This window comes from Lysinibacillus sp. G4S2, from assembly GCF_030348505.1.
Lineage (GTDB): Bacteria > Bacillota > Bacilli > Bacillales_A > Planococcaceae > Lysinibacillus.
The window spans coordinates 4,901,836-5,017,178 of record NZ_JAUCFJ010000002.1; the positions used below are offsets into that span (position 1 = coordinate 4,901,836).

Sequence of the window (115,343 nt, forward strand, 5' to 3'; positions counted from 1 at the left end):
TAAAAAAAGTAGCTATCGATAAAATAAACATCATACTAGGGAAAGTTCCAAGTATAATGACTATTCCCATTTTCGACATAATCCCCTGCTCATTTGGCAGCAATACAGGATAATGGGTAATTATTGTACTCAAAATATCCAACCCTAAAAAACCTAGAACTACCGCATTGAAGAAACGTCTTTTTTCCGTTATATATAACAATAAAAAAATTGCACTTAATAGCACTATTGTTGTATTCAACGTCTCACTCCTTTCTTTTTATAGCATTTTTACACTCTTTCCTATCGACACTTCTTGTTCAAATTTGTCGAAATACCTAATTTAATGGAAGCGATTATTTTATTTTTCGGGATAGTTCATGTAAGATTATTATTAAGAACTAGTTTATGACAAATTTAAAAATTATATTGGAGGAAAGTAAGTAATGAAAAAAATTCTTGCCGCACTTTTTGCAGCTTCACTTATGTTTGCGTCTGTAGGTGCAACCTTGTTCATTTCTGATACACCAACTGCAGAAGCGAAATCCTACAAATCGGGTAAAAAAAGCTATTCGAACAATAACAATAGCTCTAATTTCCAAAAATCTCAGGATAAATCTAAAGACCAAAATAATGTAACAACAAATAAAAATACAAACAAAACAGGTTCAACAGCTAAGAAAGGCGGCTTCTTCTCTGGCGGCCTTATGAAAGGCTTAATGGTTGGTGGTTTAGCTGGCTTATTATTCGGAGGTCTTTTCAGTGGCATGGGTATGCTTGGTAATATTTTAGGCTTAATCGTTAACTTTGCAGCCATTGCTATTATCGTAATGCTAGTTGTAAAAATTATTAATATGTTTAAAGATAAAAAACGTAAAGAGGAAGCACAATCACAATGGCACAAGTAATTAATGAGCAAGATATTATAAATGCAATTTGCTTATCTCAGGCCTACTATAAAAACGTTCGCCCAGAAGATGTGCTTGTAGAGCTAACATACGATGATGACACAGGCTTTGGTGCAGAAGTTGAAGTTAATGGACAAATTGAGATATTCAATACAGCAGCCATGATTGGCGCACTACGTGTATGGATTAAAGATGTCCTACACAGTGATCCATTTTCAACTGGCATTGAACTTGTCCTAGACGATGAGGAAGGCATTATTGCCAGACTATCGTAAATAAGTAAAGAATGAGGCTGGGACAAAACTAGCTGATATTAAAGAAAAAAGAGAAATCGATGCTGTTCGATTTCTCTTTTTCTATGTTTGACCAAGTCATTCTATTTTCTTTTCCCTATTTCTCTGTTAATGGCAGTATATTTCCGGAGATATACTGCCTTGAGAACTTTTGATTGTTTATCGACTAACTTTTTTAATTTATCGACTAACTTTTTCGATTTATCACCCAACTTTTTTAATTTATCACCCAACTTTCGAAAAATATCGACATCTACCTCCATGAAACACTAAATTTGACATCAAAAAAGCGCGAGAAATCAACGTTTCTAAATTGATTTCTCGCACTTCCAGTTTTGTCCCAGCCACTTGTTATTTTCAAGGCGTTTTTTGCCTGTTCTTTGAATCATTTGACTTCATTATTTACAACCTCTACCTTGCATTATTTCACTATCTTTATTTTTTTAATAAACTATTGAAATTTACAAATATTTTTGCTGCATGGCTACGTTTTGTCGGAGCCTCTGGTGAAAATTTCCCTTCACTACCTATAACAATGCCTTGTTCATACAACATAGTTATTGCACGTTTTGTTTCTTCATTGTAAGAGGCAATATCAGAAAATGGTGCTTTTCCTTTCACAGCATAAGGTTGCTTTAGCTGATGTTCATAGGCACGATTAATCATTAATGCTAATTGAGCACGAGTAACTGGCTGTACTGGGTTAAACTTCTCACCTGTTCCCTTCACTAGCCCATATGCATACGCTGCTGCAATTTCTGACTGAGTTCCAACGTCATAGCTTGCGATGTCTGTAAATGGTGCATGTTCCTTCGTCGTTAAACCTAGGCTTCTAACAAGTATACTAGCTGCCTGTGCCCGAGTTACATTTTGCTCAGGTCTAAACGTACCATCTGCGTAGCCGTTCATAATACCTTCTTCTGCTGCCTTCAGGATATATTCCTTCGCCCAATGATTGTCTATATCAGTAAAGCTTACATTTTTCCCTGTCGTAAAAGTAACTGTTGGACTTTGTACACTTTCATTGCCTGCTGCATCAACTGCTTTAACAGCTACCATGTATGCTGTGTTCTCTATTAAATGATCCAAAGTTATAGCCGTTGTATCAGCCTTTTGCGTAAATGATAGCTTACCATTTACATATATATTGTATTTAGTGACACCTACATTATCCTTCGCTTTCTGCCAGCTTAGTTTTGCAGTTGTACTATCTTTCACATTTACTTGGATAGCCTTTGAAACATCCCATAACGTACTTGCTTTAATCGCTGGTAAAAATGCCTCGTTCGCTACTGCTAAATAGCCTGCTTCACTTAAATGAATATTTTCTGGGTTTGGTAAATAGCTTGGAACATCTTTTGCTACAATATCGTATGTCGGTACAAAGATAGCACCCGCATTTTCAACAGTTGTTTTGATCGTCGTATTCATAACTGTTAATAACATTTTAAACTGTTTCTGTAAATCCTCACTATAGTACGGGAAAGAATTATAGTATCCCATAACATAAATTTGAGCGTTCGGATTTAGTTTCTTTATTTCTTCTAAAATAGCGGCAATATTTTTAATTGCTCCTTGCGATGCCTTTAACATCGCTGCTGCATTTATACCAGTTGTCTGAGACTCTTTTAAAATAGGTATTAAATCATTGGCACCTGCTGTCAAAGTAATAATTTCAGCCTCTTTAATAGAGGGACGAAGTTTTACCTTGTCATTTTTATACCCGAATCCTGTCACAGGCTTTTCCACATCATTTTGTATATCTTCCAGTACATTTTTTGTTGTATAGCCTGAATACGCAAATCCCTTATTATAAGAAGTGATGAAACCATCTTGCTGTAAAGCTTGTGCAACAAAATCTGCGTAACCTAAACCGATCATGCCAACCTCATTCATACCATGAGCCAAAGAATCGCCAAGTGCTACGTAATCTGCCTGAGCTACCCAACTTGGCGCTATGTAATCTCTCTGCTCCGCAGCGTTTGCCCCTACTGGTAGCGCTAATTGCAACGCCAGTACACCAGCCGCTAAAAATCGAAATTTCTTTGATAATTGCATACACTCACTCCCCCATCTTTTGCTAATTACTATTTTAATATATGGAGGATGAAAATGGGTTAAATAAGAGAAATTGTTTTTTCTATTCAAGCTGTATCTTCCCATAAATGCCACCACCACCAGCTTCAATTGCCAATTGTCCTGTTCTTGCTAAATCGATCATCTTAGCAATCTTATGTGGTACGATTTGTTCAAGCTGTTCTAGTGAGACTCGATGCAAGATGTTCATCTCTGTACCAAATGCTTGTAGCAATCTTTCCATCATTTTCGGTCCTAAACCTGGAATAAAATCTAGTGGTACTTGGTGAATATACGGTGGTCGAACACGTTTATCCGTCAGCTGCTCTGATAGCTCCATAATACGTAAAGAAACTCCCTTAATAATTTGGATACTTTCACAGTTAGTACAGATTGTTGCCATATTGCTAAGCTGTTCACCACATTTTGCACAGACAGTCTGATGATATTTGCCCAGCAAAGGATTTAAGCCATAATTGGCTGTTACAGCGCGCCCTTGCTGTTCATGTAGCGCCATTTGTAGCTCTGTAAAATTGGCATCAGATAGTCTTAATTTTTGATACTCACGTGCAATTTTCCCAAGCGAATGTGCATCAGAATTGCTGACAAATGTGTATGCTTGAAGCTCTCTGATGTTACTCACCATAGCGGTATCAGAACTTAAACCTAGCTCAATCGCATCTATAAGTTGCGGGTCAAATACTTCTGTTAAACTACGATGCACACCTTTACCAAACAAACTTTTAAACGGTGTAAAAACATGCGCAGGAATAAACAGCCCTCCTAACTCACGAACCTTTTGCTGCAATGTTCGACCATCACAATAGATACGCTGTGAGCTTAAATGAATATTTTTCATATGATAAGACATCCAATTTGAAAATTCCCTCATAAGTAAAAGTGTTGGAAAATAGGCAAGTACGTGGATTGGTCCAAGGCAATGACAATCATAAATCTCAATTTCAGTGCCTGGGATAAGGGTTGTGTCTTTATAACGAAGCCCTCCCTGTTCTAGCTCCTTCAGTTCACCCCGTTCAATCATTTCTGACATTTCATCCATAACCTCTGGTGAATGGCAATCAATAATTCCAATAATATCTAGTCCCTTTCTTGCACTAGAAGTCTCGAGAATTTTTGTTAACGTTAACGATTTACTGCCAGTAATTTTGACAGCGCGTCCACTTAAAGTACGTCCAATATGAATATGTAAATCTGCATATAAATTTTGCATCATTGTAAACACCTCTATTATTTTCAATGAAATAAAAAAACCTCACATTGCTGCAAGGCGTTTCACTCTTAATCATGATGGATGATTGTTGTGAGTACTATTATTTGATTCATAAGCACCTGAGCCCTGTGATGGCATTGTCGAAGAATCATACGCCACTATTGTCACGCCAATTGTCTTCTCTAGCTCATTAATTTTTTCAAGCTGTTGCTGATCTAATTGTGCAAACTTTATCTCTTCCACTTTCATCAATTCCTTTCACGTATACAATTCCCCAAAAAGGATATAAGTATACACGAAGAAAATGAAGCTCTTTCTTCTATTAACAGTTGTCCTATCCATAAATAGCAGGTGTATCTGTTATTGTTGAAAAACAAAATGGTCAAGAAGATCTTTGTAAATTTTGTGGCGCTTTAAATAAGGGTGATTTCCGTCCCAGGCTATTCGTAAAAAAAGCGCCCAGCCGGAACGGAGATCAACCCCTCCTTTTGCCGAAGAACCATACTTTATTTATGTAGTTTTTAAAGCTTTCTTCGTAAATTGCTCAGAGACATACGTTAAATAAGGCTTCCTTGTAAGTGGATGTATTTGAATATCAGCATAAACACCAAATACATCCTGTAATAATTGTGGCGTAAGTACTTCTTCTGGTGTTCCAAAACAAACAATTCGACCTTGCTGTAAAACATAAATTTGATCGCAATACATAGCTGCAATGTTTAAATCATGTATGGCAGCAACAACTGTTAGATGTAGGGTTTGAATTAGATCCATTAGCTGCAATTGATGCTGAATATCTAGATGATTTGTTGGCTCATCTAAAATAAGCATCTGTGCTTGCTGAGCGAGAGCACGGGCAACCATCACACGCTTTTTTTCTCCCCCCGAAAGAGAGCTAAAGCTACGTTTCTCTAAATGAGCAATCCCTGTTTGATCAAGTGCACTTTTTACAATTTGAAAATCTTGTTGTTGATCAAGTTCGAATAGTTTTTTATGGGGTGTTCTCCCCATACTTACTAAATCATGTACGGTAAAGTCGAATAAGACCGGTGTTTCTTGGCTCACAACTGCTAAATTTTTCGCAATGCTTTTACTCGATTGCTTTAAAATATCCTGTTCATTTAATAAGATTGTTCCACTTTCTGGTTTTAATAAACGATACATATTCTTTAGTAGCGTTGACTTCCCACTACCATTAGGACCAATCAGCCCAACGAATTGCTTTTCCTTTATTTGAACACTTACTTCATGTAAAATGCGTTCATCAGAAATGGAGAAAGATACTTGTTTCGCTTCTAATGTCATAATTTCTAATCCCCTTCACCGAAAGAATAATTGTTACGACGTAGCAGCCAAATGAAAAATGGCCCGCCACAAAAAGCCGTGATAATTCCAATTGGCATTTCTTCAGGAGCAATTAAAATTCGGGCAAGTGCATCTGCCCAAACTAAGAAAATCCCCCCTAATAAAGCACTAATCGGTATGACATATTTATGGTTTGAACCTACAATTAGCCGTACAATATGTGGAATGATTAAGCCAACAAATCCGATTGAACCACTGACTGCGACAAGAACACCCGTTAATAATGAAACTAATAAGATAAGTTGAATTCGAAACTGTTGTAAATTAACCCCTAAAGTGACAGCTGCTTCATCTCCAAGAAGTAATAAATTTAAACTTCGATAGTGGAGCCATAGCAAGGCAAACACCACAATAAAAATAACTGTAGGAATTAAAACATTACTCCACTTTGCACCAGCTAAGCTTCCTAGCATCCAAAACATGACTGCCTTCATTCCGCCCTCTTGCTTCGACATCATTAATATAAAATTTGAAATAGCAGATAAAATAAACGACACCGCCATCCCTGAAAGTAAAAGTCGAAAGACAGAAACTCTACCGCCAACACGCGCTAAGAAGAAAACTAACGCCATCGCTGTGAGAGAACCGATAAATGCAGATACGGAAAGAGCATAAACACCAAGAAATGAAAAAGCACCTAAAATGATGACAGCTGTAGCACCAACCGTTGCACCAGAAGAAATCCCTAAAATATATGGTTCAGCAATTGAATTACGAACAAGTGCCTGAATAGCTGCTCCTGCAATTGCCAATCCTGCTCCAACGATAGCAGCGAGCAATACACGTGGAGCTCGGATTTGCCAAATGATAATTTCCTGTGAGCGACTCCAATCTTGTTCTATTCCATTTTGTATAAGTGGGATTTTTGAAAGGATGACCTTCCATACATATTGTGGCGTAACAGAAACCGATCCAACCATTATAGCAATTGTCATTGAAATGAGTAGAACTAGAAGAAGAGTCATTGAGAGTAGTATAAATTTTTTATTCATCTGTTTATTAACTCCTAATCAAAAATAATAGGTACGAAGCAATAAAAAAGGGTATTCCATGCTAAATACGCATAGAAATACCCGAGATTAAACAAAGTAAGAAAGATTTCCTTCTATTGTCCGTAATCGCTTTCATCCTCGTGGGCATTACAGGTATTCGCTAATTGGCAGGTCTCCTGGCTTCGAATCAATGTACTATGATTGCCTTCCCATTCTAGAACAGTGGCTAAATCATCATAGAACTCCTCGTTACAGTTGCGGGACAGCGTCGGATTTGCACCAACTTCCCTTTTAAGTGACACATTTACAAGATGTCACACCATTAGCATCATATATATTTTAAAATTATGACGATTCTATCATATATTTTAATAGTTCGTCTATTACTAGAATTATTCATCCAAATAAGAAGGATAATTATTTTTGTGTTAACCGAATAAAATAATCAAGTTGACACAAAAACTTTATTTTCTTACACTATTATTATCAACATTACTTATTAGGGGTGAAATAATGACAACAGTAGCGGAACACTCGCATCACAAATTAAGAACAGTAGATATTGCTTATATTGGACTATTTTCAACATTGATGATGATTGGCGCTAATATTACTTCCTTTGTACCTTTTATGGTTGTTGGTGGCGTACCAATTACGCTGCAAACATTTTTTGCTATATTAGCAGGACTGATTCTTGGTAGTAGAAAAGGTGCACTCGCTTGTACTGTTTATATGTGCATCGGTTTAGCAGGCGCACCTGTATTTGCACGTTTCAGTGGTGGCTTTGGACAAATCTTAAGTCCTACATTCGGTTTTATTGTCACTTTTATATTAGCTGCATATGTTGCAGGGCTTATTGTAGAGCGCAGCGGAACGAAAAAAAGCTATGTAATTGCTGCTTTAATTGCAACTGCCATTAATTATTTACTTGGAACGAATTGGATGTATTTCGCCTATAAGCTATGGGCTAGTGCTCCAGATGCTTTTTCTTATAAGATGGCATGGCTTTGGATGATGCCTCCATTACCAAAGGATATTATTTTAGCTATATTTGCCGGTATTTTTGCCTACCGCCTACAAAAAGTATTGAAAATAATTCCTGTTAAATAACAGAAACCCTTCTTTAGTTTGATGCTAAAGAGGGTTTTTTTTCTTGTAAGACTGCTATCCACAATTTCTGCACATTTATTTGCTACATTAAGGGCAAATAAGGAGGAGGAAATTAACATGATATTAAAAAGACAATGGCCTATTGGCATACTGACAGCATTAGCTTTACTAACATTATCAGCTTGCTCTACCAGTTCAACTAAGCCGGAAACCAATTCAAAAAATAACACCGAAACTGAGCAGAGCACTGAGATGGATCATTCTATGATGAACCATTCAAGCTCTAGTGAAGTACCAACAACTTTGAAAAATGCTGAAAAACCAAAGTTTCCTGTTGGAAGCACCGCCATTATTACGGATGGTCATATGGCAGGTATGAAAGGCGCAGAAGCAACGATTGTTGGCGCTTATGATACGACAGCCTACATTGTCTCCTATGAGCCAACTACAGGTGGAAATCGCGTAGATAATCATAAGTGGGTTATTCATGAGGAATTGATAGATTCAGGTGAAGCTCCATTGGCTCCTGGTACAGAAATCAAAACGAATGCATCTCATATGGAAGGGATGGAAAATGCGACTGTCCATATAGATGAGGCACTACAAACGACAGTTTATATGATTGATTATACGTCTACAACTATAGGTGAAGCAGTGAAAAACCATAAATGGGTTACGGAAGAAGAGCTAGCAACAAAAAAATAAAAATTCAACCTCTGCGGGAATTCTTCCATCAGAGGTTGTTATTTCTAGCTTCTAAAGGCTTTCGATCAGCTGACTTATGCCATTTATAGCCGATTCCCCAAACTGTTTGTAAGTACTCATCAGCTGGAAAACCACTTTTTCGTAATTTTTCTCGTAAATTACGGACATGTGAATCAATAGTTCGATCTTCAATTGATACGTTATAACCCCAGACTGTATTAATGAGATGTTCTCTTGAGAAAACTTTATTTTGATAATCAAGAAATAACGCTAACATTGCAAATTCTTTCGGCGTTAAAGGAATAGCCTCTTGTTGAAAATATAATTCAAAGGATTCTTTATTTAAACGTAGCCCTTCAAAGAAAATAACTTTTTCTTCAACTTTCGTTCTTCTTAATACAGCATTTATACGAGCTAGTAACTCTTCTTCATCGAAAGGCTTTAAAATATAGTCGTCTGCCCCAATATTTAACCCTTTTATGATATCAGCCTGCTCCCCTTTTGCTGTTAGCATAATCACTGGTATATCCGAAAACTTCCTTATTTCCTGACAAGCTTGCCAGCCATCCATCTCTGGCATCATAATATCTAACAGCACTAAGTCTATATGATTTTCCTCTAAATACACTAGAGCATTTCTAATCGATGTCATTGCTATACAATGAAACGTAGGCTCTAAGTAAAGAGATAGTAAATCTAGCATCCTTGGTTCATCGTCAATTAGTAATAATGTTTTCATTCGTTCCTACTCCTTAAACAGTAATTCAAAAGTAGTCCCTTTGTTTTCCTCACTAAAAACGGTTACTTCTCCTCCTTGTGCATGTACAAGTTCTTTGACAATAGCGAGGCCTAATCCTGAACCTCCATGCGCACGTGTACGAGATTTTTCTACCCTATAAAAGCGTTCAAAAATATAAGGTAAATCCTTCTTCGGAATCCCTTTCCCAGTATCTTTTATAATAATTTTTAACAAGTTACTGTGTCTTTTCACAATTACGGAAGTCGAATCTCCTGAGGAACAATACGTTAATGCGTTATTTAAAAGATTTAAAATAATTTGCTCAAGTCTTGCCGAATCAGCCATTAATGTTAATCCCTCTTCACATTGAACAAAAAAATCTATTTGTTTTTCCTGAAAAGCAGGGCTCAGCTTGGCTTCAATATTAACCAAAAACTCATCCAAATGAAGATATTCCTTGTCAATAACAAAAGAATTTTCATCCATTTTTGCTAAATCAAATAAGTCTTTTATTAAACGAGAAAGTCGATTTGTTTCTTCTATAATAATGCTTAAATATTTTTGGCGATCTTGCTCCGTCAAATCACGTTTATAAAGTATGTCTGTATACCCTTTTATAAACGTTAATGGTGTTCTAAGCTCATGGGCAATACTTGATAAAAATTCCTTTCTCTCTTCTCTTAAATGTTGTAAATCATCTGATAAAAGCTGTATTGCATTAGAAAGATCGCTTAATTCATCTTTACCATTAGTAGAAAGGGCCACCGTAAAATCCCCTTTACTCATTTTCAAAGTAGCTTCTTTCATTTGAACTAATGGGTAGGCGAGCTTTCTAGACAAAACAATAATGACTGCAATGGTCACCAATCCTGAAATAATACCAACAATTAGAAAATGCTTATTTAAGCGTTCCATTAATGCATGGATAGAATCTGTATTTTGAAACATAAAAACATAGCCAATTGTCGTTTGCTGTTTTTGGATAGGACTAATTGTTGCAATATATTTCTCCTCCTGCCAATTATCCTGCAATACCTTTCCATTATAAGGAACGTTATCCTCGAGCTTCTTTATATAAGCTCTTATTTCAGGGTGTGGCTGTGAAGCAGCTAATAGTTTTCCAGCCTTATCTGAAATAACAACATCCGTATTTTCTTTTGATTCCATTAATACTACGTGAGCTAATGTTTCCTTATCGAAATTTTGCTCTAATATTGTTCGATGTGAATTTCCCCTTGCCTGCAAGCTCTTTAATTCCTCTTCAACTCTAGAATTGGTCAAAGACGCATGTAAGAAAAGCATCATAAATGTTTCAATACAAAATAATGTGCTAAAAAAGATTATTCCAAGCTTAAGTGAAAGTTTTTTCATCCTCTAACCACCAATATAGGATTTCATAAAAGTATAACGTTAATATATGAAGATTTCATGCAGAAATAAATCTTATAAAGCGAGAGGTTGATTTCCGTTCCGGCTGAAGCTACTTGACGCTCACTCACAGGAAAACGGGTAGCCTAGAACGGTAATCACCCTCATGTAAAGCGGCTCAACATTCACACATTTTTTTATCAATACTAAGAGGTTGGGACATAAGTATATTTCTGAAGCAAAATTACAATATTTCACATCAGAAAAGCGCAAGAAATCAACGTTTCTACAATTGATTTCTCGCGTTTTTTAAGGTTTTGACCAGTTATGTCCTAGCCTCTTTATTTTTTCATCCAGTTTAAGAAGTTATCAATAACTACATCAAGGAATTTAACAGTACTCTCATCTGTTAAATTGCCTTCTTCATCAAATTTAGTGTGCACAGCTCCAATATAAACGTCATTACCACTAAGTAATGGTGAATTAACACCAGGTGAGAATAAAATATCTCGTAAATGTAATTGTGCTTTAACCGTACCTAAGTTACCCATTGATGCCCCCATCATGAACGATGGCTTGCCAATCATTACTTTGTCCACACGAGATAACCAATCAATAGCGTTAACCATAACACCTGGCACAGTACCATTATATTCTGGTGTTACCCAAAGAACTGCATCTGCCGCTTTAACTTTTGCTTTAAAATCAAGTACTGTTTGTGGTGCTTCATTTTCGATATCTTGGTTATACATTGGTAGATCTTTTAAGCTTACTATTTCAAGATCAAATTTCTCTGTATAACGTTTTTGAATGAATTTTGCTAATTGCATATTATAAGACTCTTTGCGGATACTACCTACGATTGCTACTACTTTCATAAATGCTTCCTCCTAAACATACATTAACTTTATTATTTATAAACAATTCTATTTTATACTACCCTAATAATAGGTAGCAAATTCCTCAACCGGTTTACGATAACCTCGTAAGCGGCGACTGCTTTCTTTTTCCTTACCAATTGTCATCATTAGTGCAATTTCATGTGTTTCTGGCACATTAAAAAGAGCTCTCATTTGTTGCTGATCAAAGCCGATCATTGGGCATGTATCCCATCCACGGTTTTTGGCTGCTAGCATAAATAGCATAGCTGAAAGTGAAGCGTTACGAATCGCTTCTTCCTTCATGAATTCCTTGCCACGTTCTTCATAAAATTTTGTATTTTCATCAACAAGATTGTCTAATTCACAAGCAGTAATAATGCCTAAGTCTACCATCCCTTGACTAAGGTTAGCTGTATTTTTATAGGCTTCCTTATCCCCTAAGACAAGGATGACCCCTGAAGCTGAATGCACTTTATATTGCCCATTAGCTGCTTCTCTTATTTTTTCTTTCATTTCTTCATCCAAGACAAGGATGTAATTCGTATGCTGTAAATTAAAGGCTGACGGAGCAAGCTTTACATCCTCCAAAATGGGGCGTATATCTTCTTCTGTCATTTTGATGCCCTCTATAAAATTATTTGCAGAACGGCGCTTATCTATTAGCTTTGAAAATTCCATTTATCTAACCCTCTTTCTTAAAAAAAGTCAAAATCATGTAGCTGTTAAGAGTATGTAATTGCCATTCATCAGTGTATCGTGCTTCACTGCAAAAATGGCAAAAAAAGTATTACTCATTTTCTTTATCGAACGTAATCGTACTTCTTACAGTGTCAATAGGGCGAACAAGCTCTTCGATTTGTGCACGCTTTGGCTCTAAAAATGGTGGCAATGATAATTTTTCACCTAAAGTTTCATAAGGCTCATCTCCCATAAACCCTGGGCCATCAGTTGCTAGCTCGAATAAAATTTGTGGTGCTACTCGTGCATAAAGTGATTCAAAGAAATGACGATTTACATAACCAGAAGTATGGAAGCCAAAGCCTTCAAATCGTTCAGTCCATTCATCTAATACAGCCCGATTCTCTACACGGAACGCTGCATGATGTACTGTACCGAAGCCTTGACGAGCTACTGGTAAAACTGAGTTAAATTCTACAACCATTTGTGCACCATTTCCGCCTTCACCAACCTCAAATAGATGGAAATCCCCTTCCTCCGCAATTTCTGTAAAGAGCATCACTTTCTCTAGCACCTCTTTGAAATGTTTAAAGTTAGCCACTCTAACAAAAACCGGGCCTAAGCCTGTAATCGCATATTCAAGTGGTATCGGTCCATCCTGCCATGGCGTACCTGATGCAATACCTGTATTATTTTCATCAGAGATAAGTTGATACTGCTGATCATCAAAATCAACGAAAGATAAAGTTTTCTTGCCAAACTGCTCTTTAATACCTGTATGTTTAACATTTAATCGATTAAAGCGTTTTATCCAATAGTCCAATGCTACATCTGTTGGAACTCGGAATGATGTTTTTGATATTTCATTTGTTCCATGTATACCTTTTTGAATGTTCGGGAAGTCAAAGAAAGTCATATCTGTACCAGCACTTCCTTTATCATCTGCAAAGAATAAATGATATGTTTGGATATCATCCTGATTAACCGTTTTTTTCACTAATCGCATTCCTAACACATAAGTAAAAAATTTATAATTCTCTTCCGCACTACTTGTAATAGCAGTAACGTGGTGAATTCCTTTTAAATGATTCATTCTATATTTCCTCCCATTTATCTCGAATTCGAGATATTTACGTAAAAATTTTTTATTTTTTTATTGCATTCAAGCCAACCTTTTTCAAAGACAGAATCATTGTCTCCATCTCCTGTTGATCTAATACTGCAAAAATGTCGTTAATTTTTTGTTCATGCTTTGGAAATATCTCTTCCATTAAAGTCTTTCCTTCAGATGTTAATAAAACATATGTGACACGACGATCATTCGGGCAAGCATGTCGATACACGAAGCCTTTTTGTTCGAGCTTATCAATAACATACGTAATACTACTGCTTGCGATTAATATTCTCTTTCCAATCATTTGAATTGGTTGCTCACCATGGTGGTACAAAAACTCAAGTACCGAAAATTCGGTTTGATTTAAATCATATTGAAGTAAATCTTTCTTTGTTGCATCCTGAATCGATTGATACGCCCGGAACAAGACCGTAAAAGCTTTTAAATTACGATTGTCTTCCTTCATCCGACTCCCTCATCTCATTTACTTCGAATTAAATTATCTTTAATTCGAGATAATAATATCATATAGACTTCTTAACAGCAATCTTTTTGTTTTGCTGTAATCTCCTAAAGTACAATGTTGCTCATTTATTCGTGCCTCTGTAAAGACGATAAACCTTAGCAAAATTAAAAGAGCCAGCAAACTAATTATTGTGTTAACTGGCCGTTGTTCAGTTGAAGCATCGGCAGGGACATTTTGTACTTTTTCCTTATTACACCCATAAAGTATTACGATCATTAACAAAACAGCTAACAATAATTTTATTCTCATCTTCCCACCAAAACCGCCTACAAAAAAAAGAGTATCCCCAACTATTAGGAGATACCCTTTTCATGTTCGATTACCAGTAATTGCGATTGCTGTTATTTTCATTAACAGCTTTTGCTACACGAACTGTTGAGACAGCTAAATCTGCATATGTCACTTTCTCAGTAGCGTTAAATTTATTTTGCTGTGCATCCATTAGTCCCATTGCGCTTACTAAAGCAACATAGCCTGCATGCGCTGAATCAATTGTGCCTGCATCAGTGAAGTTTAACTTGTAAATGTCACTATGTTTTGCTGCTTTTTCTAAATCTAGTACACGTACTAACCATTGTGCCAGCTCTTGACGAGTCAATGTTGCATCAACTTCAAATTTATCAGCCGGTTGTAAAATACCCATTCTTACAGCTTGTTCAACAGTTCCATATAATGGATGCTTTTTATCAATATTGTTGAAGGATTGCTTATCGTTGTTCCCACCATAAGGACCAAAATCAGAATATCCATATGATAATGATTTAACTAAAATTTTCAAAGCTTCTCCCTTTGTTACAGCTGCATCAGCATTAAAGTTAGCTGGGTCTTTAACGTCTAACACATTTTGGCGATATAAATAAGTTAGTTCTTCTCCAGCTGTTGGATGTGAAATAGCTGGTTTTTCTTTAGAATCATCCGCTTTCAGTAGCCATTCGCCAGTTGTTGCATCAATATTATTGGATAGGATTCCATTATAAACTGGAGAGTATACTAAATTATAGTGGTTATTACCCTCTCCATCCTGTTTTGAATACTGCAGATTTAGTTTTAGCCCATCACTGAACATTGCTTTTGCTTTATCAGCAGAAACAGCCTTGTTTACAGACGGCCAATTATCAATCTTGTGATTATTAACATGTAAACCACATAACTTTCCATCTGCACTGATACCAACAGAAATTTCATCCCCCATTACAGCAATGCCATTAACAATACGTGGGAACGAGAAGAAATATTGCTTACTATACTTATCATATGTTGGATCTTCAAGTGGTTTTGAATAGTTATGAATATATGACGGAGCCAACTCTTTTAAGTAGCCTATTGCCTTTGCTAACGCAGCATCTTTTGAGATTGGCTCTACTTTATCATTCGTCTCCAAGGATTCATCACCTATATCCCAGAAGTTTATAATCTCACCTGTTGCTTTGTTCACTTCAATTGTTGTTCCTGAGCCATGATTTCCATAATCATACATGTAATGTACTGAATAAATTGACTCGCCATTTTCATTTTCTCTTTCATCAATCGATTCAATTCGCAGCTTTACTTTGTCTGAATCAAATTTTAAGAGAGACTTCACTAACTCTTCAACTTCAGCTAATGTCATATTTTTCTTTCTAGGCTCAAGTGGTTGTGCTGAAAGTTTTTCCACACCTTTTGTCTTCGGCACCTGTGAAGTAAAACCAGTTGTTGTTTGCCACTGCCCATTTAATGCATTTACACCAATGAAGTTTGTCGGCATGTATACAAGCTTAGCAATTGCTTCATCTGATTGGTGGTTATAGTCAATTAAATAACGTAACTCTACTGATAAGTTTTCACGAATCTGTGCAAGTACATCTGTCTCATTCTTTTTCTGTTCTAAGCTGTCAAATGTTGCTTTACTAGTTGACTCAGTATTACGATACATCCCCACAACTTCACCATTTGCTAGAACTTCGATATACACACTCTCATCACTAAATGGCACACCATTATGAGTTGGCGAATAAGCGAATGAATACGAAATTGGTTCTGATATCGGTCTACTGAAACCAAAATCATCATTCCTTACATCTTCACGAAGTTTGTAATTGGCAGTATTAGGCATTTTCTTCAGGAAGTCGTCGGCAACTTTTTTTGCGTCAACCTTTGAATATTTAGCAGGATAAATTGCATCCGCTACATTGGCAGGCTGATAGTAGAAGTTTTCTAATTCTAAAGCGTCACCTTTAAAAGTAAAGCCACCATGAACGTCTTTACCATCGACTTTCTTATGGAAGCTTAATTCATAGCGTACCGTTTTATCATCATTATAGTAATGCCCTTGTCCCATATCGAAATCATTCTCTGTTACAAAACTGAATTTACCTGGAAATAATGTATTCAGTTGCTTAATAAGCATACTTTTTGTTACTTTAGTTTCTGTTGAATCTACTTGAATTGCGACTCTTTCTGGAGATTCCTTTACATTTGCAGAAGCCTGTGCCATTGGTGAAAGTACACCGACAGAAAATGCAGTAGATGTTAGGATGATACCTAACTTTTTAAAGTTTACCAAAAAATCCCTCCTAGAATACTATTTGCCATAATTATAATATACATTGCCAAAAATGGAAATGATATTTTCGAATTATTCCTTCTTAGAGCCATTTTTATTGCTCCTAACGATCCTTATTTCTTCACTACATCGAAATTGGACCCGATTAATAACCAATTTTGCGGGAATGGTAGACCTAACTTCCAATAGCCTATTCCTCGAAGTTTATATTGTTTGATTAAATCGAACTTTGCCTGAATTGATCTTGCATCCTCAAACCACACTACATGCGCTCTCCCTTGTTCATCATAGTATTCAAAGAAAGGTGCTTGAGACCTCAAATCATACTGAATGGCTGCATTATATTTCTTAGCAAGCTCGATAGCTGCTTGTGGACTAACTGCTTTTGCATATGGTCCCCCTTGTACAAAAGGCAGTGTCCAGTCATAGCCATATAAATTTTGTCCAAGTAAAATTTTGTCCCGAGGTATCTCACTTACTGCATATTTTACAACTGCCTCTACCTCTGGAAGTGGCGACACTGCCATAGGAGGCCCTGCAGAATACCCCCATTCATACGTCATTAACATAACAAAATCCACTATTTCTCCATGGGCTTTATAATCATGGGCCTCAGTCCACGGGCCTCTCTCGCTTGCACTTGTTTTTGGAGCTAACGCTGTCGATACTGTATACCCCTGTGGATGGAATCGATTCACGGCTCTCCTTAAAAAATTGTTATACGCTTGTCGTTGATCGCCTGGCAAATGCTCAAAATCGAAATGAATATCTCTAACGTTTCCTAACCTCTTTGCCTCTTCAAGAATATTATCAAAGAGCAAATCCTGTACTGCTGTACTTTGAAAAATATCCCTTGCTAAATCACCACTAAAAGTAAAATCCTCCAAATTCGAGACAACCATTGCTAGAGAAGCTCCTGTATCCTTAGCAATTTGCGGCACACCTTGACTCGGCGGTCTCTTAAGCGTTCCATCTCGTCTCGCCTCATAGCTAAATAAAGCAAGATAAGTTAAAAAAGGACCCGCTTCTCTTACCTGACTCAATAATGGTTCACTAACAGATGTCCCTCTCGGCTCTAAATATGCCAATGTTTCAGCTCTTGTTTTTGGTTGAGGTGGAATATAAAGTCGCATACCTATCGATAAAGGTTGACTCGGACTAATATTGTTCACCTGAGCAAGTGTTAAATAATTAATACCAAAGCGTTGACCGATTGAATATAGACTATCTCCTGACTGTACATAATAAAAACTTCCGACAATTGGAATCACAAGAGCTTGCCCTATAACTAATCGATTTGGTTCAGGGATTTGATTGGCATCTACAATACTTTGAACTGTTGTCCCATAAGCCTGCGCAATCCCCCAAACGGACTCCCCTGCCCGTACAACATGTATTTGAATGTCAGTGCCTCCTTCCTTCTAGCTTGATAAAATCACACCTATAAAGCTTATGAATTAGGAATGGAAAAGATGTCAGTGCTCAGTAAGAACAGATTCCCTGAAACAAAACAAGATCCATCGCTTATTCCAGCGAATGGACCTTGTTTTCCTTATAGTATTTATGACACGCTCGAAAATAAAATAAAAAAAATAAAAAAGCAAGCAACTGTAGGATAGAACCTATAAAATGAACATTTTCTCGCATAGTTGCATTAACATTTATTGAAAATGACTGTATCACAAAGCCGCACAGCATAAATGCCATAAATTTCTGGTATGTTCTAAATGTTTTAGCTTCTAAAGGCTTATTTTTATGAATGTGCAATAATAATTGGAAAACTACATACATAAAGACGATGAATAAAAATTGCATAAACTGTACCCCAATGTCTCCTAGTATCTTATAGCCTAGCCATCGATCTAGCTCCACAAAAAATGATAATACTACTAATATAATGGCAAAGTTTTTCGACCAACGCTTTAAATTGTGAAAAGACGGCAACAGGTGAATACCGTATGCAAAAAATAGGTAGCCAATAAAATCTGGCAATATATCAGTATCAGCTTTTCCCAAAAACAATAAATCTATAAAAACAAAACCCACTCCATTAAATAAATAATCATAAGGATTTTTCATTATTTTTTGCCCCTCTCAATTGTTTTAACAAAGTAATGATCGTGCTCTTGTTGAATCTCATCTATATTATATTGCTTAATCGTATAATCGTAGGATTCGCTATAGCTTGGTTTCATAATAGATTCATCCACGTTTTGATTCTCTGCATATACTAGGTTCCCAACCCATGCCAAGAAAGACAATGAGAACGTCATGTAGACAAGTTTTCCTCTCGTAAGCCCCTTGAAATAAACGAACAATATAAACAATGAGAGCGCAGACATTAGGAAAATGCACAATATATTTGTAAGATTTTTCTCCTGATTGATGGGTAACTGTGCTGCATTTTTCAGCTCGAACGATTGCCCTGCACCAATCATGAAGACAAATAGAAGAGCGGCCAATGTTACAGGAACGGTTAATATCGTTGCAACAGTAAATCGTTTTGTTTTCTTTATATGACTCTTTTGTAGCTCTCTACGCAATTGATTGGAAAAATCTACATCTGGATCTTTATCAGGGCGTTTTTTTAGTGCGTCAAATAACTTGTAGTCATGTTCTTCCATCAATCATCCCTCCCTACTTTTTTCCGAAGTCTCGCCATTGCTCGGTGAAAATCAACACGTACCTTAACTTCCGAGATACCCAAAATCGTAGCTGTTTCTTGAATTGTGTAGTCTTTTAACATCCTGCAAATAATGATTGTTCGATCATGTGATTTTAACGTCATTAACGCCTCTTGTACTGTTTGCCATTGCTCATGTTGTTCTACAATTTCTTGAGGCTTAGGAATTTCCTTCAATACTGGCTGCCAGCTAAGCTTTTCTGTCAAAAGACGCTTTATTTTCTGCTTTCTATGTATGTCTACTGCTGTATTTCGTCCAATTGATAAAATCCAAGTTTTTACTTTATCCATATCCTTTAAATTACCCAACTGCTTCATCACCTTGAAAAACGTTTCTTGCGTAATATCTTCTGCCTCTTGCTTGCTATTTGTATAATAAAGCGCAAAATGATACACATCACGATGATAAGAATCGTACAAATGTTCTATTTTTAGTATATCTTTATGCAAAACTTCACCCCACTTTCTACACTCACAAATAAGTCGTCGCAACGATTTATTTGTTACACTTTTCCCAATTTTTTTTACACAACTAGCGTAAAATGCCTCATTCTTTTCACTGTTTATTCTCTTGTATAATGTAATTACTGTAAGGAGGTGTTAGTTTGCGTTTATTTTACCAACAAAAAATAATCGGCAAAAAATCACGTAAACTTCAAAAAATCCCATTTACTATTGAAGAACCTGTCCATACTTTGAAAGATTTGCTTATCCAACTTGTCACACAAGAGGTTCATCATTATAACGACAAGGCAGTGGATACTCCGCTTCATATTTATATAACTGATCAGCAGCTAGAGGATGCAGCGCAACATGGCAAAGTACATTTTGGGGAGAAAAAAAATTCCGCCGCGCAGTCAGTAGATCAAGCAATATCCACCGTTCTTCTAGCCTTTGAAGATGAGCTTTTCTTAGTACTACAAAACGAGGAGCAGCTAAATTCACTTACTACACCATTAACAATACGAGAAGATGATGTTTTTACATTTATTAAACTAACAATGCTAGCAGGACGCATTTGGTAAGGAGCGATTTCCATGACATTATCACATGATGAAAAAAACCAATTTCAAAGCAAAATAGATACTGCACCAACAGCCATTCAACCAATAGCTACAGCATTACTTCAATTTATGGATACACGTGATTATGGTATAGAGCAGCATATTGCTGATTTGAAGATCACAACGCTTGAGGAGTTATTTACTGGACCTCTTTTCGATGTACTGACACTATTATCGTCACAAGAACGTGCACTAACTATTAAAAAACTAGCATTACGTTATGATACAACAATGTTTCAGACTGGCATTATGCGTAGATCATTTCGTTCCGCACAACCCGTACAGGACCACCTTTTTCAATGCTTACAATTGATTGAAGAAATGCTGACATTTGAGGAAATAAATCTGCAGGAATTACTAATGAATCACAGTCAATTCGAGCATGGTACATACCCTAACTATAGCTCCTTTGTCATTAAAAATGAGAATACGAAAGTAATGCATTTTACTGTTTTTGAACAAATGCTCGCTGAAGAATTGTCATTACAAAACCCTGTGATTGAAGAAGCGGTTGAAAATATATTATTTGATGAGCATCAGGGTAGCTTTTTTGGCTATCCACTGATAAGAGGTATTTTCAAATCAACAAATGCTCGTATGCATGAGGCACTTGGTAAACTATTAGTTGCTGCTGCCCGTCAAGAGGGACTACGCCAAGCCATTGTAGAAAATATTGACCATGGCACATTAGATGCACAGCTTACCATTATGAAGCTTATTCAGGAGCATCAGCTCACTCGCTTCTCCTCCGTGATTCGCGCAGTCGATACATGGATGGGCCTTGGCTATAATAGCTTCGAAAATCAAAAAGTAACAGAGGAAGTATTAGCGTTAGCGATTCAAGCAATTGAAGACGATCAGTTCACCATTGAGCTACTGAGAAGCGCGAGAACGATCGATATTTACGTGGCACTTTGGACAATTTCTACAAAAGATTACACGAAGCTCAATACTATTTTGCCAGAGTTGTTAAAACGCGAAAAACATATCCAGCTGACAACACTTGCATTTTTAAAAAATCTAGGGAAAACTCCCTTCACAGCACAGTATGTCAAGGATCTTATTTTAACAACGAAGGATATTGAGCTATTTACATTTGCTTGGGGCAATTTCCTATATGCAAATAACTATATTAATAGTGAATATGCTAGAGATAACGATTGGGTTAAAGATTTACATAAGTTCATGCAGGACAATACCCAGCTACATGGCATTGAATACTCTCTATTTGAACAGCTTGAATGGGCAAAGAGCGAAGTCACGAAAGATGGTATAACAATAACAGGAAAACCTTTATCATTCGTCTATGCACACTTGTCGTTAGAAGATTTAATTTCAACACAAATAATTTTAGCCCACTATTCACAAGATGAAGAGCTATTTCAACGTATTATTGCGAATGCGGATTCTTACTCTCCTACAAGTAGAATAGGCCTTCTTAATATTTATTGTCTTGACGATACTGATACTACGCAAGGAAAGCGCGATTTTCTATTTAGCGCTTTACGAGATCGTAGCTCCATCAATCGTTCCCTTGCGTTGAACAAAATACAATCACTAACACCTACAGACGAGGAAATTTTAAAAATCGAGGACCTTTTAGCAAATAAATCAGGCTCCCTTCGTAAAGAAGCCATTTCACTCTTAAAGCTACAGTCGCCAGAGAAAATATTGCAAAGTTCCGAGCGACTCATCCAGGACAAAAAGCAGTTGAAGCGACTTGGTGGGCTTGAGTTGTTGTTGGAAGCCTCTAAAGAGCATCACCTATCTAGCGAGCAAATTACCGCATTATGTGATCTGCTACCGAAAGTAACGAAGACTGAGCAAGTGCTGTTAGATCAATTGTTAACAAGTGATGTTCCTGAATATAACGAGGAAAATGGCTTTGGTTTATATACGCCACACCCTCCTATTCAATACGACAACATTACTAATATTGATATAAAGATGAATGGTGTAGAAGCATGGCAGCAGCTTGTTCCTTTATATACGCAGGCAACGATGCCACTTGAAAAATTCTTTGAGTATGATGTAGAGAAGCTTTTGTTAAAGCTTGAACAACTTATTCAACTATTAGATGCGAATGCCCACTATGAATACGAAACATATCGATGGGATGATACGCCGATCACCTCAACATTAGGACAAACATTTAATATTGTTGCTTCGAAAACAGAAAATAATCGAAATGCAAGTCTCGATGTATATCCGATACCAGATGAAATTCTCGAGTGGATAAAGACGTCTAAATTCAGTACTGAAGATTTAGCTTATTTTAACTTTTATAACAATCTATCTGAACATCCTGCGGCACATGAACTGAGCGAAGCAGCACAAGCCTTAATCGCTCCCTTCTTTAATTATGCAGAAATAAAAGAACGTGTTGCTAAGTTTAACAACTTAAAGTATCAGCGAATAGTGGAACGAATTTTCACTGTACTTTCGCAAGATTTAGATACTATTTCTGGAGAGCAGGCGCTTCATAAAGAGGCCGTCGCATTACTAACACAGCATGCACCAGAGTTTAATGCTTTGGAACAGGCGATCGGTATTATGCTTCAGCTTTTAACACAAATATCTGCCGAGCAGTGGAAGCTTGATGTACGAGAGAGGGACTATTATTATAACTCTACTTCAACTATAGTAGCTTTAGATGTTATCCGCGCTTTTGTTAATCGATGCTTCTCTGACTATACGACTTACGGTGAATATGTCAAAATGCTTGCCATTAACGAAGAGTTAACTAAGAGGCAGCAGAATGAGCAATATAGCCCAACTATATACAATCTAAACCTATTCCAATACTTAGATGCTTTTAATGCAGGCTTGTTCACTAAGGATCATTTATTTGAAACCATCTTCACAGATACATTAGCCTCTGAAATACTAGATGAACCAAGTAAATTAACGAAGCGTTATCAAGAGTCATTTGAAGACTTATCGAATCTCTTTGCTGTTCGTGAGCAGGCCATTGATCGCATTTTAGAAATAGAGCTTATGCGTGGTGATATTCCTACAGCAGTAACGAAACTCGCTAGGGACATTGATTATATAGAGGGTATTGATTATTTCTTCAAGATTTTACAAGCACTAGATGGTGAAAAACTTGCTCGTGGCTATAGTTGGCAAACAGCAGAAACAAAAAAGGCTGTTTTTTCTCGCCTACTCACAAACTGCTACCCTAAAAAGGATGAAACTGCACAGCAATTGAAAAATGCGTGGGAAAAAACAGATATATCAAAAGAACGCTTAATTGAAGCAATGATGTATAACCAGCATTGGATAGCCCTTGTTAGTGAAGTAATTGACTGGGAAGGATTAAAAGAATCAGCATGGTACTTTATCGCCCATACTACTGACTATTTATCGGACTTTGCTAAAGATCAGATTGCCCTATTCTCAAGCATTACTGCTGAAGATTTCCGTGACGGTGCATTTGATTTAACTTGGTTCCAAAGCGCATATCAAACACTGGGTGCAAAAAGATTCAAGGTCGTATATGATGCAGCAAAATACGCGTCGGAGGGAGCTAATCACCGTCGAGCACAGCTTTATGCAGATACAGCAATAGGCAAGCTTAGCCCAAAACCGTTAATGGAAGAAATTAGCGATAAACGCAATAAAGATAAACTACGCGCACTCGGACTGATTCCACTGAAAAAATCGGATCAAAAGGATGCACTAACACGCTATCAATTCATCCAACAGTTTTTAAAGGAAAGCAAACAATTTGGCGCACAGCGTCGTGCTAGTGAAGCACGTGCAGCCAGCATAGCGCTCGAAAATTTAGCACGTAATGCAGGAGATGGCGAAACAACTCGCTTCACATGGCGCATGGAGCTAGCAGCCTTTACCGATATAAAGCATTTATTCGATGCACAACAAATCGAACATATCACTGCACAGCTACAAATTGAAGAAGATGCAAGTGTCACGATTATCGTTGAAAAAGATGGAAAACGACTAAAAAATATCCCTGCTGCACTGAAAAAGCAGGAGCAGGTTTTAGCATTACAAGAGGCAAGAAAAGAATTGCAGATGCAATATAAACGAGCACGCCCAGCACTTGAACAGGCGATGGAGCATGAAACTAAATTCTCTGCCGAAGAGCTGATTAATTTATTAGAGCACCCGATTTTAGCTCCGCTTCTCCAAAATCTCGTCTTTAAAAATGAAGAACATTTAGGATTGCTAACCGAGGATGGTCTCAAGCTACTATCAGATGAAATAATATCTCTTGCTCCAACAGCAACATTAATGATTGCCCATCCGTATCACCTGCTTGAAAGTGGACAATGGCGACAATGGCAAGCTTATATGTTTGAACAAAAAATAAAACAGCCATTTAAGCAAATATTCCGCGAGCTGTATGTAATAAATGCAGATGAAAAGGAACAAAAGAGATCATTGCGCTATGCGGGACATCAAGTGAATCCTTCTCAAACGGTTGCACTCCTAAAAACACGCGGCTGGCAAATTAGTTATGATGAAGGACCACGAAAAGTGCATTACAAGGAAAACATCGTTGCTTCCTTGTATGCGCAGGCAGATTGGTTTACGCCAGCAGAAATCGAAGCACCAGCTATTGAAGGCGTCTATTTCTATAATCGTTTAACAGGTAAAGCCCTAGTATTAGATGACATTCCTGCAACGATATTCTCTGAAGTGATGCGAGATATTGACCTCGTTGTGAGTGTTGCACACGTAGGTGGTGTTGACCCTGAAGCGAGTCATTCTACAATTGACATGCGCAGTGTTATTGTGGAGGAATTGGCGAAGCTATTAAAACTAACAAATGTCGACGTGAAAAAGCAGCATGCACTTATTGAAGGCAAACTTGCAAGCTATTCATTGCACTTAGGCAGTGGAGTTGTCCATCAAGTGGGCGGCTCAATGATTCCAATACTCGCTGTACCATCTCAGCACCGAGGACGCATTTTCTTACCAATGGTGGATGACGATCCGCGTACAGCCGAAATCATGTCAAAGCTTTTACTGTTAAGTGAAGATACAAAAATCAAAGATCCAGCTATTTTAGGACATATTCGCAGCTACGAGCAAATGCGCTAAAGACTCATGTGCATAAAAAACGGGAAATACTGCTAGATTATTTTCGTCACCTGTTGTTAAATTATCAATGCCCTCCATTCTAATATTGGAGGGCATTTCGCGTTGTTGAAAAACATAAAGTAGGGCTCCTCGGCAAAACGAGTGGTTGATTTCCGTTCCGACTGGGCGCTTTGTTGCTGTCGCTTCGCTTTCGCACAGATAAAAAATTTGTTGCTGTCGCTTCGCTTTCGCTACAGAAAACATTTGTTGTCGCTGTCGCACAGATAAAACATTTGAGGTCACGAAGGCGTTATCACAGGACGTGATGTTTTTAGCCTTCGTTCCTCTACTTGCTCGATCCAGGATCTCATCTGTACCTGATCACTTTTTCGGCATACCCGAGCGGTTTTGGGCGTTACCCGATCACTTTTTCTCCATACCCGAGCGGTTTTGGGCGTTACCCGATCACTTTTTCTCCACACCCGAGCGGTTTTGAGCGTTACCCGATCACTTTTTCTCCATACCCGAGCAGTTTTAGGCATTACCTACCGGAGGGCATTTTATTGTACATCTGATTTAATCATTTCAAATAATAAGGGCACATTCGTTCCGCGCTGTAACGAATTACAGCCCTCCATTAAAAATGACCAGCTCATTTTCATCTTTTCTTTGTACGGAAGCTCTGAGTTAACTGGAAGAAATTCTGTTAAATATTCTTCTATGGAGCTCGATAAACTTTCCATAAATTCATCAGCTTTTTGCACCTTTTCCGTTGCTACTTCATTGCGCTCATTCCATAGAACATGCTCCAAGTTTGTAGAAAAATAAAATAGCTGATACGGTATTTTTAATCTTTGAATGCTAAAATGATCATTCGCCACAAGAATTTTGGCATTATTCGCCTTCATTTCATTACGTTGCTCGATTTGTTCCTTACGCTTCTCAGATTTCACCAATATTGCCTCTTCTGAGTAATATAAATTTTCTTCAATATCTTCCTTCACCTTGACAAATTCAGGGGCGATAAAGCAACCATCTGCATCTGTAATATGAACGACAGCGGTTAAATCCTTCGCTAAAAACTTATACTTCTCCAAATAGCTCTGAATCACTCGTACAACACTATTTTTAATATTAGGTACTCGTTTATTAGCATCCCACTTCGTTAAAATATCCTCCCTTTGTACATCGAAACGAATCGTAGAATTTGCAAAATGTTCATCTAGATAATCCTCTAAAACAATTTGCTCCGTCTGCCCTTCTACAATGATTAATAGAACCTTTTTAGTCATACTGGACACCCGCTTTTCGAAAAGCACGTTTGATTTTAAAAATCTTCGTTTCCTTATAAACCTCTTCATCCTGTCCACCCAGCTGAATGGCACGTAAATAAACATCTCGAGCATTATTTACCTCTTTAATACCCTTTAGCTGCATATAACGACGATCCTCATTCGTTGTTGTAAACCATAAGTTTTTAATAGCAAGCACCTCTAACACACGTAAATTATGAGACGTGAAAATAAGCTGCCCTTTTCCATCCTCATCAATCACTGTTAACAACTCGCCTAACAAATATTCAAAAACACCAGAATCTAATTCATCAATTACTACACAAGCATTTGGGTTGTTATAAACAGCAATGAGCACACTGAGCACAGAAATAATTTTCAAAATGCCTTCTGATTCTGTCCGAAGTGGTAATTCGCGCTCTCCTCGCTTAGATAAAAATTCAAAACGGATTCCTTTTTCGCCATTATCCATAGTTTGTTTTGTAATCACATTAATATTTATTGTCAAGCCTGGAATAATCGCTGATAATACACGATTACTTTGCTCGATCACTTCACACAACACGTAAAACGCATCCTCTGGCAATAACGCTGAATCCTTCAAATCATAAGAAATAAAACCACGAGTTTTGTCTAGATGAATACTAAATGGCATGATACGCTCTTCAAATAGTGGTGCGATATTTTGATTATTAACGACATGTAAATCACGATTAAAATCTATTGCTAAATTATGAAGCAATTGCATTTCTAACTCTGACAAGCTGTCCTGTAATAATGGTTTTAAATCTTTATGAAAGACAAAGGACGTATATTGTTTTTTTGCTAATTGCTGAATGACAAGTAATTGGATACGCATTTTTTCATTCATATCAGAAAGATTTGCTTTACGTATTTGTAGATCTTCCTCTGTAACATTAACTAGAATCTTCGAGCGCTTCCCTTTCGCGTTTTCTCTGTAAGCTACACGTTCAACTGTTGTGTACAATCTGTTTTCATCCTCTTGTAACTCTACATAATAATTGAGAAAAAATGTGCCTAGTGGATTTTCTACTAGAAACTCGAATTCAATACTTGCCGTATCCTCCCCTGCCATAATTAATCTTTTTTCTTGAGATGGTAATTTAACTTCCGTAATCCAACCAGAGATAAGTGCCTTTAACAAGCCAAATGCATCTACAATCGTTGTTTTCCCGGAGCCATTTTGTCCGTATAACCCTACAACATTTGCCTTAAGAAATGTGTCAAAGTTCACCGCTAATACGATTTCACCATGTCGTACATTTCGTAAATTTTGTATCTTTATTCTTTTGATTTTTATAGTTGTCATTTAACAAAACATCCTTTAAGGCTATTTCCTACTATTATAATTAAAATCGGCATTTTTTATAACAATTTCTATTTTAAAAACTGATATCATTAGCAAATATTCACACATAGTTTAAAGCCTATGACCAATCATAATAGTGAGCATATGTTAGAAAAGAAAAGATGAAGAAAGGTGTGTTTCATTGGTCAATCCTAGATTAACTCCCGAAGATGAAAATATGGATTTTAACATTCCGTATCATCCTAGCATGTCACCTGGTAGTTCCTATCCACCTTCGTATCCAATGCAGCCATATCCATCACAACCATACCCTTCGCGTCCTCCGATGCCATACCCATCACAACCATATCCTTCGCGTCCTTCGATGCCAAATCCATCACAACCATATCCTTCGCGTCCTTCGATGCCATATCCGTCACAACCATATCCTTCGCGTCCTTCGATGCCATATCCATCACAACCATACCCTTCGCGTCCTCCGATGCCATACCCATCACAACCATATCCTTCGCGCCCTCCGATGCCATATCCGTCACAACCATATCCTTCGCGCCCTCCGATGCCATATCCGTCACAACCATATCCTTCGCGCCCTCCGATGCCATATCCAGGCGGGCAATTTCCTAGTTTCCCTGGCTTAAACCCACCAGGAATGTCAGATATGTCACCTGGTATTTTTGGTAATCAAAGCTAAATAACTGCAACAAAAAGGCTATCCACAAGTTCAAATACGAACTAGTGGATAGCCTTTTTATCTATTACACGAAGGGATTTACCCTTCCCCAATAAAATAAAGCTCTGAATTTTTCACCTATATTTTAATCATTTGAAATCAACTTAGATAACGACTCTAAATTACTTTATATTAATATAAAGATAATTTATTGTATAAATATCCACAAAAATAGGAATTTTACAGACTAAAAAACTATTTTTTTAGTTTTAATCCCGAAGATTTAAAGTCGAAATAGTAAGTTCATTGGGTTGTGAACCGTATTTTTTGGCAGTATAGTTGTTTATTGTTAGGGGATGAATGGCTTAATTTACATTCATAATTTTTTGTAAAAAGGAACATGAACTTCCATGATTAATTACATCTGAACTACCAACTGTAACGTTCTCATCTAGTTACATTCGACTATCATACCCGCTATTGTTCCTTTTTTTACCTCAAATATGTTTTGTATATAATTTTAGGAGGAAGAGCATGAAGATAAGCAAGAAACAGCATATGTCCATCAGTAAGAAATTAACGGTCATAATCTTAAGTATCTTATTACTATTTGGATTAGTCACTTTAGGTCTTTCCTATTATATAGTGAGAGAAAGCAATTTTAAAGATATGGATCAATCCCTGTATGAAAAAGGAATGATTCTATCAAAGACTATAGATTTAAAGACATTGCAATCTGTACTGCAGGAACCTAATGCTAGTAACCCAGATGTCCTTCGTTTGACAGAAGAAATGGACGCTATAAACAATAAATCAGATCTTATTACGAATCTTTTTCTCGTTACAGTAGATGGAGAAAAAATAAATGCACCGGTTCTTTCATCTAGCGTACTTAATGTAGGAGCTGAATATAACCAGGATATGATAGAAATGGGTCTATCTTCAGATTTTCTTACAAAGATCAAAGAAGTGTTTGAAACAAAGGAAGCTACAGCTACTGATGTATATAGCGATGAATTTGGTAGCTATAAAACAGGACTTACACCTATTGTAGATGAAGATGGCTCTATCTTGGCTGCTTATGCAATGGACTATGATGTATCAAAGGTAACCGCTAAGGCTATGTCAGAAGTATTATGGACTCTTGTAGTTACAGTTATTTTCTTAATTGGTTCTTCCATTGCGGTTTACTCGCTTTTAAATAGAAAATTGAAACCTCTTCAGCAACTATCCATACAATCTAGAAAGGTAGCGGAAGGTAATTTAGAGCTTGAACCTTTACCTGTATCATCAACAGATGAAGTTGGCCTACTAACGGAAAACTTTAATTTCATGATTGAGAATTTAAGAACCGTTATTAAAAGTGCGACAAATGTTTCTACACACGTTTCAAACTCCGCAAATGTTTTATCGACCAATATGCAGGAAACAACAGATTCTTACAATAGCGTAGCTTCAGCCATGCAAGAGATTGCTGGGGGAGCTGATTTACAAGTACAAAAGGCAAAAGAAAGCGCCATTACAATTGAAGAAATGAGCATTGGCATTCAACGACTTGCCATGACATCAAATCAAATTTCAGAATCCTCTATCCTTACTTCAGAAGAAGCTGAAAAAGGCAATGAATCTACTAATAAATCTGTTGCCCAAATGAATGCCATTAGTAAAGCTGTCAATCAATCAGCGGCATCTGTAAAAATGCTTGGTGAGCATTCAGGTAAAATTGAAGAAATCGTTGGTATTATTACAGGTATCGCTTCCCAAACGAATTTACTAGCATTGAATGCAGCAATTGAAGCTGCTCGCGCTGGAGAAGCTGGAAGTGGCTTCGCTGTTGTAGCAGATGAAGTTCGCAAGCTTGCTGAGCAATCAGAGGCGTCAGCTCGTGAAATTTCCACGCTTATCTCCCATATCCAACATGATACAAATGACTCTGTAAATGTTATGAGACTAGCTGTGGAAGAAGTGGACAATGGTTTAATAATGATTAATGATTCCGAAAAGTCGTTTAGTCAAATTTTAACTTCCATTCATCATGTAACTGGACAAATTCAAGAACTATCTGCAACGATTGAAGAAATGGCTGCGGGTATGGAGGAAGTAACTTCTGCCGTTAAGGATATGGAAAATTTCTCTGAAACTTCGAGAGATAATACAAGAGCAGTAGCCGAAACGTCTGCATCTCAACTTAACACTGTGCATAGAGTCTCCGAAGAAGCTAAAGTGTTGAATGACTTATCCAGTGAATTGTTAAATGTTGTGAATACATTTGAAGTAAAATAAAGTGAAACTTCATTCAGAGGGAGTTTCTTGATCCCTTTGAATGTTAGTAAACCAATCGGGCATTTACTGGCAATTGAATGCCATTTAATCATTTGGTTTACCTTTGCTTACTGCCAGTTATATCCGAGATAAAAATGAAAGGAGCTGTCCTATAAGTAGAATTAAGTCATTTTGTTCTTGGTCATGCTGCTACTTACTTGTAGGTTTTGAGCAGTTTATGAAATTGACTATTAAATTCTGCTTATCGAGAGTCTTATAAGACAGCTCTCCTTTCTAAAAATAGGAGTTGTTATAATTGAATATAAAACAAGAACTAGATTTAATTACACCACTTTCTAAAACGAAACTACCGGAACAACAAATGCTCCCATCTGATCGTACACAACTGTTAAATGAGGAGGATTTGTTAGTATACCAGGCATTAAATCGAACAAATGCGCATTATGAAAAGAACAAAACAATACCTGAAGTATTTTATCAAGCAGCGAATCAGTTTGCTGACCGCATCGCATTATCATTTAATGGCGGCATGATGACATATCGTCAGCTAAATGAACAATCTAATCAAATTGCTCATCTGTTAATTGCCAATGGTTTACAAAAAGGCGATTATGTAGCGATTGTCATGGAACGAAGTAAAGAAACAGTAGTTGCTTTACTTGGCGTTTTAAAAGCAGGAGGTATATACGTCCCTATTGATCCTAGCTATCCGAAAGAACGTTGTCATTTCCTTTTGAATGATACAGGTGCCTCATTCATATTTACAAAAGATGAATATACTCAACTGATCAATGAATTAATGCATAATGATTCCCTATCTCGAACCGTTTTTCCAATGAATCAGATGGAGAGAAGCTTTCCAATAGAAAATATTCACATCGACCTCCATCCAACCGATTTAGCCTATATTATTTATACATCAGGGTCGACAGGCCAACCAAAGGGCGTCATGCTCAAGCATGAAGCTGTTATTAACTTGATTACAGATAATCAAAGAATCTACCAAGCAACGAAAACCGACGTTTTTTCTCAATTTATCTCCTACAGTTTTGACCCATCTGTTACGGAAACATTTACAGCTTTCTTTTCAGGTGCAAGATTACATCTGTTAACAAGCATCGAACGTATATCCATTGAGGCATTCGCTGATATGATTGAACGGGAACAAATAACGACTGCTACCGTGCCAAATGCATTTTTTACACAGCTTGCTACACACCTCCCTCTAGAATACCTTGGAAAATTATCTTCACTTAACTATTTGTCAGTTGGCGGAGAAGCTCTTATGCCTACTGTCGTACAAAGGTGGCAAGAAAAATTCGGTACAACAACTGAGATTATTAATGTTTATGGACCGACTGAGTGTACCGTGCTGTCCTCCTATTACAGGGTAAAAGATGAACTAAAAGGCAATCAGGCAAGTATTCCTATAGGTAAGCCAATTGCTAATTATGAGATGTATATTATGAATAAGGATGGTCAGCTTTGTCCTATTAATGAAATAGGAGAATTATGTATTGCAGGTGCTGGCCTAGCTGCAGGCTACTTAAATCAACCAGAAAAAACCGCCGAAGCATTTATCCCCCATTTGTTTAAGTCAAATGAACGGATGTATCGAACAGGTGATTTAGTTCGACTATTGCCAAGTGGCGTTATTGAATTTGTCGGGCGTAAAGATTCCCAAATCAAAGTAAGGGGTTTTCGTATTGAGCTTGGGGAGATTGAAACGGTATTAAGCAAACATCCTAACATTCAAGAAACCATTATTCTTGCGAAGAAAATGACAGATGGCAATAATAGCTTATCTGCCTACTACACTGTATCGGGAGGTAGTCAGGTAGAGCAAGCATCTATTAGAGATTATTTGGCACGCAATCTACCTGATTATATGGTTCCTGAACGTTTCTTTGAATTACAAGACATGCCATTGTCTCCAACAGGCAAAATTGATCGTAAACAATTAGCTACAATGGAGCTAACTCCATCTCTCGACAGTCCATATGATGCTCCCGAAAACGACATCCAACAATTGTTAGCAAATGCTTGGGAGTATGTACTTGGTATTGAGCGTGTAGGAATTCATGATAATTTCTTTCACATTGGTGGACATTCTCTAAAAGTGCTTGAAATTCTTGTACAAGTGAAAAAGCATGTTCCATTTTTAAAAATTCAAGATTTCTTCCAGCATCAAACTATTGCAGAGCTTGACCATTATATTAGTAACTATCGACCTGAGGTGCATGATCATCAAGAGCGGACAACTAATTTAATTTCGAAGGAACTAATGGAGCCTAATGCCCTACCAGTCTCTCAAGCGGTAAAACCTTTACCTATGAATACGGTTTTGTTAACAGGGGCCACTGGCTATTTAGGAAGTCATGTATTATATGAGCTATTAATGAAAACAAATGCACATATCTACTGTCTAATTCGACCAAGTGCACATACATCACTTAAAGAAAAGCTAATGGATAGTATGCTATTTTATTTCGAAAAGGATATCGATGTCCTTATGGAAAATCGAGTAACAGTTATTCAAGGCGATTTGGGAAAACATGCACTTAATTTATCCGTGAAGGATGAGCAGGCAATTGTTGCAGAAATTGATGCAATTATTCACTGCGGAGCAGATGTAAGGCATTTCGGCGCAGCAGATCATTTTAATGATGTAAACGTTGAAGGCACTAAATATTTGCTTGAACTCGCAAAACAGAAACAAGGTGTCCATTTCCACTATGTATCAACAATGGGGATTCCAGAGGAGCTTGCCGCACATCAATGGGGGCCCAATGAAGCACAAGGCAACTTTAATTATGATAGTAAACTCGAGAATGTTTATACGCAAAGTAAGCTAAAGGCTGAAAATCTTGTTCGAAATGCTATAAATGATCAGATACCAATTTCAATCTATCGTGTTGGAAATTTAACCTGCCATTCCGACACAGGGAAATTCCAACGCAATATAGACGATAATGCTTTTTACCGAATGATTAAATCTATGCTTTACTTAGGTAAAACACCAACTGCTAATTGGCATGTTGATTTTACACCGATCAATTATGCAAGCCAAGCATTAGTTGCTCTAGCTTGTCAGCCAACATCAAACGGACATATATTCCACCTATGTAATCCTGTTCCTCTACCTTATCTAGAGTTTATCAAGATAATGAAGGAACTTGACTATGACTTAGACATTGTCACTGCACAGGAGTATACGGACTGGCTATTAAATGGCGAGCATTCTGAAGAAGTTCAAGAATATTTATCTTTAGCAATTGCACAGCTTGAAGGTGATGGAGCAAGTGATTCACCGTTTTTATTTAATAGCAATAAAACACAGGAATTTTTAGCGAGTTCTACTATTACATGCGCAGTACCTAATGCAGCGTTCATTCAAAATATGATTGATTATGGCGTTGAAATAGGCTATTTTCCTGAGCCTAAGGCAGTCGCAGTTCGATAATGCCAAAATTTAATGGCGTACATGTATTTGCACTTCCAATGGGTTCACAATTAGAAAAATCCGAATGGGATATGTTTTTCATTCATCTTCCATATAATGATCAGCAAAGGATATTAAAATACATCCATTGGCAGGATCGGCAAAGAGCATTGCTTGGAAATGTTCTTATTAGATGGTCAATCCAACACTTAACCGATGCTCGGCATATCCAAATTACTCGAAATGAGCATGGACGCCCCTATGTTATAGAAAACGATAGTTGGACAGGCGATTTTAATCTTGCTCATTCTGGAGAGTGGATCGTTATAGCACTAACGAATGAAGGTCGTGTAGGGATTGATGTTGAAAAAATAAAGCATGTGACTGAAGATGCCATGCAATATGCAATGTCACAGGCTGAGTTGACAACAATACGTCAACAATCCGAACTAAAACAATTACATTTATTTTATGAATTTTGGACAATGAAGGAAGCCCTCTATAAAACAAGTCTATTGCCAAACACCGCTCCACATTTGCTGAATACAATTGAAATAAAAGACAAGTATCAAGACATTCAGACACAAGTAATGTATATCGATCAATTACATCCTGTGTCCATTTGTTGGAACAGTGAGGAATCACATGTGAATTTCACTATATTGAACATGCAGCAGCTTATAGTGCATTTACAATCATAGAAAAAATAGTAGTACAACCTGAGTTTCGGTTTGTACTACTATTTTTTAATTACTTCGTTTTATTCAGGCAGTTGAAGTTTCCCACTGCTATATAAATTTCGTAAACAATTTTGTGCGTCAACATCACCTTGATGTGATGCGAGGCGATACCATTTAGCTGCCATTTCATAATTTTGCTGTACACCATATCCATTTTCATAAAAACCGCCTAAATTAAATTGTGCTACTACATTTTCCTGATGTGCAGCAAGGCGATACCACCTTACCGCTTCTTTATAATCTTGTTTAACACCTAGCCCATGATTATAAAAATAACCAATACTACATTGTGCATTACTGTGTCCTTGATCAGCAGCTACAATATACCATTTAAGAGCCAATTCGTAGTTTTGCTCTACACCTTCACCGTTCTCATATAACTTTCCAATATTATGGTGCGCATAAACATAACCTTGTATTGCAGATTTTTTATACCAATACATTGCCTTTTGATAATCTACTTGTCCATCCAATCCTATATCAAACGCATATGCTAAACAAAACTGACCTCTTTCATTACCAGCTTCAGCCGCCAAAAGATACCATTTCATTGCTTCATGATAGTTCTGTTCAACACCTAGTCCATCTTCATATAAGTCAGCAATATCAAGCCTTGCGAAATTATTACCTTGTAACGCCGCTTGACGAAACCAAGATAAAGCTTTTTTATAGTTTACTGGCTCTCCTACACCATTTTTTAGCATGTAGCCAAGACTGTACTGTGCCTCATCATTCCCTTGCATGGCTGCTCTTTTATACCATTTTGAGGCTTTCTCAAAGTTTCTTGAAACACCTTTGCCATAATAATATAATTCCCCAAGACGGAATTGTGATTTAGCATAATTATTTTTAGCTGCTTTTTTATACCATTTTTTTGCACTTTCATAATTTTGCTCAAAGCCAAATCCTTCTTCATAGATAAAGCCAATCATATGCTGAGCATCTGATACACCCGCTTTAGCTGCACGTTTAAACCAGCGCATAGCTCGATTATAATTGACTTTTACACTTTCTCCATTAAAATACATGGTACCAACTTTATGAGCAGCAACCGTATTTCCTTGTTTAGCTGCCATCAAATATAAGGTAAACGCTTCTTTTAAATTACGTTGAACTCCTACTCCTTCATAAAAAAGATTACCTAATGCGCAAACGGCATTTAAGTCACCAGCTTTCGATGCTAAGCGGAACCATTTCATCGCTTTCGTTACATCATTATTTAAATCTGTTTCAGAGCAATAAAATTTCCCTAGCTCATATAGTGCCTGAGCATCATGTTCCTCTATCGCTATTTTATACATACCTAATAACCATCGATAATCTTCTTCTGGAAGCATCTGCATTTCATCCTCAGTACAGTCAACTGTGATAGTTGCTTCTACAATATCTAAAAAATCAGCAACTACAGCAGACATACTAATTGATGGAACAGTAGATAAATTATCAATTAAATCAGCAAGTAACCTCGTCTTCAAAGGTAACTCTTCAAAGGAATATAGTTGTGTCCCATTTTTTAGGTGATTGAGTATTCTCTTCATTGCTTCAAGATCATTTTTTGTGCTTATCTCATTGTTTAATATGCTTACTATTTCTTCAAATTCAAAAGCTACTTTCGAGTGAGAATACCATTCTTTATGTAATAATTGTAGACGTATTTTATTAGAAAAAACGATATCTTCCTTATCTCTAGCTAATATCGTTAGTAAAACGTCGTCTGCTTTAGAAAGTCGTTCTGCAAGATATAATTCTTTCAATGCTGGTAAAGCTCTCACATCTCCACCTTCATCAGCAAGCATATACAGTGCCTGAGCTCTTTCATATGCTCCTTGCTTCTCCAAGTGTTGTGCAAGCTTATATTCAGCGTTTGCATGACGCCACAGTGTTGCGTATTCATACCATTTAGCCGCTCTTTCTTCATTACCTAGCTTCGCTTCGTACTCGCCAAGTTCATATTGAGCCTCAGCATTATCATATAGTGTAGCTTCAATATAATTCTCTACTAAGTATTCAATTTCCTCAGCAAAAAATCGGTTATCTTTTTCTACTTTAGTTGCTTCTGCTTCCCTAAACCATTTCAACACTATATTTAAATCATCTTGAATTATTGGCAGTATATCCTCGTCAATCGGAAAAATCTCTATTAATTGCCGAATTTTCAACTCTATATCCATCGACAATGTTTCTACTATTATCTCTTCCTTCATCAGTTCATGGATACAGTTGAATTCCTCTATATCGATATTCAAATTCTGTACATGACTCTGCACCAGTTCATATAAACAATTGCGCATGTCTAAAAAATGTTCTTCGTGCTCTAATCTTTCTAATATTTTTAAGTCCATAAGCATCATACATAACCTCCTTGAAAGACAATCATCTGAATAGTATATATCATATTTTACTTTATATTAATGAATTATCAAAAAATACCTTAAAAAGTAATATGTAGGGTCATTTGCTATCCTTATCAGCGATTGTTGGGGGTTTATCAGCGATTTCCCTACTTTTATCAGCGGTTGTCAGGGGTTTATCAGCGATTTCTATACTTTTATCAGCGGTTGTCAGGGGTTTATCAGCGGTTTCGTTACTTTTATCAGCGATTGTTAGGGGTTTATCAGCGGTTTCTATACTTTTATCAGCGATTTTCGAGGGTTTATCAGCGGTTTCTATACTTTTATCAGCGATGTCAGGGGTTTATCAGCGGTTTCGTTACTTTTATCAGCGGTTGCCGGAGTTTATCAGCGATTTCGTTACTTTTATCAGCGATTGTCGGGGGTTTATCAGCGATTTCGTTACTTTTATCAGCGATTGTCGGGGTTTATCAGCGATTTCGTTACTTTTATCAGCGATTGTCGGGGGTTTATCAGCGATTTCGTTACTTTTATCAGCGATTGTCGGGGTTTATCAGCGATTTTGTTACTTTTTATCAGCATTGTCTGGGTTTATCAGCGATTTCGTTACTTTTATCAGCGATTGTCGGGGTTTATCAGCGATTTCGTTACTTTTATCAGCGATTGATTCGGGGGTTTATCAGCGATTTCGTTACTTTTATCAGCGATTGTCGGGGGTTTATCAGCGATTTCTATACTTTTATCAGCGATTGTCCTTGTTCTAACAGCGTTTCATTGAAAAAACCACTTCTCAAATGTGAGAAGTGGTTCTTTATAAGGCATTCTATTGGCTGGAGCCGTAAATTACATCATGCCGCCCATACCAGACATATCTGGCATAGCTGGAGCCGCTTCTGGAATATCCGCTACTACTGCTTCTGAATAGCTTTGCTACAGAGGCTGCGTTTTGTAGAGTTAAACATGTTACTTTTGCAGTTCTATCAAGCTTTTAAGCCAGTTATTCTTTCCATAATTATTTACTACTTCCCAATTCAATTTTCATTGTCAATCAATTGAATATAATGGTCTGTAGATACATCTATATTAATAATGTTCCATATAGTAAAAAAGTTAAATAAAATGTAAAATAAATCTATAATTATTAATAATTATAATATGATCACGATTTAAAGGAAGGGTTATATTTTGAGAATTAAGCACAATAGTTCAGCACTGAATACTAACAACAAACTTAAAATTAATAGAGATAAAGCTACCAAAAGTTTAGAAAAATTATCATCAGGTTACAAAATTAATCGTGCTGGTGATGATGCCGCTGGTTTAGCTATTTCGGAAAAAATGAGAGGTCAAATCCGCGGACTCGATATGGCATCAAAGAATATACAAGATGGTATTTCGTTAGTTCAAACAGCGGATGGTGGGCTTCAAGAAATAACAGAAATTATACAAAGACAAAGGGAACTAATAGTTCAAGGTAGTAACGATACAAATACAGATAAGGATAAACAAATAATTGAAAAAGAAATAAACCAACTTACTGAAGAACTTAATCGAATCGCTAACCAAACCGAAATTAATACAATTAATTTATTGGCACGAACTGATTATCAAGTATTAGCAGACCGTTCTGGACAAACAGTCAATGTAACTACAACAGGTCCATTTCCTTACAAAGTTATCAATAATAATACTTATACTTACTTTCTGCCAAAAGGTACTACTGAAATACCTATATCAGTTCAATCTAATACGATTACTACTAATGATGATCACTCTAATAACGATACTAGTATGTCGATCATTACACTTCCAGATGGAAGTCAAGGATTTAATGATTATGAAAAAAATGAACATATTCATACAGAAACAACTACGATATATGATAAATCTACTGGTAGGACACTTTTTCATGACCCTAGATTTACAGAGCTTGATATCACCAAGAATAGCAAGATAGACAGTGTATCTTTCGGTACAAGTCTAACTCCTACTGGAATACTAAATGGAGAGTATCCAGATTTCGGGATGGTTGATGACCGTACAATTTACATCGAAATTAATGGTGTACAGCAATCACTAAAGGATTTTACCTTAATAAGTTCTAGTATTAATGGAAACTCCATTTCTGCAGTTTATAGTAAGGATGGTATTGAAGTTGAAAAGCTTATATCAACAGATGGCGTATCTTTTAAAGCAGAATTTAAAGTTAAAAATAATTCAGGGAATAATGATTCACAAATAAATATTAGTACAAATTATTCCTCCAAGTTCGCGGCATTTTATTCCATTTCTTCAAAGTCAGGAGTTCCAATCGGTCAAACAGCCTCAGATACTGAAATACCTGACTCAGGAACGGTTTTTGAATTATCAAATGGTTTAGTTGATTATAATTTTTCATTTCTAAGCGGCGGAAGTTATGTAAAACCTAATTCATTAACAACAGGAGATACATTATTAACTTCTTTAAATCCCATAATACCTTCTTGGGGAAGTAATGATTTTGATAACGGGGATACTCTAGAATTTGGCATCGAATTAAATGGTTTTAATTTTAAAAAGGACATATATTTACTTACAGATAAAGAAACGAGTACAATTGATTCTATCGTTGAAACAGTTACAACTACTATTAAGGATATTGACTATATACCTCGAAAACTCGTCATACAAATGGGCGCTAATGAAAATCAGCATAGTTCTATTCCATTATTCAGTGTAAAGCCTGACGAATTGGGGATAAATAATATAGGACTTCTTCCTCCAAATACTCCTGATGAGTCCCTATCTAAATTAGACAAAGGTTTAGAAAAAGTCACGAATTACAGATCTACATATGGTGCGATACAAAATCGACTCGAGAATGCATATAATTTTGTAGTCAATACATCTGAGAATCTTCAAGCTGCTGAATCACGCATCCGTGACACTGACATGGCGAAAGAAATGATGAAATTTACAAAAGATAATATACTAATCCAAGCTGCTCAAACAATGTTAGCACAATCAAATAAACAACCTGAAGTCGTTTTACAATTACTTCAATAAAAAGAAGGCTAATACGGTAGTGACCCCTTAAAGTTAGAGTTATATTTATGCAGCTAATCGGCTGGCACGAGTTCGGTATTTTACCGGCTCATGCCGGCCAGTTTTTGTTTAATTCGATCGTTATTATAGTAATCAATATACTTCTCTATTTTCGCTTCATAGGAGATTAATTCTTCTCCGTAATACATTTCTTGTTTGAGCTTGGCTATATTTCGCCATGCAAAAACACCCCAAAAGTTAGATTTGTTACTCTAACTTTTGGGGTGCAGCACCTACTTAGCAGTCTTCTTTTGTTATTTATAAAGTTCCTGATAGAAGATGAATTATACTGTTAATAGCTTCTTTTGATGAGGAAGTAGCTATCGCTTGTAGTTTTAAATGTTCACTTCCGTTGTATTCTTACATCATTTGTCTGCAATAAAGCCTTCATTGGTAAACTTTAAAAGCGTAAAAAAACCACCTCTCATCATATGTTAGAAATGATGAGAAGTGGTAATTGCTTTGTATTTTAATTGTGAGTAACACTACTTCATAAAAAGAAGTGTTGCAACGTGGATTTCAAGGCTCTCTAAAGGCGAAATCATCAACCTTCAAAAGCTGTGTAAACCCTTGTCACACAAGGATTACATCATTCCTGGCATGCCGCCCATACCAGACATATCTGGCATTGCTGATGCTGGTTCTGGAATGTCTGCTACTACTGCTTCTGTTGTTAAGAATAGAGCTGCGACAGATGCTGCGTTTTGTAGCGCTGAGCGAGTTACTTTCGCTGGGTCTACTACGCCCGCTTCCATCATGTTTACCCATTCGCCTGTTGCAGCGTTGAAGCCTACACCGATTTCTTCGCGTTTTAGGCGATCTACGATGATTGAGCCTTCAAGACCAGCGTTGTTAGCGATTTGACGAACTGGCTCTTCTAAAGCACGTAGCACAATTTTCACACCAGTTGCTACGTCGCCTTCTTCTACATCCGCAACTTTTTCAACTGCTGCATATACGTTAAGAAGTGCAGTACCACCACCTGATACAATACCTTCTTCAACTGCTGCACGAGTTGAGTTAAGAGCGTCTTCAATGCGAAGTTTGCGTTCTTTTAGTTCTGTTTCTGTTGCAGCACCAACTTTGATTACTGCTACACCACCTGCTAATTTTGCAAGGCGTTCTTGTAATTTTTCTTTATCGAATTCTGAAGTTGTTTCAGCAAGCTGAGCACGGATTTGACCAATGCGACCTTCGATTGCATCTGCACCGCCAACGCCTTCTACGATTGTTGTATTGTCTTTTGTCACAACAACTTTCGCAGCGCGACCAAGTGATGTAATATCAGCTGATTTAAGGTCTAAGCCTAATTCTTCTGTAATTACTTGACCACCTGTTAGAATTGCGATATCTTCTAGCATTGCTTTACGACGGTCACCAAATCCTGGAGCTTTAACTGCTACAGCATTGAATGTACCACGAAGTTTGTTCACTACAAGTGTTGCAAGAGCTTCACCTTCAACATCTTCAGCGATGATTAACAGTGGACGACCTTGTTGTACCACTTGCTCTAATAATGGTAATACTTCTTGGATGTTTGTAATTTTTTTATCTGTAATTAAAATGTATGGGTTGTCTAGTACCGCTTCCATTTTATCTGTATCTGTTACCATATAGTGTGATGCATAACCACGGTCGAATTGCATACCTTCAACTACATCTAGCTCAGTTGTGAAGCCTTTAGATTCTTCAATTGTGATAACACCATCGTTACCTACACGTTCCATTGCTTCTGCAATTAATTGACCTACTTCATCATCAGCAGCAGAGATTGCCGCAACTTGTGCGATTTCTTCTTTATTGCTTACTGGGCGAGAAATAGCGTGTAATTCTGTAAGTGCTGCTGCAACTGCTTTGTCGATCCCTTTACGAATTCCTACAGGGTTTGCACCAGCTGTTACGTTTTTCAAGCCTTCACGAATAATTGCTTGCGCTAACACTGTTGCAGTTGTTGTACCGTCACCAGCAATTTCGTTTGTTTTAGAAGCAACTTCTGCGACTAATTTTGCACCCATGTTTTCGAATGGGTTTTCTAGTTCGATTTCTTTTGCAATTGTTACACCATCATTTGTAATAAGTGGTGAACCGAATTTTTTTTCTAAAACTACATTACGACCTTTAGGCCCTAAAGTAATCTTTACCGCGTTTGCTAATTTATCTACACCTTGTAGCATTAATGAACGAGCGTCTTCTGAGAATTTAATATCTTTTGCCATTTGAATTTACCCTCCTGAAATGGAATATTCGTTAAGCTTTATAAATATATTTTTATATCAATTTCGCCACAGTGTCATGACAAACACTGAAGGCATTAACCTTTATGCAAGCTGATTTAAGTTATTCGATAATTGCAAGAATATCGCTTTCGCGTAAAATTAGGTATTCATTACCTTCATATTTAACTTCTGTACCAGAGTATTTTGAGAAAATAATGCGGTCGTCAACTTTAACGTCAAGCTCTACACGTTGTCCGTTCTCTAATATACGACCCGTCCCAACTGCTACAACTTTACCTTCTTGCGGTTTTTCTTTTGCAGAGTCTGGCAGTACAATACCGAATGCAGATTTTTCTTCTACCTCGATTAGTTCGATTACAATACGATCTCCTAGTGGTCTTAACAAGTGAAACAACCTCCTATTAATAAAATATATGTTGATACTTTATTAGCACTCTATCCAGCCGAGTGCTAACACAATTATTATGATAATCAATCACACTTTCTTTTGCAAGTCAGAACTACGAAAAATTTTGTTTTCTTTCCATATTCCTCTACAATAGAGAGGTAGCATAATGAATGGAAAGGATTTTGACGTTGACTACTTCTCAAAAAATAGATAAACATAAAAAAACAGCCCTTTATGTTTTACTAATTTATATTCTCATGCAGATATCAGGCAAATGGCTGTTAAGACCGTTTCACAAGCTTGTTATGAGCATAACCGGTTTACCCCATGAGCAAGCCGCTCCGCTTACGCAAGGCTGGTATATCGCACTTAGCTTTGCTATTGCATTAATTTTATGTTTGATCCTAACATCACGCGATAAAGCGTTTTGGGATATTTATAAAGGAAAGAAAGAAACTATACCACTCACAATTGTGTGGGGAATTATTGGTTTCTTCTTAGTTTTCTTTGGTCAAATGATTGGCGCGTCTATAGAAATGTATGTCTTCGGTATCCAAGGTGGGTCAGAAAACACAGCTGATATTGTAACTATTGCGAAAGGCGCTCCTATTGCAATACTAGCAATTGTCGTGTTTGGACCAATTTTAGAAGAGTTTGTCTTCCGTCGTGTTATTTTTGGATCGCTTGTCCAAACAACTAATTTTTGGGTAGCCGCAATCGTAAGTGCCATTTTCTTCGGACTTATTCATTTCGACTTCTCACATATTTTACTTTATACAATTTGTGGATTGATTTTTGCCTTCTTATATCACAAAACAAAACGCATTTGGACGTCCATTATCGCCCATATTATGCTTAATGGTTTTGTGACACTTGTACAAGTGTATGCAGAACCAATCCAAAAGTTGCTTGAAGAACTAGAAAAAATGCAATAAAAATCAGTGGGAAACAAGTTTATCAAGACCTAAATTAAAAAAAGATAAATAAATTAAAGGAGATTACATATTTTATATGACTAATATGTAATCTCCTTTCTTATTCCACAATCGCGCCCGATTGTGGAAGATCTTAATTTATTAAATTCAACATAAAATAGCTCATTATTTCATTTGTGAATATACTTTCTTTCTAATAAAGATACCTTTTTGGTAATAATTAGCCATAATACGAATAAATAATAAATGATAATTGTTGCTATTCCACTATAAATCACCGAAATTGAAGTTGGTCCCCATACTTTAATATACTCCCAATTCATATTGAATATTTTAGGAGCCACCATCACAAGTATTAAAATCACAGCTACAAACAGTGAATGGAACACAAATAGAAAAATTCTCTTCCCTTTCAACAATGCCCAAGCTCGTTGTTTTCTTTTAAACTTCCATAAGTTTCTTAGCAATAAAATACTAAAAATTATCCCTAGACAGCCAATAATAATACAGAGAATCGTTAAGACTTTATCCACCTCTTGATATCCGTCAGTATGATCCAAGTTAACATTATTTCCTTCCCATAAATCCATAACGCTTTTACCTATTGCTGTTGTAAAGGTTGTATCCATATTGGATAAAATGGCTACCCCTATTTGTTCATCAGGTTGCATGATGAAATAAGAAGAAAACGTTGGATTTGCCCCATCGTGCCATATGTATCGTTTGTCATTCTTTTCTTCAACTCTCCACCCACTTGCATAATAGGTGTCTTGAAGGATAGGCTCTACGGATTGATCAGGGATGTGCGATTGTTCGATTGTTTGTTTACTAATCGTATCGTTTTGGATGGCTCCTAACTGTAGGTTTAGCCATTTTGCGATATCGTTTGTATTGCTGACAATATAACCAGCAGGTATATTTCCTCGATAAATAGGCGGTGTATATTCTTGCTCTCTCATGAATCCTATTTTATAACCAGTTGCCAACTCATCAGACTGAACTTGATGTAAGCCAACATAGGAATCCTTCATTCCGATTTGTTCTAATAATTGTTCTTTTATATACAAGTCATATGACTGTTTTGAAACATTCTCAATGACTAGCCCCAAAACGTCATAATTGATGGTAGCGTATTCAAATGAGCTACCTGGTTTACGATTCAAAGGCTGATCAAGCAGGGTTCTTACTGTTAATTCAAGTGCGTTCTCGGCGTTACTTTCAGGAATATGTACAATGGTGTTCGAAGCAATCCCGCTGGTTTGATGAAGCAATTGATTTATTGTAATGGTCTGTGGTTCTCCTTCATATTCTAACTCCAGCCATGGGATGTATTTTCGTACATCATCAGTTCGTTTTAATAATCCTTCTTTTTCTAATTGTAAAATGGCTAGACCTATAAATGCTTTTGATGTTGATGCTAGTTCAAATAATGTTTGGGAAGTAACAGGGATTTTCTCCTTTACATCTGCGTACCCGAAACCTTTTTGATAAACTGTTTTTCCCTTCTCTACAATAACTACCGATATTCCAGGAATTTGACTAATTTCCATTTGTTCTTCAACAAATTGTTCAATCTTATGAATTTTATCATTTGAGTCTGCATAAGCTATTGGAATCAAAGTATTTAGTCCTAGAATTATAGCGACCATTAGAATTATTTTTCCCATCTTTTTCTCTACTCCTTTCTATAGGTGAAATCGATCGAGATATTTCTATAATTAACCTATAATAACATAATTATCTCACGCTGGAATTAATATCTCGTTAAGATTGTTAAAATGTCCAATGGGATAAAGACCGCTCTTTTACAATTCAATTAAACTGGCCGTTTAAGTGCAAAACTTTACAATCACTTCTGTATTTATAAGATAAATATCCAATTTTCTTATATATGATGTTATAGTGATAGGTAAGCCTTTGACGTTATCTCCAGCTTTTCCCCCACTTCACACCGTACATGCGACTTTCACCGCATACGGCGTTCCAATTAATTCAATTCATTCGATTTTTATGTAAGGAAAAGATGTAATGTGGAATTAGATTGCTTCGTTCAGACATTGCTCACGCAATTCATTTACTTTTTTTAGTTGCTTTTTATCTAGATGAAGTACTTTCAAGAGTACTTTTATTTTCTCAAGGTCTTTAAGATGGGTTAGTCGATGAATTGATTCATTGACAATAATTAAATTACCGTAGGAATCATCTTGCAATAAATAATATGGAGTTTTGTGGTGACAGTGCCAGTCATCAAAGCTAAGTTCAACCCCAGTTACAGCACATTTACCATATTGCGCAATAAATCGACTAATACGATTATCGTTATACTCAATGGAGCGTTGAGGAATGAACTGTTGCATCACAGTAATAAGCGTTTGTTTATTAATAGCTTTCAAACTATGATGAATTTTATTTCTACCTTCGGTAGTATAATTACAGATGGTTTGTGAGAAGTTTAGGTTTATTCGGCAACGTTGGGCATGAATTGGAGCGAGTGCCATTTCTTTAATTTTATAAATCTTGCATTCGTATCTGTTATACCTTTTCAGTAAGGATTTCGTGAAGTCTTGAAGCGTCGCTTCTTTTCTAATGCCTTTTAAACGATTGTGTAACGTTCTATGAATACGATGGTTCAGCTCAGTTAAATCATCTGTAATGTGCGACGCTACGGCGTAATAGTTTTGGATACCCATGACAACCGTATTAAATCGCCAAACATTTTGAATACATTGATGTTTTTGTATTGTCTTAACCGCTTTTTTCAGTTTTATTTGTGCATTGTTTAAAGCCTTCTTCGTCATATGTGAATGCGCAACATATAGGGTACGCTTCGCTGTTTTCTTATAATGGGCTTTAATACGGAAGCCTAGAAATTCGGAAGAATTTTTCTTTAGATTCACAACTTTCGATTTCTCATCGCTAATTTCTAGATGCAAACGTGTAGAGAGGAAATCTTTAACTGCATGGAACATTCGTATTGCTTGAGAACGTGTTCGACAAAGAATTTTAAAGTCATCTGCGTACCTCACGATATAGCAATGCTTTAAATTCGTTTTCTTTAACGCTTGATTCTTACTCATTTTGTTTTTGTAAGCTCTCTCCGTTTCATAGCTTTCCCATTGATTACTAACCCACCAATCAAGTTCATTTAATACGACGTTTGATAGGAGTGGGGATAGTATCCCACCTTGCGGTGTTCCTTTCGATGGAAAACCTTCACCTATGATTTCCGCTTTTAAAAGACGCGAAATAATCGAAAGAAGGGCTTTGTCTCGAATGCCTATTGTCCACATTTGTTTGAGCAGTTTTCCATGATTTACGTTGTCAAAGAATCCTTTTATATCAACGTCTACACAATGATATAAACACGCTCGATTTATCAATGTTTCAAAACGTGCCTTAGCATGATGTGTACTACGGTTGGGTCTGAATCCATAGCTATGCTTATAGAATCTTGCTTCACAAATTGGTTCTAATACTTGTAAAATACACTGTTGAAATAACCTATCCCAAATTGTCGGAATACCTAGCGGTCGTGTTTTCCCATTTGCCTTTGGAATAAAAACACGTCGTACTGCTTGTGGGCGATAGTGTGTAAACATCTTTTGTATCGTTGATACAACTTTGGATACTTTTAATTGTTTAATATCTTCAATTGTTTGACCATCAAACCCAGCCGTTTTACTACCCGTATTTTTCTTGATATTACGGTACGCTAATTGAATGTTTTCACGCGATTGCATTATATCTAATAAATCATAAAAATTTTGACCATCAACACTGCGAGCATATAGCAAATCAAATTGTTTTTGCATGTCATAGTACTCGTTATGTCTCAGTTTCTTTCGTTTTAACAAGTCGGTGGCTCCTTTTGGAGCTGAACCTCTATTAGTCTCACGAGAACCTTATTAATCGTTGAAGAACTGCCTTTCATGGTGAATAAATCTTGTATTAATCTAGTGGCGATCCCTCCATGTTCATTACACACTTCACCGGTACTGTGCCACCACTTTCACTGATATAAAGAAAAGTTATATATTCGCTAATCTCACGATTATTTTCCTTTCCAACGTCTCATCGAGAGTAAGCTCTCCACGTTATCAGCTTACCACGTTGAATATTAACTATTATGGAACAAACTTAGGTGCCTTCTATGAGCCTGTTAGCATTGCATGTGCCTGTAACACAAGATGGACTTTTATATTGTTGATTCTTACTCATCCACAACTAACCTCACATTTAGTGATATACACATTTCTATGTATTGCCATTCTAGACCCGTACATTCAGAGGTTCGCCAGCAATATAGTTTATTAACCTATTATGTTGCATTCTCACCATATTTGTTCAACCCAAGCACCATGATTTACACCACCCCATCGGGTAGGCTTTCGTCAGCCGAACTGTTACGGTAAATTCTCACGCCTATTAGCCGAGCTTATAACACGCTTTCCCTTACTAAATAACGTGCTATTCGACGCAGGGGGAGCCTTTCTGAGCGTTACCTCATCATTCGGCTCCTTGATAATATCCTTCAATTTAAATCGTAAATTGCCTGACCTTTATCAAGATTGTGTTATCCACATCTCATTTGAGCCAGGAACGTGTCGCACCAACAATCTGGCCCGATTGTTGAAGAAGGAGAACAACGTTCTCCTATTGACTATAACTTCTTATATACGTCTGCGTAAGCTACCTTCAGTTGCTCTCTTAATTGCTTGTTTTCATCTTCCCTTTGGTTTATCTTCAGGAAAAATTAATAATCGCACATTAGCTTCGGGAGCCATATCGTACTCATACCGTTGAATATCTTCAAGAAATCTTTGTAAATGAGACAGCGATTTTATAATATAATGTGCAGGGTGAGCGTCACGTCTTTTTAAATTATTTTTAGCGTATTCATGTAAATGTTCGATGTACTTCTCAATATGTGCTCTTTTTAGAGGCTTTAAGTCTTTCCATGTTGTTTCCAATGAAAATATAAACTTAAAAAACCCTGGTATACATTTTAGATAACTCCGTGCTGTCCCCGTAGAAAACCTGTTTTTGTTGATCAATCGTTGCTTAAAATATTTTTTAACTTGTTCACGAACCTTTTCGTCAATCTTTGAAAAGTCGAGGAAATAAGCAGATTCGCTTTTGTTGTAATCAATACCATATCTCTTATGTAAAGTACGAACATCCCATTTGTCTTTTTTCCATTCTTCACGTTTATCGGTGAATTTGAGTAGTGCAGTATAAACAGTCCTCAAAAAAACTGCTATTGCTGTTTTAGTAGTCACGTTTCTTAATTTATTTGTTTGTGTGTAATAAGTTTTTATTTTTTTCTCATTCAACCAAAACAAATACTCTCGTTCAGCTTTTTCAATATCCAAATCTAACAAGGAAGAGAGATTTGGATATTTTTCATTTATGAAATCCGTTATTCTTTTTAATGGACTTTGAGCGTTATATATACTCTTGATTGTCCATAAATCATTAAACAATTGCTGATAATAAACATATTTCACTTCTAAATTGAGTGAAGGACTATTAAATCGAAAGTAAACATTTTTATTGTTATGATTATAGTGTGCTACCAATTCTTCGAACTGCTTGATTTCACCTACAACGTTGACACTCCATTTGTCATTAACTAAGAAATAGGGGTTGTTTACTTGTTCAATTGAAACAGAACCATCTTCATGTACTGTTTTTTCAGGATATGTTGAAAGTTCTCTTTGTAAGCCTTCATGAAAGCCTATTTCTTCTACCTGAACATCCTTGATTTGCTTCATACAGTAATTCCTTTCAGTTTTTTTTCTTTAGATTAAATTCGGATTGTGCTTTATTCCACTCTTCTCGAATATCTTCATCCGAAGGATGTAGGTACAGATTCATTGTTGTTTGAATTTGAGAATGTCCTAATCGTTCTTGTACTTGCTTAATATCCTTTGTTTTCTGGTAGAAAATTGTAGCGTGTGTATGACGAAATAGGTGAGGATGTAGGTTTATCCCTGTTTTCTTTTTTAATCGCTTAAATAGAGACTCAACGTTCCAATATTCCATTGGTTTTCCCACATCTTTTCCTCTCAGTTTTACAAAAACAAAGTTTGAATCCAAGTCTAATTCATCAAGCACTTCATACAAGTAATCATCATATAAATCCATTAAGGATTGTGATACATAAATTTCACGTTCCCCTGTTTTTAACATCGCGCCGTTTTCTAATTCCCCTCGTTCTACTAAACGAATCTGATGCCCTTTTTGATGGTCATAAACAAAATCCTCCATGAAAAGAGAGAGAGCTTCTCCAATACGCAATCCCGTTTCAAATAACAATTGAATTAAGAACTTATCTCGTATATTAGTGGTTGCTTATAATACTTGTTGTACTTGTTCTTTTGTGAGTGTTTCTACTATTTTGCGTGGTTCTTTTAATTTCAGTATGTTTCTGTTTGATGGCTTGTCATTATTAACATGATGTAAGAAACTTTTGTAACGTGAGTGTCCTCCTGTAAATACTTGCTTCATTAACTTTTCCATCATGTCATTTTGTACTTCTTCATTTCGGTAGAGGTAGTCATAGAAGTTTGCTATAACGGTAATTGTATGGTTAATTGTTTTTTCCGTTCGCATTGCTTTCTTTTGTTGAAGAGGGGTGACATTTGAACTCTGATAGGGGCTTCTTAACCACCCCACAAAGTCAACTAAATCTTCTAATCTAATAAACTTGTAATCTTTGTTTCTTCTAAGTAGGTATAAAAATGTTTTAAGGAATAACAATATGCTTTTTGAGTATTAGGCCTTTTCCCTGTCTTATCTAAATACTTTATATATTTCATAACTGGCATAACAGGGAATCCTTCTTGATCCAGTAATATGTATCTTTTGCTGTTATTCTCTAAGACAACCTCTTGCACCCTCATAGCACTTCACCCCTAAAAAATATTAACGCTCGGTCTAAAGACCTCACTACGCCTCCCGCTATGGGCTACGTCCTCCGCCTGGAATATACATACTTTTCTGAATAATATATACATACTGAACTATATTTTCAATATCTGTATAACTAATCTAATATGTATAAGAAAAGAGGATATATGCTCATATATTGAACATAATATCCTCTTCTTAGTTTAGTCTATTTAATTTTTCTTCCCACTGATTTTTTTAGATTCTAACCTATTCTTTTATAACAAAAAAGCTCGATGCTTCTATTTCACATCGAGCTTCCACTATTTATTTTTGATTCAATTCTTCTATTTGGCGTCGCTGCTGTTCAAGCGCCTCTTCAACCTGGCGTTTTTGCTCAGCTTCCTGCTCTTCCTGCAAACGTATTTCCTCTGATTTTAAGTATTTCTTGTAACCAATACGTGAAACCATAATACTAATTTCGTAGAGCGCAAACAATGGTACTGAAACCATTAAGTGTGAAGCTAGTTCAGGTGGTGCGATAATAGCGGCACACACAAATAAACCAAAGTACGAATATTTACGAATACGAATTAGTAAATCAGGATTTAATAACCCTATACGTGAAAAGAATAAAATGACAACTGGCAATTGGAAAAGGAAACCAAAAGGTATTGTAAGTTTAAATAAAAATGAAAAATATTCATGTATTCCAATTGTTTGCTGAATTTCCAACTCGACCGATAAATTCATCATGAACTTTATGACATAAGGGAATAATAAATAGTATGAAAAAGATAGCCCTGCGATAAACAATAAAAATGAATACGGTATATAGCTTAAGGTTGCTTTTCGTTCTACTTCCCGTAGTCCTGGGCTTATAAACGCCCACAATTGATACATTAACACTGGCGATGAAAGGATAAATGCAATTAAAAAAACAACTTGGAAATAAATTGCAAGTGGTGTTACTACATCAAACGCATGAAGCTCTATATTATAATTAGCTCCAGTAGATTGAAGGTATTTAACAAGCGGCTTTGCAACAAAAAAGCCGCCAACCATAGCTAGAACAAAGAAAACGGCAACAATGAAAAGCCGTTTTCTTAATTCTTCTATATGCTCAATGACAGTTAGATCTTTTGGATTCATTCCTCAAACATCCTAACTTACTTATCTAGTTCTTTCTTTTTCTTGTCATCATCATCTTCGTCGGCTAAACCTTTAGTAGCATTTTTAAATTCTCGTAATGTTGAACCGAATGCTTTACCCAGCTCTGGTAACTTCTTAGGACCAAAAATTAATAACGCGACAATTCCGATAATAATGAGGCTCATAGGACCAATACTACCCATTACAGCCACCTCCTCTTTATATCCATCATTTTAACCCATATTTCGTCATTTTGCTAACTAATTATATGTGAAAGTTTTTAGTCACTCTCTCGTTTTATTCCATACTTACATTTAACAGAAATTGTGAACTATACGATCCTCCGGAGGCTTTAGGCCAACAGATGTTTACCGCTGAAAGAAGTTAAATTATGTACAATTATCACTCTTCCTGATTGCGAATTAAATAAATGAGCGCCTGCAATTCTACCGATAAATCAATTGTTAAGAGCTGCATTCTATCTGGAACCGTTAACCGCTCTGGCGTAAAGTTTAAAATGCCTTTTGCGTTCATTGCCGCTAATCTATCAGCCATTTTCTGTGCAGAGCGTGGTGAAACTGTTAAAATCGCAAGCTCCGCTCCATATTCTGCATACTTTTCTTCCAATAAATCAGGATGGAAAACAGGAATATTGCTTATCATCTTCCCGTCCTTTGGAGCCTTTGGATCAAAAGCCACAACGATATGAGTATTATGATTTTTTTGGAAATTATATTTTAATAAAGCACTACCTAAATTCCCTACACCAATTAACGCTACTTTTGTCGTTTCGTGCTGATCGAGCGTTTGACTAAAAAATTTTAATAGATGCTGCACATCATAGCCATAACCCTTTTTCCCAAGAGCTCCAAAATAAGAAAAGTCACGACGAATAGTTGCAGAATCAATTTTCATCGCTTCACTCAGTTCCTTCGACGAAATGCGTTCCATGCCTTCTTGTGCAAAGTTTTGGATAAATCGATAGTAAAGAGGAAGTCTTTTTGTAGTGGCTTGTGGAATTTTTAAATCTTGTTTCAAACTTTCTCCTCCTCAAATGTCTCAGTTTGAATGTACTTAGCTACTAATTTTAATACATGTATCATTAACTATATACAAAAACTTTTAATATCCACTAGAGTATTTCCCTTTAGTTAATGGCGCTTTTTACGCCACTAACTAAAGGGAAATCGTTTCAATCTTACATGACAGCTTGGAATAAGTAAAGCACCGACATTGCAAGCGAATCTCTCATCCATTACACTAAGGAAGAATTGAGGTGTCCAGAATGATTGTTTTACAGGTCAATCAACTATATAAATCCTTCCTTGTAGATGAAATTTTAAGTGGCGTAAAATTAGAGGTTCAACATCGTGATCGCGTTGCATTAGTAGGACGTAACGGTGCTGGCAAGTCCACTTTACTTAAAATAATTGCTGGTCAAATGTCATATGACTCTGGTGATATTATAATCCCTAAAGGTGTACAAATTGGATATTTAGAACAGCATGCTGGATTAAATTCAACATTGTCGATTTGGGATGAAATGATGACAATTTTTGAGCCGCTTATTGCACAAGAACAAGCACTCCGATCATTAGAACAACAAATGGCCGACCCTACTGTTTATGAAAATCCGACTTTATATGCAAAAATAATGTCTGAATACGATCATTTACAGCATAATTTCAAGGATGCGGGTGGCTATCAATACGAATCTGATACACGCTCCGTGCTTCATGGCATGCAGTTTTATCCTGATGATTACCAAAAGCCAATTAGCTCACTATCAGGTGGACAACGAACTCGGTTAGCACTTGCTAAGCTTCTTTTAAGTAAACCTGACCTATTAATACTCGATGAGCCTACTAACCATTTAGATATTGAAACCCTTTCCTGGTTAGAATCATATTTAAAAGGATATGAAGGGGCTATTTTAATTGTTTCCCACGACCGATACTTCTTAGACCAAGTTGTTTCCATTGTCTACGAAGTTTCACGTCATCGCGTCACAAAATATACAGGAAATTATAGTGCCTATTTAGATGAAAAAGCGAAAAATTATGAGCGTGATTTGAAGTTATTTGAACGCCAGCAAGATGAGAAAGCCAAGCTCGAGGAATTTATCCAAAAAAATATTGCTCGTGCTTCTACTACTAAAATGGCACAAAGTCGTCGTAAAATGCTTGAACGAACAGAGTGGATGGAATCACCTGATGGCGATGAAAAGTCCGCAAGCTTCGGTTTTACAATTGAACGCCAAAGTGGTAACGATGTATTATCTATTGATGACTTAGCTATAGGTTATGGAGATAAGAAAATATCAAGCGGCATTACATTACGTACTTTCCGAGAGGACCGCATTGCACTAGTTGGACCAAATGGTGTTGGTAAATCAACTTTATTAAAAACCATCGTCAAAGATTTACTACCACTCTCTGGAGAGATTCGCTATGGTACAAATGTTCAAGTTGGTTATTATGATCAAGAGCAGGCAAAACTATCGAGCAACAAAAGTGTACTAAAAGAGCTATGGGACGAATGGCCTTTAATGAATGAAAAAGATATTCGCACAGTGCTAGGCCGTTTCTTATTCAGTGGAGAAGATGTGGATAAAATCGTATCATCTTTATCTGGTGGTGAAAAGGCAAGACTTGCATTAGCTAAGCTGATGATGCAAAAGGCAAATTTCTTAATTCTCGATGAGCCTACCAACCACCTAGACTTAGATAGTAAAGAGATACTGGAAAACGCGCTTATTGATTATCCTGGAACACTTTTATTTGTGTCGCATGACCGATATTTCATCAATCGAATTACTACTAAAGTGATTGAGTTGTCTGGCGATGGTTCCTTTGAATACTTGGGTGACTATGATTATTACCTTGAGAAGAAACAGGAGCTTTTAGAAATTGCACAAATGAAAGCTGCGGCTCAGCCGAAAGTACAAGCTGAGGTACCTGAGAAATCCTCTACCTCTAAAATTGATAAAGAGGCTAAAAAACGGGAGCGCCAAATTAGACGCACACTTGAAGAACTAGAGGGGAAAATGCAGCAAGTAACTATTGAAATAGCTCGTTTAGAAGAAGCTCTTTGCAATCCCGAGATTTTCACAGACCACGAAAAAATTACACAGCTTCAAGATGAATTATCAACTGTTAAGGAACAGCATGAGTTATTCGAAATGGAATGGCTTGAGCTAAGTGAGGAACTTGAAAATATTATTTTATAACATCCCCCATCCAACTTCTTTGCTTTGGAGGGGTAAAACTTGTAAGCCATGTGACTTGTCACATGGCTTTTTCCTTTACTCGCCTCGTTTTTTCATATATATTGGTCAAGTGCTATTTTTCGACAAAAAATGCCCACAACTTTATACACACAATAAATCTAGTAATATCAACATATCAACAGACTTTTCCACATTGTCCACAACCCAAAATTATTTTATCCACATATTTTTGTGTAGAACAAGCTACTATATATTGAATAATCACAAGTTATGCACAAGTTATCAACATTTTGTGCATAAGTACGGATGTTCGCTGTTTTATTTTTCACCTTACCTGTGGATAATTTTCTGAAAAATTTGTCAACTGAACTCTTTATATTCGTTCTTATCGACAATTTTTTCGCAAAACAAAAAGAGGTATTTTAGAATCAACTCTAAAACACCTCTCCTCTATAATCAATCATGCCTTTAGCATGTCCGGAATCGGCTTTGTTCTTAGGCCTGCAGATGTTTTTTGCGCGAAAGCGTAGCGGCAGCAGCACCGACGCAGGTCAGTTAGCCGTTATCGCATGGATGCGATGATTTTAGGCTAACATCCCCTAAGAACTCCTTTCCGATTCCATGACATCCGCCAGAGGCTTTAACTTCCAAAAGAAGTTAAACCCAGGATTTTAACTCCATTCCAGGGCGACCATTCATTGATAAATTACCGCGAATACCTGCTTCAAACATTGGTGTTGCTGCTGCCCCTATCATAGCGGCATTATCTGTACACAGCTTTAATGGCGGTACATAAAACGGGATACCTTCCTCTGCAAATACAGACTCAAGTGATGTACGTAAGCCTTTATTTGCCGCTACACCTCCAGCTGCAATAACCTGTTTCACTTTATATTCACGTGCAGCCCGTAATGTTTTCGCTGTTAGCACTTCAACTACGCTATCCTGAAATCCTTTAGCAACGGCAGTCGGAGAAATCTCTTCTCCACGCTGATCCATATTATGTTTATAATTAATAACCGCTGATTTTAGGCCACTAAAGCTAAAGTCATACGAATCTTCCTCTAACCACACTCTTGGGAAGGTTACTGCCTCATTCCCCTCATGTGCTAGCTTGTCAATACGCGGACCACCTGGATACGGTAAGTCTAAAACACGAGCAACCTTATCATAAGCCTCACCAGCCGCATCATCTCTCGTCTCTCCGATGACTTCAAAAGAGCCGTGTTCCTTCATATAAACTAGTTCCGTATGGCCACCTGATACGACAAGTGCTAATAATGGGAATTCCATTGGCTGCACGAGTGCATTAGCATATATATGTCCCGCTATATGGTGTACACCGATAATTGGTAAATTGTTAGCAAACGCAAAAGCCTTCGCGGCATTAATCCCAATTAACAATGCACCTACAAGACCAGGGCCCTCAGTAACTGCCACCGCATCTAGATCAGCTGGTTTTATGTTTGCCTGTGCTAACGCTTCTTCTATGACCACTGTAATTTGTTCAACATGATGGCGAGACGCAATTTCAGGTACAACCCCACCAAATCGTTTATGACTTTCTATTTGAGAAGCGACTACATTTGAAACGATTTCTGAACCATTTCGAATAATCGCTGCCGCTGTTTCATCACAGCTCGATTCTATTGCTAAAATAATTCGATTTTCCATCATAAATTCACCCACATGACAAGGGCATCCTCCCCGTTATCTGTATAATAGCCTTTACGTATGCCACCATCTTGGAAATGAAGCTTTCGATAAAGATTTTGAGCAACTGTATTCGTTACGCGCACTTCTAAACTCATTACCTCCATATCATGCTCCCCAGCAATACGTATTGCCTCTCGCATTAATCCTTCACCAATTCCTCGGCCACGAGCTGCCTCTATAACGGCTACATTCGTAATTTGCGCTGCGTCTATAACCATCCACATGCCACAAAAGCCGATAATGCTACCGTCCGCATCCACAGCCAGCACATAATGTGCGTACTGATTTTCATGCACCTCATAGTAAAAGGAATCTAACGTCCATGGTGCAGAAAATGTTGTAAGCTCAATGTCATATACTGCTGGGACATCATCCGATACCATTTTACGATACGTTACATTGCTACTCATGAGCCTTCTCCTTTTGATCCTTCAGCCAATTCGCCTCCGCCTCTGCAATACGTTTGTATTGCGGGACAAAATGATGAACTGCTTCCACACTTGGTAGTTCCACTTTAGTCGCTAATCGAACAGTTTCACTTGCTCGTGGTAGATCATTGCTAAATGGTGTACGCAGAGCAAAGTCACCTAGTACCTCTACAATTTTATGCCAAAAAACATCTACGTCTGCCCCTACAAATAAAACTGGTGTCTCTAAAGCTTGTAAACGTTCTAATAATCCATCTATATGATCGTGATAGTCATCTATAATCGCTTCAAGCTCACTACCTTTATAAACAGCCGTATAGACATTGCCTCTTCGCGCATCAAAAATCGGACAAATAAACCCATCGTATAATGTTGCATTTGCAGCCAATGACTTTAAGCTAGATATTCCAACTAAAGGCTTTTTCAATGTCCATGCTAAGGTTTTAGCAAGTGTCACACCTATTCGTACACCTGTATAAGAACCAGGCCCTTCTGATACAGCAATCGCATCTAACTCATTTGGCTTTATGCCAGCCTTTGCCAGCACTTCTTCAATGGCTGGCATTGCACCTGCCGAATGCGTTAATTTTATATTTTGTACAATTTCAGCAATCACTTTTCCATCCCTTACGACAGCAATAGAAAGTGGTGCGTTCGCTGTTTCAATCCCTAACCAAATCATTTCATTAGCTCCTCACATAATGCCTCATATCGCTTTCCAAGAGGTGTTAATACAAATCGTCGTTGATTTTCTCCAATTCGGTAAATTTCTATTCCAAGACGCTCCTGTGGTAAATCCTGTTCAATTAAATGAGCCCACTCGACAACTGATACTGCATCACCATAAAATAGCTCATCCCACCCAAGGTCTTCATCGCTTTCCGCTAAACGATAAACATCTAAATGATTAAACGGTAAACGTCCCTCATATTGCTTGATAATCGTAAATGTTGGGCTATTGACCGTTCGCTTCACACCAAGCCCCTTCGCTAATGCTTTCGTAAATGTTGTCTTACCAGCGCCCAAATCACCCTCTAATGTGATTGTATCCTGAGCTTCTAGTAAGTTTGCTAGCTTCAACGCAAAATGCTCAGTATCATCAAGCGAATTCATTATTTTTTCATACATCATCTCTTTTTCCTCTCCTAGCTCCATTACCTCTAGTTTACCGAAACAAGCGTAAATGTTCAAAACATCCAATGATTTAAAAAAAAAAAAAACACGCCCCCCCTTTGTAGAAGACGTGCTTACTTTGTTGTTGAATACCCCTTTAACTCAATAACCTCTTTATCAATCAATTTATCATCTTTAAATTTTACTATATAGGCTTGTGTCATAAGTATTTCATCATTCCAGCGGTATTGATCTTTTTTAACCATTTCTTCTGCACCACCTGCAATTTCCACTACTTCCATATACGACATACCTTTTTTTAATTTTTCAAATTCTGCTTCATTCATATTTTTTTGCCAGTGATACGTATTGGACTCCTCGATTTCTAAAATAGGATCTCCACAACCTGCGAGAATCACCAAAGCGCCTATGAGCAAGCATATATTAAGACGTTTTATGTAAAAATTATTTCTCATGTTAACACCTCCAAAGACAGTTTCCTATACGTGGAAGAAATCGATAAAAAGATAGTCACCTAATTTTTATGTTTGTTGATCTACTTGTTAGATTCATTAAAACTTTTAATTTGGTGGCTCTACATCAAATGTTGGGGGTGACGCACAATGTGCAGCTTCCTCAATCGCCCCTCCATCTTTAATTGTATTTAGTACCTCAACAAATATTATAAAACCAATTTTATTGGGCATTTATTGGTTCATCACCAAAACGTGTGGTTGATTTCCGTTCCGGCTGGGCGCTTTGCCGCTGACGCTTCGCTTTCGCGCAGAGCAGAGCTTCCTGGGGGCGTCCGATGAGCCGCTTCACTCGCGTTGCTCGCTCCAGGGTCTCATCTGTGACGCTGATCCCCAAGGAGTCGCCTAGCCTCCACTCCAATCAACTTATATACATAGCATACGTTTTAACTAATATCATCTACAACTTTTGGTGATGAGCCCATTTATTTATTGATATCCACTTATTCCCTTATATTAACAATAAAAAAGTTCTTATGATTTTAAAAGCATCATAAGAACTATATTATCGATTATAATGGCGGTCCCGACCGGGATCGAACCGGCGATCTCCTGCGTGACAGGCAGGCATGTTAACCGCTACACCACGGGACCTCTTTAAGACATCTATTAATATATCATAAGTAAATGTAACATGCAATATTTTTTTCATATTTTTTTAGTTTTTTACCAAAATATATACTTCATTTCACATTCCGCTGCCGGATGACGCTTTCATCGGGCGTAACCTAAACTCCTCGTCGTTCATACTTTTGCTCCTGTGGGATTCAGCAGAGAGCCTTACGCTGTGACGAAAGCAGCGCGACAGGAGAACTAGCCTCCCTCTACTCCAAGTACTTTGATACCAATCCATTTTTTTAATCAAAAACAGATTTAGTGTAAATTCTTTTGCTCATCACCATGAGTTGTGGATGACATTTGTTAAAACGTATGCCATATAGGTTGATTGGAGTGAAGTGGAGACTGGGCGACTCCTTGGGGATCAGCGATATAGAGGAACGAAGGCTAAAAGCATCACGTCCTGTGATAACGCCTTCGTTACCAACATCCTGTCGCTGCCGCTACGTTACACTGCGCTTTCGCACAAAAAATATCTGTCGGCCCGAGACCCTGGAGCGAGCAACACGAGTGAAGCGGCTCATCGGACGCCCCAGGAAGCTTTGCTCTGTGCAAGCGTCGCGTCAGCTACAAAGCGCCCAGTCGGAACGGAAATCAACCACATGTTTTGGTGAAGAGCCAATTCTTCAATTCCCCCCCTTTTTTTGGCATCGTTTTTGCAAATAAATTAAATAGATTCTACAAACTATTTCATAAGGAGGTCGTTTCAATGATTCGGTACATCTTTACTCGAATCGGCTACATGATCATTACGTTATTTATTATCATTTTGCTTTCATTTTTGCTAATGAAGGCATTGCCCGGTTCTCCATTTAACGATGAACGCTTACCTGAAACACAAAAAGAACTACTTTACAAAAAATACGGGCTAGATAAGCCGGTACCTATTCAATTCGGTATTTACTTAACAAATCTTGTACAAGGGGATCTAGGTATTTCATTTGTTTTGGATAATCGTCCGGTTACTAAAATTATTCAAGAGCGTATCGGCCCCTCTGCCATTCTCGGATTTCAAGCCGTTACTGTCGGTACTTTAATAGGCTTACTATTAGGTATCGTAGCGGCGCTAAGGCATAACACCGTTATAGATTACGGGGCCACTGTTTTAGCTGTGCTCGGTATCTCCATTCCATCCTTTGTATTTGCAGGTTTTTTACAATATTGGGTTGGTGTCAAACTAGGCTGGCTACCAATCGCCTTTTGGAATGGTTTTGAATACTCAATATTACCAACAATCGCGTTAGCGGTCAGTGTTGTTGCAACAATTGCCCGTTTTACACGGATTGAAATGTTGGAAGTGCTCAATCAAGAATACATCTTAACAGCGAGATCAAAAGGACTATCGAATCCCGTTATTATTACAAAGCACGGTATTCGAAATGCACTAATCCCAATCATTACAGTTATCGGACCATTAACTGTTAATACGATTACTGGCTCACTAGTTATTGAAAAAATTTTTAGTATCCCTGGTTTAGGAGAACAATTTGTTAACTCCATTATTACGAATGATTACCAGCTTATTATGGGAACAACAATCTTTTATGCTGTTTTATTTGTAAGCGTTATCTTAGTTATTGATATTTTATACGGATTCATCGACCCTCGGATTCGTGTCACAGGAGGCGAGTAATTTATGACAACAGAAGTAACTAAGAATGCGACGGTAAAAAAATATCCACCCGATTTGTTTGAGCCTGCCTCACAAAGTGAATTTGTTGATGATTTCACGTATCGTCCCGAACAATCATTTTGGCAAGATGCATGGCTTGGTTTACGCAAAAATAAAGCAGCTATTGTAGGCTTATGCATTATTATTCTAGTTATTTTACTAGCTATATTCGGTCCATTTATGAACAGTCATGGCTACGATGAACAAAATCTTGCGCGTACAAATTTACCACCAAAAATCCCTGTTCTTGAGAATATTTCATTCTTAGGTTTGAACGGTGTTGATAGTCGTGGCGTTGACCAATACGAAGCAAAAGGTATAAGTGAATATTTTTGGTTTGGTACAGATGAATTAGGTCGGGATTTATGGACACGTATTTGGCAAGGTACACGTATCTCTCTTTATATTGCTTTTTTAGCAGCAACGATTGATTTAATTATAGGGGTTGCTTACGGAGCTGTTTCAGCATTTTATGGTGGTCGCACTGATAATATTATGCAACGTATTATTGAAGTGTTAGTTGGTATCCCTGGGCTAATTATTAATATTCTTCTCATTCTTATTTTAAAACCAGGAATCATTTCTATTACTATTGCGATGGTTATCGTCGGGTGGATTAGTATGGCTCGTATCGTACGAGCACAAATACTAAAGCTAAAATCATATGAGTTTGTTCTTGCTTCTAGAACGCTCGGTGCTAGTAACCAACGCTTGATTTGGAAACATTTAATTCCTAATACACTAGGTCCGATTATTGTAGCTACTACTTTTACCATTCCAGGAGCTATCTTTACTGAAGCATTACTAAGTTTTATCGGCCTAGGACTACAGCCACCAACTGCTTCCTTAGGAACGATTGTTAATGACTCTTATAAATTATTACGTATTTATCCACATGGCATGATTTTTTCATCCATTATCATTAGCTTAATTATGATTAGCTTTAATTTACTCGGTGATGGACTGCGTGATGCATTCGATCCAAAAACACGTAAATAAGGAGGGGTGCGAATTGAAAAAAATACTAGAAGTTAAAAATTTAAGTATTTCATTTAATACACAAAATGGTGAGGTTCAGGCAGTTCGCAATGTATCATTCGACTTATTTGAAGGTGAAACACTAGCAATCGTTGGCGAGTCGGGCTCTGGAAAATCAGTTACTTCTAAAAGCCTATTACGATTAAACCCTACCAAAACAACAATGCTGAAAAACGGTCAAATTTTATATAATGGAAAAAATATTTTAACGTGTAGAGAGCAGGAAATACGTGCAATTCGTGGAGCTGAAATCTCAATGATTTTCCAGGATCCTATGACTGCATTAAACCCCACGATGACAATCGGTAGTCAAATTGCAGAGAGCATAAAAAAACATACAACATTACGTGGTAATCAAATTACAGAACGAGTGATTGAACTATTACAGCTTGTTGGCATTAAAGAAGCGGATAAACGATATAAACAATATCCTCATCAGTTTTCTGGAGGAATGCGTCAGCGTATCGTTATCGCGATGGCACTTGCTTGCGAGCCTCGTATTATTATTGCGGATGAACCTACCACAGCTCTGGACGTTTCTATTCAAGCACAAATTCTAGAATTGCTAAAAAACATTCAAAAAAAGATGAATCTTTCAATTATATTTATTACACATGATTTGGGGGTTGTAGCAAAAATGGCTGATCGTGTTGCCGTGATGTATGCTGGAAAAATGATTGAAATTGGCTTAGTTGATGAAATTTTTTACCATTGTCAGCATCCATATACACAAGGCCTACTCGCCGCTATGCCAAACCCAGATATTGAAACCGACATACTGTACGCTATTCCAGGAACACCACCAAACTTACTGCAACCACCGATTGGAGATGCCTTCGCTGCTCGTAATAACCAAGCACTCAAAATTGATTTTTTAGAGGAGCCACCAATGTTTAAAATCAGCGACACACACTATGCTGCAACTTGGTTATTGCATGAGCAAGCGCCTAAAATGATACCGATTCAACATCAATTAGCCCAAGCCGAACGCAAGGAACGTGAAAAAGCTCCTGTATTTGATACAACCAACCCGTATTTAACATTAAAAGGAGTAAAGCAGCATTTTAAATTAGATAAAAATACTATCAACAAAGCTGTAGATGGCATTACTTTTGATATTTATAAAGGAGAAATCTTCGGTTTAGTTGGAGAATCTGGCTGTGGTAAGTCCACGACAGGGCGCTCGATTATCGGACTTAATACAATAACAGATGGGGATATTCACATCGACGGTAGGAATATTAATGAAGCAAAGACGAAGCAAGAAAAATTAGCCTTTAATCGCAAGGTGCAAATGATTTTTCAAGACCCTTATTCTTCCTTAAATCCACGTATGAAAATTGCTGACATTATTACAGAAGGTCTTGCTATTCATGGTGTACCGAAAAGCGAATGGAAGGCAAAAATTTATGAGCTATTAAATATAGTAGGTTTAACGAAAGAATATGCTAATCGCTATCCTCATGAGCTTAGTGGCGGGCAACGTCAGCGTATCGGTATTGCACGCGCACTTGCTGTAGAGCCCGAACTAATCATTGCTGATGAACCGATTTCTGCATTAGACGTTTCGATCCAAGCACAAATCGTTAATTTATTGAAAAAGCTACAAAAGGAACGTGGACTGACATATCTATTTATTGCACACGACTTGTCGATGGTGAAATATATTAGTAACCGCATCGGCGTCATGCATCGCGGGAAAATTGTAGAACTTGCAGAAAGTCATGAACTCTATGATCACCCTATTCACCCTTATACAAAGGCATTATTATCTGCTATACCACTACCTGACCCCAAACTAGAACGTGAACGACAACGTATTATTTTTAACGAAGCTGAATATAACGCTACTAATAGAGAAAGTGAAAGCTTTACTGAAGTACGCCCGGGCCATTTTGTCATGCTAACAGAAGAGGAGCTTACCCAATACTATCAAGCAAACAGTGAGAGCATACCGCTATGAAATTAAAAACAACTATATTGTTTACTGGCTGCATTTTTATATGTTCCCTTCTCTATACATTACTCTTAAAACAATCGATGACAATGCTAACTATGATTAATCATACTTTTCTTGCTTCACTTGCTTTTACAATCGTTGGAGCAATATTGTTTGTTGTGCAAGGTGGGCTTTTTAATGGTATCGCTTATAGCTTTAAACGCTTTTTTGCTCGTGTCACTAAAAACGGTACCTACGCATATGAGTTAGATGGTGACTTGGAATTCGTACAAGCGCCATCCTATACCTTTACCTATCCACTGCTACTTGCAGGTTTGATTGGCTGTATTATCACCACTATTTTATCTCTTGTTTTCTATTTATAGATGGCTTATTTCACAATAACGTGGGGTTGGTTTCCGTTCCGACTGATGCTTATAGATGTTTTGTTTACTATCATAAAAAAATGCTGCCTACATTGATAGGCAGCATCTTTTTTACTTTACAATCTCAACCCATTTATAGCTAATGTCCGCTGAAAATGGATGTTCATATAATTTTTTTACATACGGCTTCGTCAAACGACTTATACCTCTTTGGAATGTCGGCGCAATTGCAAAATCATCCATCATAATCTTTTCAGCTTGTTGCATTAATATCCAACGTTCAGAAACATCAGAAGTTGTTTTAGCTTTTTTAATTAATGCATCCACCTTTTCATTTTTATAGTGAGATTGATTGTAGTAGGCAGTCGATTCAAATAACTCAATATAAGTCATAGGATCTTGATAGTCAGGGCCCCAACCACCATAGTCTAAATCATAGTCAACAGCCCCTTCTAGTGCTAGCTTTTGCTTATTAGGCTGCATATTGATTGTTAGCTCTAAGCCTTCAAGATTTGTTTCTAATTGGTTTTTAATAAATTCTGCAGCTTTTTTAGATTCTGCACGGTCATATGTTAAAAACTCTAGTTTTACTTTATCTACCCCCAGCTCCTTTAAACCCATAGCCCATGCTTCCTTCGCCAATTTAACATTAGTTTTATTCATATCACCATTACCATCACGGAAATCAACACCTTTTTCATCTGTTGATAATCCAAGTGGTACTAAAAAATAAGCTGGAATAGAGCCATCCTGTAAAATCACATCTGCAAAGCCTTGTTTATCCCAAGCCATATCGATTGCTTTCCGAATGTTCTTATTCGATAAAAATTTATTTTCATGGTTCATTCGAATGAAGAACGTATTTGGTTTTAAGAATGTTGAATACTCTGGGCTATCTTTGTATTGAGCAACATACTCACTTGTAAGCTCAGCAGTGTCAATCTCTCCCGCTTCATATAGATTGACTGCTGTTGCTGTATCTTTCACGATTTTTTGTGTAATTTTTGTAAGCTTCACATTGTCTTTATCCCAATAATTTTCATTTTTTACGAATGTCCAGCCTTGACCATGCTGCCATGATTCCAATACGAATGGACCATTATAAATCATATTTGCTGCTTCTAACGCATATTGATCGCCTTGTGCTTCCGTAAATTCTTTGTTTAGTGGAAAGAACGGTGCATACGTTGTTAAGCTTAGGAAATATGGAATTGGAGCATTTAGTTGAACTTCCAATGTGTAATCGTTTAGCGCTTTAATGCCAATTTCATCTACCTTACCATATAATGGATCACCCTCTTTTTGAACACTGGCTGCATTTTTTATATCTAGCATTAAATAAGAATAAATTGCTTGCGTTTTAGGATTGATAGCTCTTTTCCAAGCATATTCAAAGTCATGTGCTGTAACAGGTGTACCATTGCTCCACACAGCATCTTGGCGTAACTTAAATGTATATACAGTACCATCCGCTGAAGCTTCATATGACTCTGCCATTCCTGGCACTGGTGTATTCTCTGGTCCGATACGGTATAACCCCTCAAATACAGAGTTCATTGCTGTAACTGCAAGTGCATCTACACTCCCTAATGAACTCATTGTTGCTAAATCCCCTCCCGCTACTAAATGTAGCTCCTGTCCAACCGTTGTGTCGCCGTCAGTAGTAGTCTCTTTGTCCGTACTATTGCCACCAGTTGGGCTACTAGAAGAATTATCCTCCTTGCCGTAGCAGCCAACTAATACAACTAGCATTAGCCCTAATAACACGACTAACCATTTTGTCTTTTTAATCATTAGCATTTCCCCTTTGATTTTATTGCACGATAGCTCACGTGCAACAAAACATATATGCAATATTCATGCCGATACCATATTTACTCTAAAATTTTGGCACAAATCTTGCAGTATATTTAAAAAGGGGGAATTATAACATGTCACTACTAAAACAATTACGTGAAGCATTACGAGCTCAACAATCGGATGTACTCATCATAACGAGTAATCAAAACCGTCGTTATTTAACAGGATTTACAGGCAGTGCAGGTACAGTAGTAATTACACCGACTCAAGCACTTTTACTCGTAGATTTCCGTTATACACAGCAAGCTACAAACCAAAGTAAAGAATTTGATGTTCGTGAAATCGATCGCAGCCGTTTATATGAAACTATCCAAGAAATTTTAGACACAGAATCTATCCAAACAATTGGTTTTGAGCAACAACATGTTACTTATGAGGTATATCAATTAATGTCTAGTAAATTAACAGCAACATTAAAGCCGCTATCTAATATTGTGGAAAATTTACGCACGATAAAAACACCAGAAGAAATTGAATTGATTAAGAAAGCAGCGTGGATTTCAGATGAGGCATTCAAGTATATTTTGACATTTATTAAACCAGGAGTGTCAGAAATTGATATCGCAAATGAGTTAGAGTTTCATATGCGTAAAAACGGAGCTACTGGAGCTGCATTCGATATAATTATTGCTTCTGGTCATCGTTCTGCACTTCCGCATGGTGTTGCATCTGACAAAATAATTGAAGAAGGCGATATGCTGACACTTGATTTTGGTGCCTATTATCAAGGCTATCGTTCAGATATGACGAGAACAATTGCAGTTGGAGAACCATCTGGTAAACTAAAGGAAATATACCAAATCGTTTATGACTCATTACAAATAACTCTATCTAATATGAAGGCTGGTATTACTGGAAAAGAAGTAGACAGCTATTCACGAGATTTCATAAAAGCTAAAGGCTATGGAAAAAATTACGGACACGGTTCGGGGCATGGTCTTGGCTTAGATCTTCATGAAAACATTTTTATGTCTACAGTATGTGAAGACATCCTAGAAGAAAATATGGTGCTTACTGTTGAGCCCGGTATTTACATTCCTGATTTAGGCGGAGTACGTATAGAAGATGATGTCATCGTTACAAAAAACGGTGTTGAAGTTATCACACACTCACCAAAAGAGCTTATTATTTTATAAAGTCATAAAGTAACGTTTTAATTTTGAAAAAGTGTATTGGTGGTATGAAAGCCTATGGAGCGGAGGGAGGCTCGGACCACGCCAAAGGAAAGCGTCTCCCGGAATGAAATTCGCGGTCAAGTACATATGTTAGTGAAAAGCCTTTTTACATTATTTATACACACTCATAATAACGTTCATTTTTTTGACACATTTTAAATATCTTTATTATAGACATTGTTACTAAAACTCCTTTTACTTCCGTAATAAATGTCAAAAATTATTGTCACTCTTACTCAGGTAGCATCATTTTCTATAGATTTAAGTACTTAAATGGAGAATGGAGGTTTTAAAATGCAGCTTTCTATTAAACAAACTCAAGATTTGAATTTAGTGATGACTGCACAACTTCGTCAAGCCATCGAGTTACTACAATATTCCACACTAGAATTAGAACAGTATATTCGTGAACAAGAGCTCGAAAATCCATTAGTAGAGTTAAGCGAACCGACATTTCAAGAACGTACACATTTTTCAAAAGGTGTTAGCCGTCACACAAATATCTTGGAACATGTAACTAAATATGAAAAAAATATTCGTGATGATTTATTTGAGGAGATTAAGCTAACCTTCCATGAAGATAAAGACATTAAACTGCTTAAACATATTATTTATCATTTGGATGACAACGGCTACTATGAACAGCCAATGACACCGACTTATCAAGATTATGAAATCGAAAAGGGCATTCACTTATTACAAAACATTGGACCACTTGGCATTGGGGCACGAAATTTGAAAGAATGCCTGCTATTACAAACTATGTATTGTGAAAATAGCCCTGCTCATGCGGAAACAGTAATTTCCTTTTATCTTGATGAACTTGCTAATCAGAAATGGAAGAAAATTTCCAACGTTTTAGATATATCACTTTATGAATTACAAGGAATTTATCAATTCATCCAAACTTTGCAGCCTAAGCTTAGCTCACTGTTTCATCAGGAAGCTATACATCATCATACACCGGATATTATTGTTGAGATTGTTGATGGCGCCATCACTTTTTCATTAAATGATTATTATTTACCTAAAATCAATATACATGCGGACTATGCACCCTATATTACTACCAATTCCTCTGAAAAGAGTTATTTTAAAAAGTATTTATCAGACTATCAATGGCTAGTTAACAGTGTTGAGCAGCGCCGAAATACCATTATTAAAATCATGAAGGCACTTATTGAAAAGCAAAAAGCCTTTTTCACACATGGCTTTGATGCTATAGAGCCTCTTACTTTACGTGAAATTGCTGAACAAATTGAAGTACATGAATCGACAGTTAGCCGAGTGACAACGAATAAATATGTACAAACGTCTTTCGGGACATTTGAACTTCGAGATTTATTCACTTCTAAATTACAAACAGCAAATGGTAACAGTGTTTCACAAATAAAGGTAAAATCACTTTTGTCAGACTATATCAAAACCGAGAATAAAAAGAAGCCTTTCTCAGATCAAAAAATTGCCGAGCATTTCAACAACATATTTGGTATTGAAATATCACGTCGGACAATTGCAAAATACCGTGAAGAAATGAACATTCCATCATCTACAAGACGTAAAGTAATTCAATTTAAATAGTTATTATAAAAGGAGCTACTTTTCATTTGGTAGCTCCTTTTCCTATAATAGATGAAGGCTTATCACCATAACGCGAGGTTGATTTCCGTTCTGAATGGGCACTTCCCTAAGCGTACGATGAGCCCAAGGAATCCACTTAGTTTTGCTTCATATTTACGAAGACACTTTTAACTTCCGTATAGTTAGACAAGCCATATTCGCCGCCCATTTCGCGACCAACACCTGATTGCTTGTAACCTCCGAATGGCATCGTTTCCCACTCTAAACCAAAATCATTAATCCATACCGTTCCCGCTTGTAGCTTACTAGCAATATAATGTGCCTTCTTCACATTTTCAGTCCAAATGCTTGCTGCGAGTCCATACTTACTATCATTTGCACGAGCAATCACCTCTTCTACTGTGTCAAATGAGAAAATAGACATAACCGGTCCGAAAATTTCTTCACGAGCAATTGTCATATCATCCTGTACGTCAGCAAATACAGTTGGTTGTACAAAATAACCTTTGTTAAATTCACGCTCTCCACCTGCTACTAGACGCGCACCTTCTTCTTTTCCTTTTTCAATGAAACCAAGTACTGTATTCAGTTGTTTTTGTGAAACAAGTGGACCCATATCTGTTTCTGAATCTAGCCCAGGTCCTAATTTTAATGCTTTTGCTTTTTCGGCAAGTCGCTCAACAAACTGATCGTATAAGCTACTGTGTACAAAGACCCTTGTACATGCACTACAATTTTGTCCGTGATTGTACATTGTCCCAGCAAATGTTCCTTCTATTGCCTCTTCTACGTCTGCATCTTGTAAAACGATTGCTGGAGATTTACCTCCAAGCTCCAATGTTACACTTTTCACATCGTCTGCCGCTTTTTTCATGACGTGAATTCCAGTCTTTGTGGATCCAGTGAATGCCACCTTGGCTACACCTTTATGTGTAACAACAGCCTCACCCGCTTCACCTGTGCCAGGTACGATGTTCACAACACCATCTGGGAAGCCGGCTTGTTTCATTAATTGACCTACGTACAATAAAGATAGTGGCGTTTCAGCTGCAGGTTTAATAACAACTGTACAACCTACTGCTAATGCCGAACCTAATTTCCATGCAGCCATTGCAAGCGGAAAATTCCATGGAATGATTTGCCCTACAACCCCTACTGGCTCATGGACAATGTAGTTTAAATAATCCTTTGATACTTGCACCGTTTTTCCTGTTATTTTTGTTGCCCATCCTGCATAATAACGGAAATGTTGTACAGTACCGTCCACATCGTCAGCTAAAGCCGTTTTGTATGGCTTACCATTATCTAATGATTCTAGCTGTGCAAGTTCTTCCCGATGCTCCTCTAGTAAATCTGCAAATTTATAAATAATACGTGAGCGTTCTGCTGCATCCATGATGGACCATTTATCATCAAATGCTTTTTGTGCAGCCAGTACAGCTATGTCGATATCTTTAGCTTGTGCTTCATGTACTGTTGCAATTACCTCTTCGTTTGCCGGGTTTAATACTTCAAATGTTTTACCTGATTGAGAATGTACATATTCTCCATTAATATATAAACCAATTGTCGATTGTAAAAATTCCTTCACCCTTGGTTTCAATGTTAATAATGCATCCATTTCGCCACCCCTTCTTATCATCAATTTCAACTTGGTTTCATTGAAGCTGTCGCTACGTTTGCACTTCGCTTTCGCACAGAAAACATTTGTAGCTGTCGCTTTGCTTTCGCTACAGCTAAACATTGCGTCCGGATTTAGAATTGTGCCCAGGCCTGCATAAGGGCCGACACACTTCCTTTCAAAATCACTTATGCCCGAGTAGCAAGTACGTCTAAGTCAGCCATGATTGCTTTTAGTTGTGCATCTTCTTCCTCTGTCAATGGGAGACGCGGTAAACGACAAGGTCCGCCCGCCCAACCCTTTAATTCCATTGCACGTTTTGCAATTTGTACGTATTTACCTGATCCTTCTAAAAACGCACATAATGGTAATAAACGATCATAAATAGCCCACGCTTCATCCAGATTGTCGTCTTTTACATTGTTATACAATTCCGTTACAAGTTCAGGCACGATGTTTCCTGATACAGAAATCCAACCAACAGCACCAACTAGGAATGATTCAATTGCTAAATCTTCTGAACCACAGAACACTTTAATATTGTCTTGTCCTTGACGCACAATATCACGCGCTTTGCCGATGCTACCGCTGGATTCTTTAATATGTGTAATGTTTGGTACATCTCTGCCTACTTTTAATATTGTTTCTAAGCCAATATCCACACCAGAAGTGAATGGATTATTATAAATCATAATTGGGAAGCTTACTGATTCTGCAACTGATTTAAAATGTAAATAGATTTCTTCATCTTTTGGATGTGCGTAATAAGAGTTAATGAGCAAAGCTGCATCTGCTCCTGCTTTTTCAGCCTGTTGTGTATATGCGATTGCCTCCGCTGTTGTTTCTGCAGCCGTACCAACAATTAATGTAATACGACCTTTAATTTGATCAACCGCTACGTCTACTGCTTTAAAGCGCTCTTCTTTAGATAAACTTACGAATTCACCTGTGCTACCGTTAATGGCAATACCTGTTACGCCAGCTTCAATAAAACGCTCGATGTTTTGACGGAAGCCATCCCAATCGATGTCAGTTTGGTTTAACATTGGTGTTACTAATACTGGAAATGAACCTTCTAATTTTTTCATGCTTCTTTCCTCCTAAGTCATTCAAGTTATATTTACACAATGACAAATCCTTGTTGTAGCGGATCTTCACTGTCTACTACAAATTGATGGATTCCTGTGATATATCCTGTTAATGCAATTTCGTAGCCAACCTCATGTTTGTTTACAATTTCAATACAGCTGCAAAAAATACTGTTATTTTTTTGAACAGCTTCATCGCCTAAAACTGCTAGTAATGCAAGTGTACTATCTACACTTGGCGAGCGAAGAATATAGCCATCACGTTCAAATGTTACTGAACGTACTTCACTGTCTACTTTTTCATACACAATAACGCCATCAGCTGCACTATATTTTGTACTTTCATTTACTCCCCAAGTACTAATATCTGCTAGCTCCTCTAGGACAAGTGCCTTGAATTGTTGTGGCTTTTCTAAAACAATATAACGTCGCTCACCATCTACCACTACGAACTCCTCTTCTACAAGCGCTGGCTTCACTGTCAATTGAACTGACAGTACTGCATCCTTTTTCTCCGAAAGATGTACATTTACTTTGTAAATACCTTTTACTGTTTCAATCGTATACATATCATTCTCTGATACTTCAATTGTTCCAAGCTCTATTAATGCTGTCGTCGTAGCTACAAGTGCCTCATACTTAAAATCTGTAGAAGCATCGTGCTGGAAAAATAATAAACGGAATGATGCAACATTGGATGGCAAGATCATGCATCCGTTCATACCACGATGCCCACGTGGTTCGTTTAATAGAAGTTGTTTTGTAGTTTCAAATTGTGTATTTAATGCATTAGCCGCTTCCACTATATTTTCCTGAGAAATTGCGATAGGCGATTGCACGACTATGCGAAAAGCTTCTCCAACTACCTGTGTATCAATCGTTTGAAAAGATTTATGATAGTTCATATATCTAACCTCCTTTAGTGATCCATTGGTGGAATCATCAGGTAGCCTTCTTTTAACGGGTCCTGATCATTGTAAAAGAATCGATGCATACCCATTACCCATGCAGATCCTGTTATTTCTGGGATAACGGCTGTTAAATCGCCAACAGCTACTTCCTCTAGTACACGCGCTTTAAACAATGTCCCTACAATACTTTCATAAATGAACGGTTCATTAATAGAGAGCTCATTTTTCGTGTACAGTGTCGCAACTTTTGCTGAAGTACCTGTACCACATGGTGAACGATCAATTCCGCCCGGCGGTACAACGACTGTATTTTTTAAATCTGCTAATTCATTTACTGGATCTGTATAAAACTCGATATGCGTTAACCCATGAATAAACGAAAACTCAGGATGTACGATCTCTTCCTTGGCATTCACAGCATTGCGAAGACGGATACCTGTATTAATAATATTCGTAGCATTTTCTACTGATAAATCGAGATCCATTTTTCTAGCATCTATAATGCCGTAAAAATTGCCTCCATACGCAATTTCACATTCAACAATACCGAGTGCAGGGTCTTCAACTTCAACTGTCTTTAATAGAAAAGAAGGTACGTTTTTAAACGTTACTTCCTTGGCTATGCCATCTTCTACTTTAATTTTTACATCAATTAAACCTGCCGGCGTATCTAATTTAATATGTGTATAAGGGGCTTGAACCTCAATTAAATTCGATTCAACAAGTGCTGTGCAGACGCCAATTGTGTCATGCCCACACATCGGTAAGTAGCCACCAGTTTCAATATAAATCACACCTAAATCAGCTTCTGGATGGCAAGGGTCCGTAATAATAACACCTGACATGACGCTATGTCCTCGAGGCTCGTTCATCAGAAATTTTCGGATCCAGTCAAAATGCTTTTGCATATAAAGCATTTTGTCAGACATCGTTTCACCTTCAAGCTTCGGCATGCCACTAATGAGTGAACGCGTTGGATTTCCACCTGTATGGGTATCAATTGTTGTAAATAACTTTTGAAATTTCATTTGTGGAGTACCCCTTTCTTAAATCTATTCATATTGACTGGCTCAGTAGGAATACATGTATCTTTGTGTTGTAGCAATTCTTGCACAAGCTTTCCTGTAACTGCCGCTAAGCTAATACCGTCCCCTTCATGGCCTGCCGCTATGTAGAAGCCTGGTACCTCCCCTACTTCACAAATAATTGGTAAATGATCCTCTGTCCATGGTCTTAGCCCCGCATATGTACGAATAACCGACATATCAGCGATTTTAGGATAAAAGCGTACTGCACGTCTGGCAATCATCTTCACGACATCATGATTTACTTTCGTATCAAAGCCAACAAATTGGCGACTACTCCCTATTAAAAAGTTTTGTGCTTCTGTCGGCTCAAATACTAAAGCAACCCCATATTTTTCGATATCCGCATCCACCATACGCTCTCCACCGAATTTAGAAATCAAATAACCGAATTCCATGACCTTTCTTAGACCTACTGGTTGCTGACGCGATGCAACAATAATATGACCTTTACGTGGTTTAATAGGTACGTCAACGTCGAGCATTTTTCCAATAATCGGTGCCCAAATACCACAAGCATTAATAACTTTATTGGCTGTCATGATCCCTTCGTTAGTCTCGATTAAAAACGTGCCACTCGGCTGTTTCTTTATGTTTTTTACTTCCGTATGCTTTCGTATTTTTGCACCAAATTTTTCTGCTGAATGGAACATAGAAAATGTCAGCATATACGGATTTACTGTGGAATCTGTTTTACACTCCAATCCACCATACAAATCATCTGCAAAAAATTTTGACTCGTTACGCAAGTCTGCGCGATCTAACATATTAAAATCTAAACCCGCTTCTTGTTGACGAGTTACCCATTGCTGAGCAGCTTCCATTTCTACATCACTTTCACAAACAAGAATACTTCCAGGGTTGCGATATTCAAATTTAATGTCCAAATCTTTATCTAACTCATGTACTAATTGTTGGCTTACTAATGACATTTGGCTATCAAAGCCTGGATCCTTATCTATAGCTAAAATATTTCCATCACAGCGAGAAGATGTACCACTCGCCAATTCATTTTTTTCAAGTACCATTATTTCTAGGCCCGCCTTTGCACAATAATAAGCAATTGCCCCGCCAATAATGCCACCGCCAATAACTACGATATCATGATGAGATTTCTGCAAGACTCTCCCCCCTTTTTGCTAGCACTTAACATTCTGCAAAAAACGTGCCAATCTATCTATTTGGAATTTGTTTGATAAACTATGTAGTATGTGTCAAAATTATTTATATTATTCGAAAAAATTGGACGAATGATTCATGAAGGGGGCCTTATTTTGCATCCATACCATTTAATTATGAATAAAATGTTAAAACGGAATTTGGCTTTTATCCCAATAGAGAATGTTGTGACTATACTTAACGATGACAAGATACAGTACTTTGTCATTGAAAATGATAAACCTTATGCAGTGAAACGAGGGAAAAGAAAAAGTGATTTTGACTATATAGCCTGTCAAATTGTCCGCATGGATTGCCCAATCAAAACAGCACTTGATTATTTGGAGGAATATGAATTCTTACTTATACGTGATGAAACAAAACAATATATAGGATATTTATCGAAAGATTCCTTGATGTACGATCTCGCATATGAATTAGAGTGTATAAACGCTTATTTAAACACCATCTTAGAAACGATTAATGAATCGTGTACTGTCATTGATCGTCATCAAAACGTGATTTATTGGACTAAAGGAGCGGAAAGTATTTTTTCTGTATCTGGGGAAAATATTATTGGAAAGCCAATCACAGATTTCTTTAAGGAAGATCAACTTGAAATTTTACATACATTGCAGCATGGAAAATCCGTTTATCAACAACAGCATTTTCCGCGTGAAGATCTAGTTGTAATGATTAATTCCAACCCTGTTATGTTAAACGATCAAACGATAGGCGCAGTCGTTGCCGAAACTGATATTACCCATGTAAAAAAATTAAACGAAGAGCTTCATATTACTTCTGAAAAATTATTGAATTTAGAGAAACAGATGAATACGAACGGCTTAGCCTATGACCCATTTACACTTATTCGCGGTAATAGCCCCACTCTGAAAAAGGTGCTCGAAAAAGTAAAAAAGGTCGCAAAAACCGAGGCAAATATTTTAATCTATGGAGAAAGTGGCGTCGGGAAAGAGCTTTTCGCACGTGCAGTCCACGCAATCCGTGAAAAACCAGATGCACCATTTGTAGCTATCAACTGTGGAGCCATTCCAAGTGGCTTATTCGAAAGTGAGATTTTTGGTTATGAAAAAGGAGCCTTTTCTGGAGCACATCAAAAAGGAAAAAAAGGAAAAGTGGAGCTTGCACGAGGAGGTACACTGTTTTTAGATGAAATTGGAGAAATGCCTTTAGATATGCAGGTAAAGATTTTACGATTGCTACAGGAAAAAACATTTTATGCAGTAGGCGGCACAAAAGAAATGGATGTCGATTTTAATTTAGTAGCCGCTACTAACAGGGATCTGAAGCAATTGGTGGAAGAAGGGAAATTCAGAGAAGACTTATATTATCGTTTAAATGTCGTAAATTTCACGGTGCCACCACTACGAGAACGTGCTTCAGATATTTTGGAGATTAGTAACTACTTCTTATATGAAAAATCCATTAAATATAATCGGCCTATTCAAGGAATTCCACCTGAAATTGCACAGATTCTTTTGCAGTATCAATGGCCAGGAAATGTTCGTGAACTAGGTAATGTTATAGAACGCCTCGTTGTTTTTTCTGATGAAGGGGCAATTCATATAGAAGATTTACCTGCAGATATTTTAGCAGCCGTTCCAAAAAGCGAAAAGCTTGACGCACGAAAGGATTTTCCACAAGGAACGGAACTAAGCAATCAACTCGAGCATTATGAACGTGAAATTATTTTAGAGCAACTTGCTTTAGTAAACGGCAATAAAAAAATATGTGCCAAAAATTTAGGCATTACTCGGGCAACATTATACAATCGATTAAAAAAATTAAACATCGATGTCTAATTTTTTAAAATAAGTGTCAATATTTTTATACACTTTTCTTTCAATTTGCATCAAGCCATTAATGTACTTCTAAAAACACTTCATGGCACAGTTTTTGCAGTAACTACTATGTAAATAAAATTCCTTACTTAGGGGTGTAGTTATGCAAAATAAATCTATGATTGTATGTCGTTGTGAAGAAGTTAGCTACGATGAACTCGTACAAGTAGCATCTGAAAATAATTGCTCTGCTCGTGAACTTAAGCTACGAACACGGGCAGGTATGGGCTATTGTGGTGGTCGTACTTGTCGTACAATGGTCGATCAAATCGCACACAAACATCACCCACGACCAGACTGCGAAATTTCATTAAAATATCAGGCACCCATTCGTCCTGTGCGGTTTGCCGACCTAGGGGAGGTTAAATAATGACTGAACGTATTTTGACCCACCCTGTTTTAGGAGTTTTACCTTCAAAGGAAAAAGTGTCTTTCACTTTTGATGACCAAGAATATGAGGGATACAAAGGTGAACCCTTAGCAGCTGCCCTACTTGCAAATGGTATTCGCACCTTACGTGTCCATGAAGAAACAGGTCACCCCCGTGGCATCTACTGTAATATTGGCCACTGCTTTGAATGTCGCGTCAATGTTAACGGCTTAGAAGGAGAACGCGCATGTATAACACCTGTCTCTGAAGGCATGGTTGTGAAAAGTGGTAAAACACTTCCTACGTCGGTCCGTGACTGGAGGAAAAACAATGGAAAATAAAGTGATTATTATTGGTGCTGGTCCTGCTGGGCTATCTGCCGCTATTACATTAGCAGAAAAAAATATAGCTGTTCTTGTCATTGATGAATACTTATATGCAGGAGGACGCTTACTTGGACAATTATATGAAGAAAGCCCAGGGAAATGGTGGAATGGCATTGTAGAATCCGAGCGTTTATTGGAACGTGCAAAAGCTCTCAATGTCGAACTTTTACTACAAACGAGCGTTTCAGATTTAGAAAAAATTGAGCAAGAGTGGATCGTCCATACAAATAAAGGTGTATTTCGTACAAGGCAGCTTCTGTTAGCTACAGGTGCCGCTGAATCTCCATTCCCAATTCCAGGATGGACACTTCCTGGCGTAATGTCTGTAGGAGCTGCACAAGTAATGACAAATGTACATCGTGTAAAGCCTGGCAAACGTGGGGTCATTATTGGCGTTAACGTACTTTCCTCAGCCATCGCAATGGAATTACAAATTGCAGGCGTTCAAGTAGCAGCTATCACATTACCCGCTACTAACTTATTAACAGAGGATAGCGGAAACCCTCTAGAGGTCATGAATTCACTACTACATGTATCTCATATGGCCCCCTCTCCCCTTGTTAAAATCGGCAGTAAGTTTATGAAAAATGAATTTATGAAAAAGTTAGGCATTACCTTCTATCCAAAAAACGGAGTAAAAATGTGGGATATTCCAATTATGTTACGAAAAGCAGTCGTTGAAATTGTTGGCAAAGATCAAGTAGAAGGTGTAATCATTGCAACAGTAAATACTGACGGCTCCATCATTCCCGGCAGTGAAAAACGCATTAAAGCAGATTTCGTTTGTATCGCCGGCGGATTATATCCTTTAGCAGAGCTTGCTTCTTTAGCAGGTTGTCCATTCCATTATATTGAACAATTAGGTGGATTCATCCCGTTACATAATGAGCAAATGGAAACCAACTTAGAGGGACTACATGTTGCAGGTAATATTACAGGTATTGAAGGAGCAAAAGTTGCGTTAGCACAAGGGAAAGTTGCTGCGCTTACAATCGCACATAAATTAGACACTGGCACTACAAAGCAAGAAATTCAACGCGCTATTGAAGATGTCGAGACAACAAGAGCAAACGCACATATTCAATTCCATCCAGAAGTTTTAGCAGGTCGCCAACAATTGAAAAAAATTTGGATAGAGTCATATCCAAAAGTCACCAAATAAAACTGTCAGTATTTTAGACAAAACAAAAAAGTGTATAACATTTAAAAATTAGACTATTACCTTGTGTTACATTTACACGCTGCAAGCATTCGAGTCAGCGTAAACAATACTACAAACTGAAGAAAAAAAATCCTTTTCTCACACTACAGAGAAAAGGATTTTTATTTTTTATAGGGTTATTATACGCCCGTGAAAAGCGCTCCCGAAGTGAAGTGTTCATTCAAGTACATATTTTGCTGAAGAGCCTTTTTTATGGCACAAAAAATGCATTAAGAATTATAAGGGAGGGAAATTTTGAAGGGGGGTATTTTTTAACTATTATCTTTAACTCATAAATGTAAGCTTGTGTAATCTCTAACGACAGCTATGTAGTAAGGCGATATGTGGATTTTTCTTAGTAGGAAATGGAATTATACATTCTTAGGGAAAATGCTCAGAACGCAAGGCATTTATGAAAATGAAAAAAGAATTCGTTGTTCGAGGGGGAAATGATGTGGAAGCAATCGTTAATACGTTAGTCGATTACATTTGGGGAAATGCACTCGTTTATTTAGCATTAGGTGTAGGTTTGTATTTCACTGTTCTGACTAGAGCTGTACAATTTCGTTATATTCCAGAGATGATACGATTGTTGCGTGAACGAAAAGAATCAAATGAAGGGATATCATCTTTCCAAGCTTTTTGTATGGCATTATCTGGACGTGTCGGGGTCGGTAATATCGCAGGGGTCGCTACAGCTATTGCAGCAGGTGGACCAGGCGCAGTTTTTTGGATGTGTGTCATGGCGTTCCTTGGAGGTGCAAGCGCTTTCATTGAATCCACACTAGCACAGGTTTATAAAGAAAAAGCAGATGATCAATATCGTGGTGGATCACCGTTTTATATTGAAAAAGGTCTAAAACTTAAAGGTTTCGCTATTTTTGTTGCACTTGTTATTTGTATTTCTTATGGAATTTTAGTACCCGGTATTCAAGCAAATACAATTGCCACTTCATTTAGTACAGCATTTAATATTCCTCCATATATAACAGGTATAGTGATTGTTGCCCTTTTAGGACTAATCATTTTTGGTGGTGTTAAACGTATTGCTCGTGTTGCCGATAAAATTGTGCCTATCATGGCGCTTGCTTACGTTCTTTTAACACTTATTATTTTAGGTGCTCATGCAAGTGAAATTCCTAATATGATTAAATTAATCTTTACAAGCGCATTTGGTACGCACGAAATATTTGGAGGTATAATTGGTACTGCCATCGCTTGGGGTGTAAGACGCTCAGTATTTTCAAATGTTGCTGGAGCTGGTGAAGCAACATTCAGTTCTGCAGCTGCTGAAGTATCCCATCCGGCTAAACAAGGATTAGTACAAGGTTTCTCGATTTACATTGATACTATTATCGTGTGTACAGCAACTGCTCTAATGATTTTAATTACAGGTATGTATAATGTGACACCTCCAGGAGCAACAACGCCCCTAGTTGAAAACATCCCTGGCGTTGTGGCAGGTACTGCTTATACACAAGCCGCAGTCTCTACTGTGTTTAATGATTTTGGTAGTTGTTTCGTGGCTATAGCCATTTTCCTTTTTGCCTTTACAACTTTAATGGCTTACTACTATATCGCAGAAACGACTATCGTATATTTAGATAAAAAACTGCAATACCCAGTATTAAAATTAGTTTTAAAATTGGTCTTCTTAATTGTAGTTTATATTGGAAGTGTCCAATCTGTTAGTTTGATGTGGGGTCTTGGAGATATTGGATTCGGCAGTATGAGTTATTTGAACTTTATTGCCATTGTCTTATTAACAAAACCAGCTTTGAAAGTTTTGCGTGATTACGACCGGCAAAAGAAAGCCGGGCTCGATCCGATTTTTGATCCGCGAGAAGTAGGTATTGAAAACGCTGATTTCTGGATTGAGTACAGTAACAAACATAAACATAATAAATAGAAAAAGAGCAACTACAACATTTTGAATAGTTTGTAGTTGCTCTTTTTATTGCTTTATCACTAATTCCAGAACAAATGCGCTAATGTGCTCGTTTACATCTGGCAAGTTTCTTTAACGATAAAAAAACAGCCAGCACACGGCTGACTGTCATCTTGCCTAGCGACGTCCTACTCTCACAGGGGGAAGCCCCCAACTACCATCGGCGCTAAAGAGCTTAACTTCCGTGTTCGGTATGGGAACGGGTGTGACCTCTTTGCCATCATCACTAGACTATTGTCGACCTTCAATACACGGCGTATTACTGCGTCAGCTTCTCTCGCTCAATCGGTCACGTACGGAGGTACGCTCCCTCATTCACTCGTTTGCTTCCTTGTACTACTTGTGTCTTGAAGCTCTTTATGGCTTTCAATATACGTCGTATCTTGAAACCCTTTATGAAAGAATTGTTCTTTCAAAACTGGATAAACGGTGCATTGAATGTTTCAAACATTGTGGTTAAGTCCTCGATCGATTAGTATTCGTCAGCTCCATGTGTCACCACACTTCCACCTCGAACCTATCTACCTCATCGTCTTTGAGGGATCTTACTTACTTGCGTAATGGGAAATCTCATCTTGAGGGGGGCTTCATGCTTAGATGCTTTCAGCACTTATCCCGTCCACACATAGCTACCCAGCGATGCCTTTGGCAAGACAACTGGTACACCAGCGGTGTGTCCATCCCGGTCCTCTCGTACTAAGGACAGCTCCTCTCAAATTTCCTACGCCCACGACGGATAGGGACCGAACTGTCTCACGACGTTCTGAACCCAGCTCGCGTACCGCTTTAATGGGCGAACAGCCCAACCCTTGGGACCGACTACAGCCCCAGGATGCGATGAGCCGACATCGAGGTGCCAAACCTCCCCGTCGATGTGGACTCTTGGGGGAGATAAGCCTGTTATCCCCGGGGTAGCTTTTATCCGTTGAGCGATGGCCCTTCCATGCGGAACCACCGGATCACTAAGCCCGTCTTTCGACCCTGCTCGACTTGTAGGTCTCGCAGTCAAGCTCCCTTGTGCCTTTACACTCTACGAATGATTTCCAACCATTCTGAGGGAACCTTTGGGCGCCTCCGTTACCTTTTAGGAGGCGACCGCCCCAGTCAAACTGTCCGCCTGACACTGTCTCCTACCCCGCTAAGGGGCATGGGTTAGAATTTCAATACAACCAGGGTAGTATCCCACCGACGCCTCCTTCGAAGCTGGCGCTCCGAGATCTCTGGCTCCTACCTATCCTGTACAAGTTGTACCAAAATTCAATATCAGGCTACAGTAAAGCTCCACGGGGTCTTTCCGTCCTGTCGCGGGTAACCTGCATCTTCACAGGTACTATAATTTCACCGAGTCTCTCGTTGAGACAGTGCCCAGATCGTTACGCCTTTCGTGCGGGTCGGAACTTACCCGACAAGGAATTTCGCTACCTTAGGACCGTTATAGTTACGGCCGCCGTTTACTGGGGCTTCAATTCGCAGCTTCGCTTGCGCTAACCACTCCTCTTAACCTTCCAGCACCGGGCAGGCGTCAGCCCCTATACGTCACCTTACGGTTTTGCAGAGACCTGTGTTTTTGCTAAACAGTCGCCTGGGCCTATTCACTGCGGCTCTCATGCGCTTGCACGCTCAAGAGCACCCCTTCTCCCGAAGTTACGGGGTCATTTTGCCGAGTTCCTTAACGAGAGTTCTCTCGCACACCTTAGGATTCTCTCCTCGACTACCTGTGTCGGTTTGCGGTACGGGCACCTCTCACCTCGATAGAGGCTTTTCTTGGCAGTGTGAAATCAGGAACTTCGTCCATACGGACTCGCCATCACAGCTCAACGTTACAGTGTGCGGATTTGCCTACACACACGCCTTACTGCTTGGACGCGCACAACCAACGGCGCGCTTACCCTATCCTACTGCGTCCCCCCATTTCTCAAACGGTGAGGAGGTGGTACAGGAATATCAACCTGTTGTCCATCGCCTACGCCTATCGGCCTCGGCTTAGGTCCCGACTAACCCTGAGCGGACGAGCCTTCCTCAGGAAACCTTAGTCATACGGTGGACGGGATTCTCACCCGTCTTTCGCTACTCATACCGGCATTCTCACTTCTAAGCGCTCCACCAGTCCTTCCGATCTGACTTCAACGCACTTAGAACGCTCTCCTACCACTGACATCATAGATGTCAATCCACAGCTTCGGTGAATCGTTTAGCCCCGATACATTTTCGGCGCAGCGTCACTCGACCAGTGAGCTATTACGCACTCTTTAAATGATGGCTGCTTCTAAGCCAACATCCTGGTTGTCTGTGCAACGCCACATCCTTTTCCACTTAACGATTACTTTGGGACCTTAGCTGGTGGTCTGGGCTGTTTCCCTTTTGACTACGGATCTTATCACTCGCAGTCTGACTCCCGTGTATAAATATCTGGCATTCGGAGTTTGTCTGAATTCGGTAAACCGGGATGGCCCCCTAGTCCAAACAGTGCTCTACCTCCAGTATTCTCATCACGAGGCTAGCCCTAAAGCTATTTCGGAGAGAACCAGCTATCTCCAAGTTCGATTGGAATTTCTCCGCTACCCACACCTCATCCCCGCACTTTTCAACGTGCGTGGGTTCGGGCCTCCAGTAAGTGTTACCTCACCTTCACCCTGGACATGGGTAGATCACCTGGTTTCGGGTCTACGACCACGTACTAATTCGCCCTATTCAGACTCGCTTTCGCTGCGGCTCCGCCTTCTAAAGCTTAACCTCGCACGTAATCGTAACTCGCCGGTTCATTCTACAAAAGGCACGCTATCACCCATTAACGGGCTCTAACTACTTGTAGGCACACGGTTTCAGGATCTCTTTCACTCCCCTTCCGGGGTGCTTTTCACCTTTCCCTCACGGTACTGGTTCACTATCGGTCACTAGGTAGTATTTAGCCTTGGGAGATGGTCCTCCCGGATTCCGACGGAATTTCACGTGTTCCGCCGTACTCAGGATCCACTCAGGAGAGAACGAACTTTCGACTACAGGGCTTTTACCTGCTCTGGCGGACCTTTCCAAGTCGCTTCATCTAACTCGCTCTTTTGTAACTCCGTATAGAGTGTCCTACAACCCCAAGAGGCAAGCCTCTTGGTTTGGGCTCTTCCCGTTTCGCTCGCCGCTACTCAGGGAATCGATTTTTCTTTCTCTTCCTCCAGGTACTTAGATGTTTCAGTTCCCTGGGTCTGCCTTCAAGACGCTATGAATTCACGTCAAGATACTACGCGATTAAACGTAGTGGGTTCCCCCATTCGGAAATCTCCGGATCAAAGCTCACTTACAGCTCCCCGAAGCATATCGGTGTTAGTGCCGTCCTTCTTCGGCTCCTAGTGCCAAGGCATTCGCCGTGCGCCCTTAATAACTTAACCTACAGCTTTCAATACACATCGTATTTCGTCGTCAGCTTCACTCGTTCAGTCAGTCACGTACAAAGGTACGCTCCTTCCTTCTCTTGATTGCTTCCTAGAACTACTCGTGTCTTGAAACCTTCTTAAATTACTAAGCCTATAAAAAAACTTAAAAAATAAATGTGTTTGTTACAATTTCAATGTCGTTTTATCCAGTTTTCAAAGAACAAGTTTTGAAGTGTTTCATTCGTAAGAATGAACCTTCAAAACTGAACGCAAAACGTAATCTTACAAACCCTAGGTTTGTATTCCGAAAATATCCTTAGAAAGGAGGTGATCCAGCCGCACCTTCCGATACGGCTACCTTGTTACGACTTCACCCCAATCATCTATCCCACCTTCGGCGGCTGGCTCCAAAAGGTTACCCCACCGACTTCGGGTGTTACAAACTCTCGTGGTGTGACGGGCGGTGTGTACAAGGCCCGGGAACGTATTCACCGCGGCATGCTGATCCGCGATTACTAGCGATTCCGGCTTCATGTAGGCGAGTTGCAGCCTACAATCCGAACTGAGAACGACTTTATCGGATTAGCTCCCTCTCGCGAGTTGGCAACCGTTTGTATCGTCCATTGTAGCACGTGTGTAGCCCAGGTCATAAGGGGCATGATGATTTGACGTCATCCCCACCTTCCTCCGGTTTGTCACCGGCAGTCACCTTAGAGTGCCCAACTAAATGATGGCAACTAAGATCAAGGGTTGCGCTCGTTGCGGGACTTAACCCAACATCTCACGACACGAGCTGACGACAACCATGCACCACCTGTCACCGTTGTCCCCGAAGGGAAAACCATATCTCTACAGTGGTCAACGGGATGTCAAGACCTGGTAAGGTTCTTCGCGTTGCTTCGAATTAAACCACATGCTCCACCGCTTGTGCGGGCCCCCGTCAATTCCTTTGAGTTTCAGTCTTGCGACCGTACTCCCCAGGCGGAGTGCTTAATGCGTTAGCTGCAGCACTAAGGGGCGGAAACCCCCTAACACTTAGCACTCATCGTTTACGGCGTGGACTACCAGGGTATCTAATCCTGTTTGCTCCCCACGCTTTCGCGCCTCAGCGTCAGTTACAGACCAGAAAGTCGCCTTCGCCACTGGTGTTCCTCCAAATCTCTACGCATTTCACCGCTACACTTGGAATTCCACTTTCCTCTTCTGCACTCAAGTCCCCCAGTTTCCAATGACCCTCCACGGTTGAGCCGTGGGCTTTCACATCAGACTTAAAGGACCGCCTGCGCGCGCTTTACGCCCAATAATTCCGGACAACGCTTGCCACCTACGTATTACCGCGGCTGCTGGCACGTAGTTAGCCGTGGCTTTCTAATAAGGTACCGTCAAGGTACAGCCAGTTACTACTGTACTTGTTCTTCCCTTACAACAGAGTTTTACGATCCGAAAACCTTCTTCACTCACGCGGCGTTGCTCCATCAGGCTTTCGCCCATTGTGGAAGATTCCCTACTGCTGCCTCCCGTAGGAGTCTGGGCCGTGTCTCAGTCCCAGTGTGGCCGATCACCCTCTCAGGTCGGCTACGCATCGTCGCCTTGGTGAGCCGTTACCTCACCAACTAGCTAATGCGCCGCGGGCCCATCTTATAGCGACAGCCGAAACCGTCTTTCAGTGTTTCACCATGAGGTAAAACAGATTATTCGGTATTAGCCCCGGTTTCCCGGAGTTATCCCAAACTATAAGGTAGGTTGCCCACGTGTTACTCACCCGTCCGCCGCTAACGTCAAAGGAGCAAGCTCCTTCTCTGTTCGCTCGACTTGCATGTATTAGGCACGCCGCCAGCGTTCGTCCTGAGCCAGGATCAAACTCTCCATAAAAAGAAATTTGATTAGCTCAAATTGTTTTGCTGGCATCATGTTTGATGTCCAAAATTCCGCTTCGTTCACTAACTCAAGGTTAGCTACTAAAAACTTTATTGATTACGTTTTGCTTGTTCAGTTTTCAAGGTTCATATCATCTTGTAATGACGACTTTTATATCATACAACATAAAAAATTGAATGTCAACAAGTTTTTAAAAAGTTTTTTTGGAGCGGGTGATGAGAATCGAACTCACGACATCAGCTTGGAAGGCTGAGGTTTTACCATTAAACTACACCCGCAAGAAATAATATTTATATAAATGGCGCGCCCGACAGGAGTCGAACCCATAACCTTCTGATCCGTAGTCAGACGCTCTATCCAATTGAGCTACGGGCGCATATATTAGTAAATCGACTTGGTGCGGCCGAGAGGACTTGAACCTCCACGGGGTTGCCCCCACTAGGCCCTCAACCTAGCGCGTCTGCCATTCCGCCACGACCGCATTCAAATAGCAGCTTTCTTATTATAATATAATAATCATAAAAGTCAACTTTTTTCTTAAAAAGATGAGCCATGAAGGACTCGAACCTTCGACCCTCTGATTAAAAGTCAGATGCTCTACCAACTGAGCTAATGGCTCAAATTAAGAATGAATGGCTGGGGTACTAGGATTCGAACCTAGGCATGACGGAATCAAAATCCGTTGCCTTACCGCTTGGCTATACCCCAATAAGTGGCGGTCCCGACCGGGATCGAACCGGCGATCTCCTGCGTGACAGGCAGGCATGTTAACCGCTACACCACGGGACCTTTTTTGCATATTTACATAATAAAAATTAATGAAATGACCCCTACGGGATTCGAACCCGTGTTACCGCCGTGAAAGGGCGGTGTCTTAACCACTTGACCAAGGGGCCATGGCTCCGAAGGCAGGACTCGAACCTGCGACAACCTGATTAACAGTCAGGTGCTACTACCAACTGAGCTACTTCGGAATAATTCATATGTTTTTGTCGTCGTTATCTTGTCGACTTTTACTATTATAGGGACATATCATGTAAACGTCAACCCTTTTTATCAAGTTTTTTTATTCAACTAGTTTTAAGCGGCCTAAACACTTACTACAGCAGTATTTCTCCACATTCATTCTAATTTTCCTTACATATATTTGTTGGCATTTTACACATGTATATGTATAGAGACGACGTTGCTTTTTCTGTGTAGTTTTTGGTATCTGCAATGTTGAACAAAAACGAGGTGCACCTACTTTTTTTAATAGCTCTCGAAAATCTTTGTCACGATGTTGATACCCCTTACCTTCTAAATGTAAATGATAATGGCATAATTCGTGTCGAACAATTCCCTCTACTTCACTAATTCCATACAATTCACACGCTTTTGGATTAATTTCTATATTGTGCGATTGTAAAAGATATCGTCCGCCTGTTGAACGTAATCTTGGATTAAAATATGCTTGATGCATAAATGACTTCTGGAAACTTTCTAATGATATTCTACTGACAAGCTTTTGTAGCTCCTCATTGTTCATAGCTAATTCACCTCTAACAACAAGAATACCACACTGCGTAGTATAGACAGTGTGGTATGAATTTATTACATTTCCATTGTTTGATTTTTAGGAGGAAGCATTGTTAATGCAATGCGCCCTTTATTGACATCTATTTGTTCTACCCAAACGGTCACAATGTCACCGAGAGCAACAACTTCTAATGGATGTTTAATCCGTTTTTTTTGTAATTTAGAAATATGCACAAGCCCGTCCTGCTTCACTCCAATATCTACAAATGCTCCGAAATCGACTACGTTTCTCACTGTACCTTGCAATTCCATCCCAACTAGTAAGTCTTCCATTTTTAAGACATCTGTTTTCAACAGCGGCTGAGGAAATGCATCTCGTGGATCACGACTTGGTTTCATCAATGTATCCACAATATCCTGGATTGTGACAACTCCAATATCTAAAATCCCACTTAAATTTTGTATATCTAGTGATGCAATAGCTTCCTCTGCCTTCTGCGTCCCAATCTCTTTTTTATCAATTTGCGCCACCTCTAAAATCTGCTCTGCTACACTATAGCTTTCAGGGTGAATACCAGTCGCGTCGAATGCATTTTTTGCTTCTGGAACACGTAAGAACCCAATTGCTTGTTCATACGTTTTGGCACCAAGTCGCGGAATTTTCTTTAGTTGAGCACGCGTTGTAAACTGTCCATTTTCTTCTCGCACCTTCACGATATTCTCCGCAACCATTTTCGATAATCCAGAAACGTGTTGTAATAGCGAAGCTGAAGCTGTATTAACATCTACGCCAACTTGGTTAACAGCAGTCTCTACTATAAATGTTAAGGATTCCGTCAATTTCTTTTGAGAGACATCATGCTGATACTGACCTACTCCAACTGCTTTTGGCTCAATTTTCACTAACTCCGACAACGGATCCTGCAAGCGACGTGCAATAGAAACGGCACTACGTTGCTCTACTTGTAAATCTGGAAACTCTGCACGGGCAACCTCAGAGGCTGAATAAACAGATGCCCCCGCTTCATTGACAATAACGTAGGATACATTAGTTTCAAGCTCATTCAAAACATCTGCAATAAATTGTTCTGTTTCACGCGAGGCTGTACCATTACCAATTGCAATTATAGTAATTGGATATTTCGCTAAAATCCCTTTCACAATTGCTTTAGATTTTGCTACATCTGGTTTAGGAGGGTGTGGATAAATGGCTGTAACCTCTAACATTTTCCCTGTTTCATCTACAACAGCTAACTTACAGCCTGTACGGTAAGCTGGATCAACACCCAGTACATATTTCCCTTTCATTGGAGGCTGTAGTAAAAGATTGCGTAAATTCTCAGAGAAAATGTGTATAGCCTGTGCCTCTGCCTTTTCCGTAAGTTCATTTCGTAACTCTCTTTCAATAGAAGGCTGAATTAGACGCTTGTACGAATCCTCTATTGCTAGCTTCACTTCAGCAATGGCTGGTGAAGAACCTGTAGCAGGAATCCATTCCTTCCACATAATCATCAATACTCGATCTACTGGAACATGAATGGCAACCTTTAAGATTTCTTCTTTCTCACCACGATTTACAGCTAAAATACGGTGTGGGACGATACGATTTACAGGCTCTTCATATTCGTAATACATTTCGAAAACGTTTTTTTCGTCTCCCGCTGAGTTTTTTACACCTGTTACGAGTACTCCATCTTTCCATGAATACGTACGAATTTTTTCGCGAATTGCTGCGTCATCGGCAAAGCGCTCTGCTAAAATATCTCGCGCCCCAGCTAATGCTTCCTCGACATTGGCAACTTTATCTTCATCTACGAAAGCCACTGCTAATTGTTCTAAAGCATCACTACGATACTCTAATAGAAGATCTGCAAGTGGTTCTAACCCTTTTTCTTTCGCTATTGTCGCCTTTGTTCGGCGTTTTTGTTTATAAGGTCGATATAAATCCTCTACGCGCTGTAAAACAGTTGCTGTTTTAATAGCTTGTTCTAATTCAGGTGTTAGTTTATTTTGTTCTTGAATTAATCGTATAACCTCTTCTTTGCGTTGCTCAAGTTGCTGTATGTAGTGATAGCGATCCTCTACAGCTTTAATCTGTACCTCATCAAGGGACCCAGTAGCTTCTTTTCGATAACGTGCAATGAATGGCACGGTATTTCCTTCTTCTAATAATTTAATTACAGCCTCAGCTTGACCCGGCTTAACAGCTACATCCTTTGCAATGAGCTGTAACATTTGCTTTTGTTCCATATCATCACTACCTTTTTTCTTTTCATTTTACCATTACACTTTACTAAAAATGCAAAAAAATAGTCTACTCTGAAAGTAGAGTAAACCATTTTAATAAAGTGAAACTTTAATCGGCGGGGGTTTCTTCATCTCCACCGATTATTAGTCTTCACCAATCAGGCTTTTACGGGCAGTTCATCTCCCACATAATTTCTTCACTTTTCGCCATATCTTTGAGATGGGAGTCTTGTACCTGACGCTTCACTTTCGATACAGATAAATCACTACCTGTTAATGCAGTATAAAAATAAGAGGCATTTGCTACTTTTGGATATTTAATTTAACAGCACGCAACACACCACTCAAAAATTTAGAGCGAAACACCATCACTTGTTAGGATAGCTTCTTGCAATTTCTTTATTGCCTTCCTTTGTACTCTAGATACATGCATTTGAGAAATTCCTAATCGTTCTCCAACTTCTTTTTGAGTGAGTTGCTCTAAATATGTAAGTTGAATTATTTGTTGTTCTCGCTCACTTAAAACACTTATCGCATCAGAAACCACCATTCTTTTATTGGTCATTTCATAGCCGCTATCTTCTTTACCCGTAATATCAAATAACGTTACAGGACTACCGTCGGAATTCGACTCTATTGAACGATCCATAGAAAGAGCATGGTAACTACGGCTCATCTCCATAGCCTCTAATACTTCTTCCTCTTCCACCTCTAGTCGATCCGCGATTTCCATGATTGATGGAGAACGCTGCAACTCAATTGTCAATGCTTCCACTGTTGTTTTAATTCGCGGTCCTAACTCTTTTATCCGTCTTGGTACGTGAACATCCCAAGTTTTATCACGTAAAAAGCGCTTGATTTCTCCAATAATCGTTGGCACAGCAAATGCCTCAAAGCTTCGACCAACATGAAGATCAAAACGTCTTATTGCACCTAGCAACCCCAGCATACCTACTTGAACAATATCATCATCATAATATTTACCATTCGAATATTTGCGAGCGATAGACTCAACTAAATATTGATAATGAATCACTAAATTTGTTTGCGCTTCATCATCCTCTGTTGACTGGTACAATGCAATCCATCTCAAAACATCTTCCCTAGACGCAGATTTATGTAATGATTCTTTCGACATTTTTTTCCACCTGCTCTCTAGCGACATACTTTGTCATGAAAACAGTTACGCCACCATCGTTATTTATCATCACCTCATCCATCAAAGTTTCCATTAAATAAAGTCCTAAACCCCCTTCGCGTAGCCCTGCAATATTCTCTTCAGGGTGATACGGACCAATCTTCGTCTTTATCTCCTCAAAATTAAAACTATTGCCGTAATCCGCAATCATCATTTCTAGTTTATTTTCATACAAAGCGCAACCGATGACGATTTCTCCTTCTTCATCATCCTTATAGGCATGATGTACAACATTTGTTACCGCTTCACTTGCTGCGATTTTTAAGTCCTCAATATCATCATAATTAAATCCAATACGACTAGCTAAACCAGAAACCGTTAACCGAATCACACTGACAAATTGCGGTTTTGCAGGAACCCTTATCTCAATATAATCAAATTCCTTCATTTTCGTAATTCCACCTTTTTATCAGTTTCAATATCCATTAAGTCGCTTAAACCAGTAATTTCAAATAATCTTTGTAGTCTACTCGATAAACCAACAAGTTTAACCTTACCATTTTCACGTGATGCTCTTTTATAAAAGGCGACAAAAATCCCTAGACCTGTACTATCCATATAATTAACTTTTGATAAATTAAGCTCTATTTCTAAACCTTCCGTAATCTTCACTGCCTCCAATTCCTCTCTTAGGCTTGAAGCAGTAAAAGTATCTATTTCGCCCTCAACAAATCCGTATAATTTATTATCAAGTTCTTTAAAATGTATCGTCATATCCATTACAACACACCTCCACCATATTTGTGAGACTGTACTTCTTTTCCCGTCATTGCAAAAAATTAAACCTTAAATATCTATTTTTTTAAAATGACTACCGTAAAATCATCTGATAGTTTAAAATCCTGTATTTTTTCAATTTGCTTATAAAGAAGATTACATAAGTGCTGAGCTGATACATGTTTATTCTCCACTATCAATGACGTAATAACCTCCCGTGAATTCAAATCATCCCTCGCTCTGAACTCAGTAACACCATCTGTCATCATTACTACGATGTCGTTATCTTCTAAAAGAATTTCATTATACGAATATTTTGAGTCAGACAACACACCTAGTAATAGTCCTTTCGCCTCCAAAGAGAAAAATTCACCGTGTTTAGCGCTATAATGCAATGCTGGCTCATGACCTGCAGAAGCATATGAAAAAATACTGTTTTGTATATCCAAGCACCCGTAAAACATGGAAACAAACATACTGTCGTCTACACCTTTTTCAATTACTCGATTGATGACTTCTAATACATATGAAGGATCTTTATAAGCGTATTCTAACGTTTCAAGACCATACTTTACCATAGACATACACAATGCAGCCGGAACCCCTTTACCAACAACATCTGTCACAGCTACACTTAAATAATCCTCTCGATTATACAAAAAATGCACATAGTCTCCATTCATCTTACGAATTGGAATCGATATCATTCCTATATCAATACTTGATAGTTGTGGTACGACTGTTTTAAGTAATGTTTTTTGAATGTTTGTAGCAATTTTCATTTCCATTTCATACTCTGCTTGTATTTGTAGCAGGCTTTGATGCTCTCTATGCGCCATTCCGTAATGAACCATTACTTCGATAAGAAAATCATATGCGGGCTGATCTTCAACCATTCTATCCGGAAAAATCTTTCCAACTGCGTTTTTATGAATATTTACAACATCCTCAGGCGAAATATTCTTTTGGATTAATTGACGAGTGAAATTTTGAGCAATGTACAAATTCTTTTCGGTTTGATCGGACATGTAATCCGACAAAATCTTCTCATATTGAGATTCTAATTGTTTCAACATTTTCACATCCTAACGCAACCGTTTTTCAGCTCTTATCGTCGTACCTTCTCCGACAACCGATTGAATAATCATACTGTCCATCAATCGATTAACACCTGGTAAGCCCGCGCCGAGCCCTCCTGAAGTGGAATAGCCATCCTCCATTACTTTCCGAACATCTTTTATTCCTGCGCCTTGATCAGTTGCGATAACAACTATTTTCTTCTCAATATCCGTTTCAACTCTTTCAACTTCAATGACACCTACACTTGCATATAAATATATATTTCGAGCTAACTCACTAATAGCTGTAGTGATTCGAGCCTGATCAACAGTGCCAAATCCAAGTGCCTTTGCTTCGTCACGCCCCAGTTGTCTTGCTGCAACTATATCCCACTCAGTAATAATTTCAACCGAAGACCTAAATGTCACTGGTGTTCCCCCAATTCCTTTCGGAGTTTTACTCTTACACTTTTATTCGACCTGCTTGACTATTTTTTACACCTTATTTCAAGCTCTTTACAAAAAATGTACTTGACTGCACATTTCACTGCCTTCCGCGGGTGTAGCATCTCTCGCTCCAAGTACTCTTTTCTCAACTTACTTTTTATCAAGAACAGATTTTGTATTGATCATAAAATTCTATGTATTTTTTCTTAACCCTCTTGAAAATTTTTTCAAAAATCTATTCTAACTATAAATCTTTGCTTTATCTTAAATCTATTAATACCATTTTTGAATAGTAAATTCAATTTATGGTAAAGAACTATTTAAACAAACAATACAAAAAAGCATCGAGATGAAAAATCACCCCGATGCCTCTATACACATATGTATATCAAAATTTAACAAGCCCTAAACTAATCATCAATGCACCGTCAACTTTCTCCATCACAGCATGATCAAGTTGTGTAATACGATCTGTCAATCTTGATTTATCAATCGTCCGCACTTGCTCAAGCAGAATAACCGAGTCACGTTCAAAACCATACTTTTCAGCATTGATTTCAACGTGCGTCGGTAACTTTGCTTTTTGAATCTGTGCAGTAATAGCTGCGATGATGACAGTCGGACTAAATCGATTGCCAATATCATTTTGAATAATCAGCACCGGTCTAGTGCCCCCTTGTTCGGACCCAACTACCGGCGATAAATCTGCAAAAAAAACGTCACCACGTTTTACATTCAAAGTGTCATCCCCCGCTAACGAGACGCTCCACCGTATGTTGTGCTTCATATTCTGCATGCAAGCATTCACTTGCAATTTTCAGATTAATATGAGACATTTCAACATATCCTTTCATCATAGCTTCCCGTATTTGATTTGGTTGCTCCTGCATTAAAACTTTGCGCGACAAAATACGCGCCAAAGATTCACTTTCAATTACTTCCTTTGTTTGTAGAAATAGTCTGTCTTGAACAGCAATTGTAGCTTCTCTTAACCTTTTCTCGTACACAGCAAGCACCTCCAACGGAACCATCCACTTTTCATTACTTCCCATTCTACCATTGAAAGATATTGTTGAAAAGACACGAAATGACACAATATCTGACAACTTAAAGTCCAAGTTGTAAAAATATGTTGGTTGTCGAAGGTATATGCCGATACATTCATCTTGCAATAATTCACAAATTGTGAATTGCTCAGCTTCTTAGTAAATTAACATTTTCTCCAGTTATAGTTCATTCACCAAGTTTTTTAGTTAGCTTTTGTCTAGTATTCATTTGTCCAAAGTAAAACGTTGACACTACTTAAGACCACCTATACAAAATTCTTTTCCTCTATGAAGAAGAAAAATTCTTCTAAGGTGAGACTAAAGTCAAATGTATAATCTAGGAACTCTTGCTGTAATAATGCATGGTACTTCATAATTAATGGTTTCAAGCTTCGCTGCCCATTCATTCATTGCAATAACATCCTGTCCTTGACGACCAATGAGTGTTACTTTCTCACCTATAGCATATGCTTTTGGCAAGGCAACCATACATTGGTCCATACAAATTCGTCCAACAATCGGCATTCTTTGTCCATCAATCAATACTTCTTGTCCACCTAATTTGCGAATTACTCCATCAGCATAGCCTATCGGTATTGTTCCTATCCACATATCAGAAGGGGCTACAAATGTAGCTCCATAGCCAACTGAATCACCTGTTTGTAATTGTTTCACATGTACTAGCTCACTTTCGAGTGAAAACGCTGGCTGTAACGGAAATGGTAAAATACCTTCTACATAAGGAGATGGTGATAATCCATACATTGAAATACCATATCTGACAGCGTCAAATTGTAGATGCGCATTTTTCACTAAGGATGTAGCCGTGTTTGATGCATGAACAAGTCTAGGCTTTTCAGGCAATACAGTTACACATCTCTCAAAAAAATGTACCTGGCTATCGAAGTATGATGTATCCTCTTCATCTGCAGTCGCAAAATGTGTAAATATCCCGTCAACTTCCATATTCACGGTATTCTGTATTGTTTGATAAAGATTCAATAATTCTTGCTCGGAACGAACGCCAATTCTGCCCATTCCACTATCTACTTTTATATGTAGTCTTAATGGATTTTCTTCATTAGCTATGAACGGAGCAGCTTGTTGTACCCATTCGTTTGCAAATACCGTAAGAATTATGCGCTGTTGGGCAGCATACGGTACAAACGAAACGGGTGAAGCACCCAATAGTAGTATGTCTGGTTCTTCAAAATGTGCTCGAATATGTAATGCTTCGTCGGGTGTTGCCACAGCGAGCATTGTTGCGCCTGCCTCAAGTGCTGCTTTTGCAACGGCTACATCTCCATGGCCATATGCATTTGCCTTTACTACAGCAATAATTTGAACATTAGGTCGAAGTAGCTTTTTCAAATTTTTTACGTTTTGTTGGATTGCTTGTAAGTCTACAATTGCTTTGCTTGGTCTAAAATGCTGCTGTATCTTCATTAGAATACCCTCTTTATTTTTTATTAAAACATTATGTATTGCTTAAATTGCCTTTTCTCTACGACTGCACACCAAGTTGTTCTATTTTAGACTATTTTTCTACATAACCTCCATCATATAATATATGACTTAACACTTTCTAAACAGTGTTAATATTCATCAAAACTGTACTATTTTGCTTAATAAGCTACAGCTTTCTTCATGTAGAAAGCTGTAGCTAAAACATTACTTCATACCGCTTTTCGTCATAGAGGCTGCAACTTCCACCATCTCTTCACGAGTCAATTTACTTGACGCTACAAAGAATGCGACGCCATCCTTTTCCCAGCTGATAGATGTATCTGTAATAGCCCCAATCGTAAAGCCTAAATCTACCGGATCACCAGGAGTTGATACTGGTAGCATAGCAGTTCCTTTTGTAACTGGTTGTTGCATTACCGTAAATGCCTTATCACCTTCGAATGTTAAGATGACACGTTCCATTCCACCATCTTGAATAACTTTCTCATCCACCATTTTCGTATTCGCCCAATTGACAACAGGGTAGTGTGTTTGGAACTCTTTATATTCGACTTCTGCACCTACTGCTTCTTTTCCTTCTTTTTCATCTTTGCCGTCTTTGTTGTCAGTGCTCTCTTTGTTTTCTTTGTTTTCTTTGTTCTCTTTGCTGTCTTTGTTGTCAGTGCTCTCTTTGTTCTCTTTGCTGTCTTTTCCATCTTTCGCTGGTGGTGCAGCTTGTTCACCTTTTGTTCCATCTGTTTCCGTAAATTGTTCAACCGCATATTCTTTAGCTGCGTGTTGGACACCTAATTTAATATTTTTAAATGTGATACGGATTTGCTCTTCTTTTACATCATTCATAATTACTACGGAAGTTGGTAGCATTGTTTTCTTATCAACTGTTATAACTTGATGAGGCATACTATTTTTATAGCTATTTCTAGTAGCCGCTTCAAATATATATGCTTTGTCCTCTTCTTTCATGACTAAATTTTTATCTTCTGCTAAATCTTCTGCTAGTGCGCCTATTAAATAAGCCTGACTATTTTTCTTTGGCCAATCACTTTGGAACTTATACATTTTGTTTAAAGTAGGTGTGACTACAAAAACTCCATCTGCGTTTCGCACTATCATTTGTGAAACATCTTTCCCACTTTCTACTACTTCTACTCGATAAAAATCAGGTTTCGTATGCCAAACTGTTACATCATATTTTCTCGGCTCCCCACCAGATTTAATCTCCATCGTAGCGTTCAACTCATAACCATTTGTCTCTGCCCATTTCCCATTAACTTTCTTCAACACTTTTTCCTGTGAGGCTGCACCACATGCCGACAGAAGTAATATCGTACAAAGTAAGACGAGCCATTTAACTATACGGTTGCCCACGCTTTCACCCTTTCTTCTTTCAAATCCACTACGACAATATATGAACCGTATTTGTCAGTTATGTCATTTGAAGAAAAGGCAATATATTTTATCTTCACTAAATAAATTTTGAAGAAAATATAGTGTCAACCTACATATGGATCTGAGTTGCCACTGCTTACATTTGCAATATTACTTGTGCCGCTGCATATTGCTTGGAATGTGTAATACTTACAAATCCATTTACAAGTTCTCCTTTAAAATATAAAACTGGGTTACCAGCTTCTCCTCTTAATATTTCAATATCATGAAGCTTACATTCTTCACCAATCCCTGTTCCTAATGCCTTTGAAAATGCTTCTTTTGCAGCAAATCGTCCAGCCAAAAATTCTATTCTACGAGTTTCTGAATGTGCATCAAACAAAGCTTTTTCCTTTTCAGATAAAATGCGATCTTTAAATTTATTTGTTCTCCCCATTGCTTTAACAATGCGGTCAATTTCTACAATGTCGAGACCAATTCCTTTAATCATTTGAACTTCTCCTTTTCCTATTTCTATAAAGCCATGTATAATAATTGTAAATTGAGGTGGAGTCATGTTTAGTAGAACAGAAAATTTTAAGCAATATACGAAGTATTACCCTGTTGTTTCAACATTAATAGCGATTAATTTAGTTCTTTATGTAATAACTATCTTACCTGGCATAGGAACACTCGTAATGAATTACGGAATCCAGGTGAACTTCCTTATCGAAAACGGTGAATGGTGGCGTATTTTTTCTGCAATGTTTTTACATGCTAACTTTTCGCACGCGTTCTTTAATATGTTTTCACTGTTTTTATTTGGACCAGAGCTTGAAAAAATCGCTGGTAAGGCTCGCTTTATGACGATTTATTTATTATCTGGGATTGTAGGAAACATGGCAACCTATCTACTTCAGGAAAGTAGTTATGGAAGTCTCGGCGCAAGCGGAGCCATATTCGGAATATTCGGTGCATTTGGGGCACTTGTATATTATACACGCCGCACAATGCCTATGCTTCGTAAACTTATTTTACCAATCATTGTTATCAGTGTTATTATGACTTTTTTACAACCAGATGTGAATGTCTATGCTCACTTAGGTGGTTTAGTAACAGGATTCCTTCTTGGACTCATTTACTTACACCCAAAAAGAATTTTAAGCTGGCGCAAACAAAAGATGGCAGGTAAATAACAATCTTGAAGAGGAGTTGTCTTACGGTGATAGCACTGGGGACTACTCCTCTTATTCTTTCTTCAAAAGCGTCATACTCATCTTCTTCCATTCATCTGCTAGAGGCTTTAACTTATTTGCTGAAATAAGTTAAATCATAGAACAACAGTATCCTCTTTCACTCTCTTTTTGTCCATTCAGCTACCGTTAGCCGATAGACAACTTGATTCACATAGTGGTCATAAAACCACTCTACATCCCTTAAACGCCCTTCTTCATTCAATCCAAACACTTTTGAAATTGTACGCGAGTGCAGCGGCTCATCGGACGCCCCCTAGAAGCTTTGCTCTGTGCGAAAGCGAAGCGGCAGCGGCAAATGTTTTATCTGTGCGAAAGCGTAGCGTCAGCAACAACGCGTACAGTCGGAACGGAAATCAACCTCATTTTATGGTGATAATCCTGTTTTATGGCTCATCACCATAGTTGTGGATGACATTTTTAAAAATATATGCACTGTATATTGGTTGATTGGAGTGGAGACTGGGCGACTCCTAGGGGATTAGCGTCACAGATGAGACCCTGGAGCGAGCATCGCGAGTGAAGCGCCTCATCGGACGCCCCCTGGAAGCTTTGCTCTGTGCGAAAGCGAAGCGACAGCAACAAAGCGCCCAGTCGGAACGGAAATCAACCACACGTTTTGGTGAAGCGCCTGTTTTATTCTATTATATACATTTTTTTCCTGTTTTCATAGATGAAAAAACTAATCCTTACTATTAATTGTAAGGATTAGCTAAATAGCAAATTTAATGTTCATACCAGGATAATATCGATTCAGCATCTTGCTGCTCCAAACTCGATACTTTCCCTGTTATACCATTCATCCCTGACATTACCGTTGCTTTTATAGACATAACATTTTTTCTTCTTTGGAAATATGTTTGAGTACTTTCAATAGATTGTATACGTTTTTTCTCCATGAAAAGTGTTATGCGGCTGAACACACGATATTGCATAGTTAATTGCTTTCCATCAATCTTATAACCGGCTGTTTTATGTTGCCAAATACCAAGTAATATCGTTAGCGGTATTATCAACAACGAAAGTAACCCATACGGATACATGAAATAACTACATACTCCAATTATAGGTATGAGCCAAACAAAATCAATTCGGTAAAAAGTTGAACGAGCTCTTTTTGGAGAATGGGTAAACTCCGGACGCCAATTCATATTAGGGAAAAGTTGTTCTAACGTTTGCAGACAATCCTGTTTCTGAATAAGCGGGAATAGAGTAATTTTTTTATCTATCCCATCTTCACCGTTTCCTCCAGCACTCTCAACAACTACAGTTGCAAAGCCAAACAATTGACGCAATGGATTCTCTACAATTCGAATAGCTTGAATTCGATTTAAAGGCAATGTAATTCGCTTTTTCTCAAGCAATCCTTTTGTAATCATAAGCTTTTCATCTTCAATTCGGACTGTATAATCATAATAATTGATAAGAGTAATAACAACCGACACAACCCATGCCACAATAAGGATGAGCATCACTGTTAATGCAACTAAAAATACACCAATTTTCACGAAATCAGCTACCTCGTGAAATACCGTTTCATATGGGATTATATCTGAAAACTGAGAGATGATTGCTGCAAGTCCCGACAGCACGACTCCAATACCGCCTGAAGTCGTTGCCAATACAATTAAATCACGTACTGACATATGATAAATCGTTGGGATCGATACTTCCTCCACTATTGGAAGTGATTGCTCATCAACTATTTGTTCAATTACTTGATTTTTTGCACGACGCATTTCCAACTCTATGACATCTGCTGAGGCCTTACGTATAGCCGTTAACTCCACCTCAGGTTTCCCGTCCTTACTCCCCGCAGTTTCAACCTGCACCTTAACTAAGCCAAATAAGCGATGAAAAATACCCTCATTGTAATTTAAACTTTGAATACGTTCAAACGGGATATATCGCTTCTTTTTAACGAACAAACCGTATTTTACACGTAATTCTCCATCTTCAAACCAATAGACAAATGTACGCCATTTAACAATACCACCAACAAGCGCAAGCAAAGCACCTACTCCCCATACACCGAACAACAAAACCGTCTGAAAAAAATGTTCACTATGAAAATTAAAAGAAAAATTAAAACCATTCGTTACAACAATAATAGCAACAGGTATAATCATGCTTTTTAATGCTTTCGCACTTGTAATAATAGCCGATACTGGGTGTAAACGATTTATTTCCTTAGACATCATCTTCCGCCACCCTTGCTAATTCCGAAATACGTGCACGAAGCCCATCAGCCTCGTCCATCACAAGTGCAGGTATTGTATGTACAGTTGCCGCTGTCGATATTGAAATATTACCTAAGCCATATCTTTTTAATATCGGCCCTTGTGTCGTATCAACATGCTGTACACGCACCATTGGAATGAGTGTACGTTTAACGATAAATAAACCATGTTGCACTTCAATCTCATTTTCACACACCTCATAGCGCCAGCGTTCCCATCTTATCTTTGGAAATAGATAAGCAGATAAGGTAGCACTTAGTATGACTACAGCAACTGCAATGAAATAAATAAATGATGACCATTCAAAATAATAGGTACAGTAGCATACTATCGCAGCTATGATCAATAACAATAACGTTTGTAATACACCATATAAACGCCACACAGTTAAACCTTTTCGAGAAATTTTATGTATTGGTTCTGCTCTCAAAGTAGTCCCCTCTCTTTCTTTAACTACGTATACGTAATCAGTAATCATTTTGTTTCAAATTTATATCAATTTCGCCTTGGTCACCCGCTAAAAGAAGTTAAAAAAACCTTACAGCCACTTGACTGTAAGGTTTAATCATATTAATAAAGTAAAATTTAGTCTTCGTGACGACGTGGTGCGCGTGAACGACCTTGTCCACCTTCACGGCGACCTCCGTCACGGCGTCCGCCTTCTCGACGTTCTCCGCCGCGTCCTCCACGACGATCTCCGCCACGTCCGCCATCACGACGTCCGTTAAAGCTACGGTTGCCGCCGCGTCCGCGATCTCCGCCACCACGATTGCCAGAACGCTCACGACGCATTGGTAATGGACGTTCTTCAGTAATTGTTACTGGCGTGTCATCTGGCTCTTTTGTTAATGAACGAATAGCAGCAGCTACAACATCAGTTGCATCATGGTTTTCAAGTAATTCTGCCGCAAGTGTGCGATAATCACCTAAATCATTGTTCGCAATAAGACCTTCTAATGTCTCAACAGATAGACGTTGTTGACCCACTAAAGCTTCATCAGATGATGGTGGACGAAGTGGAGTCATACGTTTTTTCGTTGTTTCTTCTACAATACGTAAATAACCCATTTCGCGTGGTGTTACAAACGTTACCGCAAGACCTGATTTACCTGCACGGCCAGTACGACCAATACGGTGAACATAAGACTCAGGATCTTGAGGAATATCGAAGTTATAAACATGTGTTACACCAGAAATATCAAGCCCACGAGCAGCTACATCTGTTGCCACAAGAATGTCAATTTTATTTTCTTTAAATTGACGTAATACGGAAATACGTTTCGCTTGGCTTAAATCACCATGAATCCCTTCAGCAAGGTAACCACGGATTGATAACGCTTGTGCAAGTTCATCCACGCGACGTTTTGTACGCCCAAAGATGATTGCAAGTTCTGGTTGGTGAACGTTTAATAAACGAGATAGAATGTCGAACTTTTCACGTTCAGCAGACTTCACAAAATATTGATCGATGTTATCAACCGTTAATTCTTTAGCTTTAATTTTTACGATTTCTGGATCACGCATAAATGTTTCAGCAATTTTACGAATTGCTGGTGGCATTGTTGCTGAGAACAGTAATGTTTGACGTTCAGTTGGAACGTTTTCTAAGATTGAATTAATATCATCAATAAAGCCCATGTTTAACATTTCATCTGCTTCATCAAGTACCAATGTTTGAACATCTTCTAATTTTAACGTACGACGATTAATATGATCGATGATACGTCCTGGAGTACCAACAATAATTTGTGGTCTATTTTTCAGCGCACGGATTTGACGGCCGATTTCTTGACCTCCGTAAACTGATAATAATTTTACACGTTTGTCATAACCAATTTTATAAAGCTCTTCTGAAACTTGAATCGCTAATTCACGAGTTGGAGCAATTACTAATGCTTGGATGTTAGGGTTTTTTGGATCGATTTTTTCGATAAGTGGAATCCCGAAAGCGGCAGTTTTACCAGTACCTGTTTGTGCTTGACCAAGTACATCACGGCCTTCGATAGCAAAACGAATAGTACCTTCTTGGATTGGTGTTGCTTCTTCAAATCCCATACGCTTTACAGAGCGTAATGTAGATTCGCTAATATTTAATTCTGAAAAATTTGTCAAACTTCTCATTCTCCTTTTTTTCCTTTTAAGTTGACAAATGGTTACATTTTCAGATGAAGTTGTCGGCAAATTCGAGCCTGTGTTGTGGAACGTTTCCGTTACTTAAAAATTTTCTCTATATGATGTCACATAGAGCTCTCTTATATGAAAAGGAAAGCCCGGTCTTTACCGAGCGGTTCGATTCTGTCGTAATTATTCACTTTAGAATAAAACCGTTGTGTTCAAAAAAAAGTACTCTTCAACCAAATATGAAGAGTCTTCGTACAAAATGTATCCATTGCTTACACTAGTCTAACATGGCTTTAAACCGTATGCAACGATAACGCATGAGTCGTAATAATCTGACTACTTTGCGGAGCCCTTTAAAAACAATAAAACCTGCGGAAACCATTCAGAACAATCTTCATCATAACATATATGATGCTTCCCTTTATCAGAAAAATACAAAGTTTTTTCGTTCGAGGATAACTTATCATATAGAAATTGAGCAGTATGATAAGGTACTACGCCGTCTAACTTACCCTGTACAATATACACCGGAATTTTGATATCTTTATAATACGGCTCCACTGTTCGGACAAGCTTCATGAATTCTATAGTTGACGCTAAAGGTACATTGTTAAACTTATGACGGTATCGCAAAAACAGTTCATTGTTAGACAGATTGCGATGGTACGCCTCAGCGGCAAGCATTTTAAAATCTTTGACCAGTTGCTTAGGACTTACATATTTGGCAGCTGCACTTAGTAACACAAGCTTTTTCACTTTATAACGCTTGGCTAAGTATAGCGCTATAATTCCCCCCATTGAAAACCCAACTACTATTACTTCATCTACTTTTTTGGCAAGAGCACGAAAAGCAAGCTCGGCATCCATTAACCAATGCTTGGCCGTGAAGCCATGCATTTGTAATTCTTCACCATGCCCGGACAAAATAGGCTCTTCAATCAGCCAATTTGTATGCGTCCGTAAATAGGTAGTAAAAGGTTCTACTTCATACGGTCCGCCTGAAAATCCATGTATACATAACACACCTACTGACATTACTTTCACCTCTAAATGAATGAAAGAATCGGTGAGAGAGTGTCCCACCGATTCCTTGTTTCGTTTGATCCCGCATTAACGGGCAGCAAGACTAAGAATTAGCGGGGATGCCCCACTGATTAAAGTTTCACTTTATGACGTAAATGCATGTAAGATAGTTTCTAATTTCATACCACGAGAGCCTTTTAGTAAAACGATAGACTCCTCGTTAGCTTGCTGTAATTTTTCGATAATTGGCGTATAATCATCTTCTACATATAACAGATGATCCGCATCAAAACGTTCTTTTAATACTTCATTTAAATAAGCCATGCGTGGACCATATAAGCATACATAAGCGATTTCTTCTGGATGAATATCCTCCGCTAAACTTTCATGAAAGCGCTTTTCATTCGGTCCAAGCTCGAGCATGTCACCTAACACAAGCCATTTTTCTGGGCGAATCGTTGTCGATGCTATAAATTGAATAGCAGCCTTAACAGAGGTTGGTGCAGCATTGTATGCATCATTAATAAACAATGCGCCATTTGTTCCCTGTACTTGTTGCATACGCATATCCGTAAGAGCCACTTGTTTTAAGGATGCACGAATTTGGTCATCATTTAAACCTAGCTTTTGAGAAATTAACATGGCAACTAATGTATTTTTCACCTGATGCTTCCCGAGAACTGAAATAAAGAAATCTCCTTCAATCACACCATGTGTAGTGAAGCTACTACCATCAGCAGTTGCTTCAATTTTGTCAGCATACAATAGGTTGTCACTCTCTAAGCCAAATGCCACTGCATTTAACTGTTGCTCTTTCGCAACTAACTCTTGAAGCAATGGTTCATCTCCATCATAAAATAGTACTCCATCCGCTTGCATCCCTTGAATGATTTCGAATTTTGCTTTTGCGATTCCTGCACGCGAACCTAGATCTTGCATATGTGCCTCACCAATGTTCGTAATCACTGTCATATGTGGACGAGCAAGTTTCGTTAAAAATTCAATTTCACCAAAACCACTCATACCCATTTCAAGAACGGCAACATCCGTATCTTCATCTAGCTGTAAAACCGTAATCGGTAAACCTAACTCATTATTAAAATTCCCAATTGTCTTTTGTACTTTAAAAAATGGCGAAAGCGTTCCTGCTAAAATATCTTTCGTCGATGTTTTACCATTTGAACCAGTAATGCCAATGAATTTCGCCTTATGCTCACTACGATAGGCACGTGCCATTTGCTGTAGCGCTAGTTCTGGATCATCAACAAAGAGTAGCGGTACACCCTGCGGTGGATTTGGTTCATCTTTCTGCCAAAGAGAAGCACTTGCTCCTTTTTCAAAGGCCTGCAAAACAAATTTATGTCCATTAGCCTGCTCACCACGAAATGGAACGAATAGATCCCCTTGTTGAATTGTTCGTGTATCAATGGAAATTCCTGATACGACTGTATCACCAAAAGCTGGTCCTTCTTCATTTAACCATGTAGCTAACTGCTTTAATGTTTTTTTCACAATAATCCCACTCAGTCTTTTTTATAGTGAAGCTGTTGTTTTTCTTCAAAACGCTCAATTGCTAATGTAATCAGACGATTAATAAGCTCTGGATAGCTTACATTTGTATGTTGCCATAGAAGCGGATACATACTAACAGGTGTAAAACCTGGCATTGTATTCACTTCATTAATATAAATGCTATTATCAGCCGTCACAAAAAAGTCCGCACGAACTAAACCGCTTCCATCAATAGCTTTAAACGCACGCTTTGCTAGGTCCTGTAAGCTTGATACTGTGGCATTAGAAAGCTCTGCTGGAATAATAAGAGCTGTTGAGCCATCTTTATATTTAGAGTCATAATCATAAAACTCAGTTACTGGTTTAATTTCACCAGGTACAGAAACTTCTGGGAAGTCGTTTCCTAGCACAGCGAGTTCAATTTCACGAGCTATAATACCTTGTTCAACTACAATTTTACGATCATACTGTAAAGCTATTTCAATAGCCTTCACTAATTCATCGCGATTTGTTGCCTTGCTAATTCCGACACTCGATCCTAAGTTTGCAGGTTTCACAAACATCGGCCATTCTAATTTCTCTTCACAACGAGCAATGATAGCCTCCTGTTCATTAGCCCAGTCACTACGAATGAAGTACGTATATGGCACTTGCGGTAAGCCGGCAATTTCAAATAATTGCTTCATAATTACTTTATCCATGCCAGCTGATGATGCTAACACACCATTTCCTACATACGGCAAATTTAGAACTTCTAGTAAACCTTGCACAGTTCCATCTTCCCCATTTGTCCCATGAAGTAATGGGAAAATTACATCAAATTGTATAGCTTTACCATCATTATCGATTAAAAAGTCTGTAATATTATTTTCTAAAACGGCGGTATCGTTACCAAATTGTAGTTCTTCAATTGTACTTGCAGGTTTTGTTAGACGCTCACCACGGCGCCATTCCCCTTCAAGTGTAATGAAAATCGGATATACTTCATACTCCTCGAAATTCAAAGCTCCAGTTACTGCACGTGCCGTTGACAATGACACCTCATGCTCTGCTGACTTTCCGCCGTATAATAAACCGATTCTTTTTTTCATTTTTGTGCCCTCCACATACTTCTTGAGTACTATTAGTTTATCATGAAACGTCTTTATAAATGACATCAATTTCGCCTTGCCGTAATTGTAGCTGACGCTTTGCTTTCGCTAACACAAAACATCAAAACAATTACTGAATGACGAATAAAAATCTCACCGTAATTTTGACGGTGAGATTTAGTCATTCTACTTACAAATGAACGGTTAAATAATATAAATCAATTCATCGTGCTCATTTTTCAAAATTGTATTTAAATCATCCCATACTTCATCAGGGAAGGAGTATTCTGATAGATTGCGAATTTCGATACCGTAAGCTACTTTAGGCTTTTCGATACGATACAACGATAACAGTGCCCCGTCTTTAGCAAAAGAACGATAAGCACGCAAAAATTCAGGTGAAATAGAAGGAATACTTGACTTTACTTTTCGGCGCCAAAAACCAGTGCTACGTTCTTTCTCACGAATTAAACTGTTAAAAACATTGGCAACAAGTAAATCTGAATCACTTAAATGACGAAAATAAATTTTAGTCATTTTCTCTAAATCTGAAGAATAGTAGACAAATCGATTTTGCAATTTATTAAAAAATGGTGAAGTAATCGGTTCCTTTTTATGACTTACGTAAAGCAATTCTCCTTGTTCCATCGGTGTTAATTGGTCTAGCCTCTTCTCATCCATAAAGTCTACCCAACACAATTCTTTGGATTCTGCAGCTTTTTTTACAAACCCAGGTACTTCCTCATCTGGTATATAATCAAACTGTGTATGCATATTAAAAGAACCATCTTCATAGGAATGTTTTAACAACAGTAAGTGATGCAGTGGTTCAAGTGCAGCCACAAATTGCGAGAATTTAAGCCCGCTAAAAATGACAAATTTATCGACATCATTCATATGAACATAAATATGATACATAAAATCTTCAGCTGACTTCAATTTTTTAGCCACAACCATCACCCCATTCTTCACTACATTATAAGACTAAATTTGATTTTTTTGAAACATTTTCTGCTATTTGTCGTCACAACAATATACGCAGGCGTAAAACTGTTTTTTGAGTTATAATATGAATGTTAAACATTTGAAAGCTCATATGTTGTTAACTACTCTAAATGAGCAAATTTAAAAGAATATAATTCTATTCATTTTTTACAAATATCTAAGTGAATTTCAAGCCCTTTGCAAGCAAGCATCGAGCCTCCTCGTTTGCACGCTAACTTTGGAATTGATATTCGCCTCATTCCCTATGGCGAATGCTCACAGTTAAACATATTTGCAATATACAAAATGGAATTGGAATTGATTTGCATCAAATTTACTCATGAAGAGATACTATTTTAATATAGGTGGCTTGTATGAAAAATAAACGAAATTTCGTGAGTCGTTTTGACTGGACGCTCGCTTTTATACTTCTTACCTTCCTAGTCATAAGTTTGTTAGCCATTTCATCGGCGCAAACATCAGGTCAATACGGCACAAACTTTGTCCCTAAACAATTACAATGGTACGTCATTGGCGCGGTTATTATTAGTATTGTTATGTTTTTCGAGCCTGACCAATATAAAAAGATGTCATGGTATATGTACGGTTTTGGCATCGCCTTATTAGTACTACTTATCTTCATGCCAGAAGGAACAGGACAAATCGGTGAACGTATTAATAGTGCAAAAAGCTGGTATCATACACCCCTCGGAAATATACAGCCTTCTGAGTTTATGAAAACCTTTTACATTTTAGCACTTGCTCGGCTTATTAGTAAGCACCACGAAGCCCATCCTTTTAAATCAATAAAAACGGACTTTTTATTGCTAGGCAAAATAGCTCTCACACTGGTGGTACCTTTAGCCCTTATTTTGGAGCAACCTGACCTTGGTTCAGCACTTGTATTCCTTGCCATTACGGCTGCTCTCATCATTGTTGCAGGTGTATCATGGAAAATCATTTTACCAATTTTTGTAGGAGGAGCTGCAGTAGGTGGTACTCTTTTATGGATGGCACTCTATATGCAAGATTTTTTAGAACAAGCATTCGGCTTGAAACCGTATCAGTTTGCTCGAATCTATTCTTGGTTAGATCCCTATTCATATTCTTCTAGTGAGGGATACCATTTAATTACTTCCTTAAATGCCATTGGTTCAGGTGAAATTTTCGGGAAAGGCTACAAAGGTCGTGAAGTTTACGTTGCCGAAGGTCATACCGATTTTATTTTCACAGTTATTGGAGAAGAATGGGGTTTTATTGGCGCTAGTTTCGTTATTTGTATGTTCTTTTTATTAATCTATCATTTAACAAAAACTACACTATTATTGAAAGATCCATTCTCAACCTATGTATGTGCTGGTATTATTGCAATGATTACCTTCCACGTATTCGAAAATATTGGTATGACAATTCAGTTATTACCTATCACTGGTATACCTTTACCGTTTATCAGTTATGGAGGAAGTTCATTGATGGGGAACGCACTCGCCATCGGACTTGTCTTTAGCATGCGCTTCCACTATCGTACTTACATGTTTACTACGCACGATGATGATGATTAAATAACACCTTAGAATGATAGATATAGAAAATGGGTAGTCTCAATTACAGAGACTACCCATTTTCATTTGTAAAACTGTAAAACGAGTTAAGCTTGAACTTGCGGAGTTTGTGTTGGTGGTGTGAGCACTTTTAAAAGTTCAAGTCGAGACTTTGTTACAGTGGCTGTTACACCCAACTTAGATAAATTCGAAACAATCTTTTTCAAATCTACTTCTTTTGTCATACATTCCACCTCAATCTTTCCTCGAATTTATAAACGTTTTATTTCCAAAAAAGTTTCATTTTTGTATGTGTATGATGTCTGACAAGTTTATCACTTTCTATCATACCATTTAACTCGGCTTTTAAATTTTTCATTTTTGTTACAATGTAAATTTTTTCTTTTTATTATTTACCACAAATATAAAAAATCAAACCTATAAATACAGATATTCCCTAAAGTAATATACCTCAGAAATAAGTTAATACACTATGCGACAATCGATACAAAAAATTTTTAGTTACTTAACATTTTAGTATCAATATAATCCCATTGTTAACTGTCTGCATTTTTTTATACATCGTAGCAAAGCGATAACAAAAAAATCCTTTTATCGCTCAATAATTAACCTATTTTCCCCTAATCAACACGCCTAGGATTTTATTTTATTTTCCACCTTCTTGTAATAACAAGAACAAGAGAGGTAGAATATACATACTAAAATATCGAAAGAAAGCAGGGTGCTGTATGAAAAAAGCAATTTTATTATTAATGTCTGTTCAATTCCTCGTCTACCTTGGATTTGGGATTATTATACCTGTTTTACCGGAGGTTGTGGTTCAGCAGAATTGGGATGATATACACGTAGGTGGCTTACTTACAGTGTACTCGCTTGCAAGTTTTTTCACTGCACCACTTTGGGGTATGCTGTCCGATAAGGTAGGTCGAAAACAACTTATATTAATGGGCCTGGTTGGTTTTAGCTTAAGCTTTATTATTTTTTCATTATTTATTGATAATCTAGCAATTCTATACGTCTCACGTGTTGTGGGTGGTTTATTCTCTGGCGCACTGTATACAGCTGTAACAGGCTTTATAGCTGATATGTCGAGTGAGGAAGATCGCAATAAATACATGGGTCTCATGGGCATGTCCATCGGGCTTGGTTTTATTTTCGGTCCAGCAATTGGTGGTATGCTCGGACACTATAGTATACAACTGCCATTTGTCGCTTCAGCAATACTAATTGCACTCTTATTTATTTATGCAAGTTTCGTCTTAAAAGAACCCGCTAAACGAAAAGATACAAATAAACGTGCAATTGTACCTAAGGGTGCCGGAAAAATGCTACAGTACCGTGTACGTTATTTATTTGTCTTCTCATTTTTAGTAACTTTTATGCTGGCAGGAGTAGAAGCCACGTTCCAACTGTTCCAAATCGAACGAATTCAAATTACACCATTACAAATCGGTTATTTGTTTATGTTTAGTGGCTTTGTAGATGCAGCTATTCAAGGCGGTGTTGTTAGACGTATTAAAAACGGAAGCGAGACAACTTGGTTAATAGGTGCACAAATTGTCACAGCTATAGGTATGCTTTTATTCACTTTAACAGCTAACTTATTTATGGCTGGTCTTGCTCTTTGTGTCTTTACAGCTGGAAATGCACTTGCAAGAACAAGTGTCGTATCCCTTTCATCTAAAGAATCTGGTGGTCAATACGGGACTGCTGCAGGCCTTTCCTATTCAATGGATAACCTAGGTCGCATTCTCGGTCCTTTATTCTTCACTTGGCTATTTACAATGCAACCTAATTTAGGCTATTATACTTCCGCAGCAATAGCGGTCGTTTCAATAAGTTTAATTTATATTTTTAAAGCTTCAAATAAATCTTTACGACTTGAATAATTTATTGTTAAAAACCGTAACTTAATAGTAAGTCGAAGTATATAGAATACGTCAAGGAATATTTGGCTGCTGCTTAAAGCGTAATATCGGAGGGCTCTGCATGAACAAAACAACAAATCTTTTACTTCCAAAAGAGCTAGAATCGTTTCGTTTTGAAATTGAAGATACACTTCTTTCAGCGATGATAATCACTCCCTACAAACGTTTAACTACGTTAACGGAAAGTAAATTTGCTGGGGAACCTTATTTACCCTATTACCGGACATATCCGAAAGATATCACAGGTGAGTCTATGCGGCTATTAGCTCAAATTAACTTTGCAGAAATGCCACCATTAAAAGATTTCCCATCTCAGGGTATTCTGCAATTTTTTATTTCATCCAATATTTTCGTGAATGCTGATCATTATCATGAGGATATTTTCCAGCAATTTTATAAAATACGATATTACCCTACCGTAAATTCCGAAGCGACAGTTCCAAGACTGGAGTTTTTAACACAAGCAGCAGATGATTGGTTCCCTATTCATCAGGAGTTAGCATTACAATTCCAGCCTATCCAAGAACCTGTTTCTGCTTTAGATTATCGTGCAATACACTATTTACCAAACTTAATTCCTTTACCAGAAGATGTTGATTTACAGGAGATTTATCTACAACATTTTTTAGGGGCTGGAGCTAAAATTGGTGGCTATGCCTATTTTTTAGAGGAGGATATTCGTCACCAATCACAGCTCCTCCAACGATATGATGTGCTGTTGCTCCAAATCGATTCTCATGACGAAATCGGTATTATGTGGGCAGATAGCGGGGTTGGTAAATTTTTCATCAATCGTGATAAGTTACTTCAAAGAGATTTTTCTGATATTTTATTTCAATGGGAGCATTATTAAAAGGATTACCTCGTTCTAGTTTTCGAGGTAATCCTTTTCAAATACTTATTACAAATTTCATATCTTCTTTCCACCTGTAAAGTAAGCTATACTAAACATATTGCGAAAATATAGTAAAGGCAGGTGTAGGAATGAGCATTTTTACAGTCGGATATACAGTACCTTTAATTATGTTTATTAATATTTTAGCTGCGTTGGTAGTAATTTTTTTAGAACGTAAAGATCCCACTTCTACATGGGCATGGATTCTCGTACTATTTTTTATTCCATTAGGTGGGTTTATTTTATACTTGCTGCTCGGACGACAACTACGAAAAAAGCATTTGTTCCGTTGGGAAGGGCGCAAAGATATTGGGATTGATAACCTCATTAGCTATCAGAAAGAAGCAATTCGGGACGATACGTTCGACTTTCGTATCGAAAATGCGGAAAATTATAAAGAAATGATTTATATGCATCTTAAAACAAATAATGCTGTATTAACGCAAGACAACCACATTGAGATTTTTGATGATGGTGCTGATAAATTTGAGCAGCTTCTTAAAGATATTGAAGCAGCAAAAGATCATATTCACATTCAATATTATATTTTCCGTCTAGATGATTTAGGTACACGCATTGTTGATAAACTTACGAAAAAAGCTAAGCAAGGGGTAAAGGTACGACTCTTATATGATGAAATGGGCTCACGGAATGTTAAAAAACGCCATTTCAAGGAATTACTTAATGCAGGTGGTGAAGTTGAAGTATTTTTCCCATCCATTTTGCCACTGCTAAACCCTCGTTTAAATTTTAGAAATCACCGAAAAATCGTTGTTATTGATGGCCGTATTGGCTATATAGGTGGCTTTAATGTTGGGGATGAGTATCTTGGGCTACAGAAGAAGTTTGGCTATTGGAGAGATACACATTTACGTATTGAAGGTAGTGCGGTGCATCCATTACAAACACGTTTTTTACTTGATTGGAATCAAGCATCCGCACAACAGAAAATGGGTTACTCAGACCGTTACTTCCCTGCTATCCCCAAAAAAGGCGATGTGGGATTACAAATCGTTTCAAGTGGACCCGATTCCGACTGGGAACAAATTAAAATTGGCTACTTAAAGCTTATTAATATGGCCCAAAAATACATTTATATCCAAACGCCGTATTTTATACCCGATGTTAGTTTTTTAGATGCCATTAAAATCGCGACGCTATCAGGCATTGATGTAAGAATCATGATTCCAAATAAGCCTGATCATATGTTTGTTTACTGGGCTACATACTCATACGTTGGACAATTATTGCGCGCAGGAGCAAAAGTTTATATTTATGAAAAGGGCTTTATTCATGCTAAAGCGATTATTATTGACGATGAAGCATCTACAGTCGGAACCGCAAACCTTGACGTGCGAAGTTTCAGCTTAAACTTCGAAGTAAATGCCTTTATTTATGACTCAAAGATTTCCCATCAGCTTGCTGAGCTGTTTGAAAAGGATATTTTCGATTGTACTGAATTAACTTGGGAAATGTACCAAAATCGTTCTACACTCATTAAGTTTAAAGAATCAATTTCACGTTTATTAACGCCTATCTTGTAGGGCACAGAAAAAGGAAGAGAGCTAGTTCATTACTAAATAATGAACAGCTCTCTTCCCTTTTTTTATTTCACACCTAAATATTCTTCTAATGTGATATTTTGTTTTTTAATTTCTTTTGCCTTGTCTATGCCAACATAACGGTAATGCCATGACTCATACATATAACCCGTGATGTCCTCTTTATCTTTTGGGAATCGTAAAATAAAGCCGAAGTCTTGAGCATTCGTCATTAGCCATTGACCAGCTGGCGTTTCACCGAATTCCTCAGTCAACCATAAATCTTCTTTGCCACGCTCTCCAATATCAAAGGCTAAGCCAGTTTGATGTTCTGAGTATCCTGGTCGTGCACTATAGCGATCAGCGGCAGCCTGTCCATCACGGTTAACATAGTTATTATATAATTTTGTTTGATAATCAAAAGACCGATAGCCACTAAATGCCGCTAAATCAAACCCTTGTTGTTTTGCTGCAGCCAACATTTTATCTAGAGCTTGACGTGCCTCTGGATTCTCTCCAGGTGCAAAGGTAGATGGTAGTGGATATATTTTATTGGCTAGTAAAACACCATTAATATATGTCGGATCAGTTGGTAACGTTTGGTTTGGTAAATAGCCATTCTCATCCGGCTGTTGCTCAGGTTTTACAGGTTTTTCTGTTGTTTTTTCCGGTTTTTCCGTTGCAAGCGAGTCTTTTTCAGTTTGCTCTGTTGTAGGTTGTTGCTCATCTGATGCCTTGCTTTTTTGGTTATTTTTATAATTATAAACTACAAAAATAGATACAATTAGCGCCACTGAAATACAAGCACCAACGATGAGTGGTAGACGTTTGTTTTTCACTATTTTTACCCCTTTTAAAGTTATCAAGTACTACAAGATTAATTCTTTAGTACCGATTACAGTTATACTTTATTGGTATAGTTTCATTTTAGCACTGTTCACAATTTAAGGTGTAGTAGATTTTAAAATAAATCAGTTAGTCTGTGACAATAGTAATCAACACTACTATAGAAGCAATCGTGAAAAAGATTGCCATGTACTTCATCCATTTTGCCTCTTTTATATAGCCTTGCTCTTTAAAACTTTTAGCCCTAAAACCATTCGATAGAGCAAACATAATAGTCATTGCAAATACCGCAAAACTAAAGTTACCCATGATCATAAATACAATAGCTGCAACACTAAAAACCGCGACTAGAATAGATGGTAGCCACTTTTTGTTCATCTTGCTGTCCTCCTAAAAAAATCGAGGCTACATAGGCGCCTCGACATAAATTATTTTATGATTTTGCTTTATCCGGATGCTCCGAATAGTATTTTCGACCGATATACGTTTGAAGAATCAATAGTGCACCGCTGACAGACCAGTAAAGTGGTAAAGCCGCCATCGATGACATCGAGATAAAGACGATCATAATTGGTGAAATATAAATAAACATTTTCATTTGTGCTTTTTGTTGCTCAGGGACTGTCCATAATGACACACGTGCTTGAACTAAATATACAATACCCGCGATAATTGTCATAGCGATATCAGGTGAACCTAAGCTAAACCATAAAAACTCATGCGATTTCACATCTGCAGAATATAAAATAGAGAAATAAAGACCCATGATAATAGGCATTTGAATTAACATTGGTAAACAACCCATATTGAGTGGATTGATGCCATGTTTTTGATATAATGCCATCATTTCTTGCTGATACTGCATTTGTTCTTCTTTTGTCTTTGCTTCCTTCATTTTTTTCTGGACAGCTTCCATTTCAGGCTTAAACGCATCCATCTTCGTTTTCATCAATTGTTGCGAACGATAATTTTTCAACATAATCGGCATTAAAATTAAACGAACAAGGACCGTAATAGCG

The 115,343-nt window shown here is 37.9% G+C and carries 97 protein-coding genes, 9 tRNA genes, 3 rRNA genes, 5 pseudogenes and 1 riboswitch (2 of these 115 only partly in view); of the genes and pseudogenes, 33 read left to right on the plus strand and 81 right to left on the minus strand.

From position 1 onward, the window contains the following. Positions 1–241: the start of a YdcF family protein gene (locus QUF91_RS24995; RefSeq protein ID WP_285396142.1), read on the minus strand. Its footprint begins 776 nt before the window's first position; the window shows 241 of its 1,017 coding nt (coding positions 1–241); the start codon lies at positions 239–241; its stop codon lies off the left edge, out of view. Between the two features lie 184 nt (positions 242–425). Here QUF91_RS24995 and QUF91_RS25000 point away from each other — a divergent pair, with 184 nt between their 5' ends. Together QUF91_RS25000 and QUF91_RS25005 are read left to right on the plus strand one after the other, a co-directional pair. Then, entirely contained in the window at positions 426–887 is a 462-nt protein-coding gene (locus QUF91_RS25000) for a large conductance mechanosensitive channel protein MscL (protein ID WP_285396143.1), read from the plus strand. Further along, a complete protein-coding gene (locus tag QUF91_RS25005) occupies positions 875–1,162 on the plus strand; it encodes a DUF2653 family protein (protein ID WP_285396144.1) in 288 nt (95 codons plus the stop codon). Before QUF91_RS25000 ends, QUF91_RS25005 begins: the two co-directional genes overlap by 13 nt. A gap of 453 nt (positions 1,163–1,615) precedes the next feature. On the opposite strand, the gene QUF91_RS25010 is transcribed toward QUF91_RS25005, so the two are convergent. The 5 genes from QUF91_RS25010 to QUF91_RS25030 form a co-directional block, all read right to left on the minus strand. Then, positions 1,616–3,238, minus strand: coding sequence for an S-layer homology domain-containing protein (locus QUF91_RS25010; RefSeq protein WP_289419727.1), 1,623 nt, complete (start codon positions 3,236–3,238; stop codon positions 1,616–1,618). Between the two features lie 82 nt (positions 3,239–3,320). Beyond that, complete coding sequence (locus QUF91_RS25015) at positions 3,321–4,487, minus strand: endonuclease Q family protein (RefSeq protein ID WP_285396170.1); 1,167 nt, start codon at positions 4,485–4,487, stop codon at positions 3,321–3,323. A gap of 72 nt (positions 4,488–4,559) precedes the next feature. Beyond that, positions 4,560–4,730 carry a hypothetical protein gene (locus QUF91_RS25020; RefSeq protein ID WP_289420140.1) on the minus strand — a complete coding sequence of 57 codons (171 nt, stop codon included), beginning with the start codon at positions 4,728–4,730 and terminating at the stop codon, positions 4,560–4,562. 267 nt (positions 4,731–4,997) lie between these two features. After that, positions 4,998–5,792: a heme ABC transporter ATP-binding protein gene (locus QUF91_RS25025; protein WP_289419728.1), complete on the minus strand. Its 795-nt coding sequence runs from the start codon at positions 5,790–5,792 to the stop codon at positions 4,998–5,000. A 5-nt stretch (positions 5,793–5,797) separates the two neighbouring features. Continuing rightward, complete coding sequence (locus tag QUF91_RS25030; protein ID WP_289419729.1) at positions 5,798–6,844, minus strand: FecCD family ABC transporter permease; 1,047 nt, start codon at positions 6,842–6,844, stop codon at positions 5,798–5,800. Between the two features lie 149 nt (positions 6,845–6,993). After that, positions 6,994–7,183, minus strand: a riboswitch (cobalamin riboswitch). Positions 7,184–7,357: 174 nt separating this feature from the next. Here QUF91_RS25030 and QUF91_RS25035 point away from each other — a divergent pair. Together QUF91_RS25035 and QUF91_RS25040 are read left to right on the plus strand one after the other, a co-directional pair. After that, on the plus strand, positions 7,358–7,954 hold the full coding sequence (locus QUF91_RS25035) for a biotin transporter BioY (protein ID WP_285396149.1): 597 nt from the start codon (positions 7,358–7,360) through the stop codon (positions 7,952–7,954). Between the two features lie 117 nt (positions 7,955–8,071). After that, positions 8,072–8,659 carry a YdhK family protein gene (locus QUF91_RS25040; RefSeq protein ID WP_289419730.1) on the plus strand — a complete coding sequence of 196 codons (588 nt, stop codon included), beginning with the start codon at positions 8,072–8,074 and terminating at the stop codon, positions 8,657–8,659. A 28-nt stretch (positions 8,660–8,687) separates the two neighbouring features. Here QUF91_RS25040 and QUF91_RS25045 read toward each other — a convergent pair whose 3' ends face one another. From QUF91_RS25045 to QUF91_RS25095, 11 genes are all read right to left on the minus strand, one after another. Beyond that, positions 8,688–9,398, minus strand: a complete 711-nt coding sequence (locus QUF91_RS25045; protein ID WP_289419731.1) for a response regulator transcription factor — start codon at positions 9,396–9,398, stop codon at positions 8,688–8,690. Between the two features lie 6 nt (positions 9,399–9,404). Then, positions 9,405–10,769 (minus strand): sensor histidine kinase, encoded by a 1,365-nt coding sequence (locus tag QUF91_RS25050; RefSeq protein ID WP_289419732.1) that lies wholly within the window; start codon positions 10,767–10,769, stop codon positions 9,405–9,407. 338 nt (positions 10,770–11,107) lie between these two features. Next, a complete protein-coding gene (locus QUF91_RS25055) occupies positions 11,108–11,644 on the minus strand; it encodes an NADPH-dependent FMN reductase (protein WP_285396154.1) in 537 nt (178 codons plus the stop codon). 63 nt (positions 11,645–11,707) lie between these two features. After that, positions 11,708–12,325: a nitroreductase family protein gene (locus QUF91_RS25060; protein WP_289419733.1), complete on the minus strand. Its 618-nt coding sequence runs from the start codon at positions 12,323–12,325 to the stop codon at positions 11,708–11,710. A gap of 109 nt (positions 12,326–12,434) precedes the next feature. After that, positions 12,435–13,418 (minus strand): ring-cleaving dioxygenase, encoded by a 984-nt coding sequence (locus QUF91_RS25065; RefSeq protein WP_289419734.1) that lies wholly within the window; start codon positions 13,416–13,418, stop codon positions 12,435–12,437. A 52-nt stretch (positions 13,419–13,470) separates the two neighbouring features. Next, positions 13,471–13,905, minus strand: coding sequence for a MarR family winged helix-turn-helix transcriptional regulator (locus QUF91_RS25070; protein WP_285396157.1), 435 nt, complete (start codon positions 13,903–13,905; stop codon positions 13,471–13,473). A 379-nt stretch (positions 13,906–14,284) separates the two neighbouring features. Then, complete coding sequence (locus QUF91_RS25075) at positions 14,285–16,507, minus strand: YcdB/YcdC domain-containing protein (protein WP_289419735.1); 2,223 nt, start codon at positions 16,505–16,507, stop codon at positions 14,285–14,287. Positions 16,508–16,620: 113 nt separating this feature from the next. Next, a complete protein-coding gene (locus tag QUF91_RS25080) occupies positions 16,621–17,793 on the minus strand; it encodes a glycosyl hydrolase family 18 protein (RefSeq protein WP_483308110.1) in 1,173 nt (390 codons plus the stop codon). Between the two features lie 238 nt (positions 17,794–18,031). Beyond that, a complete protein-coding gene (locus QUF91_RS25085; protein ID WP_289419736.1) occupies positions 18,032–18,586 on the minus strand; it encodes a hypothetical protein in 555 nt (184 codons plus the stop codon). Beyond that, a complete protein-coding gene (locus QUF91_RS25090) occupies positions 18,586–19,131 on the minus strand; it encodes a hypothetical protein (protein WP_289419737.1) in 546 nt (181 codons plus the stop codon). The genes QUF91_RS25085 and QUF91_RS25090 overlap by 1 nt, the downstream gene beginning before the upstream one ends. Beyond that, complete coding sequence (locus QUF91_RS25095) at positions 19,131–19,640, minus strand: RNA polymerase sigma factor (protein ID WP_289419738.1); 510 nt, start codon at positions 19,638–19,640, stop codon at positions 19,131–19,133. Before QUF91_RS25095 ends, QUF91_RS25090 begins: the two co-directional genes overlap by 1 nt. Positions 19,641–19,795: 155 nt before the next feature. Between QUF91_RS25095 and QUF91_RS25100 the strand changes: the two genes are divergently transcribed. Continuing rightward, complete coding sequence (locus tag QUF91_RS25100) at positions 19,796–20,215, plus strand: hypothetical protein (RefSeq protein ID WP_289419739.1); 420 nt, start codon at positions 19,796–19,798, stop codon at positions 20,213–20,215. 12 nt (positions 20,216–20,227) lie between these two features. Next, positions 20,228–25,324 (plus strand): DUF4132 domain-containing protein, encoded by a 5,097-nt coding sequence (locus QUF91_RS25105; protein WP_289419740.1) that lies wholly within the window; start codon positions 20,228–20,230, stop codon positions 25,322–25,324. On the opposite strand, the gene QUF91_RS25110 is transcribed toward QUF91_RS25105, so the two are convergent. The 4 genes from QUF91_RS25110 to QUF91_RS25125 form a co-directional block, all read right to left on the minus strand. Continuing rightward, a complete protein-coding gene (locus QUF91_RS25110; protein ID WP_289419741.1) occupies positions 25,289–25,606 on the minus strand; it encodes a hypothetical protein in 318 nt (105 codons plus the stop codon). The two genes, QUF91_RS25105 and QUF91_RS25110, sit on opposite strands and share 36 nt — an antisense overlap. 257 nt (positions 25,607–25,863) lie before the next feature. Then, the gene (locus tag QUF91_RS25115) at positions 25,864–26,595 is read right to left on the minus strand and encodes a hypothetical protein (protein WP_285396166.1); all 732 of its coding nucleotides are present in this window, start codon (positions 26,593–26,595) and stop codon (positions 25,864–25,866) included. Beyond that, positions 26,588–27,925 carry an AAA family ATPase gene (locus QUF91_RS25120; RefSeq protein WP_285396167.1) on the minus strand — a complete coding sequence of 446 codons (1,338 nt, stop codon included), beginning with the start codon at positions 27,923–27,925 and terminating at the stop codon, positions 26,588–26,590. The genes QUF91_RS25115 and QUF91_RS25120 overlap by 8 nt, the downstream gene beginning before the upstream one ends. 242 nt (positions 27,926–28,167) lie before the next feature. Further along, positions 28,168–28,413 (minus strand): hypothetical protein, encoded by a 246-nt coding sequence (locus QUF91_RS25125; RefSeq protein ID WP_289419742.1) that lies wholly within the window; start codon positions 28,411–28,413, stop codon positions 28,168–28,170. A gap of 719 nt (positions 28,414–29,132) precedes the next feature. Here QUF91_RS25125 and QUF91_RS25130 point away from each other — a divergent pair. The 3 genes from QUF91_RS25130 (at position 29,133) to QUF91_RS25140 (ending at position 35,024) form a co-directional block, all read left to right on the plus strand. Next, positions 29,133–30,881, plus strand: a complete 1,749-nt coding sequence (locus QUF91_RS25130; protein WP_285398629.1) for a methyl-accepting chemotaxis protein — start codon at positions 29,133–29,135, stop codon at positions 30,879–30,881. Between the two features lie 295 nt (positions 30,882–31,176). Beyond that, positions 31,177–34,344 (plus strand): non-ribosomal peptide synthetase family protein, encoded by a 3,168-nt coding sequence (locus QUF91_RS25135; protein WP_285398630.1) that lies wholly within the window; start codon positions 31,177–31,179, stop codon positions 34,342–34,344. Beyond that, positions 34,344–35,024 carry a 4'-phosphopantetheinyl transferase family protein gene (locus QUF91_RS25140; RefSeq protein WP_285398631.1) on the plus strand — a complete coding sequence of 227 codons (681 nt, stop codon included), beginning with the start codon at positions 34,344–34,346 and terminating at the stop codon, positions 35,022–35,024. Before QUF91_RS25135 ends, QUF91_RS25140 begins: the two co-directional genes overlap by 1 nt. Positions 35,025–35,083: 59 nt before the next feature. Here QUF91_RS25140 and QUF91_RS25145 read toward each other — a convergent pair whose 3' ends face one another. Continuing rightward, entirely contained in the window at positions 35,084–37,414 is a 2,331-nt protein-coding gene (locus QUF91_RS25145; RefSeq protein WP_289419743.1) for an SEL1-like repeat protein, read from the minus strand. 104 nt (positions 37,415–37,518) lie between these two features. Between QUF91_RS25145 and QUF91_RS25150 the strand changes: the two genes are divergently transcribed. The 3 genes and pseudogenes from QUF91_RS25150 to QUF91_RS28355 form a co-directional block, all read left to right on the plus strand. Beyond that, complete coding sequence (locus tag QUF91_RS25150; RefSeq protein WP_289419744.1) at positions 37,519–38,178, plus strand: hypothetical protein; 660 nt, start codon at positions 37,519–37,521, stop codon at positions 38,176–38,178. Positions 38,179–38,599: 421 nt separating this feature from the next. Then, a pseudogene (locus QUF91_RS28350) lies at positions 38,600–39,001 on the plus strand (flagellin N-terminal helical domain-containing protein); the annotation flags it as partial. Positions 39,002–40,207: 1,206 nt separating this feature from the next. Then, positions 40,208–40,459 (plus strand): annotated as a pseudogene (locus tag QUF91_RS28355) (flagellin); the annotation flags it as partial. Positions 40,460–40,539: 80 nt separating this feature from the next. On the opposite strand, the gene QUF91_RS25160 reads toward QUF91_RS28355, so the two are convergent. The 3 genes from QUF91_RS25160 to groES form a co-directional block, all read right to left on the minus strand. Continuing rightward, positions 40,540–40,647: an IS3 family transposase gene (locus tag QUF91_RS25160; protein ID WP_483308096.1), complete on the minus strand. Its 108-nt coding sequence runs from the start codon at positions 40,645–40,647 to the stop codon at positions 40,540–40,542. Between the two features lie 435 nt (positions 40,648–41,082). Next, positions 41,083–42,714 (minus strand): chaperonin GroEL, encoded by a 1,632-nt coding sequence (gene groL, locus QUF91_RS25165; RefSeq protein WP_285398635.1) that lies wholly within the window; start codon positions 42,712–42,714, stop codon positions 41,083–41,085. Positions 42,715–42,835: 121 nt separating this feature from the next. Next, on the minus strand, positions 42,836–43,120 hold the full coding sequence (gene groES, locus QUF91_RS25170) for a co-chaperone GroES (RefSeq protein WP_049667833.1): 285 nt from the start codon (positions 43,118–43,120) through the stop codon (positions 42,836–42,838). 173 nt (positions 43,121–43,293) lie between these two features. Between groES and QUF91_RS25175 the strand changes: the two genes are divergently transcribed. After that, complete coding sequence (locus QUF91_RS25175; protein ID WP_285398638.1) at positions 43,294–44,058, plus strand: CPBP family intramembrane glutamic endopeptidase; 765 nt, start codon at positions 43,294–43,296, stop codon at positions 44,056–44,058. 170 nt (positions 44,059–44,228) lie between these two features. Here QUF91_RS25175 and QUF91_RS25180 read toward each other — a convergent pair whose 3' ends face one another. From QUF91_RS25180 to QUF91_RS25215, 8 genes and pseudogenes are all read right to left on the minus strand, one after another. After that, positions 44,229–45,725, minus strand: coding sequence for a serine hydrolase domain-containing protein (locus QUF91_RS25180; protein WP_289419746.1), 1,497 nt, complete (start codon positions 45,723–45,725; stop codon positions 44,229–44,231). A 369-nt stretch (positions 45,726–46,094) separates the two neighbouring features. Continuing rightward, positions 46,095–47,870, minus strand: coding sequence for a group II intron reverse transcriptase/maturase (gene ltrA / locus QUF91_RS25185; protein WP_289420125.1), 1,776 nt, complete (start codon positions 47,868–47,870; stop codon positions 46,095–46,097). Between the two features lie 848 nt (positions 47,871–48,718). Continuing rightward, positions 48,719–48,802 (minus strand): annotated as a pseudogene (locus QUF91_RS25190) (DUF6262 family protein); the annotation flags it as partial. Further along, positions 48,783–49,832: pseudogene (locus QUF91_RS25195) on the minus strand (tyrosine-type recombinase/integrase); the annotation flags it as partial. The pseudogenes QUF91_RS25195 and QUF91_RS25190, both read right to left, overlap by 20 nt. A gap of 13 nt (positions 49,833–49,845) precedes the next feature. Continuing rightward, positions 49,846–50,963 (minus strand): annotated as a pseudogene (locus QUF91_RS25200) (tyrosine-type recombinase/integrase). Between the two features lie 313 nt (positions 50,964–51,276). Further along, positions 51,277–52,101 (minus strand): twin-arginine translocase subunit TatC, encoded by an 825-nt coding sequence (tatC, locus tag QUF91_RS25205; protein WP_285398643.1) that lies wholly within the window; start codon positions 52,099–52,101, stop codon positions 51,277–51,279. 17 nt (positions 52,102–52,118) lie between these two features. Continuing rightward, on the minus strand, positions 52,119–52,304 hold the full coding sequence (locus tag QUF91_RS25210; RefSeq protein ID WP_068986770.1) for a twin-arginine translocase TatA/TatE family subunit: 186 nt from the start codon (positions 52,302–52,304) through the stop codon (positions 52,119–52,121). Positions 52,305–52,503: 199 nt separating this feature from the next. After that, on the minus strand, positions 52,504–53,139 hold the full coding sequence (locus QUF91_RS25215; protein WP_285398644.1) for a redox-sensing transcriptional repressor Rex: 636 nt from the start codon (positions 53,137–53,139) through the stop codon (positions 52,504–52,506). Positions 53,140–53,386: 247 nt separating this feature from the next. Here QUF91_RS25215 and QUF91_RS25220 point away from each other — a divergent pair, with 247 nt between their 5' ends. Continuing rightward, positions 53,387–55,330, plus strand: coding sequence for an ABC transporter ATP-binding protein (locus tag QUF91_RS25220; RefSeq protein ID WP_289419747.1), 1,944 nt, complete (start codon positions 53,387–53,389; stop codon positions 55,328–55,330). A gap of 657 nt (positions 55,331–55,987) precedes the next feature. Here QUF91_RS25220 and tsaD read toward each other — a convergent pair. The 8 genes from tsaD to QUF91_RS25260 all read right to left on the minus strand — a co-directional run bounded on the left by tsaD (position 55,988) and on the right by QUF91_RS25260 (position 59,714). Beyond that, a complete protein-coding gene (gene tsaD, locus QUF91_RS25225; RefSeq protein WP_289419748.1) occupies positions 55,988–57,004 on the minus strand; it encodes a tRNA (adenosine(37)-N6)-threonylcarbamoyltransferase complex transferase subunit TsaD in 1,017 nt (338 codons plus the stop codon). Further along, on the minus strand, positions 57,004–57,456 hold the full coding sequence (rimI, locus tag QUF91_RS25230) for a ribosomal protein S18-alanine N-acetyltransferase (protein ID WP_289419749.1): 453 nt from the start codon (positions 57,454–57,456) through the stop codon (positions 57,004–57,006). The genes tsaD and rimI overlap by 1 nt, the downstream gene beginning before the upstream one ends. Continuing rightward, complete coding sequence (gene tsaB / locus QUF91_RS25235) at positions 57,449–58,156, minus strand: tRNA (adenosine(37)-N6)-threonylcarbamoyltransferase complex dimerization subunit type 1 TsaB (protein WP_289419750.1); 708 nt, start codon at positions 58,154–58,156, stop codon at positions 57,449–57,451. The genes rimI and tsaB overlap by 8 nt, the downstream gene beginning before the upstream one ends. Continuing rightward, positions 58,153–58,602: a tRNA (adenosine(37)-N6)-threonylcarbamoyltransferase complex ATPase subunit type 1 TsaE gene (tsaE, locus tag QUF91_RS25240; protein WP_285398652.1), complete on the minus strand. Its 450-nt coding sequence runs from the start codon at positions 58,600–58,602 to the stop codon at positions 58,153–58,155. Before tsaE ends, tsaB begins: the two co-directional genes overlap by 4 nt. A gap of 119 nt (positions 58,603–58,721) precedes the next feature. Beyond that, the gene (locus tag QUF91_RS25245) at positions 58,722–59,063 is read right to left on the minus strand and encodes a hypothetical protein (RefSeq protein WP_289419751.1); all 342 of its coding nucleotides are present in this window, start codon (positions 59,061–59,063) and stop codon (positions 58,722–58,724) included. 105 nt (positions 59,064–59,168) lie between these two features. Then, complete coding sequence (locus QUF91_RS25250) at positions 59,169–59,294, minus strand: hypothetical protein (protein ID WP_285399268.1); 126 nt, start codon at positions 59,292–59,294, stop codon at positions 59,169–59,171. Further along, positions 59,284–59,457 (minus strand): hypothetical protein, encoded by a 174-nt coding sequence (locus tag QUF91_RS25255; RefSeq protein ID WP_285399267.1) that lies wholly within the window; start codon positions 59,455–59,457, stop codon positions 59,284–59,286. The genes QUF91_RS25250 and QUF91_RS25255 overlap by 11 nt, the downstream gene beginning before the upstream one ends. 181 nt (positions 59,458–59,638) lie before the next feature. Further along, positions 59,639–59,714: transfer RNA gene (locus QUF91_RS25260), tRNA-Asp, on the minus strand. Positions 59,715–60,095: 381 nt separating this feature from the next. On the opposite strand from QUF91_RS25260, the gene QUF91_RS25265 reads away from it, so the two are divergent. From QUF91_RS25265 to QUF91_RS25285, 5 genes are read left to right on the plus strand one after another with little or no spacing between them, the layout of a single operon-like run. Beyond that, on the plus strand, positions 60,096–60,404 hold the full coding sequence (locus QUF91_RS25265; protein WP_289419752.1) for a hypothetical protein: 309 nt from the start codon (positions 60,096–60,098) through the stop codon (positions 60,402–60,404). Between the two features lie 43 nt (positions 60,405–60,447). Continuing rightward, complete coding sequence (gene opp3b, locus QUF91_RS25270; RefSeq protein WP_285399265.1) at positions 60,448–61,371, plus strand: oligopeptide ABC transporter permease; 924 nt, start codon at positions 60,448–60,450, stop codon at positions 61,369–61,371. Positions 61,372–61,374: 3 nt separating this feature from the next. Beyond that, entirely contained in the window at positions 61,375–62,409 is a 1,035-nt protein-coding gene (gene opp3C / locus QUF91_RS25275) for an oligopeptide ABC transporter permease (protein WP_285399264.1), read from the plus strand. A gap of 13 nt (positions 62,410–62,422) precedes the next feature. Then, the gene (locus QUF91_RS25280) at positions 62,423–64,411 is read left to right on the plus strand and encodes an ABC transporter ATP-binding protein (RefSeq protein ID WP_289419753.1); all 1,989 of its coding nucleotides are present in this window, start codon (positions 62,423–62,425) and stop codon (positions 64,409–64,411) included. Beyond that, entirely contained in the window at positions 64,408–64,773 is a 366-nt protein-coding gene (locus QUF91_RS25285; RefSeq protein ID WP_289419754.1) for a DUF3899 domain-containing protein, read from the plus strand. The genes QUF91_RS25280 and QUF91_RS25285 overlap by 4 nt, the downstream gene beginning before the upstream one ends. A 111-nt stretch (positions 64,774–64,884) precedes the next feature. Here the strand turns inward: QUF91_RS25285 and QUF91_RS25290 are convergent, their stop codons facing one another. After that, a complete protein-coding gene (locus QUF91_RS25290; RefSeq protein ID WP_289419755.1) occupies positions 64,885–66,567 on the minus strand; it encodes a peptide ABC transporter substrate-binding protein in 1,683 nt (560 codons plus the stop codon). A 137-nt stretch (positions 66,568–66,704) separates the two neighbouring features. On the opposite strand from QUF91_RS25290, the gene QUF91_RS25295 reads away from it, so the two are divergent. Then, a complete protein-coding gene (locus tag QUF91_RS25295; protein ID WP_285399259.1) occupies positions 66,705–67,769 on the plus strand; it encodes a M24 family metallopeptidase in 1,065 nt (354 codons plus the stop codon). 333 nt (positions 67,770–68,102) lie between these two features. Further along, complete coding sequence (gene rpoN / locus QUF91_RS25300; protein WP_289419756.1) at positions 68,103–69,389, plus strand: RNA polymerase factor sigma-54; 1,287 nt, start codon at positions 68,103–68,105, stop codon at positions 69,387–69,389. A 136-nt stretch (positions 69,390–69,525) separates the two neighbouring features. Here rpoN and QUF91_RS25305 read toward each other — a convergent pair whose 3' ends face one another. The 5 genes from QUF91_RS25305 to QUF91_RS25325 all read right to left on the minus strand — a co-directional run bounded on the left by QUF91_RS25305 (position 69,526) and on the right by QUF91_RS25325 (position 75,215). After that, positions 69,526–71,010, minus strand: coding sequence for an aldehyde dehydrogenase family protein (locus tag QUF91_RS25305; protein WP_289419757.1), 1,485 nt, complete (start codon positions 71,008–71,010; stop codon positions 69,526–69,528). Between the two features lie 188 nt (positions 71,011–71,198). Further along, positions 71,199–72,098 carry a 4-hydroxy-tetrahydrodipicolinate synthase gene (dapA, locus tag QUF91_RS25310; RefSeq protein ID WP_285399256.1) on the minus strand — a complete coding sequence of 300 codons (900 nt, stop codon included), beginning with the start codon at positions 72,096–72,098 and terminating at the stop codon, positions 71,199–71,201. Positions 72,099–72,130: 32 nt separating this feature from the next. Then, positions 72,131–73,003: a proline racemase family protein gene (locus QUF91_RS25315; protein WP_285399255.1), complete on the minus strand. Its 873-nt coding sequence runs from the start codon at positions 73,001–73,003 to the stop codon at positions 72,131–72,133. Between the two features lie 14 nt (positions 73,004–73,017). Further along, positions 73,018–74,037: a proline racemase family protein gene (locus QUF91_RS25320; RefSeq protein ID WP_289419758.1), complete on the minus strand. Its 1,020-nt coding sequence runs from the start codon at positions 74,035–74,037 to the stop codon at positions 73,018–73,020. Further along, positions 74,034–75,215, minus strand: a complete 1,182-nt coding sequence (locus tag QUF91_RS25325; RefSeq protein WP_289419759.1) for an NAD(P)/FAD-dependent oxidoreductase — start codon at positions 75,213–75,215, stop codon at positions 74,034–74,036. Before QUF91_RS25325 ends, QUF91_RS25320 begins: the two co-directional genes overlap by 4 nt. Before the next feature lie 153 nt (positions 75,216–75,368). On the opposite strand from QUF91_RS25325, the gene QUF91_RS25330 reads away from it, so the two are divergent. From QUF91_RS25330 to QUF91_RS25350, 5 genes are all read left to right on the plus strand, one after another. Next, a complete protein-coding gene (locus tag QUF91_RS25330; protein ID WP_289419760.1) occupies positions 75,369–77,075 on the plus strand; it encodes a sigma-54 interaction domain-containing protein in 1,707 nt (568 codons plus the stop codon). Positions 77,076–77,217: 142 nt separating this feature from the next. After that, positions 77,218–77,484 carry a (2Fe-2S)-binding protein gene (locus QUF91_RS25335; RefSeq protein WP_289419761.1) on the plus strand — a complete coding sequence of 89 codons (267 nt, stop codon included), beginning with the start codon at positions 77,218–77,220 and terminating at the stop codon, positions 77,482–77,484. Then, the gene (locus QUF91_RS25340) at positions 77,484–77,825 is read left to right on the plus strand and encodes a (2Fe-2S)-binding protein (protein WP_289419762.1); all 342 of its coding nucleotides are present in this window, start codon (positions 77,484–77,486) and stop codon (positions 77,823–77,825) included. The genes QUF91_RS25335 and QUF91_RS25340 overlap by 1 nt, the downstream gene beginning before the upstream one ends. Beyond that, positions 77,815–79,032 (plus strand): NAD(P)/FAD-dependent oxidoreductase, encoded by a 1,218-nt coding sequence (locus tag QUF91_RS25345; protein ID WP_289419763.1) that lies wholly within the window; start codon positions 77,815–77,817, stop codon positions 79,030–79,032. Before QUF91_RS25340 ends, QUF91_RS25345 begins: the two co-directional genes overlap by 11 nt. A 493-nt stretch (positions 79,033–79,525) precedes the next feature. Then, entirely contained in the window at positions 79,526–80,980 is a 1,455-nt protein-coding gene (locus QUF91_RS25350; RefSeq protein ID WP_289419764.1) for an alanine/glycine:cation symporter family protein, read from the plus strand. A 154-nt stretch (positions 80,981–81,134) separates the two neighbouring features. Here the strand turns inward: QUF91_RS25350 and rrf are convergent. The 23 genes from rrf to acpS all read right to left on the minus strand — a co-directional run bounded on the left by rrf (position 81,135) and on the right by acpS (position 97,839). Beyond that, positions 81,135–81,250 (minus strand): 5S ribosomal RNA (rrf, locus tag QUF91_RS25355). 221 nt (positions 81,251–81,471) lie between these two features. After that, a 23S ribosomal RNA gene (locus QUF91_RS25360) occupies positions 81,472–84,399 on the minus strand. A gap of 305 nt (positions 84,400–84,704) precedes the next feature. Then, positions 84,705–86,256: ribosomal RNA gene (locus QUF91_RS25365) — 16S ribosomal RNA — on the minus strand. The 16S, 23S and 5S rRNA genes sit together here with 8 tRNA genes alongside, the layout of an rRNA operon. A 210-nt stretch (positions 86,257–86,466) precedes the next feature. After that, a tRNA-Gly gene (locus tag QUF91_RS25370) sits at positions 86,467–86,540 on the minus strand. Between the two features lie 21 nt (positions 86,541–86,561). Continuing rightward, a tRNA-Arg gene (locus QUF91_RS25375) sits at positions 86,562–86,638 on the minus strand. A gap of 19 nt (positions 86,639–86,657) precedes the next feature. Then, positions 86,658–86,743, minus strand: a tRNA-Leu gene (locus QUF91_RS25380). Between the two features lie 65 nt (positions 86,744–86,808). After that, positions 86,809–86,881 (minus strand) — tRNA-Lys (locus QUF91_RS25385). Between the two features lie 14 nt (positions 86,882–86,895). Continuing rightward, positions 86,896–86,970, minus strand: a tRNA-Gln gene (locus tag QUF91_RS25390). Positions 86,971–86,975: 5 nt separating this feature from the next. Beyond that, positions 86,976–87,051 (minus strand) — tRNA-Asp (locus tag QUF91_RS25395). 35 nt (positions 87,052–87,086) lie between these two features. Further along, positions 87,087–87,158 (minus strand) — tRNA-Glu (locus tag QUF91_RS25400). 1 nt (position 87,159) lies between these two features. Further along, positions 87,160–87,236 (minus strand) — tRNA-Asn (locus QUF91_RS25405). Positions 87,237–87,328: 92 nt separating this feature from the next. After that, entirely contained in the window at positions 87,329–87,790 is a 462-nt protein-coding gene (locus QUF91_RS25410) for a SprT family protein (RefSeq protein WP_285399960.1), read from the minus strand. 65 nt (positions 87,791–87,855) lie between these two features. Then, positions 87,856–90,030, minus strand: a complete 2,175-nt coding sequence (locus QUF91_RS25415) for a Tex family protein (protein ID WP_289419765.1) — start codon at positions 90,028–90,030, stop codon at positions 87,856–87,858. Between the two features lie 349 nt (positions 90,031–90,379). Then, entirely contained in the window at positions 90,380–91,165 is a 786-nt protein-coding gene (sigB, locus tag QUF91_RS25420; RefSeq protein ID WP_285399962.1) for an RNA polymerase sigma factor SigB, read from the minus strand. Then, complete coding sequence (rsbW, locus tag QUF91_RS25425; RefSeq protein WP_289419766.1) at positions 91,143–91,613, minus strand: anti-sigma B factor RsbW; 471 nt, start codon at positions 91,611–91,613, stop codon at positions 91,143–91,145. The genes sigB and rsbW overlap by 23 nt, the downstream gene beginning before the upstream one ends. Beyond that, on the minus strand, positions 91,610–91,945 hold the full coding sequence (locus QUF91_RS25430; protein ID WP_285399965.1) for an STAS domain-containing protein: 336 nt from the start codon (positions 91,943–91,945) through the stop codon (positions 91,610–91,612). Before QUF91_RS25430 ends, rsbW begins: the two co-directional genes overlap by 4 nt. 74 nt (positions 91,946–92,019) lie before the next feature. Then, complete coding sequence (locus QUF91_RS25435; protein ID WP_285399966.1) at positions 92,020–93,018, minus strand: PP2C family protein-serine/threonine phosphatase; 999 nt, start codon at positions 93,016–93,018, stop codon at positions 92,020–92,022. Between the two features lie 9 nt (positions 93,019–93,027). Then, positions 93,028–93,429, minus strand: coding sequence for an anti-sigma regulatory factor (locus QUF91_RS25440; RefSeq protein WP_285399968.1), 402 nt, complete (start codon positions 93,427–93,429; stop codon positions 93,028–93,030). Between the two features lie 406 nt (positions 93,430–93,835). Further along, positions 93,836–94,186, minus strand: coding sequence for a type II toxin-antitoxin system PemK/MazF family toxin (locus tag QUF91_RS25445; protein ID WP_008177055.1), 351 nt, complete (start codon positions 94,184–94,186; stop codon positions 93,836–93,838). 4 nt (positions 94,187–94,190) lie between these two features. Next, a complete protein-coding gene (locus QUF91_RS25450) occupies positions 94,191–94,454 on the minus strand; it encodes a hypothetical protein (protein WP_083227128.1) in 264 nt (87 codons plus the stop codon). Between the two features lie 363 nt (positions 94,455–94,817). After that, positions 94,818–95,939 (minus strand): alanine racemase, encoded by a 1,122-nt coding sequence (alr, locus tag QUF91_RS25455; RefSeq protein ID WP_285399974.1) that lies wholly within the window; start codon positions 95,937–95,939, stop codon positions 94,818–94,820. Between the two features lie 225 nt (positions 95,940–96,164). Beyond that, complete coding sequence (locus QUF91_RS25460; RefSeq protein WP_289419767.1) at positions 96,165–97,328, minus strand: LolA family protein; 1,164 nt, start codon at positions 97,326–97,328, stop codon at positions 96,165–96,167. A 157-nt stretch (positions 97,329–97,485) separates the two neighbouring features. Beyond that, complete coding sequence (gene acpS / locus QUF91_RS25465) at positions 97,486–97,839, minus strand: holo-ACP synthase (RefSeq protein WP_289419768.1); 354 nt, start codon at positions 97,837–97,839, stop codon at positions 97,486–97,488. A gap of 64 nt (positions 97,840–97,903) precedes the next feature. On the opposite strand from acpS, the gene QUF91_RS25470 reads away from it, so the two are divergent. The 3 genes from QUF91_RS25470 to QUF91_RS25480 all read left to right on the plus strand — a co-directional run bounded on the left by QUF91_RS25470 (position 97,904) and on the right by QUF91_RS25480 (position 99,280). After that, positions 97,904–98,524, plus strand: coding sequence for a rhomboid family intramembrane serine protease (locus tag QUF91_RS25470; RefSeq protein WP_285399978.1), 621 nt, complete (start codon positions 97,904–97,906; stop codon positions 98,522–98,524). 289 nt (positions 98,525–98,813) lie between these two features. Next, the gene (locus QUF91_RS25475) at positions 98,814–98,957 is read left to right on the plus strand and encodes a hypothetical protein (protein WP_289419769.1); all 144 of its coding nucleotides are present in this window, start codon (positions 98,814–98,816) and stop codon (positions 98,955–98,957) included. Between the two features lie 143 nt (positions 98,958–99,100). Continuing rightward, positions 99,101–99,280 (plus strand): hypothetical protein, encoded by a 180-nt coding sequence (locus QUF91_RS25480; protein WP_289419770.1) that lies wholly within the window; start codon positions 99,101–99,103, stop codon positions 99,278–99,280. 26 nt (positions 99,281–99,306) lie between these two features. Here the strand turns inward: QUF91_RS25480 and QUF91_RS25485 are convergent, their stop codons facing one another. The 7 genes from QUF91_RS25485 to QUF91_RS25515 form a co-directional block, all read right to left on the minus strand. Continuing rightward, positions 99,307–100,779 carry a PH domain-containing protein gene (locus QUF91_RS25485; protein ID WP_285399981.1) on the minus strand — a complete coding sequence of 491 codons (1,473 nt, stop codon included), beginning with the start codon at positions 100,777–100,779 and terminating at the stop codon, positions 99,307–99,309. Further along, the gene (locus QUF91_RS25490; protein ID WP_289419771.1) at positions 100,772–101,251 is read right to left on the minus strand and encodes a PH domain-containing protein; all 480 of its coding nucleotides are present in this window, start codon (positions 101,249–101,251) and stop codon (positions 100,772–100,774) included. The genes QUF91_RS25485 and QUF91_RS25490 overlap by 8 nt, the downstream gene beginning before the upstream one ends. A gap of 155 nt (positions 101,252–101,406) precedes the next feature. Then, positions 101,407–102,933, minus strand: coding sequence for a degradosome RNA helicase CshA (gene cshA / locus QUF91_RS25495; protein WP_285399984.1), 1,527 nt, complete (start codon positions 102,931–102,933; stop codon positions 101,407–101,409). A 345-nt stretch (positions 102,934–103,278) separates the two neighbouring features. Then, positions 103,279–103,977, minus strand: coding sequence for an alpha/beta hydrolase (locus tag QUF91_RS25500; RefSeq protein ID WP_285399986.1), 699 nt, complete (start codon positions 103,975–103,977; stop codon positions 103,279–103,281). Between the two features lie 132 nt (positions 103,978–104,109). Beyond that, entirely contained in the window at positions 104,110–105,477 is a 1,368-nt protein-coding gene (locus QUF91_RS25505) for a UDP-N-acetylmuramoyl-tripeptide--D-alanyl-D-alanine ligase (protein WP_289419772.1), read from the minus strand. Between the two features lie 11 nt (positions 105,478–105,488). Further along, positions 105,489–106,568, minus strand: coding sequence for a D-alanine--D-alanine ligase (locus QUF91_RS25510; RefSeq protein WP_289419773.1), 1,080 nt, complete (start codon positions 106,566–106,568; stop codon positions 105,489–105,491). 204 nt (positions 106,569–106,772) lie between these two features. Beyond that, positions 106,773–107,525 (minus strand): hypothetical protein, encoded by a 753-nt coding sequence (locus QUF91_RS25515; RefSeq protein WP_289419774.1) that lies wholly within the window; start codon positions 107,523–107,525, stop codon positions 106,773–106,775. A gap of 401 nt (positions 107,526–107,926) precedes the next feature. On the opposite strand from QUF91_RS25515, the gene QUF91_RS25520 reads away from it, so the two are divergent. Continuing rightward, positions 107,927–109,114: an FtsW/RodA/SpoVE family cell cycle protein gene (locus tag QUF91_RS25520; RefSeq protein WP_289419775.1), complete on the plus strand. Its 1,188-nt coding sequence runs from the start codon at positions 107,927–107,929 to the stop codon at positions 109,112–109,114. Between the two features lie 86 nt (positions 109,115–109,200). Here the strand turns inward: QUF91_RS25520 and QUF91_RS25525 are convergent, their stop codons facing one another. Beyond that, complete coding sequence (locus tag QUF91_RS25525; protein WP_004232019.1) at positions 109,201–109,338, minus strand: Lmo0850 family protein; 138 nt, start codon at positions 109,336–109,338, stop codon at positions 109,201–109,203. A 504-nt stretch (positions 109,339–109,842) separates the two neighbouring features. On the opposite strand from QUF91_RS25525, the gene QUF91_RS25530 reads away from it, so the two are divergent. The 3 genes from QUF91_RS25530 to cls all read left to right on the plus strand — a co-directional run bounded on the left by QUF91_RS25530 (position 109,843) and on the right by cls (position 113,481). Then, positions 109,843–111,003 carry an MFS transporter gene (locus QUF91_RS25530; RefSeq protein WP_285399994.1) on the plus strand — a complete coding sequence of 387 codons (1,161 nt, stop codon included), beginning with the start codon at positions 109,843–109,845 and terminating at the stop codon, positions 111,001–111,003. Between the two features lie 100 nt (positions 111,004–111,103). After that, positions 111,104–111,895, plus strand: coding sequence for a YwqG family protein (locus tag QUF91_RS25535; protein WP_285399995.1), 792 nt, complete (start codon positions 111,104–111,106; stop codon positions 111,893–111,895). Between the two features lie 131 nt (positions 111,896–112,026). Further along, entirely contained in the window at positions 112,027–113,481 is a 1,455-nt protein-coding gene (gene cls, locus QUF91_RS25540; protein ID WP_285399997.1) for a cardiolipin synthase, read from the plus strand. 62 nt (positions 113,482–113,543) lie between these two features. On the opposite strand, the gene QUF91_RS25545 is transcribed toward cls, so the two are convergent. The 3 genes from QUF91_RS25545 to yidC all read right to left on the minus strand — a co-directional run. Then, a complete protein-coding gene (locus QUF91_RS25545; protein WP_289419776.1) occupies positions 113,544–114,317 on the minus strand; it encodes a M15 family metallopeptidase in 774 nt (257 codons plus the stop codon). Between the two features lie 136 nt (positions 114,318–114,453). After that, positions 114,454–114,702, minus strand: coding sequence for a hypothetical protein (locus QUF91_RS25550; protein WP_285400000.1), 249 nt, complete (start codon positions 114,700–114,702; stop codon positions 114,454–114,456). Positions 114,703–114,757: 55 nt separating this feature from the next. Then, positions 114,758–115,343, minus strand: the 3' portion of a protein-coding gene (gene yidC, locus QUF91_RS25555) for a membrane protein insertase YidC (RefSeq protein ID WP_285400001.1). The gene runs 176 nt beyond the window's last position; only the last 586 of its 762 coding nucleotides appear in the window; its start codon lies off the right edge, out of view — the gene reads right to left on this strand; it ends in the stop codon at positions 114,758–114,760.

Excerpts from the sequence above, each read along its gene's own strand:
- QUF91_RS25000 (WP_285396143.1), top strand. The coding sequence starts at position 426 with ATGAAAAAAATTCTTGCCGCACTTTTTGCAGCTTCACTTATGTTTGCG.
- QUF91_RS25005 (WP_285396144.1), top strand. The coding sequence starts at position 875 with ATGGCACAAGTAATTAATGAGCAAGATATTATAAATGCAATTTGCTTA.
- QUF91_RS25010 (WP_289419727.1), bottom strand. The coding sequence starts at position 3,238 with ATGCAATTATCAAAGAAATTTCGATTTTTAGCGGCTGGTGTACTGGCG.
- QUF91_RS25015 (WP_285396170.1), bottom strand. The coding sequence starts at position 4,487 with ATGCAAAATTTATATGCAGATTTACATATTCATATTGGACGTACTTTA.
- QUF91_RS25025 (WP_289419728.1), bottom strand. The coding sequence starts at position 5,792 with ATGACATTAGAAGCGAAACAAGTATCTTTCTCCATTTCTGATGAACGC.
- QUF91_RS25030 (WP_289419729.1), bottom strand. The coding sequence starts at position 6,844 with ATGAATAAAAAATTTATACTACTCTCAATGACTCTTCTTCTAGTTCTA.
- QUF91_RS25035 (WP_285396149.1), top strand. The coding sequence starts at position 7,358 with ATGACAACAGTAGCGGAACACTCGCATCACAAATTAAGAACAGTAGAT.
- QUF91_RS25040 (WP_289419730.1), top strand. The coding sequence starts at position 8,072 with ATGATATTAAAAAGACAATGGCCTATTGGCATACTGACAGCATTAGCT.
- QUF91_RS25045 (WP_289419731.1), bottom strand. The coding sequence starts at position 9,398 with ATGAAAACATTATTACTAATTGACGATGAACCAAGGATGCTAGATTTA.
- QUF91_RS25050 (WP_289419732.1), bottom strand. The coding sequence starts at position 10,769 with ATGAAAAAACTTTCACTTAAGCTTGGAATAATCTTTTTTAGCACATTA.
- QUF91_RS25055 (WP_285396154.1), bottom strand. The coding sequence starts at position 11,644 with ATGAAAGTAGTAGCAATCGTAGGTAGTATCCGCAAAGAGTCTTATAAT.
- QUF91_RS25060 (WP_289419733.1), bottom strand. The coding sequence starts at position 12,325 with ATGGAATTTTCAAAGCTAATAGATAAGCGCCGTTCTGCAAATAATTTT.
- QUF91_RS25065 (WP_289419734.1), bottom strand. The coding sequence starts at position 13,418 with ATGAATCATTTAAAAGGAATTCACCACGTTACTGCTATTACAAGTAGT.
- QUF91_RS25070 (WP_285396157.1), bottom strand. The coding sequence starts at position 13,905 with ATGAAGGAAGACAATCGTAATTTAAAAGCTTTTACGGTCTTGTTCCGG.
- QUF91_RS25085 (WP_289419736.1), bottom strand. The coding sequence starts at position 18,586 with ATGAAAAATCCTTATGATTATTTATTTAATGGAGTGGGTTTTGTTTTT.
- QUF91_RS25090 (WP_289419737.1), bottom strand. The coding sequence starts at position 19,131 with ATGGAAGAACATGACTACAAGTTATTTGACGCACTAAAAAAACGCCCT.
- QUF91_RS25105 (WP_289419740.1), top strand. The coding sequence starts at position 20,228 with ATGACATTATCACATGATGAAAAAAACCAATTTCAAAGCAAAATAGAT.
- QUF91_RS25115 (WP_285396166.1), bottom strand. The coding sequence starts at position 26,595 with ATGACTAAAAAGGTTCTATTAATCATTGTAGAAGGGCAGACGGAGCAA.
- QUF91_RS25120 (WP_285396167.1), bottom strand. The coding sequence starts at position 27,925 with ATGACAACTATAAAAATCAAAAGAATAAAGATACAAAATTTACGAAAT.
- QUF91_RS25125 (WP_289419742.1), bottom strand. The coding sequence starts at position 28,413 with ATGGCATCGGAGGACGCGAAGGGTATGGTTGTGATGGATATGGCATCG.
- QUF91_RS25130 (WP_285398629.1), top strand. The coding sequence starts at position 29,133 with ATGAAGATAAGCAAGAAACAGCATATGTCCATCAGTAAGAAATTAACG.
- QUF91_RS25140 (WP_285398631.1), top strand. The coding sequence starts at position 34,344 with ATGCCAAAATTTAATGGCGTACATGTATTTGCACTTCCAATGGGTTCA.
- QUF91_RS25145 (WP_289419743.1), bottom strand. The coding sequence starts at position 37,414 with ATGATGCTTATGGACTTAAAAATATTAGAAAGATTAGAGCACGAAGAA.
- QUF91_RS25160 (WP_483308096.1), bottom strand. The coding sequence starts at position 40,647 with ATGTATTACGGAGAAGAATTAATCTCCTATGAAGCGAAAATAGAGAAG.
- groL (WP_285398635.1), bottom strand. The coding sequence starts at position 42,714 with ATGGCAAAAGATATTAAATTCTCAGAAGACGCTCGTTCATTAATGCTA.
- QUF91_RS25175 (WP_285398638.1), top strand. The coding sequence starts at position 43,294 with ATGGAAAGGATTTTGACGTTGACTACTTCTCAAAAAATAGATAAACAT.
- QUF91_RS25180 (WP_289419746.1), bottom strand. The coding sequence starts at position 45,725 with ATGGGAAAAATAATTCTAATGGTCGCTATAATTCTAGGACTAAATACT.
- ltrA (WP_289420125.1), bottom strand. The coding sequence starts at position 47,870 with ATGCAAAAACAATTTGATTTGCTATATGCTCGCAGTGTTGATGGTCAA.
- tatC (WP_285398643.1), bottom strand. The coding sequence starts at position 52,101 with ATGAATCCAAAAGATCTAACTGTCATTGAGCATATAGAAGAATTAAGA.
- QUF91_RS25210 (WP_068986770.1), bottom strand. The coding sequence starts at position 52,304 with ATGGGTAGTATTGGTCCTATGAGCCTCATTATTATCGGAATTGTCGCG.
- QUF91_RS25220 (WP_289419747.1), top strand. The coding sequence starts at position 53,387 with ATGATTGTTTTACAGGTCAATCAACTATATAAATCCTTCCTTGTAGAT.
- tsaD (WP_289419748.1), bottom strand. The coding sequence starts at position 57,004 with ATGGAAAATCGAATTATTTTAGCAATAGAATCGAGCTGTGATGAAACA.
- rimI (WP_289419749.1), bottom strand. The coding sequence starts at position 57,456 with ATGAGTAGCAATGTAACGTATCGTAAAATGGTATCGGATGATGTCCCA.
- tsaB (WP_289419750.1), bottom strand. The coding sequence starts at position 58,156 with ATGATTTGGTTAGGGATTGAAACAGCGAACGCACCACTTTCTATTGCT.
- tsaE (WP_285398652.1), bottom strand. The coding sequence starts at position 58,602 with ATGTATGAAAAAATAATGAATTCGCTTGATGATACTGAGCATTTTGCG.
- QUF91_RS25245 (WP_289419751.1), bottom strand. The coding sequence starts at position 59,063 with ATGAGAAATAATTTTTACATAAAACGTCTTAATATATGCTTGCTCATA.
- QUF91_RS25250 (WP_285399268.1), bottom strand. The coding sequence starts at position 59,294 with ATGCCCAATAAAATTGGTTTTATAATATTTGTTGAGGTACTAAATACA.
- opp3b (WP_285399265.1), top strand. The coding sequence starts at position 60,448 with ATGATTCGGTACATCTTTACTCGAATCGGCTACATGATCATTACGTTA.
- opp3C (WP_285399264.1), top strand. The coding sequence starts at position 61,375 with ATGACAACAGAAGTAACTAAGAATGCGACGGTAAAAAAATATCCACCC.
- QUF91_RS25285 (WP_289419754.1), top strand. The coding sequence starts at position 64,408 with ATGAAATTAAAAACAACTATATTGTTTACTGGCTGCATTTTTATATGT.
- QUF91_RS25290 (WP_289419755.1), bottom strand. The coding sequence starts at position 66,567 with ATGATTAAAAAGACAAAATGGTTAGTCGTGTTATTAGGGCTAATGCTA.
- QUF91_RS25295 (WP_285399259.1), top strand. The coding sequence starts at position 66,705 with ATGTCACTACTAAAACAATTACGTGAAGCATTACGAGCTCAACAATCG.
- rpoN (WP_289419756.1), top strand. The coding sequence starts at position 68,103 with ATGCAGCTTTCTATTAAACAAACTCAAGATTTGAATTTAGTGATGACT.
- QUF91_RS25305 (WP_289419757.1), bottom strand. The coding sequence starts at position 71,010 with ATGGATGCATTATTAACATTGAAACCAAGGGTGAAGGAATTTTTACAA.
- dapA (WP_285399256.1), bottom strand. The coding sequence starts at position 72,098 with ATGAAAAAATTAGAAGGTTCATTTCCAGTATTAGTAACACCAATGTTA.
- QUF91_RS25315 (WP_285399255.1), bottom strand. The coding sequence starts at position 73,003 with ATGAACTATCATAAATCTTTTCAAACGATTGATACACAGGTAGTTGGA.
- QUF91_RS25320 (WP_289419758.1), bottom strand. The coding sequence starts at position 74,037 with ATGAAATTTCAAAAGTTATTTACAACAATTGATACCCATACAGGTGGA.
- QUF91_RS25335 (WP_289419761.1), top strand. The coding sequence starts at position 77,218 with ATGCAAAATAAATCTATGATTGTATGTCGTTGTGAAGAAGTTAGCTAC.
- QUF91_RS25340 (WP_289419762.1), top strand. The coding sequence starts at position 77,484 with ATGACTGAACGTATTTTGACCCACCCTGTTTTAGGAGTTTTACCTTCA.
- QUF91_RS25345 (WP_289419763.1), top strand. The coding sequence starts at position 77,815 with ATGGAAAATAAAGTGATTATTATTGGTGCTGGTCCTGCTGGGCTATCT.
- QUF91_RS25410 (WP_285399960.1), bottom strand. The coding sequence starts at position 87,790 with ATGAACAATGAGGAGCTACAAAAGCTTGTCAGTAGAATATCATTAGAA.
- QUF91_RS25415 (WP_289419765.1), bottom strand. The coding sequence starts at position 90,030 with ATGGAACAAAAGCAAATGTTACAGCTCATTGCAAAGGATGTAGCTGTT.
- sigB (WP_285399962.1), bottom strand. The coding sequence starts at position 91,165 with ATGTCGAAAGAATCATTACATAAATCTGCGTCTAGGGAAGATGTTTTG.
- rsbW (WP_289419766.1), bottom strand. The coding sequence starts at position 91,613 with ATGAAGGAATTTGATTATATTGAGATAAGGGTTCCTGCAAAACCGCAA.
- QUF91_RS25430 (WP_285399965.1), bottom strand. The coding sequence starts at position 91,945 with ATGGATATGACGATACATTTTAAAGAACTTGATAATAAATTATACGGA.
- QUF91_RS25435 (WP_285399966.1), bottom strand. The coding sequence starts at position 93,018 with ATGTTGAAACAATTAGAATCTCAATATGAGAAGATTTTGTCGGATTAC.
- alr (WP_285399974.1), bottom strand. The coding sequence starts at position 95,939 with ATGAAGATACAGCAGCATTTTAGACCAAGCAAAGCAATTGTAGACTTA.
- acpS (WP_289419768.1), bottom strand. The coding sequence starts at position 97,839 with ATGATTAAAGGAATTGGTCTCGACATTGTAGAAATTGACCGCATTGTT.
- QUF91_RS25470 (WP_285399978.1), top strand. The coding sequence starts at position 97,904 with ATGTTTAGTAGAACAGAAAATTTTAAGCAATATACGAAGTATTACCCT.
- QUF91_RS25485 (WP_285399981.1), bottom strand. The coding sequence starts at position 100,779 with ATGTCTAAGGAAATAAATCGTTTACACCCAGTATCGGCTATTATTACA.
- QUF91_RS25500 (WP_285399986.1), bottom strand. The coding sequence starts at position 103,977 with ATGTCAGTAGGTGTGTTATGTATACATGGATTTTCAGGCGGACCGTAT.
- QUF91_RS25510 (WP_289419773.1), bottom strand. The coding sequence starts at position 106,568 with ATGAAAAAAAGAATCGGTTTATTATACGGCGGAAAGTCAGCAGAGCAT.
- QUF91_RS25515 (WP_289419774.1), bottom strand. The coding sequence starts at position 107,525 with ATGGTTGTGGCTAAAAAATTGAAGTCAGCTGAAGATTTTATGTATCAT.
- QUF91_RS25520 (WP_289419775.1), top strand. The coding sequence starts at position 107,927 with ATGAAAAATAAACGAAATTTCGTGAGTCGTTTTGACTGGACGCTCGCT.
- QUF91_RS25525 (WP_004232019.1), bottom strand. The coding sequence starts at position 109,338 with ATGACAAAAGAAGTAGATTTGAAAAAGATTGTTTCGAATTTATCTAAG.
- QUF91_RS25530 (WP_285399994.1), top strand. The coding sequence starts at position 109,843 with ATGAAAAAAGCAATTTTATTATTAATGTCTGTTCAATTCCTCGTCTAC.
- QUF91_RS25535 (WP_285399995.1), top strand. The coding sequence starts at position 111,104 with ATGAACAAAACAACAAATCTTTTACTTCCAAAAGAGCTAGAATCGTTT.
- cls (WP_285399997.1), top strand. The coding sequence starts at position 112,027 with ATGAGCATTTTTACAGTCGGATATACAGTACCTTTAATTATGTTTATT.
- QUF91_RS25550 (WP_285400000.1), bottom strand. The coding sequence starts at position 114,702 with ATGAACAAAAAGTGGCTACCATCTATTCTAGTCGCGGTTTTTAGTGTT.